The sequence below is a fragment of the Paenibacillus caui genome (genome assembly GCF_019904135.1).
In the GTDB taxonomy this organism is placed as follows: Bacteria; Bacillota; Bacilli; order Paenibacillales; family Paenibacillaceae; genus Fontibacillus; species Fontibacillus caui.
On the sequence record NZ_JAIOGQ010000017.1, the window covers coordinates 1 to 102,101 of the forward strand.

Below are 102,101 nucleotides of genomic sequence, written 5' to 3' on the forward strand. Positions count from 1 at the left end.
GGGGTAGGCAAAAGCGACAATGGCATAGTAGCTTGAACGTAGTGAAAGCTAGCGCCTTTAGACGCGAGCCGGTAATAAAGGCTTATAGCCTTAGAGCAAACCACCCGTTTGACGGGTGGTTATGATTATAAATAATTTATCGGGCCGGTTAAAATAATCAAATAGTGGAAAGCTGCGGAAAAATATAACGTTATTTACACGTCATAAAAACTAACATATTAATGTGCGGGTTGAAATTATGGATAACGTTCTCAGGGAGGTTGTGTTATATACGCGTCACATATTGACCGTTTATAACAAAATATTAATCACATCGCATAAATATTCATGATATATGCATAAAAAGACAGGATTTCATTTTTGTATATGTTAATTAACATCACACAAGGAAGACGCCAAATATAAAACTTCCATGGTCGGTCATAAAAAAACTTATTAGGATCATAAAAAGTTTGTATTTCCCTCTTAAGCTTTGCAGTGCTAAAATGATAAAACTAATAGAGTACCTGCATTGAATAATTATGCACTATATAAATGTTCGATATTCTGCCGGTAAACCCTCCTATCTTCTTATAGATTCAGCCTGCAAGAAGTAATCTACGTACAGAAAGGTTGCATGAGAATGAAACACACAGACATTCCCGCCAAACAGGGTCTGTACGATCCGGTTTTTGAAAAAGACGCCTGCGGTATGGGCTTCGTAGCCCATATTAAAGGCCGCGTCTCCCACTCCATTATCAGCCAGGCTTTGACCATGCTGAGTAACATGGAGCATCGCGGCGGACAAGGCAGCGAGCCTAACTCCGGTGACGGCGCAGGGATCCTGCTTCAAATTCCGCACCATTTCCTCGCTGAAGAGTGCGAAAGCTTAGGATTCAGCCTACCGGAACCGGGGCAATACGGCGTCGGGATGATTTTCCTGCCGCATGACGAAGAAGTGCGCGGCGCGCAGGAAGCCCGGCTGGCCGAAATTATTGAAGAGGAAGGCCAGAAGCTGCTCGGCTTCCGGACGGTTCCGACCCGTGATGATATGCTCGGCAATACGGCGAAGCAGGCAAAGCCGTTTGTTCGTCAAGTATTTATCGCCCGCAGTGAAGGCATCAAAGACGATCTTGCTTTTGAACGCAAGCTCTATGTCATTCGCCGCCGGGCTGAACTGGGCATTCGCTATGGCGGCGCGGAGAATGGCGATCAATTTTACATGTCAAGCTTATCCTGCCGCAAAATCGTATATAAAGGCATGCTGACAACGGAACAGGTAGGACAGTTCTATCCTGATCTCCAGGATGAAAGAATGGAATCCTCCATTGCCATGGTTCACTCGCGTTTCAGCACCAACACCTTCCCAAGCTGGGAAAGAGCGCATCCGTACCGTTTTATGATTCACAACGGCGAGATCAACACGCTGCGCGGCAATGTGAATTGGATGCGTGCCCGCCAGTCGCTGTTCAAAAGCGACGTGTTTGGCGATGATCTGAAGAAGATCAAGCCTGTAATCAACCCGGACGGGTCTGATACCGGCATGTTTGACAATACTTTCGAGTTCCTGTATCTGTGCGGCCGTTCGCTTCCTCACGTAGCCATGATGATGGTTCCCGAGCCTTGGAACAACCATGAGAGCATGACGGACGACAAGAAGGCCTTTTACGAATATCACAGCACGCTGATGGAGCCTTGGGACGGACCGGCTGCCATGGGCTTTACGGACGGTATTCAAATCGGCGCGATACTGGACCGGAACGGACTCCGCCCGTCCCGTTATTATGTAACGAAGGACGACCTGATTGTTCTTTCCTCCGAGGCTGGCGTACTGGATATCCCACCGGAGAATGTCCAGTATAAAGACCGACTGCGTCCAGGACGCATGCTTCTGGTGGATACCAAAGAAGGGCGGATTATTTCGGACGAGGAAGTCAAGAGCCAGATTGCAGCGGAGCGCCCGTACCGGGATTGGCTGAACGAGCATCTGATCACGCTGGAGGAACTGCCTGATGCTCCGGAGCTTCCTGAACCGGATCATGAAAATGTAACCCAGCAGCAGCAGGCGTTCGGATATACATTCGAAGAACTGCGCAAAGTCCTGGAGCCTATGGCTTCAACAGGGGCTGAAGCGCTCGGGTCAATGGGCTATGATTCCCCGATCGCGGTGCTGTCGGACCGGCCGCAGCGGCTGTTCAACTACTTCAAGCAAATGTTTGCCCAGGTAACGAATCCGCCGATTGATGCAATTCGGGAAGAACTGGTGACCTCCACCTGGACCACGATCGGCCCGGAACGCAACCTGCTGGACCCTGAGCCGGAGAGCTGCCGCCAGATTCGGCTGGTATCGCCGATTCTTTCGAACGAGGATTTCGCGAAGATTCGCCATGTCCATCGTCCAGGGTTCCGTTCCATGACCATTCCGATCCTGTTCCCGGCGGCGGAAGGAGCGGAAGGACTCCGCAAGGCAGTCGATATGCTGTGCGAAGCTGCGGACCGTGTCATTGAAAAGGGACATAATGTGCTGATTCTGTCCGACCGCGGCGTCGATGCCGAAAACGCGGCGATCCCTTCACTGCTCGCGGTTTCCAGTCTGCACCACCATCTGATCCGCCAGGAGACCCGTACGAAGGTAAGCATTTTGCTGGAATCGGGCGAACCGCGCGAGGTGCATCATTTTGCCCTTCTGCTCGGCTACGGCGTCAGTGCGGTGAATCCTTATCTGGCCTTTGAAACGATTCGCGATATGATTGGTCAAGGTATGCTGAGAGGCTTGTCCCTGGAAAAAGCGATCAAAAACTTTATTAAAGCCGCTACGAAAGGTGTCGTCAAAACCCTGTCCAAAATGGGGATTTCCACGATCCAGTCTTACCGCGGCGCCCAAATCTTTGAAGCTGTCGGCCTGAAAAATGAGTTCGTCGACCGCTACTTCACCTGGACGCCTTCGCGGATCGGAGGCATCGGTCTTGAAGAAGTAGCCATGGAGACGCTCGCCATGCATTTCCGTGCGTTTACGGATCAAAACGGCCGTGACAATGTGCTGGACTCCGGCGGTGAATACCAGTGGAGAAGCGGCGGGGAAGAGCATCTGTTCAACCCGCAGACGGTCCATCTGCTGCAGCATGCGGTTCGTACGGGAGATTATGACAACTATAAGAAATTCGCCAAGCTCGTTCAGGGCGAGAGCGAGCGTCATCTGACCCTTCGTTCGCTGCTCAAGCTGAAGCCGGTTGGACCGAAGGTTCCGCTTGATGAAGTCGAGCCTGCGTCCTCTATCATGAGACGCTTCAAGACCGGCGCCATGTCCTTTGGTTCCATCAGCAAGGAAGCCCACGAGACGATTGCGATCGCTATGAACCGAATCGGCGGCAAGAGCAATTCGGGGGAAGGCGGGGAAGATCCGGCCCGCTACATTCCGGAGGCAAACGGCGATTCCCGCCGCAGCGCCATCAAACAGGTGGCGTCGGGACGCTTCGGCGTAACCTCGCATTATTTGATCAACGCGGATGAAATTCAGATCAAGATGGGACAGGGAGCCAAGCCGGGTGAAGGAGGCCAGCTGCCTGGCCGCAAAGTATACCCTTGGGTAGCCGAGGTGCGCGGATCGACACCGGGCGTCGGCCTGATCTCTCCGCCTCCGCATCACGATATTTATTCGATCGAGGATTTGGCGGAGCTGATCTATGATCTGAAGAACGCCAATCCGAGAGCCCGCATCAACGTCAAGCTCGTTTCGGAAGCCGGCGTCGGGACGATTGCAGCGGGCGTGGCCAAAGGACGTGCCGATGTCATTCTGGTCAGCGGCTATGACGGCGGTACAGGCGCATCTCCGCAGAGCTCCATCCGCCATGCCGGATTGCCGTGGGAGCTGGGTGTTGCGGAAACGCATCAGACCTTGATGATGAATAAGCTGCGCGACCGCGTCGTTCTGGAAACGGACGGCAAAATGCTGAACGGCCGGGATTTGGCCGTAGCGGCTCTGCTCGGCGCTGAAGAGTACGGATTCTCCACCGCACCGCTTGTTGCGGTAGGCTGTATCATGATGCGTGTCTGCCAAATGGATACCTGTCCGGTCGGCGTAGCTACCCAGAATCCGGAGCTGCGTAAGAACTTTACAGGCGACCCGCAGCATGTTGTAAACTTCATGACTTTTGTGGCGGAAGATTTGCGCGAATGGATGGCTGAGCTCGGATTCCGAAGCCTGAATGAGATGATCGGCCGTACCGATTGTCTGGATACGGATGAAGCCGTCACCCATTGGAAGAAGAAAGGCGTTGATCTGAGCGGCCTTCTGCATGTGCCGGAGGTTCCTGCAGGTAGCAGCCGCTACTGCACCCGTCAGCAGAACCACGGCATCGAGGAAACGCTGGATTACAAGAAGCTGCTGTCCGCAGCTGCTCCGGCGCTTGAACGCGGCGAGGCCGTAAGCGCCCGCTTCCCGATTACGAACGTGGATCGCGCGACCGGAACGCTGGTGGGCAGCGAAGTTACCCGCCGCTACGGAGCGGCAGGTTTGCCGGAAGATACGATCAGCTTCCATTTTGAAGGCTCCGCCGGCCAGAGCTTCGGCGCCTTCGTGCCGAAGGGAATGACCCTCACGGTAGAGGGCGATGCGAATGACTATACCGGCAAAGGCCTGTCAGGCGGCAAGCTGATTGTGAAGCCATCTCCGAAAGCGACTTTTACCCCTGAGGAGAATATCATTGCAGGGAACACGTCCTTCTACGGAGCGACGACCGGAGAGGGTTACATTAACGGTATTGCGGGCGAACGCTTTGCGGTCCGCAACTCCGGCGCCAACGTCGTTGTAGAAGGTGTAGGCGATCATGGCTGCGAATATATGACCGGAGGACGTGTTGTCGTTCTGGGGAAAACCGGACGCAACTTCGCGGCGGGCATGTCAGGCGGTATTGCCTACGTGTACGATCCGGAAGGTACCTTCGTGAATCGCTGCAATCTGGAAATGGTGCTGCTTGAACGCGTAGAAGATACGCAGGAACAGGAGCAGCTGCGCACGATGATCAGCCGCCATGTCCTTTATACGAACAGCAAGGTCGGGCGCCGGATTCTGGATGGATGGTCGGAAGCGTTGACCTCGTTCGTTCGGGTGATTCCGAAGGATTACAAACGGATGCTGGAGCAAATCCGCAAAGTACACGATGACGGATTGCAGGGCGAAGAAGCGCTGCTGGCAGCATTTGAAGCGAATATGAGAGAAATGGCGCGAGCTGGAAACTAAGCCCGTACGCCGATGAAGAACCGGAAACTGCCGCGCTGACGGCGTTTCCGGTTCTTTTTTTCAAAAGCAAATATTAGCCGAATGTGGTACAATCAAGGAAATTATGGTCCGGTTCGGGCGAAAAGCCGGTCTGTTATGAGCGTACGGGTGTACGGGTGGTTCAAGCAGACCGCTTTTTGCCGGACAGGTGAAGAGGAGAGTGCGGGAATGATGAGCCAGGAACCGGTTGTCCGGATAAAAGGCGTCAGCAAAAGGATTGGCCGCAGGACATTGATTGACAAGCTGGATCTTGAAATCCCCTCAGGCCAGGTATACGGGTTTTTGGGCCCGAACGGAGCGGGGAAGACCACAACGATTCGGATGATGGTCGGTCTTATGTCTATAAGCGAAGGTGATATATACATAGGGCAATCCAGCGTAAGGGAAGATTTCGAAGGCGCGATGAAGCAGATCGGGGCCATTGTAGAGAACCCGGAAATGTACAAGTTTCTGACGGGTTACCAGAATCTGCTGCACTATGCCCGAATGAGCCCGGGAGTAACCAAAGAGAGAATTGATGAAGTGATCCATCGGGTAGGACTGAGCAATCGCATTCATGAAAAAGTAAAAACCTACTCGCTTGGCATGCGTCAGCGTCTGGGCGTGGCGCAGGCGATTCTGCACCGTCCGAAGCTGCTGGTGCTGGATGAACCGACCAACGGACTTGATCCCCAGGGAATCCGGGAATTGCGGGATTATTTGCGCGAACTGGCTCATACGGAAGGGACGACCGTATTTGTATCCAGCCACCTGCTCTCCGAAATGGAGCTGATGTGCGATACGGTTGCGGTCATTAAACAGGGCAAGCTCGTTGACGTGAAAGTCTTAAAAACCGGCGAAGAAACGGAGCAGCAGGCGGAAACGGCGTTTGAGGTGGACAAGCCTGAGGAAGCGGCAGCATTGCTGGGGACTGGAGCTGTTGACGGAGGGAGCGTGATTATCACCGCAGACAAGGAAGGGATTGCGGAGATTAACGCCCGGCTGGTAGCCGGCGGCATCCGCGTCTATGGCATTTCCAAGCGGACACGCTCGCTGGAAGATCAATTTTTGGAGATGACAGGAGGCGGACAAATTGGCTAATTTCTTTAAGCTGCTGAAGAATGAAAACATGAAAATCTACAGGCGGCTGCGGACATGGATCATGATGGGCCTCGTCGTCATTATTCCTGCTCTCGTTGCCGTGTTGATGGCCGTCAGTACGGGAGGGGATACAGAGATTGGAGCCTGGGATGCCTTCACCAATTTGACCAGCTTGTTCTTTTTGGTCTCGATCTTTTCAGCAATTATCTTTGCGGATATCGTAGCATCGGAATTTACGTGGGGCACCATCAAGCTGCTCCTGATCCGTCCATGGAAGCGGAGCAAAGTTTTGCTGTCCAAGCTCCTTGCGGGGCTGATCTTTTCCTTGCTGCTTACCCTGATTTTTATCGTGGTCAACTGGGCGCTATCTTTCCTGCTGTTTAAGAATATCTCAACCCCAGGCGTGTATCCTGCAGGCTACAGCCCGTTTTCTTTCAATCTGGAAATGCTGCTGTACCGCTATGTCGATATGGTTATCATTTGCATCTTCGCATTCATGCTTTCGACCTTGTTCCGGTCAAGCGGGATTGCGATCGGTCTGGCTATATTTCTGCTGTTTGCGGGTAATATTTTGCAGGCACTGCTTAGACCCGAAAAATATGCTTGGACGAAATATGTGCTCTTTACCAACATGAATTTGAGCCGCTATATGATAGGAGACGGATCGGCGGCCGGCATGACGCTCGGTTTCTCGGTGGCTGTGCTGTCCGTTTATGTCATTGTATTTTTGGCTGTTTCCTGGATCGTATTTATGAGAAGGGATGTTGCGGCTTAAAGCCGCAACCATCAAAAAACCGCAAGCCCGAAGTGACGGGATGCGGTTTTTTCTTTTCTGGAAGAATCACCGATTTATTATTGCCATTTTCCTTAAGATACGATACATTGTTATTAATGAATGAACCATTCATTCATTAATTGAGAAGTTAAAGGAGTACAGGTAGGAGTGGATTCTGTAAAAAAGGACGAAGGCTGGAATCTTCAAGGCAAGTACATCGTGATCACGGGCGCGACTAACGGAATAGGGCTGGCTGCGGCGAAGGCGCTCGCTTCACGCGGCGCGAGCCTGGGAATCGTTGCCCGAAACAAGGAGAGGGCGGATGAGGCATCGGCCCAAATTAAGAAGGCGTCCGGCAACTCGTCTGCAGTAGACGTGTTTATTGCAGACATGGCTTCCCAACGGTCCATTCGCCGGGCAGCGGCTCAAATCCTTGACCAGTGTCCCAGAATAGATGTGTTAGTGAATAACGCCGGTGCGCTATTCGTGAACCGGCAGATCACGGAGGACAGCGTGGAGATGACATGGGCCGTGAACCACCTCGGTCCGTTTCTTCTCACCTCGCTGCTCCTTGACCGGTTGAAGGAAAGCGATTCTGCCCGTATCATTACGACCGCTTCCCATGGGCACAAGATGGTGAAGAAAGGCATTATGTTCGGCGACCTGAGTTCCGAACGCCTCTACACCGGCTTCAAGAAATTAACGGGAGGACCTACCCTGTGTTACGCGCAAAGCAAGCTAGCCAATATCCTGTTTACTGCTGAGCTGGCGCGTCGGCTGGAAGGAACGAATGTAACGGCTCACTGCTTTGATCCCGGCCTCGTCGCTACCAATTTCAATCAAAACAACGGCCTGCTGGCCCGCGCGACAATGGCTGTCATGAAGCTATTTTCCCGCACGCCCGAGCAGGGGGCGGATACGCTTGTATGGCTGGCCGAATCTGGTGACATCGCCGGGCTGAACGGCGGATACTGCGCAGACAGGCAGTTGAAGGTTCCGTCTGAAGCGGCGTCAGACAGGGAAGCAGCGAGGAGACTTTGGGACATCAGCGAGGAACAGATTCGGCCAGCGGGAACACTTGATTAAGAATGGCCAGCCCAAATTCACCGGCAGGCGACAATAATGAAAGAGGGAGGGGATGAAGAATGGCTCCACGAAATGATGGGCAGCTTGGGCAGCTCCGTGACGAGCGCAGGGAGCAGATCAAGAAAGCGGCCCTGAAAGTATTTGCCCGGCGCGGGATCATCGGCACGAAAATGAGCATGATTGCGGATGAGGCAGGCATTAGCCAGGGACTCACGTATCGTTATTTCAGCTCCAAGGAGGAGCTCTTTACAGCACTGGTTCAGGAGGCGATGGAGGAGACGGCGGAAGCGTTCAATGAGATGGAGCAAATGTCCGGTACACCATCTGACAAAATCCGGGCTTTGACGAGAGAGATGCTGGATGAGAGCAACAGGCATTCCTTTATGCTGATCCAGCAAGTGCAGACTTCAGATGAAGTCCCCGAGAAGGCCCGGGAGATTGTCGAACAATACTCTTCTCAAGCCTTAATAGACCGGCTGCTGCCCGTCTTCATCAAGGGACAAGAAACGGGGGAGTTCTGCCTCGGCGATCCGCAGAAACTGCTGTTTCTTTATTTTTCGGTTATCGCCGGCTTAATGCTCCAGCAGGCGCATGGGCCCTACCATGTGCCGGATGTTCAGATTTTAATGAAGATGCTGGCGAACAATGGCTGAATGCTTGAATGCTTGAATGTTTGAAGGCCGGTCCGTTATGAATGCTCTCAAATGCCCGCGAACGCCATGGAAGAGGTTATCAAGCGCAGGAGAGCTTCATCGGTCCAAACACAAGCTACCCGCTAGAGCGAACGCCTTCTTTCAAAGCGTCCGCCCAGCGGGTAGCTGCTTTAGTCCGTCATACTGTTCTTTCTAGTGTTCAACCAGGCTCTTAACCCGCTTCGGCCCCGGTAGGCGCTGCGCCTTTTTTCCGCGAATCCCTGACGGTTGCGAGCGGCTGATCCATCCGCGTCTCGCCGTTCAGGACGCCGCCTTCCGCGATGACCAGCGTGCGGGCATCCACATTGCCGACAATGTGTCCGTTCTCCAACAGGGTCACTCTGCCTTCGGTGACGAGATCGCCAAACACTTTGCCCGCTACAATAATGGAAGCCCCCTTGATGTTGGAATGGGCTTCGCCGCTTGCGCCGATGACCACTTCGCCGGCGCTTTCGATTTCTCCGCGGAATACGCCTTCAATCCGTACCCCGGACTGGCTTTTCAAACGGCCCTCCATATCGCTGCCCTGACCGACCAGGGTATAAGTGGATTTACCGGCTCTGGACGAATTTTTCATATCATCTTCCTCCTTTCAAATCTGACCTTTCTTTCTTACTTTTCTTTCTCAATTCATATAGGGTAGCGGATCGACAGCCTCATCCTTTTTCATAACCTGAAAATGCAAATGGGGTCCTGTGCTTCGTCCGGTATTGCCGAGCTGCCCGATCAATTGTCCTTTTAAGATGTCCTCGTCTTTCCGGACCTCTGCCGAGTTCAGGTGCATATACCAGGTCTCCAGCCCGTTCGGATGCCGAATAATAATGTATTTTCCGCGGGATCCGTCCTGCTGCACCGCGGTGACCTTACCCGCTGCCGCCGCATAAACGGGGTCGCCCACCTGGCCGCCGATGTCGATTCCGGCATGAAAGGCTGCCCTTCCCGTGAACGGATCGCGGCGGTAACCGAAGCTTGAGGTAATACGGCGGGAAGGGGTTGGCCAGAGGGACGGCGTTCCCGAGAGAGCTTCGATATGGGCCTGGGCAGTGCTGATCTGGGCGGGGATTTGCTTCTGCATTTCATCTAGCAGGGTATTCATGGCCGAAAAATCGTCTTCGGTTTCCCGGGCCAAAGCATCGGTGCTGACATCGTGGACAGCAATAAATTCCCCGCCTACCTTCCGCGAGCGGTCCCAGGACAGGGAGGACAGCTTGGTAGAATTGCCGGCGGAAACGGACAATTTGTTCTTTTCCAGAAAATGCTCGAGCTGCTCCTGGAGGGCAGAAACCGTACCGAGTCTCGCCTTAAAGCTCTTTGACTCCTTAGACAGACTCACAACCTGCGACTGAAGCCGCCGCAGCGCTTCGTTCTTGTCCGAAACAACAGCTTCCATCGTGAGCTGCTGCTGAAGAAGCTGATGTTCAAGCCCTGCGATCCGATCCGCCGATCTCAGATGAAGGCTGATAATAAGGCTTGAAATGGACAAGAGGGCAGCCATAGGCACGCACACCATGACAGGTTTTGACAAATAAAGCTGTCTGACGGGAACCTGGCCGTCCCGAAGGATCAGCAGGGTCATGCCTTGCGAACTTCTTCCAACTCTCATAACGTCTCCTTTCTTAAGCCCAATCTAGCTTTTTCACCTGGCCGCCATATCTTTTATGCTAAAAATGGTTTGGAGAAAGCGTTAATGACGGCACATCCGTCAACTTCAAATCTTGCTTATCATTTATGTATTCCTCCGTTTCTACAAACATGCTAAAAATGTCACTCTTGTCTTGATATAATGGCAGTTTTTATGCTCGCTTTTGTTCGGGATAACAAACATACGCGAATAAGAATGGGCTCTAGCAAGCCAGGAAGAACGAAGCCGTATGCCGCCTCTACTTCAGGTTCTTTGTTTTGGCGATAAATGCTTGAGAATGGAATCCAGCGATTGCGGCGGCACTTCACTTAGAAGGTCGCCTTTTTGCTGAAGCCTTTCGGCGATGTTGAGCAAATGAAACTCGGAAGGATGCGGATTCTTTCGCACCTCGTCCCAGGTCAGAGGAGTAGACACGCTGGCCGCTTTTTTGGCGCGCGGCGTATAGGCGGCCGCAATTGTCTTCCCGCCATAGTGCTGCAAATAGTCAAAATAAATGTTGTCCCCCCGGTCCTTCTTCAGCCGCTCAATCGTAAACAGCCGCGGATGCTTTTCCGTTGCATAACGGGCCACAAAATGCCCGAACGTCCGCAGCTCGTCGAAGGTGATGCCGTACTGCACAGGGACGATGACCTGCACGCCTGTCGCGCCTGAGGTCTTCGGTATGGACTTTAGGCCGAGCGAGGACAGGATATCGCCCACATAGCTTGCCGCTTCCATAATGCGCGGCTCCTCTTCGCGGGAAGGATCAAGGTCGATGATCCATTCGCAGGGCAGGGCTTCACCGATATAATGCAAGGACGGATGAAATTCAATCGAGGCCAGGTTGCCGAGCCACAGCAGCGTCGGCAGGCTGTCAAGCACGACATAGCGGATATTCTCATGCCATGCGGTCGTGACGAAATCCGGCAGCGGCTCGGGAGCATTTTTCTGGTAAAAAAAAGGGCTGTGTATTCCCCCGGGATACCGGATCGTGGTCAGCAGGCGATTTCGGCACCGCGGCATCAGATAGGGGGCAAGCTCCGCGAGCTTCTGAAGATAGATCAGCTTTGTGATGCCGGCTTCGGGCCAGAGCAGCTTGTCGGGATTCGTGATGGTCACCTGATGTCCTTCAATCATAATCGAGCCTTTGATGGCTGAGGGCATGACATATGCCTCCTTCCTGAGGAATAACCGTATAATTCCCCCGGGCAGCCGGAAATATGAATGAAGGACACCCGGAATGACAGGCTTCGCCAAAGGATATGCTGTTTAGGAGAGCAATCGATCATGCTATGGGCTCTATTTGTGATACGGAGGCGAGACTGCTGACATGGAACTGAAACCGGTCCAACCTTTTGAACCGATAACAACAAACCTTCTTCCGTCCGGGGACAGGTGGGTGGCGCAGGTAAAATGGGATGGCGTACGAATGCTGGCTTACTATGACGGACATGCTTCGCGCCTCATTAACCGCAAGGGCAATGACCGAACGCGGCAGTACCCCGAATTCACTGATGTAACCGGCTACTGCCGGGCGCAGTCGGTCATATTGGACGGGGAGATGATTGCCATTGAGGGGGGGAAGCCGTCCTTTCATGCCATCATGAAACGGGACAGCTTGCGGAAGCAGAGTGAAATTGATGCGGGCGTTCAACGGGTTGCCGTCAGCTATATGATCTTCGATGTGCTGTACTTAAATGGGGAATGGCTGACCGGGCGGACGCTGGAGCAGCGCCAGCAGCTGCTTCAGGAGCTGATCATGCCCCATGAACGGCTCCAGTTATGTCAAAACTACAACGATGCGGAGCAGCTTTACGCGGTGATGAAGCAGCATGGCTGGGAGGGCGTGGTCTGCAAGAATCTGGACAGCGCCTATGCGATCGGAGGCAAGGACAAGCGGTGGCAGAAAAAGAAAATATTCCGCGACCTTTACGCCGCAGTCGGGGGCGTGACCTACCGCGACGGAATTGTCAACGCGCTGCTTCTTGGGCTGTATGATCAGCATGGACGTTTCCTGTACATCGGACACGCCGGAGCCGGACGCTTTACCACCGAAGACTGGAGGCGCGTTACCAAGGAAGCGGAGCGGCTTAAGGCGGACGCGCGTCCGTTCGATAATACGCCGCAGCGCGTAAAAGGGGCGGCCTGGATCGTGCCGTCCCTAACGGTGAAGGTGGAATATCTGGAGTGGACAAATGGCGGAACGCTCCGTCATCCGGTGCTGCAGGGCCTGACCACGGTCCCGGCTGAGCAGTGCGTTACCGCGCAAATTTAAGACGTCTTCTTCGATTTGGGTGAGGTCCGGCGCTTAGGCTTGGGCGCCTCTGGCCCGTTTGGGTCCCCTTCGGCTGCGGCCCGGGCTGCTTTGCTGGCCGCTTTCTTGGTTCGCGTTTTGCGGGCCGGGGCCGCCGGCTCTCCCGGGTCTGTGCCAATCGGTCTGACCGCTTCGATGCTGGCCTGCAGCGCGGCCATCAGATCAATGACATTGGCCTCAGGGCGGGCAGGAGCCAGAGTCACTTCTTCGCCCGCCACTTTAAGCTGGATGACGTCAAGCAGCGCCACGCGGTAATCATCCGTATATTTTTCCGGCTCAAAGGGGGTGGACAGCTGCTCGATCAGCAGCTTGGCCATCGTAAGCTCTTTGTCGTTGACATTCACCTGCTCCGGGAGACCCGGAACCTGGGAAATCGGCCGAATTTCATCGGGGTAAAAAATCGTTTCTACGGCCAGACAGTTGTCCATTACGCGGATCGCGGCCAGGCTGCTCTTGGAACGGATAGCGATTTTGGCGATGCCGATTTTACCGGTGTCGCGCATTGCCTCAAGGAGCAGCCGGTAAGCGTTTGAGCCTGCCTGATCCGGAGACAGATAGTACGTTTTCTGGAAGTAAATCGGATCGATTTCATCGAGATCGACGAAATCCAGAATCGTTATCGTCTTGTTGTTGCGCTCGGAAAGCTGTTCCAGCTCTTCTTTATCGAACAGCACATATTTGCCTTTTTCATATTCATAGCCCCGTGTAATTTCGTCCCACTCTACATCCTTCTCGCACGACGGACAGCGCCGTACATAGGAAACCGGACTGCCGCACGTTTTGTGAATGTATTTCATGGATATGTCCTTGTCTTCGGTCGCGGAGAACATTTTGACCGGAACATGCACGAGGCCAAAGCTGATAGCTCCTTTCCAGACAGTGTGCATAGATAAAAGCCCCTTCCTGGTGTCCTTACGATTAATGAATAATAAACATAAGCGTTTGTTCTATTATGCCCCGGGTATGTCCGTTTATATTTAAGCCAGAAATTTGGACATTTCCGGTCGAGACGGGGGTGTCCTTGCGGGACATACGCCTGACCGATATAATGAAGTCATACGTTTTTTGTCACTAGCAAGCTGATGGATCGTGCTGCACAAGATAAAGGCAGGGCTGGACACCGCATAAGGGCCGGCCCTTTTAAAGCGGAAAGGCGGTTATGATGTGATGGACAAGCAGTCCGCGCAGCTGGTATTTACAGCTGGCCACCTGGAGGATACGAAAAGGCTGGCCGCAAGGCTTGCCGACTTAAGCTTGCCGGGAACGGTCATCGTGCTGGATGGGGATCTCGGCGCCGGCAAAACGGCCTTTTCGCAGGCATTTGCCAAAGCCATGAACGTAAAGGATCAGGTGAACAGCCCGACGTTCACTATTATTAAGGAATATGAAGGCAGTCTGCCTTTCTACCATATGGATGTGTACCGGATATCGCCGGAAGAGGCGGATGAGCTTGGGCTTGACGAGTATTTTTACGGAGAAGGCGTGACGGTTGTGGAGTGGGGAAGCCTCATTGACGAGCTGCTTCCGGAAGCCAGGCTTCATCTTTACATAGAAGTTTCGGGGCCGCAGGAGCGGCTTATCTATGTTTATGGTCAGGGAGAGCCATATGAGACATGGGCAGAGAGCCTGAAAGAAAACGGGGTATAACGAAGATGGAAATAAAGAGGGAAACAGGGCGTCGGTTTCTGGTTATGGATACGTCAACGGCTACGCTTTGCACGGCGGTGATGGAGGACGGACAGCTTCTGGCCGAACATAATTTTTTGGCCCAGCGCGGACATGCCGAGTATTTGCTTCCGGCCGTTCAGGAGGTGCTGAAGGCATCCGGCACCGCGCAGCGTGAACTGGGCGGGATCATTGTGGGTCTCGGCCCCGGCTCGTATACGGGCATTCGGATTGCCGTTACGGCGGGCAAAAGCCTGGCTTGGTCGCTTGGCATCCCGGTTGTAGGCGTCTCGAGTCTGGAGACGCTCGCACTGGGCGCCTGGGCGCGCGGGGCCGGCATCGCGGCCGGGGACTTGGCCCCGGCCGCGGAAGGCCGCAGCCTTGCGGGCGCGGGCAGCGGCACGGAATGGGTCGTGCCGCTGATGGACGCGCGGCGCGGCCAGGTGTACACGGCGCTGTTCGAAGCAGCGCCGGGGCGCTTGACGCGCCGCCTCGAGCCCGACGCCATCCGCCTGATGGCGGACTGGGCGGAGGCGCTCGGCGCGAAGTGGGCGGCGCTGCCGGCCGAGGCGCGGCCCAGCGTGGTCACGCTGGCCGGCGATGCGGCGCGCCACGCGGAAGCGGCCGAAAGCTTGCGGCCGCTGCTGGGTACGGCCCTGCGCGTGACGGAGTACGCGCCGGAGGGCGTATGGGCCGGGCTGCTGGGCGCGGCCCGGCTGCTCCGCGGCGAACGGGACGAAGCCCACGCGCTGCAGCCGAACTATACCCAACTGGCAGAGGCGGAAGCTAAGCAGCTTCGCCGTTCTTAAGGAGGGGCAGGTTATGGAGAGTAGCAATAATGAAAGCGGTGCTTGCACCGATGAAGTCATTTTTCGTCCCATGCTGATGGAGGACATAGCGGATATTATGGTGATTGAGCATGAATCCTTTACGTTGCCCTGGTCGAGCGAGGCTTTCAAGAATGAGCTGACGCATAATCAATTCGCCCGTTACCTGGTCATGGAGAAGCACGGAAGCCCGATCGGTTATGCGGGAATGTGGACGGTGCTGGACGAAGCGCACGTGACCAACATCGCGGTACGGACGGCGCACCGCGGACAGCATCTGGGCGAGCAGCTGCTGCGGCGGATGATCGCCTATGCCTGGGAGCTGGGCATGATCCGGATGACGCTGGAGGTGCGGGTATCGAATGATGTGGCACAGTCGCTTTATGAGAAGCTGGGATTCCGCGGAATCGGACTGCGCAAAGGTTATTATTCGGACAATGGCGAAGATGCACTCATCATGTGGTGTGATTTATCCGACATTATGCAGGATAAGGGCGGCGAGGAAGGAAGCGAAACAGAGTGGTAAGTTCCAAACCGGAAATGGATATACAGGATACACGGAAAAATGAAGATTGTTATATTCTCGCCGTGGAGACAAGCTGCGACGAAACATCCGCCGCAGTTGTCAAGAACGGGAAGGAAGTGCTGAGCAACATCATCTCCAGCCAAATCGATACGCACCGGGCCTTCGGCGGGGTTGTGCCAGAGGTCGCTTCACGCAAGCATGTAGAGAGCATCACGCTGATCATGGAGGAAGCGCTGAAGCAGTCGGGCCTTTCCGCCCGCCAGCTTTCGGCGGTTGCGGTTACGCAGGGACCGGGACTGGTCGGCGCGCTTCTGGTTGGCGTCATGGCCGCAAAAAGCCTTGCTTTTGCGCTGGACAAGCCGCTGATTGCGACACACCACATCGCCGGCCATATTTACGCGAATCGGTTGGTAGAGGAAATCCGGTACCCGTGCATCGCTCTTGTAGTTTCAGGCGGCCATACCGAGCTTGTCCTGATGGAACGCGAGGGGCATTTCAGGCTGATTGGGCGGACGCGGGATGATGCGGTTGGCGAAGCCTATGACAAAGTGGCAAGGGCGATCGGCTACCCCTATCCCGGCGGTCCTTATGTGGACAAGGCGGCTGCGGAATCCATGGATGCCGCGGAGCTGCCGCGGGTATGGCTCGAGCCCGAATCGTACGACTTCAGCTTCAGCGGATTGAAATCCGCAGTGCTGAATTTGGTCAACCAAAGTAAAATGAAGGGGGAAACCCCGGATTACGGCGCAATTGCGCGGGGATTCCAGGAATCGGTCATCGAGGTGCTTGTGGAGAAAGCCATCCGCGCCGTTCGGGGGGCCGGAGCGGTTCAGCTCCTGCTGTGCGGCGGGGTTGCCGCCAATCGCGGACTGCGAACCGCGCTTGCCGGGCGCTGTGAACGGGAAGGCGTGGATCTCGTGATCCCGCCTAACGTCTACTGCACCGACAACGCGGCCATGATCGGCGCAGCCGCATATCTGAAGTGGACAAGCCGGGAATTTGCGTCTCTTTCGCTCAAGGCGGACCCGGGTCTTTCTTTAGAGGCGTGGTCCGTTTCCTGAAAATATGCACCGCAGGTAGTATAGCGTGAAAAAGGCAAAACACCTGTTCCTTATGGATTAAGGAGCAGGTGTTTTTTTATGAATAAGCGACTATGTCAACTAGCTTACCAGACTTTTAGAGGTATTCCATTCGATCTCTAAGCATCGGATAGACGATTCATAAAAGGATGCGTTCAAACGCTATCCCGCAAGTTTGTTACCTCATTCTATGCCTTCGACAAGGAATGGAACAATCTGGAAACACGCTTGTAAGTTTGCTAGAATAAGAGAGGCATCCATATAGATTAGAGAGGAGACTAACTATTGAAAGCATTGCAAAGCAGCAAACTTTACGGCAAAACGGCATCATACCTGTTGTCGGCCGCGCTTGCCGTCACCTTATTGTTCCCCGCCTCCGCTTTGGCGGAAGCTGCGGATGTTGACAGCTCGCCATCGAAGACGGCTGTCAGCAGATTGCTCGAAGCCGGCATCATCGACGGAACGGTCTCTACGGACGCGCCGATCACGCGCGGACAAGCGGCCATTCTCATCGGACGGTTGCTCAAGCTGGATATCCCAGCAGGTGCGGCTGGTTTCGCTGACGTGAGCGCGGACGATCCTGCGGCCGGCGCCGTGAACGCGCTGAAGCAGCATGGGATTATTAAAGGGGGCACCCGCGGATTTATGCCGGGCGAAGTGCTGACCAAGGAACAAATGGCCTCCTTGTTCGTGCGGGCTTTTGCGCTGAACGACAACGGAATTTTGGTGCGTTACACCGATCAGGATGCGATTGCGCCCTACCATCAAGAGGATGCGGTACGATTGAAGCAGCATTTCATCGAGGAAGGAACCGCCTTCGAGCCGAAGCATCAGTTGACACAGGCCGAATTTGCGCTCGCGCTGTACCGCGCAGCCGGTCTCGAGGTTCAGGGCGAGGATGTCATTCCGCTCGAGGACTTTATCCGTCAGCCCGCCCAGATCGGGTTTCAAGTTTCTCCCGACGGAAAACGGATGGCGTTTATGCAGCCGTGGAACAACCGTTTGAACGTGTTCGTAAAGACGTTCGGCGAGGAGAAAGCCGTTCGCGTCACGAGCGTTACCGAACGGAACATTGCCGGCTTCGCCTGGGAGAACGACAGTCAATTGATTTACGCGATGGATAACGGCGGAAACGAAAACTATCACATTTTCAGCATTAATATCGACGGGACCGGCAGCAAGGATTTGACTCCGTACGATAACACGACCGCGATGCTGATCGATCCGCTGGAAGAGAAGACGAACGAGATCCTCGTCGGATTGAACAAGCGCGATCCGCGGATCTTTGACGTCTACCGGATTAATACCGAATCGGGAAGGGCGGATATGGTCGCCGAGAATCCGGGGAACATTACCGGCTGGCTGACGGACCATGACGGCAAAATTCGCGTAGCCGTCTCAAGCGACGGCAACGTTTCGTCGCTGCTCTATCGGGAGACGGAGGACAAGCCGTTCGAGCCGCTTCTGACGACAGATCTTGGCGATACGTTTATCCCGGTTATGTTCACGTACGACAATAAACAGCTCTATGCGATTTCCGACATCGGCCGCGACAAAACGGCGATCGTTCAATACGACCCGGCTTCGAAACAGACGGTGAGCACGATATTCGAAAACGCTGATGCCGACGTGACCTCCTTTATCCCGTCGAAAGAACAGCAAAAAATCGTCGCTGCGGTCTATGAAACGGAAAAAACTCACTACGCGTTTTTCGATCCGGACATGAAGAAGCTGTATGAGACGATTAAGGGCAAGGTGCCAGGCAAAGACGTCATCTTCAAATCGGTTAACGAGGAAGGAAGAGTCATGTTCCTCGCCTATAGCGACAAATCGATGGGCACTTATTATTTCTATGACGCCAAGAACGATAAGCTGGAGAAGATCGCCGACACGGCGCCTTGGATCGACGAGAGCAAAATGGCCGACATGAAGCCCGTTACATTTGAGGCCAGAGACGGTCTGACGCTGCACGGCTACTTGACGCTGCCGAAAGGCAAAGATCCGAAAAATCTGCCGCTCGTGGTCAATCCGCATGGCGGACCGTGGGCTCGCGATTCATGGGGCTTCAACCCGGAAGTGCAGCTGCTCGCAAACCGCGGCTATGCCGTGCTGCAAGTGAATTTCCGCGGCTCGACCGGCTACGGCAAAGCGTTCCTTGATGCCGGCAACAAGCAGTGGGGCAAGGCGATGCAGAACGACCTCACCGACGGCGTTCAGTGGCTGATCAAGGAAGGCGTCGCCGATCCGAAGCGGGTCGCCATTTACGGTGCATCCTACGGCGGTTATGCGACGCTCGCCGGATTAACCTTCACGCCGGATCTGTATGCCGCAGGGGTCAGCTATGTCGGCCCGTCCAACCTGTTCACCCTGCTCGATTCGCTGCCGGCTTACTGGGAGTCCGAGCGAACGAAATTTTACGAGCGCGTTGGCGATCCGGTGAAGGATAAAGCGCTGCTTGAGGAAATTTCGCCGCTGTTTCACGCCGAGCAAATCAAAGCGCCGCTCTTCGTCGCGCAGGGGGCGAACGATCCGCGCGTCAAGCAGGCGGAGTCGGACCAGATCGTCGCCGCGCTGCAGAAACGGGGCATCGACGTGCCGTATATGCTGAAAGCGAACGAAGGGCACGGGTTCCACAACATCGAGAACCAGCTCGATTTTTACCGCGCGCTGGAGAAGTTTCTGCATCGTCATCTGATGGAATAAGAGGAACAAATAGAAGCGCTCCCGTTTCCTGCGAAGGAAGCGGGAGCGCTTTGGCCATTTCAGCGGCTGATTTTTGGGCGTAGGCGTATATCCGTTAAGCTTTCGGATTGTCCCCCTCCGGGTGCGGAGCGGATTGTTCAAATTCCGGAAGCTCCGGTTGCTCTACCTCGGGCAGTTCTCTCTGCGGAATTTCCGGCATATTTTCGTTTCCGTCCATTTTCGTAATTCCTCCACTTTGTCACGATATTCTCCTGCTGTTCTACCTGACCTATTGTTTGTCCGCGGCTCTGTTTGTATACGCGCGTTTGATCGGCCAAAGGCTCGGGCGCTTCCGGTCCCGATTGAATCGTTGTTACGTAATTTCGAGGAAACAAGCCAATAATAAGAATAACCAGGACAAGCGGCCCTGGAATTACAGGTTAAGGAAGAGGAGTTTCATGACAGAGAAGAAAAGGACCAAACGGCTAAACGACATCTTCGAAGCCGGTTTGTATGTCATTTGCGGCTTTTCCGCCGTCTATTATACCATCCTGGGGATCTACCCCAAGACCTTTCAAGCAGCCTTGATCATTTTGGTTTTGCTACTCATTCGAGGGCTGGTCAGATGGACGAAAAGCGAGTTGTTCCCTGCCCTTCGTTTGTCCATCTTGTCTTTTATAACGATCGCCATGCTCCTCGCCAATCTATTCGGTCTGTATGGCGTAATTCCGTATTTGGATAAAATGGAGCATCTGCTTTCCGGCGTCATTTTATGTTTCGTTGGACTGCTTATCCTGCGGAAAATGATTCACCGCCAAGGGTTGACCGGATTCTCTACCCGCATTGCGGTTTGGTTCGCGTTGTTCTTTTCCGTCGCGATGGCAGGCTGCTGGGAAATCTACGAGTTCACCGTCGACCGGCTGTTCGGGCTCTTGTGCCAGAACGGCAGCTTGTTCGATACGATGGTGGATATCATTTGCGGTACCATAGGCGCCGTGGGTACCGCGCTTTATCTGGCCCGCAAAGCGAAAGGACATCCGTTCTCCATTCTGGCTGCGGACGAGACCGATCCGTAAAAAGGTGCCGATTGGCGCCCCCTTGCTGGCTATTCTAATAATGGGCCGATCTTGCTTCCTTGGAGGCGTAAGTTTCTCCCCATTCCCGCATCGCCGTGATGATCGGAATCAACGTTTCTCCAAAGGCAGTAAGCGAATATTCCACTTTGGGCGGAACCTGTTCATGCACCGTTCGTTTTACAATACCGTCCGCTTCCAGCTCGCGAAGCTGCAAAGTCAGCATCCGCTGGGTGACTGCCGGGATGATTCGTCTAAGTTCGTTGAACCGTTTGGAACCGTCTATTAAATGATATAACAGAATGCCTTTCCATTTTCCGCCAATAACATTAAGCGTATACTCTACCGGGCAGCCTTCCGATTTAGTGCAGGACGACGGGAAGTTGCGTGATGCCATAGCTTTCTCTCCTTTATCAGTATACAAATGGATACTACATTACAGGTATGTGCGTACTTATCGAATAAGACTATTCTCATTATAATTATATTCAATGAACAAGAGAAGTTAAAGAGCAAACAATCAGTTGGCAGGAGGAGTGCAGGTTATGGCTAACGATAAAGAAAAGATGAAGGCGGTTGGACTTTACAAATATTTGCCGATAGACCATCCGGAAAGTTTAGTCGATGAACAAATAGACAAGCCAAAGGCTGAGGGCAGGGATTTGGTTGTTGAGGTGAAAGCCGTTTCCGTCAATCCGGTCGATACGAAAGTCAGATCTCCGAAAGAACGGACGGAGCCGCAGCTCCGGATTCTTGGATGGGATGCGGCGGGGGTCGTCGTGGAAGCAGGGGAGAACTGTTCGCTGTTTCAGCCGGGGGACGAGGTTTTCTATGCCGGCAGCATAACCCGCCAGGGCAGCAACAGTGAATTCCAGCTCGTGGACGAACGCATTGTCGGTCGGAAGCCGAAATCGCTCGATTTCGCCCAGGCGGCTGCGCTTCCGCTCACTTCGATTACAGCGTGGGTAGGGCTGTTTGACCGGCTGAAAATATCGCATGACCAGGCCCAAAATAAAGGCAAATCCATTCTGATTATCGGCGCCGCCGGAGGAGTCGGCTCCATTGCCGTGCAGCTTGCTGCTCTGGCAGGTTTGACCGTCATCGGCACAGCTTCGCGGCCGGAATCGATAGCCTGGGCGAAGGAGCATGGAGCCGAATATACCATTAACCATCATGAGCCGTTTACTCCGCAGCTGGAGCAGCTTGGGTTTCATGGGGTCGATTATATTTTTTGCCTGAACAACACAACCCTGCATTGGGCCGAAATGGCCGAGGCCATCAAGCCTCAGGGAGCGATTTGCTCCATTGTAGAGGCGGAAGAACCTGTGGCCATCGATATGCTGAAAGCTAAAAGCGCAACCTTCGTTTGGGAGCTCATGTTTACAAGAGCGAAGTATGAAACGGAGGATATGGAGGAGCAGCATAAGCTGTTGGACCAGATTTCGGCCTATGTGGATAACAGCGTGATCAAGACTACCTTAACCAAAGTGCTGTCCCCGCTGAATGCGGCAACGCTTCGGGAAGCACATGCCCTGGTGGAGACCGGCAGCATGATCGGCAAGGTTGTAGTGGAAGGTCCGTTCTCTTAAGCTTGTAAAAGGCCCTTAAACCTTACGGTCCAAGGTCCTTGAGAATCATGAGAACCTTGAGTAACCTTAATCCCAAAACAAAAGTTGAAATGATAAAAGCCATCTTCCCCCGCGGATTGATCCGGAGGAACAGATGGCTTTTTGTGTCAATAAACTCCCGATTATGTAAATGCACTACTTGAACCTAAATTTCGAAAGCCCCTAGTGCAACGTCTTTCTCGCAAACACCAGTCTACTAAAGATTTGAGCCCTTTTTTATTTTTTAGAGACAGTTACTTTCGAAATCAGGGGGAAAATACTATGTGTTAGTTCATTAGTACATTTATAGGGATTTTAACTAAAAAATAGAATTTTAGTATTATTTGGCGATAAATAAGAAGTTAGAACTATATAACAAGGACTTAATCCCTATAAATTCCTTTATAAATATATTTTATACTATAAATGGAAATATTTCCTTTAATTTTTGGCCAAAAAAAATCAAATTAAGGGGAGAAATTTTTTGAAAAAGATAGCGTTGAAAATGACTGGTTTCTTATTGTTAGTTTCTATGTAGTTTGCAATAAATGCAAATGCTGCACCAAATCCAGATCAAATTTACAAAAAAGAAATGAAGTACGAAAGTCAATCTGGTGTCAATATGGCTAAATTGTTTCCTGATGCTAGCCCTAAGTTAAAAGAAGACTGGAAGAAAATGTATGATGGTTATACCATCGTTTCAGTCACAAAAGCAGATATGATCTACAAAAAAGATGAGAACGGTAACTTGGTGCCAATGACAGTTCAAGAAGTTGAGCAACAAGGTGGTGACGTTGGAGCATTGGGAGTTGGCAGTAACAGTAATTATGGAATTACCGTTTATATCACAACAGCAAAAGTGACTGGGGGGAGCTCTTATCCTACAGAATGGCTTCTGGGAGGATCATTTGAGTGGGCTAATCATCCTGACGTCGATGAAGGAAACAGTGTAGATGCATTTGTAATTGGTTGGTATGGTGGGTTGGCCATTAAAGCAAACTCTACTTCAAGTGTGGTCCACTATAATGACGGAGATAAATATCCAGCTGTGGTTACGCTAACTCCAAATGCTGGGGTTGGCTGGGAGTTTAACGAAGCCGTTGACGGTTTTTGGAGTAATTCGTATGCTGAAAGTGGGTCATTTTCAATTAAAATCATTAATAGTACATCTGATGCCGGGAATATTGGTAACGTGATTGGTCAATACAACCATTCCTATGAAACAAAGACGCTTACTAGCCTAGGACTTTCTTTAAGTACATCGGGTGGTGGCTTTAGTATAGGTTGGTCAACTACCACTAAAGTCAATACTGTACCGGCATATACAACTTATACTTACTAAAATAACTAAATTTGGCAGAGTTTAAATAGATAATCTTTACGTGAAAAATCTAGGCGGCAAACAAAAAATATTAGTCGCCTAGATTTACATTTAGACGTTGGAGGGAATACCGCATGCTTAAAATAAAACTGTTAGCTATAGTACTAATAACTGCTATTTTAACCAGCTGTAGTCGCTCCACTTTAGAGCATGAAAATTATGTCCAACATAACATTGTAAATCTTGAAGGGCAGTCTCTGAATAACATATTTGAATCGGCGCCTCAAAGTCTACTCAAAGATTGGAATGTTATTTTAAAAGATTCTAAAATAATCAGTGCATCATCAAGCAGAAAGTATTTTGTGTGGGATAAAAGAAAACAAAACTATAAACCGATTAATATTAAAGAATTAGGCACTTCTTCTGAGAGCCCAAATGTGGTGAATATATATACGATCATTTCTGAAAAAGTTGATAAGAACAACAAAACAGAAGTGATAATAGTAGATTCATTTGATCATAATCTAAACATGGAATCCCTTTCAAGTGAAACTTCGTTGTTAGGATTCTCTATGGGCTTTAATAGTAAGGATGCTATTAAATCGAATTCTGAAATAGGGGTTATACATTTTGATGATCGAGATGAGAAGATTCCTGTAACTTCAGTTTTTTCTGGAATTGGTTGGGAACGAAATGTTATGAATAATGATTTTCCAAATAGTGGAACTTTTTCGATGATCCTTTATAAAAACGAGTCTTTCGAAAATTCAAGAACTATCTTTAGTAGGTTGGATTTGGATATAAACTCCAAGAATAAAGAACAATTCTATTATCAATTTACTGGTTCGCAATTAACAATCAACAAAAGTTCAGAAATTAATCTTACCAATGAAACAACACTTCGGTAACCACCCATCCACATTCTACAAGTGGCCACTTCATGTCCAATTTACTCTCTAAGAGATTCTGACTCGAAACGATAGATTTATCTGCAAAATGGCTGAAAAACGTCTTTTGATGAAATTAAGAAGTTCCTATGATATGAAGTGGCTAATGTATTAGGTGCTTCGACATTTTAACCGAGATGATAAATCCACCGCACATAACGCGGTGGATTTCTGATAATATTGGCAATAACTACCTTATTTGTTTGTAATAAGCATTTATGAGACTTGTTTTTTGTATTATTCTTGCTGCCCATTCTCGCTCCTCTTCATCTTATTACGTCTCTGTTACAAATAAATCCAACAATCTTAAGTTTGACGTATCTTTTTTCCCAATTATTCAGTTGTAGTATGATCAATAGCGGAGTCGGAAGATGCTCGATTGCGGCTCCTGCAACTGCCTTTTGATTTGTTCCTTTGCCATTCCAAAGCTCAGGGTGATCCTTTAGCCATGGCGAGCAGGGCGATTCCGCGATTCTCCTCACATGCGTTAGGACCATCTTTAAGATCGAATCCTTCTCCGACAGTTGACACCACGAATAGCCTCCACGCACAATAGAAACAGAAGATCCGTCTCTGCGGACGGAGGACTGCTTCTTCAGGAAGGAAGGATCAGATCAATCGTATGAGGAATAAACTCAGTTCAAGAAACGGACTGCTCTCTATAGCAATTGCGGTGTCTGCGGTCATTTATGCCGTGATTATGCTGAAGCTGCTTATTTTTCGGGGAAGAGCTTATGGCTTCCATGCTTATAATCTGGTCCCGTTCAAGACGATTAACAGTTTGCTTATGCAGAAGCAGCATTACAACTTTACGATGTGGTATAGAAATTTATTCGGCAACATTGTGCTATTTATTCCTCTCGGCATCTATTTTCCGCTTTGGAAGAGCAGATTTTGGCACACATGGAAGCTGGCTATTGCGGTCGCTCTCCTCATTTTTGCCGTAGAATGCATTCAACTGTTGTCCGCAGTGGGAAGCTTTGATGTGGATGACATTATACTGAATACTTTCGGAGCGCTGCTTGGCCTTGCGCTGATGAAGGGGCTCCGTTTGATGATCCGGGCGGCCGGAGGGAACGAACAAGGATGATGAAGGCGAGGGTTTATGATGCAAATTAGATTAGCTGTTCCGGGGGATGAGTCCGGTATTGCGACGGTTCATGTGGATGCCTGGAGAACGACTTACAAAGGTATGGTATCAGACGAATTTCTGGCGGCTCTGAGCTATGAACGGAGAAAAGAGCTGTGGGAACGGAATCTTGCGCAGGAAGACAATCTTGTTTTTGTAGCGGTGAATTCGGATGAGCGGATTGTCGGTTTTGCATCGGGCAGTTCGTCGCCGAAAGGCGGCAGCGGAAAATACAATGCGGAGTTAACCGCCATCTACCTGCTGGAGGAAATCCAGGGAACGGGTGTCGGCAAAAGGCTGGTGACCGAGCTTTTCAAAGCTTTTGCCGGGCAGGGTCATGGCTCCGTGTTTGTTTGGGTGCTGGAAGACAATAAGAGCAAGCATTTCTACGAGCATTTGGGCGCACAGAAGGTAGAGACCGCTGTGGTCCGGATCGGTGACCGTGACCTGAACGAGCTTGGTCTCGGATGGGACCCGGAAGCCTTCCACCGCATTGCAGGGCCCGTTGCAGGGTCCGAAGGGTTCAATCATGCCTGAGGCCCGGCAGACGTCTTATATCTATACATATGCTTGCCATGAGGATGAGCGTGAGCTGTGCCGGCTTGAGCTTAGCAGTCTGCTTATGCATGAGCCCGGCGTCCGGCATATCGGGAGCAGTATTGGAATTGACCCGCGCCGGAGCCCGTTCCTGCATGAACGTCTTACTGTAATGTTCGAAGCGGAAAGCCTGAAGGAGCTTGCGAACAGCGTCCGCTCACTGGACCTGGGCGGCGCTACCTTCAAGCTTCTGTACATGGACGCCGATACGGCTGAGACGTATGAACAAAAGCGCACCATCGAGCGCCGCATAGGGGCAGCCATAGTCGGCAAGGCGGAGATGAAACGACCGGACCGCCTGCTTGGCATCGCTTTTGCGGGTGGCCGCTGGGTGCTTGGGGACTGCGTCAGAAGCGAGGCCGTATGGCTGCAGCATGGCGACAAGCCGCGGCAGTATTCGACCGCGCTGAGTACGCGGGTCGCACGGGCGGTAGTCAATATCGCCGCGCCTCATCCGGAGGGCAAGCGGCTGATCGATCCGTGCTGCGGCATCGGCACGGTCCTTGTCGAAGCGCTGTCGATGGGAATGGATATCTCGGGTTATGATATCAATCCGCTGGCAGTGCGGGGAGCGAGAGAGAATCTGCGTCATTTCGGGATGCCGGATGTAGTGAAGCTGGGAGACATGCGGCTGTTGGAAGGAAGCTACGATGCCCTGATTCTCGATCTGCCGTATAATCTTTGCTCCGTAATGACCGACGGGGAGCAGCTGGACATGCTGCGGAGCGCCCGCAGGCTGGCTTCCCGCGCGGTGATTCTGACTACGGAAGAAATCAGCCGCGCGGTTATGGAGGCCGGATTTATCATTGCCGAGCAGTGCCGCATTTACAAGGGGCGTTTTGTAAGGCAACTGCTGGTTTGCCAATAAGTTTTTTGCGCTTAAGCTTGGTAAAATTTATACGCTTCTCTATAATTTAGAGAGAAGAAGCAGCTGCGAAAGGAGGGGATGACGTGGACAAAATCGCTATTATTTCCGATATACATGGCAATTTGCAGGCGCTTGACGCCGTTCTGGCAGACATTCGGGAAAGAGGAATTTCGCGGATCTTTTGTTTGGGCGACCTGGTTGGCAAAGGGCCTCATTCGGACCTGGCCGTGGATACGGTTAGGGAACAATGCGAGATGGTCGTATCGGGCAACTGGGACGAGTTTATTCGTGAAAGCAGCGAATACGAAGCCATTCGTTGGCATCAGAACCTGTTGGGTCCGGAGCGTATGGCCTATCTGGAATCGCTGCCCTTTTGCATTGAGTTTATGATGAGCGGCAGGCTCGTTCGCCTCTTTCATGCTTCTCCGAGAAGTCTGTATGAGCGCATTTATCCGTGGGATGACCTTAAGAAGCGCTTGTCTTTATTTCAGCCCTCAGACCGGTGCAGAGTGAACAGGACGGCAGACGTTGCGGGTTATGGCGATATTCATACGGCATTTCTGCAGCATGAGGACAGCAAAACTCTGTTTAATGCCGGCAGCGTAGGGAACTCGCTGGATATGACCCAGGCGTCCTATGTCATTATGGAAGGCCGCTGGGGCGGTAAGGACGAAAGCCCCTTCGGGCTGCAGTTTGTCAGGGTTCCTTACGATATTGAAGCGGCGATCCGCGCGGCGGAAGAACGGAACATGCCCCTGCTTGAGCCGTATACGATGGAGCTTAGGACCGGGAAATACCGGGGAAAATATAACGCCTGATGAGTCAGGCCGGCTGGGATGCTTGCTCTTCCGTCATTTTCCTTTCCGAGCCTCGGAACATGAAGAAATAAAGCAGGGAAGCCCCAATGTACAGGCAGCCCGTGACGCTGAAGGTAATGGCGTATCCCCAGTACGTCCCGTAGCGCGTAACCAGATGGGATTGAACAGGCCCCATGGTGGCCCAGCCGAGCATGAACGCTGTTTGCGTGAGCGAGTTTGCAATGCCCCGGCGGCTGTGCCCGATCCGGTCAATCATAATGGTGGACTGGATCGGATTGGCTGCATTCATTAAAGCCTGACGAAACAGGAAGCTGACGGCGGCGAGCATAAACAGGTTCGTAAAACCGGTCAGCAGCAGGAACGGAAGCGACAGTATCTGGAAGCAGACGACAGCCCGCACTTGTCCGACTCTGGCCGCTAGAGACGGGCCGATGAGCATCGAGACGATTGTCATGATCTGTCCCAAAGAAATGAGAACCCCTATGACGGACAAGGATACCGAGAACCGGTTCGTAAAATACAAGTTCAGGTAAGGCACCACGAGTCCTGAACCGAAGCCGATCAGCAGCTGGCCCAGAACAAACCGCCCGATCATTTTGAATTCGGCTGCGGCGCCTTGGGGTGTGCCGGGATCAAGCGATACCGGCTTTTCTGCGTCCGGTTTCCGATTTTCGCTAGTTCCGCTTTTTTCACAGGCAAACAGCATAGGGATAAAGGCTGCAAAGGTTACCGCTCCGCCAATCACCAGCACGGTCCGCAGGCTAAGCAGGGCATTCAGACCCAAGGCTTGAAGCGCGTCGGCAAGTACGCCTCCGCCCATGCTGCCGATGACCTGCGAAGCCAGCACAAGCGAGGAGAAGTAGCTGAACATGCGCAGCCTGTCTTTGCCGCTGACATTTTCCGCAAGAAAGGGAATCGCCTGCACCTGAAAGAAAGAGGCAAACAGTCCGGTAAACACCGCGAGGCCGATCAGGCTGGCTTCGCCGGACATCAAGGAGCGCAGAATAAAGGCTGACCCGCTAAACAGTGCGCCCAGGACGAGTATTTTTTTGCGGCTTGCCTTGTCACCCCACAGACCGATCGGCACAAACATGAATGCCGTGGCAAAGGACTGGATGCTCACAACCCGGCCGTTCATGGCGTCATTATAGCCAAGCTCCTGAATGTATAAGTTGTAAAGGACACCGAACATGCCGGTTCCGATTTGGTAGAGCATGTTTGCCAGAAAGAAAAGCTTGATATTTCTTGGCCACCCCCGCATCTCAAGAATGATGGATTGAATAAAGCTCACGTAAGGATCCTCCTGTCTCTTGCTAGCGTAACTTTACTATTCTACCAGCTGAGCCCTGATCAAGAAAGAGAAGGAATGGTTTTTAGTAGAAAAAGAGCGCTTTTCGCATATAAATGCAAAGAGCGCCCTCAGGTGTTCTTCGATTATTGTTTCGGCTTGTTGTAGCCGTGTTCACCATAAGGTTCAAGCTGCTTGAGCCATTTAGCCTCCAGCTTTTTCAGCTCATCCGCCTCGTCGAAGTAGCCTTCTTCTTTTTTCTTGAGCACTTCGAGCACTTCGATTTCAAACGCGTCCGCGCCGTACTGCCGCCACTCTTCCTGAAGAGATTTTACCGGATGAGTCCCCATTTCAAGCATAAATTTTCTGCCTTCGATTGTTTTAAAATTGCGTGTGCTTTCCACAAGCATCTTATGGTTGACCTTGTTTCTGATCTGGTATACGCCGGCCTCGGTTTTAATCTCTTTGTACATCTGCTGAAGCTCTTTCTTTCGGTTCGTATCCATGTCATTATGTTCCTCGCTTTCTTTCCCCTTGTGTCCGTCCTATGCGGACGGTCAGGCTTTCAGCCAATAAGCGCTGCCGTCTTCCTTGCGGTCCAAAAAACCGTAATCAATCAAATATCTTCGTATCGTTACATAGTCCTCATACACGGTTTTAATGATTTCATTGATTTCTTTCTCGGTATAAACCCTGCCTGCGTCAAACCGCTTGCTGATTTCTCTAAGTACGACAAACTTTGCTTTCTCTTTGATGGCAAAGGTGGTTAGCTGTCCATCGGTTCCGTCCGGAAAATACTTATTCAGTAGCTTCTCCCGTTCTGCTTCGGTCACATTATAGCGGTCATCCAGCATCCGCGCCGTTTTGTGCGGCTCTATAAAAGTCGTGGCGCCCGAGTCCTTTTCTTTGAGGAGCTCCATGATCGTCAGAAAAACTTTGGCTTGCCGTTCTTTCTCCTTGAGGGCGAACCGGTGGTTGCGGATGGTGGATGTGCTCCCGATGCCGGCAGCTTCCTTGATTTCCGAATCATTCAGACCTTCATAGAACAATTCAAGCAGCCGTTTCTGATGGTCCGTAAGGCCCGTCAGTTTCTTGTCCATACGAAGCAGGTACGAGAAGACGGAGCCGTAAGTTTTCTCAATATAAACGCCCATATACCGTTCAGCCTCGTAAAATAAACCCTCCACAGGGTATACAATCCCTTTCTCGACAATCTTCCCGTCAAGCAGGCAGACAAAGGCGTTGTTATCTTCGATATAACCGCGCTTCAACTCTTCCAGGCTTGCATGCCAAAAACGTTCGCTTATGTCCATAACAGCCGGCTCCTTAATTCTAAACAGTAATTATATAGACAATATATTATATCGTTTGTATATTGTCAAACATAATAACTAATTGTTTGGTATTAAGGAGTTTGTTGAAAACGAATGGAAATAAACTCCTCCGTGGAAGAATCCAGCCGAATAAACACATAGACGCCGAATTCCCGGCCATTTTTTCGCAGCCACAGCTTGAAGCGTTCTTCATCGATCGATGGCGAAATCTTGTACCGGCCGATATGAAGATAATCGATAACGGAGGCTTCGTATTGGCTTTTCGCTTTCTGGACGGCAAGCTGCCCCCATTTGGCGTAAGAGGGATCGTCTGAAGAAGGAGAGGAGGTAATCGCCGCAGCCGTAAACAAATGCAGCAGCAAGAAGGAAACTTTGTTGCCAAGCAAGATCATCGTTATCACCCTTTTAATGAGATTTGGATAACTGTTATCTTGCAGCTTCCGGATGGAGGTTATTCAAAAGGGGGATGAAATCAAAAAAAGGACGCCTGCGTCCGCCATTTGATATGGCTTTCGCAGCGCCCTTGCTCTAGTTTATAAACTTGTATTCGTTTACTTGCGTTTCAACTGGTCCATACTTTTGAACTCGTCGATCATCTTCTCGGGACCTGATGTGATTTCCTTGTCCCAGGCCAGCATCCCGCCATCATAATTGTGCACGTTCGAAAATCCAAGCTCCTGAAAATACCTCGCCACATTGTAACTGCGATTTCCGCTGCGGCATATAAAGACGTATTCGCTGTTTTTATCCAGTTCGTCGGCGTATTCGGCGATTTCACCCATCGGAATGAGAGGCACCGAAGGAATATGAGCTTCGATATACTCATGAGGTTCTCTTACATCAATTACAATCGTCTCCCGCTCCGCATCCTGCAGGATTTGTTCAAGCTCATCGGCATCGATGTGCGACACGCCGTCAATAATCTGGCCCAATTTCAACACCTCTCCTTTTACTTCAGTATGAACTAGCGTAATTCTGTTATCCAAAGATGTCCATGCTTAAGTACCGCTCGCCTGTATCCGGGGCAATGCACAAAATCCGTTTGCCTGCCCCGAGCCTATGGGCCAGCTGTATGGCAGCCCAAACGGAGGCGCCGGCCGATGGGCCGACAAGAATGCCTTCCTCCGCGCCCAGCCTGCGTGTTGTCTGCAGCGCATCTTCATCCGTGACTTGAATAATATCATCGTAGACGTCGGTATTCAAGATGGGAGGGATGAAGCCCGGGCTGGTCCCGACCAGCTTATGGGGCCCTGGCTGCCCGCCGGACAGCACCGGCGAACCCTTGGGCTCGACAACATAAATGCGGAGATCCGGCAGAGCTTTGCGCAGCGTGTCCCCTGTACCGGTGATCGTGCCTCCGGTACCCGATGACGCGATGAACACATCCAGCTTGCCGTTCATTTGCTCCAAAATCTCCACCGCCGTCGTTCCGCGGTGGGCGCCTGGATTTGCCGGGTTCTCGAACTGCTGGGGGATGAAGCTGCCCGGAATGTCCGCTGCAAGCTGCAGCGCTTTTTCAATGGCACCCGGCATCCGCTTTGAAGCCGGCGTTAGGACGACTTCCGCGCCATAGGCCTTCAGAATGTTAATCCGTTCCTTGGTCATATTGTCCGGCATAACGAGTATCGCGCGGTAGCCTTTGGCAGCGGCATTCATGGCCAGCCCGATGCCCGTATTCCCGCTTGTCGGTTCGATGATAGTCGAACCGGGCCGAAGCTTCCCGGCCTTCTCGGCCTCCACAATCATATTATAGGCAGCGCGATCCTTGACGCTTCCGCTCGGATTGAAATATTCCAGCTTCACGTACACCTCCGAATCACCAGGGAGGGTCAGCCGGCTCAGCCGAACTGCCGGGGTGTCGCCGATCAGTTCCGTAATGCTGTTCACCACTTTTGCACCCATGTTCATTTGCCTCTTTTCGTAAAATAGAATAATGAGCTTTGTCAAGATGTGGACAAGGTTATCCACAATTCGGCGTTCTTCTGTGTGTAAATACGATGAAAGCATACCCAGCAAGACTTTAATTGAAACATGAAAAATTGGCACAGGTCTGCACATGCTTGGTGTGTGGAATGTGGATAATGTGCATAAATTGGTGGATAAATTATCCTGAAAGCTGTAAAGCGGGAGAGTGCAGGGATTTACCCAGGACTATTTTCCCGTTTTGATTGTGAATTAATAAGTGTTTTTGTGGATAATGCTGTTTATAAGTTTTTTGCCTTGGAATTCAACTTTTTTTTGAAATATTAACGCAGCGTTAACTTTCGGCAAGCTGCTCCCATTCCTCGTAAGCTCCGCCCAGCTCAATCTTCCGAGTATCAATCGCGGTCTGGCGTTCCTGGACGGCCACATAATCCTGATAAACCTCCGGCAGCGTCAGTTCCGTTTCAAGGCTCGCGATTTCTTCCTCCAGCTTGGCGATTATGGCTTCGAGCTGTTCCATTCTCCGCTGGCGGTTCCGCTCTTCGCGCTTGGCCTGTTTATCCGCTTCGAATGAAGCCGCGCCGGATTTGGTTTCGGCGGTTTCGGCTTCCAGCTTTGAAGAAGGGCCGCCCCGCACCTGGGAAGCAGCGGCACGTTCGGCAGCAAGTTCGGCGAGCTCCTGCTTTTTCTCCACATAGTCGTCATAATTTCCAAGGAAATGATGGGCGGCTTCGGGATGCAATTCAATAATGCGCTCCGCCATTTTATTCAGAAAATACCGGTCATGGGATATAAACAGCAGCGTTCCCTCAAAGTCGAGCAGGGCGGATTCCAGCACTTCCTTGCTGAACAAGTCCAGATGGTTGGTCGGTTCGTCGAGAATCAGTACATTGGCTTTCTTCAGCATCAGCTTGGCCAGCGCCACGCGGGCTTTCTCGCCTCCGCTCAAGGAGGAGACCTTCTTCAGCACATCTTCGCCGCTGAACAGGAAATTGCCGAGAATCGTGCGGATCCGGGCTTCTTCCACGTGGGGATAAGCGCTCCACAGCTCTTCCAGAACCGTATTGTCCCCGTTCAAATGAGTTTGCTCTTGGTCGTAATAGCCAATGCGGATTTTGGTCCCCCAGTTCACTTTGCCGCCGGTGGCTTTGTGCTCGCCGGTCAGGATCTTCAGCAGCGTTGACTTGCCGATCCCGTTGGGGCCGATCAGTGCGGCAGTTTCGCCGCGCCGAAGCTCGAAGGACACATGCCGGAACAGCGGCGGCTTGCCGTCAAAAGCATAGGAAAGACCGTCCACCTGCAGCACTTCGCGCCCGGACATCACCTCCGCCTCGAAGGAGAAATGCGCTTTTTTCAGATCGCCGAGCGGCTTGTCGAGCACTTCCATCTTCTCAAGCGCCTTGCGGCGGCTCTGCGCCCGTTTTGTCGTTGAAGCGCGCACGATATTGCGCTGAATAAACTCTTCCATCCGGGCTATTTCGTCCTGCTGTTTCTCATATTGCTTCATTGCGCTTTCGTACTCCGCGGCTTTGAGCTCTACGTACCGGCTGTAATTGCCGGTATAGCGCCTTGACTGGTGCCGCTCGATTTCGACTATGGACGTAACCAGCCGGTCGAGGAAATACCGGTCATGGGAAACGACGAGCAGTGCGCCGGAATAGCTGCGGAGGTAATCCTCCAGCCAGGTGAGGGTCTCGATGTCCAAATGGTTGGTCGGCTCGTCGAGCATCAGCAGATCGGGAGCCTGCAGCAATATCCGGGCCAGCGCGAGCCGTGTCTTTTGTCCGCCGCTAAGCGTGGCTATGGGCGTCTCCGGCGCAAAGTCGCCAAAGCCCATTCCGTGCAGTACGCTGCGGATTCGCGTCTCCATTTCATATCCGCCATGGTCCTTGAACCAGTCGGATTTGTGCGCATATTTTTCCAGCAGCTCCTGATAGTTTTTCTCCGCATGATTGGCCGACGGATCGGCGATTTGTTCCTCCATCCGGCGCAGCTCGGCTTCGGCTTCTAGCAAGGGGGCGAACACGAGCAGCATTTCATCCCAAATGGACTTGTCGGAAGCAAGGCCGCTGTTTTGGGCCAAATAACCGATTGTCGTTTCCTTGGATTTGAAAATTTGCCCGCCGTCATAGGACATCTCGCCGGCCAGAATTTTAAGCAGGGTCGATTTGCCTGCCCCGTTTACGCCGACTAGACCGACGCGCTCGCGTTCCAACACCTGAAGATTGATTCCTTCAAGAATGGGAGTAACTCCGAACAGTTTCGTAATATTTGAAGCTTGAAGCAGCATAATAACTAACATCCTCCATCTCTATAATGACCGGAAGAAGTTCCGGCAATCAGTGCCTGTGCATATATCTCCAGTTTAACCGAAACCGCTTCTAAATGCATCGCCATATCGGTTCTTGAAAGCTTTCCCCGGGCGGATCTCCAGCCGGTTTCCATTTTCATAGAACAATGATAAACTAGCAAGTAGAAGCGCCTTTACCGTCCTTGTTATATAGATGTGATCTGCTTTTTGAAGATGAAAGAAATAGCTGCATGTTTGGCGGAGCTTATGTGACGGAAGGTAGGGTACGCATGGATACGATGGAAATGAAAAAGAAGCTTCGGCTTCAAATGGCAGCGGTTCGGGCCGGCATTGACGAATCAGTCCGGCATGCCCGCTCCGAGGCCGCCTGTCATCAGGCGGAAGCGAAGGTGCTGGGTCCGATGCGCAAGGCGCTGTCTTGCAAAGAGGGCAAAGGGCTGACCATTTTTACATATTTGTCTTATCGAGATGAGCCTTCAACAGCAGCTTTGATCGAATGGTGCTTGGAGCACGGCGATACCGTGCTTGTGCCGAGAGTATCCGCATCAGGCCAGATGACGCTTCACCGTTTTGATGGTCCGAATAGTATCGCTCCGGGGGCATGGGGCATACCTGAACCGAAGGAGTCGGTTCCTGTTTGGCCAAAGTCCCGTTACGGGGAGATCGACCTGGTGATTGTTCCGGGACTGGCTTTTGATTTGCAGGGTGGCCGCATCGGTTATGGCGGAGGATACTACGACCGTTTTGCAGAGCAGCTGTGCGGGGTAGCGGAGGAAGGTGGCATACCTTTGTACGGATCGTTGTTGTTTGAGGAGCAGTTGGTTGAACAGGTTCCGGCGGAGGAACATGACCTGAAGCTGGATCTATTATTTTTGGCGACTGATGTTATTTACATAAAATAACCCCAGAAACTTATAAACTCTAGATTGGTAAAAAAAGGCAGTGATCGATTGTGGAACAACATGACGGCGGAATGACGCATTTTAATGAACAGGGCCGCGCCCGGATGGTGGACGTGTCCGGAAAGGAAGCCACCTACAGAACCGCTGTTGCGGTAACTACGGTTACCATGCTGCCGTCTACGCTTGCAGCGGTCAAACAGGGCACAACCCGCAAAGGGGATGTGCTTGCGGTGGCCCAAATCGCGGGCATTCAGGGAGCGAAGCGGACATCGGACTGGATTCCGATGTGTCATCCGCTGCCGCTTACCGGAGTGGACATTTTATTCTCCGATAATGGACACGATAAATTGTTCATCGAAGCTTCCGTCCGTACGGAGGGAAGAACTGGCGTTGAGATGGAGGCGCTCACGGCCGTTTCGGCGGCTGCGCTGACGGTATACGATATGTGCAAAGCGCTTCAGAAAGATATCGTCATCGGTCCGACAGAACTCAAATCCAAGCAGGGCGGCAAGAGCGGCGATTATCAGCGGAAAGAATAAACCGTTTTAGGGGCTGTTTCTGATAGAACGGAGAAGCTGTCTGAAGAAGCTAAAAGCTTTCTGCAAGAAACTAACGGATGGGAGGGTGAGGTTATGAAATGGAAAACAGCGATCCTTACGGCCAGCGATAAAGGATCCCGGGGCGAACGCGAGGATACGAGCGCCCAGGTGATCCGGGAGCTGGTCGAAGAAGAGCTGAACGGGGAAATTATAGAGTATCGGATTGTGCCGGATGAAGAAGATGAGATTATCGCCGCCTTGATTGAAATGACCGATTATTTTCAGGCCAATCTTGTGCTGACGACCGGCGGGACGGAGCTTGCGGCAAGAGACGTTACCCCTGAAGCAACGCGGCGCGTTATTGAACGGGAGGTTCCGGGAATGGCGGAGGCCATGCGCGCGGGAGCGATGAAGAAGAATCCGGCCGCCATGCTGTTCAGAGGCGTTGTCGGGATCAGAGGCCGCACCCTCATTGTGAATTTGCCCGGCACGCCCAAAGGGGTTCATGAAAATTTGGCCGCCATTATGGATCAGCTGCCTGAGGCGCTTCTAATGGTAACAGGTCAGTTCCGACTGTAGGAGACCGGACCAGCAGGAAGATTTGCGGCGGTGTACCATGATCTTTCCGTTCAAGGAAGCGGAGGGTCGTATGTTAAGCTGAACGCCTTTTCCTTTTGGGATGGGGTCGGCATCTATACGAAGATCGCGCTCATGATTGCTTTCGGAATCAGCCTCCCGTTCACGCTCTTCCAGCTGTGGGCGTTTGTAAGTCCGGGCCTTACGGGCGACGATCAAATATATTCCATTTGCCTTTTTGAGCTTTCAGGCGGGAGCTGCTTTTGGTTATTATGTTGTCTTGCCGCTGATCGTATTGTTCCTGACGCATCTGGAGGCTGGTGAACCCCAAGCGGCATAGAAAAATGCGGCGCACCGCCTATTTCGCCCTTGTCGTCGTTTCGGCCATGATTACTCCGCCGGATTTTTTCTCGGCATTTCTGGTCCTGGTCCCGATGCTGCTTCTGTACGAGCTTAGTATTGTACTATCGGCTAGCGTATACAAACTGAGACGAAATCAAGTCAGGACTCTTACTCCCAAGCCCCCTGGAAGCAGCCGCTTGAAAGCCGGCTGGATTCATTTGTTTTATAGGATAAATCGCGGAATATATTCTACTTGGCGAGGATAGAATGAAAAGGGAATGTCCGGTCAATTTTGAGCTAAAAAGTTGTACAAAACACTTGAAATATCCGGCCATATTGAGTATCATAAACAGTGTTGTTAGCACTAACTGTTGTCGAGTGCTAATACATACAAATTCAGCTACATTCATTCTAAAAACTAACATAATTTCAAAGGAGGCTATTTTTTCATGATCAGACCTTTAGGTGAACGCGTATTGGTGGAAGCGATTGAGCAAAGCGAAACAACCGCATCCGGGATTGTGCTTCCGGACACCTCCAAAGAGAAGCCACAAGAAGGGAAAATCGTCGCTGTCGGCAGCGGTACGCTGAAAGACGGTGTGCGTGTTCCTTTGGAAGTTCAAGTCGGCGACCGGGTTATTTTCTCCAAATATGCCGGAACAGAAGTGAAATACGAAGGTAAAGAATATTTGATTATGAAAGAAAGCGACATCCAAGCAGTCGTTGAATAATAGACCTGTAAGTCGTTACGACTTTCAACAACTCTAATTTATCGGGAGGTTTATATTACTATGGCAAAAGACATTAAATTTAGTGAAGACGCTCGCCGCGCAATGCTCCGCGGTGTTGATGCTTTGGCTGACGCAGTAAAAGTAACGCTCGGACCAAAAGGCCGCAATGTCGTGCTGGAGAAGAAATTCGGCAGCCCGCTCATCACGAACGACGGTGTAACTATTGCAAAAGAAATCGAACTCGAAGACGCTTTCGAGAACATGGGCGCACAGCTTGTTAAAGAAGTTGCGACCAAAACGAACGACGTTGCCGGTGACGGTACGACAACTGCAACGGTTCTTGCTCAAGCCCTGATCCGTGAAGGCCTGAAGAACGTAACTGCAGGCGCCAGCCCGATCGGACTGCGCAAAGGGATCGACAAAGCGGTTCGCGCAGCTGTTGAAGAACTGAAATCCATCTCCAAAACGATCGAAGGCAAACAATCCATCGCTCAAGTAGCTGCCATCTCTGCAGCTGACGAAGAAGTAGGCGAACTGATCGCTGAAGCGATGGAGAAAGTGGGTAAAGACGGCGTTATCACCGTTGAAGAATCCCGCGGCTTTGCAACTGAACTGGAAGTCGTTGAAGGCATGCAGTTCGACCGCGGCTACATCTCTCCATACATGATTACCGACACGGACAAAATGGAAGCCAACCTTGAAAATCCATACATCCTGATCACTGACAAGAAGATCAGCAGCACGCAAGAAATCCTGCCGCTGCTGGAGAAAATCGTGCAGCAAAGCCGTCCGCTTGTCATCATCGCTGAAGATATCGAAGGCGAAGCTCAAGCGATGCTGATCGTGAACAAGCTGCGCGGTACGTTCAACGCGGTTGCTGTTAAAGCTCCTGGCTTTGGCGACCGTCGTGAAGCTATGCTGCAGGACATCGCTGCCCTGACTGGCGGCCAAGTCATCACCGAAAAGCTTGGTCTTGATCTGAAGAGCACAACGATCGACCAACTGGGTAACGCCCGTCAAGTGATCGTTACGAAAGAAAACACAACTATCGTTGACGGCGCTGGCGACAAAGCCGACATCGAAGCTCGCGTGAACCAAATCCGCGCTCAACTGGAAGAAACGACTTCCGAGTTCGACAAGGAAAAACTGCAAGAGCGTCTGGCTAAACTGGCCGGCGGCGTAGCCGTAATCAAAGTCGGCGCAGCTACGGAAACTGAGCTGAAAGAACGCAAACTGCGCATCGAAGACGCGCTGAACGCTACTCGCGCCGCAGTTGAAGAAGGTATCGTATCCGGTGGCGGTACTGCCCTCGTGAACGTATACAGTGCCGTTGCAGCCGTTCAAGCAACCGGCGACGAAAAGACAGGCGTAAGCATCGTGCTGCGCGCTCTGGAAGAGCCGATCCGCACAATCGCTGCAAATGCCGGCGAAGAAGGTTCCGTCATTGTCGACCGCCTGAAGAAAGAAAAAGCAGGTATCGGCTACAACGCCGCTACCGGCGAATGGGTGAACATGATCGAAGCAGGTATCGTTGACCCTGCCAAAGTTACCCGCTCCGCATTGCAGCACGCTGCTTCCGTAGCAGGCTTGTTCCTGACTACTGAAGCTGTGATCGCCGACAAGCCTGAGCCTGAAAAAGGCGGCGCTCCTGACATGGGCGGCATGGGCGGAATGGGCGGCATGGGCGGCATGATGTAATAAAGGGTTAAAACCCTCTATGGATCAACGGTTTCCGTCCGTTTAACCACACGAAATGAAAAATAGGCTTCTCACGAGTTCAAATCGAACTTTGTGAGGAGCCTATATTTATTAAGTATTACGAAGTAGATCAAGCATCTGATTAAGCTTCTTACCAAAGGTGAAAACCGTATGTCCACCGATCTTTGAAAAGGCAAAGAGCAGAGAATCAGCAAAATCAATTTTGATTTCACTGTAGACCTTTAGTGTTTCTATCAGAATACTTTTGTCATGCGTAGTGATGTTGTTGTAGTCGAGCAAGTTTCGTATTGAATCATAGATAAGTGATCTACCTTATAAACCTTCTCAAGTACATACACGACCACTGCAACGATTTCGTTAGGGATAAAGATGGGGTAGTTTTCAATCTTCTCGTTGGCTTGCTCAATGAACTGAGCCGCATCTTGAAATTAAGTTTGCATCAATGATGTTCATGCTTTTCCTGCACAACCTTTTTCCAAACGTCTTGTTCATGTTGGAGTAGATCTAGGTTGGCAAATTGTTTTAATGCGCCTCTCGCTTTAGGAGTACTAGGTGTTGGTGTTTTATGTGGAGCTTGAGTCTCCAAGGGTAATATGATCAATTCAACGTCTTGATTGCGCAGGTTATCTGGAAGATGGACGATATGTTTGAGTGCATCGCTGTTTGTAACTTTTCTGACGAAGTTCATGTTAATCACCTTCCTTAGTTTAAGTATAGCGGATTCAGCATTGACACATAATCTGGATGAGCATCCAGCTTATCAAGAACGATAACTAAAAGTTGAGTGAATAATATTATTGGGAATTTCGCCATATTTTTGCTACATAAACAAATATCGAACAGCTATAATCGTAACCCACACAACTGCCGCTATCCAGATCATTATAATCAGGCTGCCCGCGTACCAGTTTTTCGGCTTGCCGTCCTTCATTCGCGCTTCGGCTAAAACGGTGCATGCTTGTTTGACCGGCTCAGGTATCATTTTTAAAGCAAACATAACGCCTAAAGGAATAAGAATGACATCATCTAGATAGCCTAAGAGTGGGATGAAATCCGGAATCAGGTCGATGGGGCTGAAGGCGTAGGCAACGACCAATAAGGCGAATAATTTGGCGTACCAAGGCGTCTCCTTATGCTTGTATGCAAAATACAGGACAAAAACCTGTCTTTTTAGCTTTTTCGCCCATGTTTTTAAATGCTTGAACATTGAAATTCACTCTCCTAAACGATAGAGGTCAATTTATCTTATCACATTATCAGAACTGTTAACGAATCATCGATTCAAATTTACTCGTTAACATTGCGATAACACTCATGTCAAAGCAGCAATAGTAAAATAATAGTGTACAATCATAGAAATACATGTTGCTATTCGGAGGCCCGATATGTTGAGAGAATTAAAAACAGGAAAATACGTGAACCGGGATCTGAGCTGGGTTGAATTTAACCGGCGCGTGCTGCAGGAGGCCCAGGATAGCGATACGCCGTTATTGGAACGCTTGAAATTTCTTGGCATTGTGGCCAGCAACCTGGATGAATTTATGGCCGTCCGGGTCGCGGAAACGAGGGAAAAAATCAAGGCGGGATTTACGCAAAAGGATTTTACTGGATACACGCCGGCCGGCTTGTACCACAGACTCGTCAAGCGCATCAGCAGAATGGTTGCCGAACAGTACCGGACTTACCGGGAACTTACCCGTTTGCTGGCTAAAAAAGGAATCGATTTTCAGAAGTATGACGATTTGAATGCGACTCAGCAAAAAGCGATGGATCAATATTTTCACGAAATTATTTTTCCGGTGCTGACCCCAATGGCTGTCGATCAGAGCCGGCCGTTTCCGCTCGTGCATACGAAATTTATTTACTTGTCGGTTCTTTTGCAGAAGGAAGGCGGGAACGACGAAGATTCTTTCTTTGCCATTGTTCAGGTGCCGTCCAACGTGCCGAGGGTTGTACCCGTGCCGCTGCGCGCAAACAGCAAGAGAAAATCCTTCATTCTGATGGAGGAACTGATCAAGCATCATATCCATACGCTGTTCACGGGATATGAGCCGCTTGCTGTCCAGGATTTCAGGCTGACCCGCAATGCAGATCTGACGATCAATGAGGAGGAAGCCGAAGATCTGCTGGAGGAGATTGAGAAAGAGCTTCGGCGCCGCAGAAGGGGCGCGCCGGTACGCCTTGAGGTGCAGAAGGGAATTCATCTAGACGCCCTCGCGGAGCTGCAGGATGAACTCCAGATCGGGGATCATGTCTACGAAATGGACGGTCCGCTGGATTTGAGCTTTTTGATCGCTTTTGCCGATAGCTTGGAGGGCTTCTCCCATTTGAAATATCCTCCGATTCAGCCGGTCTATCCGCAGGAATTTGCTTCGCGGGAAAGCCATATTGAGCTGCTTCGCAAACGTGACGTCCTTGTCTTCCATCCCTACGAATCGTTTGAGGCTGTGACCGATTTCGTTCTGGAGGCTTCCGAGGACCCGCGTGTCATGGCCATCAAGATGACGCTGTACCGGGTTAACGGGGATTCACAGCTTCTTCCCGCTCTGGCGCATGCCGCAGAGTCAGGCAAGCAGGTGACCGTGGTTGTCGAGCTGAGAGCCAGGTTTGATGAGGAACGGAACATTGCCTGGGCCCGGAAGCTGGAAAAGGCCGGTTGCCATGTTGTTTACGGGCTGGTCGGTTTGAAGACCCATGCCAAAATTATCCTCGTTGTCCGCAGGGAACAGGAGGGGCTTAGACGCTATGTTCACGTGGGTACGGGCAATTACAATGCGAGTACGGCGAGGGTGTATACGGATGTAGGCTTGTTTACGTCTAATCCGGTGATTGGAGAGGATGCTTCAGAGCTGTTCAATGAGATAACAGGGTTCTCGGGTCCAAAAGATCTAAAGGCGCTTCATATTGCTCCTAGCGGCATGAAGGACAAGTTTTTCGAGCTCATTCGGCGGGAAGCCGAACATGCCATGAACGGGGGCAAGGCGCACATTATAGCCAAAATCAATTCCCTTTCCGATCAGGAAATCATTGATGAATTGTATCAGGCATCCCAGGCCGGAGTACGAATCGACCTGATCGTCAGAGGTGTCTGTTGCTTGCGTCCAGGCGTGGAAGGCTTGAGCGAAAACATCCGTGTGATCAGCATTGTGGACCGTTTTCTGGAGCACAGCCGTCTATTTTATTTTAACAACGGCGGAAATCCGGAAGTTTATTTGGCCAGCGCGGATTGGATGACCCGCAACCTGAAAAGGCGCATCGAACTCATGTGCCCGGTGTTTGATACCGGGATTAAGGAGATGGTGGTCAGCATTCTTGATTTGCTGCTTCGGGACAACGTCAAGGCCAGAGAGCTGCTGCCAAACGGCAACTATGTTTTTGTTCAGAGTAAAGAGCCCCCGCTTCGAAGTCAGACGGAGGCAATGAACATTACGTTATGGAAGCCGGCAGATTTGTCCACGTCAACTTGACGTCCCAGGCATCTTCGAGGTCTTTGGCCGCATCTTCGAGTTTACTTTCTTCAACCAACGGCTCAGCTGCGCAGTACAACTGCAAACGCAGCGAGCCGTTATGTTTGGCGGCCGTAACTTCCTTCACGGCCAGGGAAGAACGCAGCGCCTTCGCCAGATAGAGCAATGATCCAAGACGATGGGCTCGCTGCGTATCCGCCGGCTCCAGAATGTCCCGATGCTGCTCCAGCAGTTGGGGCGTTCTTTTTTTGGGGTGATAATCGGCGGCGATGGCGCTGAGCACTGTCTGCCGGTGGGACAAGCCGTAAATGCCGCCGAACAGAATCCGGTATGCGGAATGCTGGCTGCTCTTGTAGTAGTTCACAAGGATTCCGCTCGCATGCAGCATGGCAGCGGTATACATCACGTAAGCATCGTTTCTGTCAGGCTTCCTGCCTGTGAGCGCCTCATATATGGTAACCATATCCTCGTAAGACTTGGCCCCAAATGCCTCGGGCTCAGACGGTCCAAAGGCGAGAATGTTCCGGATGCTTGCCTTAAGCGCGTTAGGCACGGCCGGCTCGTCCGGAGCGATCCATTCCCGGAACAGGCCGTCCCGCACTCCGGCTCCGCTGACGATATAACGATCCGCCTTTACGGTCCGGAATATGGTTTGCAAAATAAGCAGCCCTGGAACGATAAGATTCGCTCGTTCTTTGGACAGCCCGGGCACCTTTTTGCGCTGGGCGAAGGACTGGAATGGCAAAGTTTCCGCAGCCTGATCGACCGCCTCGCTCTTCATCTCATAATAATGGGTGACCGGAAGCGAATATTGAATTCGCTTTTGGTGCATTTTAGCCATGGTTCGTATCGTTCCGCCCAGGCCAATCAGCGGGAGCCCGGGATTTATTTTAATCCAATCCAGACCTTCCAATGCCTGACTGATCTCTTCGCGGAAACGCCGAACCTGCTGCTGTGTCCACACTTCCTGGGTTCCATAGCGGGCATGGGCGTTTACGGCCCCGATCGGCAGCGAGATACTGTTCAACCGTTTGCGATTCCGGAACAGGGTTATTTCCGTACTGCCTCCCCCGATATCGATGATCATTCCGTCCTGAATGTCCATAGATTGAAGAACGCCGAGGAACCCGTAGTATGCTTCTTTGTCTCCCGACACACATTCAATAGTCAGTCCAGTATCAGCTTCAAGCCAGCGGATAATGTCTTCCGAATTGGCAGCATTGCGAATCGCGGCTGTGGCGGCGGCGCGAATATGTATGGTCCGGTAGGCCTCACAGATGGCCCGAAACTGACGCAGCACCGTGACGGCTGTCTGCAGATGCGCACGCGGAATCCGTCCATCAGGCTGAACCAGCCGGCTCAGACGGGCGGAGTATTTATTTTCGTAAATGATCCGGTAAGCTCCCCCCGGTTCTGTCTCATAAATCACCAGACGAACGGAATTGGAACCGATGTCAATGATCCCGATATTGTGATGAGTCATAGGCAACTCCTTGTCTACATACAGTATTGAAAAATATTACGATACGCTATATGCATCATGAGGGACGTTACAGCTCTTTATTATCATATTACCCAGTATGCAATAGAAATATTGTAGCATATTCGTATAGCCCTGCGAATTGATTTGATGACTTAAGCAGGTAATCGTACAAACCATTACGAGAGAAAATGCATCCATTGATATAAAAAGGGGTGAGCGTATGCAGACTCGAAACTCGGGCAATGCGCAGGGCATTGACGTTTCGCATCACAATGGCGTCATCGACTGGCGGCGCGTGGCCGCAAGCGGAAAATCTTTTGCCTTCATTAAGGCCAGCGAAGGAACAACCTTCAAAGACTCTATGTTTGCTGCCAATGTCCAAGGGGCCAAAGAGGCAAATTTGATGGTCGGCGCTTACCATTTTGTCAATGCGGCCACTGCGGAAAAAGCCCGGGAGGAAGCGGCCAACTTTGCCGCAGCCATGTCGCTCGTGGGAGGAGCCGCCGCTTTGGAGCTGCCGCCGGTTATGGATTATGAGAATAACCCCCGCGGCATCAGCAAGTCGCAGATTAATTCGGTCGCGAGCGCTTTTCTGGCCGAGCTGGAGGGGCTGACATCAAGAAAACCGCTTGTTTATTCGGGCAATGATTTTTCCGTTAATTTTGATGCAGGTCTGGGGACTTACGGGCTTTGGGTGGCCAGATACAGCACTCAGCCCCCGTGGAACGTGCCGGCCTGGAAAAACTGGGACTTCTGGCAGTACAGCAGTACAGGGTCCGTTGCCGGAATTAACGGCCAGGTAGACTTGAATGTATTTAGAGGGTCGGTGGAAGAACTGAGGGATTTTGTGAGCCGTCAAACGAACGGAGAGGATGTGGAGGACTTGCCAACGATACAGGAACTGCAGAATATTATACAGGCGCAGGAAGCTCGCATTGCCGCTATGGAACGAAAGCTCAACATGTCCGGCAAGGAGCCGCTGCCGAAATGGGCGGAGTCTGCAGTGGTTGCCGGCAAGGCGGTTGGCGCTATCAAGACCTCGGCCGATAAAAGCATCCCGGAGTTGGTTTCATTGCAGATGCTGATGAACCTCGGATTGCTCGACCCAGAAATCGTCAGGACGATTCAAAGCTTCAAGCGCCAGCAAAGCTAGGCTGCCCCTTCTATTGCCATAATGCAAGAACACAAATAGAACCCGTATAGACTGAAGGCTTGCCTGCAAAGCTCTGGGTCTATACGGGTTCTTTGGTTTGAACACTGTCCGGTTATATTTGCTCGCGACCGTTGCGAAGCTCTTCAGACGAGCGCTGCATGGCGAACGCCCATTTCAGCATGGGAGGGGTCACCAGGGTGGTCAGGATGACGACAATAACGACGGCCGTGAAGTATTCCGGAGCGAGCAGCCCTGAGGACAGACCTGTCGCAGCGATAATGAGAGCAACTTCACCGCGCGAGACCATGCCTGAACCGATGACGAGCGCAGAACGGTTGTCAAATCCGGTCAGCCTTGCGCCAAGTCCGCCACCGACCAGTTTGGTCAAAATGGCAACGACCGTAAGCAATACAATAAGGCCGATCTGGCTTCCGACGCCTTCAAAGGATACGTTTAACCCGATGCTGACAAAGAACACCGGAACGAACACCGCGTATGCGACAGGCTCGATTTTGGATTCCACAGTATGCTTGAATTCCGTTTGGGAGACGGCAATTCCGGCGATAAAAGCGCCGATAATGCCGGCAACGCCCATCGATTCGGCGAAATAGGACAAGGCGAAGCATACGATCAACCCGGCGGTAATGACCGTTTCCGTAACCTGCAGCTTGCCGAAGAGCTTCAACAGCCGGGGAACGACCAGCCAGGCCGCGGCGATTGCAATAATGAAGAAGAGCAGTTTTTTGGCGGCTATCATTCCAAGCGAAACATCGCTTTCCGCCCCAAGAAAACTCAGCATAAAGGCGAGCAGGACCACGACAATCACATCGTCCAGTACAGCTGCCCCGAGAATAGAGGTGCTTTCTCTTGTATTCAGCTTGCCCATTTCCTTCAGGGTTTGCACGGAGATGCTTACAGACGTTGCACACAGCAGCAGGCCCAAAAACAATCCTTGACTACTACCCAGTCCAAGCGCCATGGAAGCGGCATAGCCGCAAATAAGCGGAGTAATGATTCCGCCGATCGCGACTGCAAGTGCCGTTTTCCAGTTGCTTTGAAGCTGCTTCAAATCCGTTTCCAGGCCTGCCATGAACATCAGCAGCAGAACACCGATTTCCGAAAAATATTCGATAAATTCGCCGTTGTGAACCCAGCCCAGCACGGCAGGTCCCAGAATAATGCCGGCGATAAGCTTTCCAAGCACGGACGGCTGGCTGAGTCGAACCGACAAGTCACCGGCCAGTTTGGTAAACAGCATAATGATGCTTAAAGAAAGAATGAATTCCAAGTTGACTCCTCCTCTACACTCGCGAAGACACAAAAAGGGAGCCTGTACACAGGCCCCCCGCATCATTTAAGCATCCGTCTCAAGACATAGAGGGGCCTGGGTTGACAGGCTCCTCCGGTCATCGCATATAAAATTTGTGTTAATTATATCACACGATAAGCGATCTGTCGAACAGAAAAACTTTCCCAAAATTGGACCCCGGTCCATACCGGCGAACGCATCAAGACATATACTACCATGTAATTTATCATAAGGAGGAGTTTAAATGTCCGATTTCGTAGGAAAAGGTTTTACTTCAACTGGCGTCATCCTCGTGCTTTTCATCTTGCTGGTAATCATCACCCGCACGTTTTGGCTGTAACAGAATTCATTTAGCGTAAACGCATCAATAACCTCCCTGGCTCTGATTAGGGAGGTTTTGATGTACAATGGGGCCGGAAGGCTTAAACCAGCAGCCATAACACCAAGGAGCCAATCAGAAAGAGAGCGAATAGACACAGCTGGATCCATCCGAGCGCCAGCGCTATAAATTTTTCCTTCCACATTCCATTCACCCTGTAAACTTGCCGGTCTACGAAGAGAAGTACAATCCCGGAAACAAAAAACAGGGTGACAACATAAATCATCAACCGCATAAAAACCACGATTATCACACCTTAATCATTTTTGAGGCCGATTCTGCGGACGGAGGAGTCCACGACAACTTCAATTGGCATACGGGAAAATAAATCCTCCCAGTCGCTTTTTTCATGTATATTGTTTCTCCAAAACGAGCTTTTGTATGCACGGACATATTCTCCAAAGCCTACAATGTCCGATTTATCCTTCTGCAGCCGAGTGAGCAGGTTCTCCGCACTCTCTTTAACGATAGAGCTTAAGCGTTCCTCTACCAATCTTAAACTTTCAGGCGAGCTGACTTTGACGTGTTCGGCCTCCTTTTCGACAAGTCTGGCCTCCAAATGGATTTTGAGCGTTGCGGCAGGCTTCCCGTCTCTGATTTTGACATTGATTTTAGATTCACGAGCCATCGTGCTTGTCATTACGATCCCCAATGGGGGTACTTGCAAAAGGGCGCTGTAGCCCGCCGGATCCATCCCTTTTATGGCCATATAAACTCCGATTTCGATTGGCTTCGTTGCACCGATCATGCGATTGTCACGAAAATAGGCCAACCCTCTGATCAGAATATTATTTTCACCTCGAATCGAGATATGAGGAAGAAAGGCGTTTTGGCCCCATTTGGACTGATCACTCCAGTATTGTCCGATATCATCACCCGGAAATTTTCCCATTTCCGTTGATTTTTCGATCATTCCGAGTAAATACAGGGTAGGGACACGTTCCAAAGGAGGCGCAACATTCATAAATTTTGCGGCTTCCACATCTGAAACAAGCAGCCAGGTCGACCTGCGAACCTCAGGATTGCGGCGCAAATAATCGTTGATATCGTCAAGTCCTTGTCTCGCGATCGCTTCGCTGACGATAATAATTCGGAGATGAATTAAAGTTTTGGGATCCGCGATTTCCTGCTGCAGATTATTCAGGGCATCGTCAAGGGTGTGGCCTACGACTTGCACCACCCAAACAGGCATTGAAGCGCTGTCGCCAGCTCCACCGCCGCCGGTTCCTCCGGTTCCAGGCCCAAGCGGGACGCGGCCCGGGACGGCGATTTGCGCGGTAAGACGGATCAGTTTATTTTTTACTGATGGGGGAGTGCTTAAATGAGTTGAATGGGCGTCACTATTTTGTTCGGATGGCGGCGCTTCATCGATAGCCATTCCGAGAATCAATGCCCGGCTCTCGATTTCCTGACGGTCCCAGCAACCTGTCAAACAGACGATGGACGTACAGAACATCAACAAACACAGTAACCATTTGCTAACCGGTCGTTTCATTACCTCGGACTCCCTTCTGAATAAAGGATATGATGTATAGCAGCAGCGGATACCCAAAGGTTAGGCAAAGCCCCACAATGCTGATCAGATTCATAGAATCATAAAGCTGAAAAAAATCTTGGGGAATCAAAGAGACGATAAATACAAACGGAATCAAAAAGGTTGCAAGCATCCGGTGATCCTGTAAATCAAATATTCTTCCAATTAAATATAAAGATATATAGTAGGTTGAAATTAAAGTTGTAAATACAGTAAGGACCCAGACGATAATAAAGATCCCGTCGACTCTTTGCAGGCCGCTGACGGAAATCGAAGAGCTTCGCGCCAGCTCAAGTGTCGGGTACACCATCTCTTTCATTTCTTCCGCTCCAAATACCGCAGTGCTGGCAGTCACGATAAACAAATATAATGCGCCTGCGCAGGCAATCGACCAGAAGCTGCAGTTAAGAGCCTTTTGGGGCTTGCTCATGTGCGGAATGACCATGGCCAAAATAAATGAAACCTGAAACAGCCCCATAATGGTCAGAGCTCCGCTGATCACGTTCTTCGGATGGATCCCAGTAAAAGGGAGCAGATTCAGATAATCCGCATTTCGGAGAGAACCGATCAGAATGATTAGCCCCGGCACCAGGATAAAGGGCAGATAGAACGTGTGAATGTAACTGAATTTGATGATATTGCGCCGTGCGGATAACGCAGTAAGAGACAGCAGCATAATAGCCGTTATTTCTGGGGGAGTCCGGGGAAGCACGATCAGCGAGATAGCTTCCGCAGTTTCGCGGACGATCCCCCCTGTCACGAGCAGGAACATCAGTATAAGGGTGAAGCAGAACAGCAGGGTAGGCCACTTGCCGATCAGCTTCCCGCTGTACACGACTATATTTTCCTTTGGGAATCTCCTGCCGACCAGTGACAACGGAATCAGGGAAATACAAGAGAACACAATGCCTAGCAATGTGACGAGAGGACCTCCGCTGTCTGCTGCCTGAGCCATATAAGTGGGAAAAGTAAGCACGCCGATGCCTACAATGCTGCTGATGACAATGGCCTGTGTTTGCAATGGTGTAATTTGTCCGGTTGGTGTGGAACGGTTCATCACGGATTCTCCTTGCGAGTCGGCCCTTTAAATGCCGAGTCCATAGGTGATTTAGCAGTTTTTTTGGCTTGACGTCGTTTATTGACCGGGTGTAAGTAGCTTGGACGATTGGGTATCCACCACAAAGGCCCGCGCATCAGGGAATCTTTGATGCCCTGCCAGCTTCCCGGTACGATCGGCGCTACATACGGGACACCGAAGGATTCAAGCGACAACAGGTGATTCACGATCAGGATGAGGCCGATCATTACTCCGTATAGCCCGAAGGTGCCTGCAAGAAAAATGAGTGGGAAGCGGAGCATGCGAAGCGCGATAGCCGCATTATAGGCAGGCGTTGCGAACGATCCGATTGTCGTCAGGGCGACGATCACAACTGTAATGGGACTGCAGAAGCCGGCGGATACGGCTGCTTGCCCGATGACGAGCACACCGACGATGGACAAAGCGCCCCCGATCATTTGCGGAAGCCTGATGGTCGCTTCCCTTAATACTTCCATAGAAACTTCAATAATTAACACTTCGATGAAAGCCGGGAAAGGCACGCCCGCCCTGCCTCCCGCTACGGCCACCGCGAAATCGGTAGGCAGCAGCTCCGGGTTAAAGGAAATCACGGACACATAGAGCGCGGGAGTTATCAACGAGAAAATAAGTGCAATCAAACGCACCATGCGAATCAAGCTGGCAATCATAAACCGCTCGGTATAATCATCCAGAGTCTGATAAAATTGGGCAAACACCGTCGGAATGATTAGAGCGAACGGGGAATTGTCCACCATAATGGCCACTCTGCCTTCAATGAGCGCTGCGGCAGTCTTGTCCGGTCTTTCCGTGCTTTGAATTTGCGGAAAAGGGGACATGGGATGGTCTTCGATAAATTGCTCGATATAACCGGCGTCGATAATGGCGTCCGTGTCGATTTTGGACAGACGGCTCAAGGCTTCATCAACCAGCTGCGGATTGACGATTCCTTCTATATAGCAAACGGCTACCCTTGATCTGGTCCTTCTGCCAATTGGACTTATCTTGATTCGCAGATCATTGGATTGCAGCCGGCCACGCAGAAGCGACAAATTGGTTTCGAGAACTTCTACAAATCCTTCCCGCGCTCCGCGGATCACTTGCTCAGTTTGCGGCTGCTCAATGCCCCGCTTTTCAATCTTTCGGGTTTGCAGCACCAGGGATTCAGGAGCTCCGTCAATCAGCAAGACCGTACTGCCCTGCATAATGGAGTTAAGCAGTTTTTCCGCTTCTGTCTCCTTCATGCCACCCGTTACAAGCAGGCAATCTTTCAGGAGGACATCCGGGAGCTCCTTCAAGTCTATAACTTTAAAATTGAGCTGCGGCGGGATGTTCATCAGAGGTTTCAGGATGGCTTCGTGGATCAGAATATGATCGACAACCGATGCCATAAATATGGCGGCAGCTTCTATTTCGCCGAAGACCCTGAATCTTCGCACGATCAGGTCGTCGCTTTCGCCCAGGAAGGAATGGATGGCCTCAAGCTTGTCCTCGAGAGAGGGTGAGGCCAGTTGGACGGTTGTACCCGGTGTCATACGCGACTCTACCGGCTCGTGCTTTCCGGCTTTGTAGGTTTCAAAGATTTGCTTCCAGCTGGACATGTGAAATCCTCCTCCGTCCGGTCTGCATTTCAAAGTTATTTATCTCCAGTCAGGAAGTGAATTATGTATCTTGAGGGGTTTCTTTACATTTAATTTGCACTTTCATACAATAATGAGAGGCATGCGCTTTGCCTGCTATGAAAGATTATTATTATGGACAAGACAGCAGCATGAGTCATTTTCACGGGAGGTTGCAGCTATGGGCTTTGAACAGCTTACTTCGGAAGAACAAGCTGATGTAATGCGAATACGAAAGCGGGTAATCGAAGCCATCGGGAGTAACATGGACCTGTACGGAATCACCCAGTCAACCGGCCATTTATACGGACTGATGTTCTTTGCGGATAAGCCGATGACGCTGGATGAGATGGGACGGGAAATGAAAATGAGCAAGACGAGCATGAGCACGGGGGTCCGCAATCTGCTCGAGTTGAAGATGGTCAATAAAGTGTGGGAAAAAGGCTCACGCAAGGATTTATATGAAGTAGAGTATGATTGGCATCAAACGTTTGTTGATTTCTTCGCGATCGAGTGGAGAAGAGCGGTGGAGAGCAATCGGAATTCGCTGCGGCGTTCCATCGCCGAAATCGACCGTTTGCTGAAGGAACTGGAGGCATCCGTTTCGGGAGAGGAAGGACCTTATAAACAGATTTTGCTCAATGACAAGGGGAAAATAGAGAATGCTATGGATTATTATGCCTGGCTTGAACGGCTGATAGATGTCATGGAGAGCGGCGATATTTTCGATCTGGTGCCAAAATGAAAAAGATCGGCGAACTAGCGGGAACCGGTTTCCCGGATTATAGGGGTTCTAATAGGCGAGGGGCTGTCCTAATCGTAGTTTTTTCGACTACTGTAGGACAGCCCCTTCTGCTTTATCCGAAACGTCCGGAAATATATTCCTGCGTCATCGGATCGGACGGATTGGTGAAGATCACATCTGTCTTATCATATTCAATCAGCTTACCCATGTAAAAGTAAGCGGTATGGCCCGAAATCCGGGCAGCCTGCTGCATATTATGCGTCACGATGACGATGCACAGCTGCTCCTTGAGCTGGAGGATCAGCTCTTCGATTTTGGCTGTGGAAACCGGATCCAGCGCCGAAGCCGGTTCATCGAGCAGCAAAATCTTCGGCTGCACCGACAGCGCGCGTGCGATGCAGAGGCGCTGCTGCTGGCCGCCTGAAAGGGAGAGGGCGGATTGATGGAGCCGGTCCTTGACTTCGTCCCAGAGGGCGGCTTTCCGCAGGCTGTCCTCCACAATTTGATCCAGCTGCTTCTTGTTCTTGATGCCATGATATTTGGGCCCGAAAGCGATATTGGCATAAATGGATTTATAAAACGGATTCGGCCGCTGCCAAACCATGCCGATGCTTTGGCGAAGCACCGTAACATCGGTATCCGGCGCGTTAATGTTGCGCCCGTTAATCCAGATGCTTCCTGTCATCCGCGAGCCCGGAATTTCATCGTTCATCCGGTTTAATGCTCTGAGAAAGGTGGATTTGCCGCAGCCGGATGGGCCGATCAGAGCCGTAACCGAATTTTCGGGAAAAGACAGATCGACCCCTTTTACGGCTTCGTTTTGTCCGTAATAGATTTTAAGATTCTCGGTCCGAAGGATATCCGTCATCGGTTCATGTCTCCAATTCTAATGTTTTGAAATTTGCCATTCTATTTGATCGAAGTAAACTTGCGGTACAGCAGCCGGCCGACCCAGCGTGCCAGCAGGTTAAAGATCAGCACCATCAGTACAAGCACGGCGGAAGCGCCTGCGGCAATTTCGGCTGCGTCGGGCGCAATGCCTTCGCTGTTCACTTTCCAGATATGGACGGAGAGAGTCTCCGCCGGGCGCATCGGGTTAATTGGCGAATTCAGACTCATCGGATTCCAGTCCGTGAAATCAAGCCGCGGCGTGGTCATCCCCGCGGTGAACAGCAAGGCTGCGGCCTCCCCGAAAATCCGTCCTGCCGCCAGAATGGTGCCGGTGATGATCGCGGGAAGGGCAACCGGGAACAAGATGGAAGTGATAATCTTCCAGTGGGACAGCCCCATCGCAAGCCCGGCCTCTTTTTGTTCTTTCGGCACGTTCCGGAAAGCTTGTTCAGTAACCCGAACCATCAGCGGCATATTGAAGATCGTCAGAACAAGCGCTCCGGACAGCACGGAAAATCCGAAATTGAATGTATTGACGATAAGCAGCAAGCCGAACAGGCCTACTACGATGGAAGGGAAGGAGGACAATACCTCAACGACAAGGCGGACGGCAGCCGTCAGCCGGCCTCCCTTTGCATATTCAGCCATATAAATCCCGGCTCCGATGCCGAGTGGAATGGTAATGATCAGCGTCAGCACCAGCAGATACAGCGAGTTGAACAGCTGAGGCCCGATACCGCCGCCAGCTCTAATGGTTTCCGGTACCGACGTCAGAAAGTCCCAGCTAATATGACTAAGGCCTCTGACAAGAATATAGCCAAGCATGCCAAGCAGAATGGCGATGATCAGCAGTGAAAAAGCAACGATGACTCCCGTAGCGATGCGGTCTTTAAGCTTTGCGCTCATATTTTAGCTCTCCTTTCCAGCAAACGGACAACAAAGACGAATACAAAGGTCATGAAGAGCAGAATGAGCGCCATGCTCCAAAGGGCGTTATTTTGTGCGGAACCCATAACCGTATTGCTCATGTTCAAAGTGATCACACTGGTCAAAGTAGAGGCGGATTCGAACAGCGATCTCGGGATATGCGGCGCATTCCCGATAACCATCTGAACGGCGAGCGCCTCGCCGAAAGCGCGCGCCATGCCGAGCACGACCCCGGTCAGCACTGAAGGCATTACCGTCGGGAGCACGACGCCGGCAATCGTCTGCCACCGCGTTGCGCCTAGACCATAGGAAGCCTCTTTGAGATTGCGGGGCAGCGAGCCCAGCGCATCAGTGGCGATACTCGTAATCGTAGGCAGTATCATAATGGACAAGACCAGCGAGCCTGCGGCTACGCCAATGCCCTGACCTGGAAAAATATCGCGCAAAAACGGTACGAGTACGCTCAAGCCGATAAAGCCGTAAACAACAGACGGGATGCCGGCAAGCAGCTCGACAACCGGCTGCAGCACTTTTTTGCCCCAGCTTGGCATAATTTCCGTCATAAACAAGGCTGCACAAACACTCAGCGGACTGGCAATTACAGCAGCCAGCAGAGACGTAATAAACGAACCGAAAATAAACGGAAGCGCGCCGAACTGGTTGTTATCAGGCAGCCATTCCGTTCCAAACAGAAATTCGGACAAGCTGATGCCGTTAACGGCAAACGTGGAAACGCCTTTGCTGGCAACAAAATATACGATTGAAAAAATAACAACAATAAGTAAAGTGACGCAGAAGGTCGTATAAATCCGCCCGATCCATTCTTCCGCCCGATGTTTGCGGAATAGAAGGGGGGTTTCTTGTTTAGCTTTCATGGATGGCCTTCTTTCTCTCATTTGAATATTTAATATTAAAACGTGAAAATAGAGGCGGAAGGCTTGCGCCTTCGGCCTCCTGACTCGCAAATGTCAAGCTTGATTATTATTTATTTGTTACGTTGCCTTTAACGTCGCGGACAACTTGCATTTTGGATACCGGAATGTAACCCATTTCTACAACGTCGCCATTTTGAACTTCATCGGACAGCATGTAGTCCAGGAAGGCTTTGGTTGTTGCATCAGGTTCACCCTTTGTATACATGTGCTCGTAAGCCCATACCGGATATTTGCCGGCAGCAACGTTATCTGCAGTGGCGTCTACACCGTCATATTGCAGAGGCTGAACTGTATCATCGATGTAGGAAAGAGCGAGGTAACCGATAGCCCCTGGCGTTTCTTTAACGAGCTTTTTAACTGTGCCTGAGGAATCTTCCTGAATCGAACCTTGCAAATCCGGAGCTTTCTGACCGAGCGCAAATTTTTCAAATGTCGCACGAGTACCGGAGCTGCCAGGACGGTTTACGATAACGATTTTTTGATCTTTACCTTGAACATCTTTCCAGTTCGTAATTTTGCCGGTGAAAATATCGACAAGCTGCTGCTTCGTCAGATTGGTTACGCCAACTTCCTTGTTAACAACCGCAGCCATGGCAACTACGGCTACTTGATGGTCTTTCAGCTCAGCCGCTTTGCTGGCATCGTCAATCTTCTCTTCAGCAAAAACGTCGGAGTTACCGATTTGAACTTGTCCTTCAGATACCTGCGTAAGTCCTGTTCCGCTGCCGCCGCCTTGTACTTGAATGGATACGCCGCTGTTCGTTTCGGAGAATTTTTTACCCGCTTGGTCAACAAGCGGCTGCAGGGCAGTGGAGCCGGATGCGATAATCGAACCGCTCAATTTCGTTTCAGCAGATTTATTGTTTGAGGCGCTGCTGCCGTTTGAAGCGCTGCTGCCTTGTGAATTGTTGTTGTTTCCGCATGCTGCAAGCGAGACACTGAAAGCCAGAGTTAGCGCAAGTAAAACGGATTTTTTAAGTTTCATGACGAAGGATTCCCCCATATTTTGTATTTGAATTTCGGCAGGCTTGTTTACGTGTTTCCCGCCAACAACTCAAATTATAGAAGGCGATCATTTGTGAGAAGTCAAAACAATGTAAACGGAATGATAAAAATTACAATAATTTATCTATAGTATTATAGAAAAAGTATATAATAAAGCAGGAGTAAAGCTGCCGCAAGCAGGGAGGCTTATGCGCATGAATCTGTTTAAACTTCAAATTCTCGTTCTGATCGAAAAATATAAGAAAGTAACGGACGTCGCGCGCGAGCTGCAGATCAAGCAGCCGACTGTGACTTTTCACATGAAAAGTCTGGAGGAAGAGCTTGGCGTCTCGCTTTATCAGGCAAGAGGCGGGCGTATTTTACTAAGCGAAGCGGGCAGGTCTTTATATCCTTATGCCCTCAAAATGACGGCATTATCCGGTGAAGCTGCCAGAGTTCTGGAGCAGTATAAAAATCCGGGCGGGGGCTTGATCCGGGTCGGGTCGGAGGATTTGTACGCCGGATATGTACTTCGCGGGGTTCGTGCCCTGAAGGAGCTTAATCCGGAATTGCAAAGCGACATTCGCTTATGTTCACAGGCAGAGCTTGGGCCGTTATTTGCCGATGGCGCAGCAGATGCCGTGATCATGGAGAAGAATTCCGCCGCCCCGTATGCCGGTTTTTTTGAACCGCTGTTTGAAGATGAGGCCGTTATCATTTGCGCTGAGGAGCATCCTTGGGCCAAGCGTGGGGAAGTACTGCCCGATGAAGCAGAGACAGAGAACTTCATACGTTATGGCAACGCTTCGTTTCTCGAATCGTTTTTACGCCGCTTGGCTGAAGAACAGAAGATCGATCCGCGAAGCAAGGTGACGGTCTCGTCTTTAGAAGCGGCTGTACAAGCGGCTGTTCTCGGATTGGGGGTTGCGCTTGCCACAAGGAAAGCGGTAGAAGGTCTACGGACGTTTGAGCAAAAAATAGCAGTGCTCCCTTTGCCGGAAGCACTGCATATTCAAAATTTTGTAATCGGACTGTTATTTCGCGGCGGCGAGCCATCCTCGCGGATTGCTCAGGAGCTGGCCCTTAGCATCAAGGAGCATGGGAAATCCTGAGCCTGATGCTGATGTTGATGTCAGGAGTACAGGCCAATGTCCGTCAGCATGATCTTGCCCGGGCCATTTCCGAAATAGAAAGTAATCCTGGACAGCTCTTTGGGACGGAACCCTGGACTCTGCCGCATAAAAGTCCGGAAATCCAGCCGATACGTTTGAAAGACCGACTCCGTCGGCTCCTTATACTTGCCGCCTTCCAGCTTCTTCTCCAGCCATGAGTTGAGTGTGAACCGGCTGACCGGCAGAGGCTGGATTGCCATAAACTGTGACAGCGGAAGGCGCACCGATGTACCATTCAAGCTTTCCAGTCCAATCGTGACGGCTGGAGAGGGGGGGGTGTGGCCGTCTTTTTCGGCCAGCTCGAAATTCATGTTTGCCATCGAGAAAGAGAGCCCCTTGGCAAGGGAAAGCGCTGACTTGTACTGCTCACTGTTACCCGAGCTGCGCAGCTCAAGCGAATAAGAAGCTTGCTGCCCGCTGTCCCCTTCCGCTTTCCATTCCAGCACAACGCCGCGTTTTCCCTTATTGTTATTCTCGCGATCTTTGGCCTCCGTTTCGCTCAGAACGGCATTTTCGGCTTTTGCAGTGCCCCCGCCGCGAATCGTCGTTTTGTCGCGGTCTTCCTCATAGTCGGCTAGCACTGTAAAGCTGGCGTCCTCAAAACGGTTATAGTATGCCGTCTTTGGCAGCCACTCAAGACCTGTGCGGTAATCCCGGAACAGCTCGGTATATTCCACACGGCCATGCAGGGTTGCCTCCATAAAGGCGGACACGTAGACCATGGCGATTTGCCGCTGGTTGTTCCCGTCCATGATAGGAGAGCGGCTGAGCAGAATGCCCGAAGGGAAGCTCAGATCATAATGCCCCCAATCGGTATTGAACTGGCTGTGATTCGCCCCTGCAACATATAAAGTGGACTTGAAAAAGGAGCTGTATTTGTCAAAGGTAGTTCGATCAAACTGGCGGTCCCCGTAAAAGTCGTTGACATCCCCGTCCTGCGCGCCCTGGATGGCCAAGTAATTGATATTGCTCAGGCGGGCCAGATTGTTCTCCACTTTCTTGTCCGTAGGTGCCAGCGCGGCAATGCTCCGGACATGGAATTTGTCGATATTTTGCAGCGAATCTCCCCGTACAAACCAGCGCAGAGGATCGGCTGCCATGGCTACGGCTTGCCCTCCGCGGGAATGTCCAATGAGACCGATCCGGTCGAAATCCACCTTTTGATAAAAGGGACTGCTGCGGTCTGAAGCAAACAAGTCGATCTGCTGGAGATGCTTGAGCAGCAGCCATGCCCGCACCTTCATGTCATTACCGGGAATTCCGCTCCATGCCGAATAATTCAGAAAATTTTCGTCAACGGAGATGGCGATAAAACCCCGGCTGGCAAGCAGTTCTCCCAAATAAGCGTATCCTTCATCCGAAAAATATTCCATTAAATGATTGCCGTGCACGATCAGAACGAGCGGGAAAGGACCGCTGCCCTCCGGCATCCAAACCCTGCCGTTTAGAGGCAGGTTATGCGCATCGAAGCCCCAGAACTTCGTTCTGCGCTTGGACCAGTCTTTAATAAACGGGGAAGCGTTAACCGGCGTGGAGGTCAGCTCGGCTCCTCCTGCGAATTCACTGCGATGAAGGTCCAAACCGCTGCCATAAGTAAAATACCGGTAAGCTCCGTTTCCGTTTTCAGCCGGATTTTTGGCCTCTATCTGCTTTGAAGCTGATACTGGCAAATAAGCGGGCGAAACGGGCAAGCCGGTGAAATGCAAAGGCACGTAAATAATCGCTGCGCATATGACTGCGGTCATCAGGGCAAGCGGAATCTTTCGCCGGAGGCGGACTTTCGTCCCTGTCAGTATGCCAAGCGTCATCCCCGCCAACGTTCCGACTGCGGTAAGGAGCAGCGTCCCTGCGGCTGAAATGGCCCAGTAAACATCCCCGCCATACCTGAAGATCGTATAGACGAAAGCGGCCGTACAGATCAAAGAAGCGCAGAACAGCCGGGGAACAGGTAATCCAATCAGCGCCAGCAGTACCGCTGCCAGATTTGCGGCCAGTGCGAGCACAACAGAACTGCCGCCTGTGAACAGCATCAAATCGACGGCTAATCCGTGTCCGGTGGGAAGCCCCAGGGCAGCGAGTACAGAAGCAAAAATAACAAAGGCCCAAAGGCCGGATAGAGATACGAGCCAGAACAGCGTATCATAGCGGTAAGTTCCGTTGATCCTCCGCTTCAGGCGGGCCCTCAGACGGGGAGCGGCGGGATAAACATTTTCAAATTGCAGTTCCATGACAACTCCCGGATGATGTAATAATTGAAGCAAATTATCTCTATTGTAACATGAAAAAAAAGCCTCCATCCAATTTAAGGAATGTGAAGGCTGCATTTAATATGAAATTATGCCTTGAAAAGCAATCGCCAGCTTATTTCGGGACAAGCTCGAAGATTTGCCCATCCTCCATCGCGTCGATCAGCCGGTCAAGCCAGCGGTAATAGGCTTTCGCGTGAAGCAGCTTCTCTTTGTCCTCTCTCAGAATCGCTGCCAGTTGTTCATCGACCGGCTGCTCCAGCAATTGATCCGCTTCTTTAATGGCCCTTTGAATGGCCAGAAGATTGCTTTCCACAGCTTTTCTCCACTTGATGGCAAAATAATCGGTAAACGATTGATACCAGTCGTACTCTACCTCGTACAAGTCTTTTCGCGAGCCTTTTTCCCAGATTTTATTCACCATCCTGAGATCCAGCATCGCCCGTACACCGGTACTCATGCTGGTTTTGCTCATTTTCATTTCCTTGCCCATTTCATCCAGCGTCATCGGTTTATCGGCAAAAAACAATAATCCGTATAAAAGTCCCGTGGATAGAGTAAGCCCATATAAGTCCATATTGTTGCCTATATGCTCAATAACACGTTTTCTCAATTTAAGGATTATAGCTTGTTGTTCTTCTGTTAATTGGTCCAAGCCCATGCTTGTACCCTCCTATCTTCAGCCTGTGAGCATCTGGTATAACCATCGATTAATCACGCCTTATTGTAAAAAAGTGATGTAAAGAAGTAAAGAAACATTTCATACAGCATAAGAGAGGAATCAGGAGTATTCGGTAGTATTAGTTCGTACAGTTTTTACTGTACGTTCTATACGTACGGATTTTTAGTTTGCGATCATCGTCAGCTTGTTGTTACAATGGTTATACCTTGAGTTAACCCGGGCATCTTTCTTTCGGTTATGGCTAAGGACTTCTTATATAGAAGCAATTTTTGAAGGGAAGGGTGTAAATATGGCTATTCTGGAACTAAAGCAGGTCAGCAAGCTGTTTGGCCCTCATGCCGAGCAGGGATTGAAGCTGCTTAAGGAAGGCTGGACGAAAGAAAAGCTGGCCAAAGAGAAGCATATCACCGTAGGTGTAAATCAAGTAAGTTTTGACATACAGCAGGGTGAAATTTTCGTCATTATGGGACTCTCCGGCAGCGGAAAGTCCACGTTGGTCCGGATGCTGAACCGGCTCATTGAGCCGAACGGCGGACAAATTCTGGTACATGGCAAGGATCTGCTCAAGATGAATAAGGAGCAGCTGCGGCATGTGCGTCGCAAGACGATCAGTATGGTGTTTCAGAAGTTCGCGCTGTTCCCGCACCGGACGGTTATTGAAAATGTGGAATACGGGCTTGAAATTCAAAAGGTGGATAAGCGGGAGCGAAGCAAGAAAGCAGCCGAGGCTCTTGAGCTTGTCGGGCTCAAAGGCTGGGAGAACAAGATGCCGGACGAACTGAGCGGCGGTATGCAGCAGCGGGTCGGCCTGGCTCGCGCACTCGCCAACGATCCGGAAGTTCTGCTGATGGATGAAGCCTTCAGTGCGCTTGATCCGCTGATCCGCCGGGATATGCAGGATGAGCTGCTTGATTTGCAGGAGAAGATGAAGAAGACGATCGTGTTTATTACACACGACCTGGATGAAGCGCTGCGGATCGGCGACCGGATCGCCTTGATGCGGGACGGTGCGGTTGTACAGATCGGTACTCCGGAAGAAATCATGATCCATCCGGCCAACGGATACGTGGAGCGGTTTGTCGAGGACGTGGATTTGTCCAAGGTGCTGACCGCCTCGCACGTCATGCGTCGTCCCGAGACAATTGCCCTGGACCGCGGTCCGCGCGTAGCGCTTGAGCTGATGCGGGAGATCGGCATTTCGAACCTGTTCGTCATTGACCGTTCGAAAAAGCTGCTGGGCGTCATCACGGCGGAGGATGCTTCCGCTGCCGCCAAGAACCAGCAAACGCTGAATGATATTTTGATCACCGACGTTCCTTATGTCGCTCCAGACCGGATGATCCATGAGCTGTTTGAAATGTCAAGCTCATCCAAGCTTCCGCTTGCCGTTGTCGACGATCAGCACAGACTGCTCGGCGTCATCGTGCGTGGAGCGCTGCTTGGCGCGCTGGCCGGTGGAATTGAACTTGAAGGGAGAGAAGAACATGCTGCCGAAGCTGCCACTCTCTGATTGGATTCAGCATATTGTCGACTGGATGTCTGCCCACCTGGGCGGGTTGTTTACAGGGATTTCTACCGTTATTGAAGGCATTGTGGACTTCTTCGCCAATATCTTTTTACTGCCTCATCCTTTTCTGTTTATCGTCATTTTGGGAGCTATTGCCTACTATGCCGGCCGACTTCCGCTCGCCCTGTTCTCCATGTTCGGCTTCCTGCTGATCTATGATTTGGGCTACTGGACGCAAACGATGAATTCGCTGGCGCTTGTCATTACGTCGGGTATCATCTCCATTGTACTCGGCATTCCGATCGGCATCTGGTGCGCTTATAGAAAGTCGGTTTCTCGCATTGTCGTACCTTTGCTGGACTTTATGCAGACGATGCCTGCATTCGTATACCTGCTGCCGGCTGTTACCTTTTTCAGCCTCGGGGTTGTTCCCGGCGTCATTTCGTCGGTGATCTTTGCTATCCCGCCGACCATCAGACTGACAAGGCTTGGGATTATGCAGGTGTCCGGGGAACTGGTTGAAGCAGCGGAAGCATTTGGCTCGACGCCGGCGCAGAAGCTGTTCAAGGTACAGCTTCCGCTGTCGCTGCCGACTGTGATGGCCGGTGTGAACCAGACCATTATGCTGTCGTTGTCCATGGTCGTTATTGCGTCCATGATCGGTGCCCAGGGCATTGGCTCAGAAGTGTACCGGGCCGTGACGCAGCTGCAGATCGGCAAAGGCTTTGAAGCGGGAATTGTCGTTGTCATTCTGGCTATTGTGCTTGACCGGCTGAGTCAAAATTTAATCAAGCCAAAAGCAGGGCGCAACCGCCGCCGCGCCGCTTAAGCGCTGGGAGCGCGGCATCATTTATTAACCGAAAGAGAGAGTGATTGTGAACATGAAGATCAGACAAATGGGATTATTGGCATTATCTATCGTACTGGTAGCCCTTTTGGCTGCCTGCAATCCGGAACGCAGCAAGGGGAATTCCGCCGGAAGCACATCCGGAGACAAAGCATCTGCCAGCGTAGGCGATCAAGTGAAGCATCAGATTATCGGGATCGACCCTGGCGCCGGCATTATGAAAGCTACGGCCAAAGCTATTCAGGACTATGGACTTAGCAACTGGCAGCTGGTTGAAGGTTCCGGCGCAGCTATGACGGCAGCGCTTGACAAGTCCATCAAAAACAAGGAACCGATTATTATTACCGGCTGGACACCGCACTGGATGTTCTCCAAATACGATCTGAAATACTTGGAAGATCCGAAGCAAGCGTACGGCGCCGCCGAAGAAATTCACACGATCGTTCGCAAAGGTCTGAAAGAGGATAAGCCTGTCGCCTATGAATTCCTGGATCGCTTTCAGTGGACCGACCAGCAAATGGGCGAGATTATGACGGCTATTCAGGATGGCAAGGAGCCTGAAGCGGCAGCTAAAGCATGGGCCGACAGCCATGAAGACGTTATCGCTCCATGGATTAAAGATCTGACACCGGTAAAAGGCGATGCTTTGAAGCTTGCTTATGTGGCCTGGGATTCGGAAATTGCCAGCACGAATTTGATCAAATATGTTCTGGAATCCAAGCTTGGCTATAAAGTGACTGCGCTGCAGGTTGAAGCCGGCCCGATGTGGACAGGAGTTGCAAATGGGGATGCGGACGCTACCGTAGCCGCATGGCTGCCTTTGACGCATGCCGACTACTGGAACCAGTTCAAGAATAAGCTTGAGGACCTGGGCGCCAACATGACCGGCGTTAAAACCGGATTGGTTGTTCCGGCATATGTGGACATCAAGTCGATTGAGGATTTGAAAGACAAGTAATCGCAACAATGGATATGCATGGATTTTCCGGCATAATCGCTTGGAAGGGACCGCTTTACGCTCCGGACTGGACCGGGGAGAGCGGTCCCTTTGCTATTTTGACAAGTGCGGACAAACCGCCAGTATACGGATAGGGGTTTCTTCTTATATAATAGATGCGTTAACCGAAAATGCCGAAAGTATCGGGCTCATCAAGTTAGAACGGTTGGGAATTGACCGTTTTCCATGCTATTATAAAGCTTATTGAAACCTAAACCGCAGCAAAAGGAGATTTTTATTATGAGTGTACATATTGCAGCCAAACCGGGAGAGATCGCGGAAACGATTCTCCTGCCCGGAGACCCGCTTCGGGCGAAATATATCGCCGAAACGTATTTGAGCGATGTCACCTGCTATAACGAAGTGCGGGGGATTCTTGGCTTTACCGGTACTTATCAGGGTACAAGAGTATCCGTGCAGGGTACGGGAATGGGCACGCCGTCCATCGCCATTTACGTCAACGAACTGATCAGGGAGTACGGCGTAAAGAATCTGATGCGTGTCGGCACCTGCGGAGCCATGCAGGAGCATGTGCATATCCGCGATGTGATTTTGGCCCAGGCAGCCTGTACCGATTCGAGCATGAACCGCCATGTGTTCGGCGGATACGATTTTGCCCCGATTGCAAGCTTTCAGTTGCTGAAAGCGGCTTACGAGCGCGGAGTCGAGAAGGGGCTGAAGCTCCATGTCGGCAATATTTTCAGCTCGGACATGTTCTACCGGGATGACACTTCCGTAACCGAACTGCTCATGAAATACGGAGTGCTTGGGGTGGAAATGGAAACGACCGCGCTGTATACGCTTGCCGCCAAATACGGCGTTAACGCGCTGACTATTCTGACTGTAAGCGATCATCTGCTGACAGGCGAAGAAACGACTTCCGAGGAGCGCCAAACGACCTTTAACGAAATGATGGAAGTGGCGCTGGATACGGCTATTACGCTGTAAACTTAGTCTTGCTAAAGCGGGTACTTAAGCCGCGGGTTCGAATGGACGACCGATGAAAGCGAGGATGGAAGCCATGAGAATGGTGGACTTGATTGAGAAAAAACGCGATGGGAAAGAGCTTTCGACCGAGGAAATCAATTTCATAATCGAAGGGTATACCAGAGGCGAGATTCCGGATTACCAGGTCAGCGCCTTGGCGATGGCGATATTCTTCCGGGATATGAGCGAGCGCGAACGTGCCGATTTGACGATGGCTATGGTGCATTCGGGCGATGTGATTGATCTGTCGGCCATCAAGGGTGTGAAGGTGGATAAGCATTCCACAGGCGGCGTTGGCGATACGACTACCCTCGTCCTGGCTCCGCTTGTCGCGGCGCTGGATATTCCTGTTGCCAAAATGTCCGGCCGTGGACTTGGGCACACCGGAGGAACGATCGACAAGCTCGAATCGATTCCCGGATTTCATACGGAAATTAGCGCGGATGAATTTGCAAGCCTTGTGAATCAACATAAAATAGCCGTTATCGGGCAAACGGGCAATCTGACCCCTGCGGACAAAAAGCTGTACGCCTTGCGCGATGTGACCGCGACGGTCAATTCCATTCCACTCATCGCCAGTTCCATCATGAGCAAGAAGATCGCCGCAGGCTCCGACGCGATTGTGCTGGATGTCAAGACCGGTTCCGGCGCCTTTATGAAGACTGCGGAGGAGGCTGCCGAGCTGGCCAGAGCGATGGTGCGAATCGGAAGCAACGTCGGGCGCAAGACGATGGCGGTCATCTCCGACATGAGCCAGCCGCTCGGTTTTGCCATCGGTAATGCGCTTGAGGTGAAGGAAGCCATTGATACGCTGCGAGGACAAGGGCCGAAAGATTTGGAAGAGCTGTGTCTGGCTTTGGGACGGCAAATGGTGTATCTGGCCGGCAAGGCGGATTCGCTCGAGGAAGCGGAAGAGAAGCTGAAAGAGGCCGTCCGCAGCGGGGCGGCGCTTGAGAAATTCAAGCAGTTTATCGTCAATCAGGGCGGAGATCCATCTGTGGTGGATCATCCGGAGAAACTGCCCCAGGCGGCATATCGGATTGAGGTTCCGGCGAAGGAAGACGGCGTTGTGGCCGAAATCGTCGCGGACGGCATCGGAACGGCAGCCATGTGGCTTGGCGCAGGCCGCGCGACGAAAGAATCGGCGATTGATCTGGCCGTAGGACTTGTCCTGAACAAGAAGGTGGGAGATCCCGTGAAGGCCGGGGAATCCCTCGTAACGATTCATGCGAGCCGCGAAGACGTGGAGGCCGTAAAGGACAAAATTTACGCCTGCATTACGATCGCCAAGCATGCGGAAGTACCGGTGCTGGTTCACGGTATTGTGACCGAATAGCCGGGTAATAAGCGATTTCAAAATAACAGCACATAGGCATCCTTTTCCTTCTTAAATGAGGAAAGGATGCCTATGTGCGTTGTTTGGTATGAACTAATATACGAGGCTCGGTTCAGGCTGTGAACCGGACGTGGAGGCCATTCGCTCATATTTGGCCTGATATAAGGCAATTTCAGATGGATTGCAGTAAACGTAATGACCGGGAACCACTTCAAGAAGCTGGCTCGCTTCGCTTTGAATCTGCGGCTGAAAGTGAAGCCGGGTCCGCTGTCTTTCATAATCCGGATCAGGGTAGGGAATGGAGGAGAGCAGGCTTTCCGTGTAAGGATGCAAAGGGTAACGATAAAGCTCCTTGGCAAGCCCAAGCTCTACGATTTTCCCGCGATACATAACCGCAATGCGATGGCTGATATACTTAACCATGGATAAATCATGGGCAATAAACAAGTAGGTCAGTTGTTTTTCCTGCTGCAATCTTTTAAGCAGATTGACGATTTGAGCCTGAATGGATACATCCAGCGCAGATATGGGTTCGTCACAAATAATGAACTTTGGCTGAACGGCCAGCGCACGGGCGATTCCGATACGCTGCCGCTGTCCTCCGGACAATTCGTGGGGATAGCGACCGGCATGTTCAGGATTCAAGCCGACTGTTTCGAGCAGCCCGGCAACCTGAAGCTCGCGATCCTTGGCATTTTTCGCAAGGCCGTGCACATCAATTCCCTCTGCGATAATTTCCTTGATTTTATTCCGCGGATTCAATGAAGCATAGGGGTCCTGATAAATCATTTGCACATCGCGGCGAAACTTACGCCATCGTTGTTTCCCGCGGAGTTTGGATAAGTCCTCTCCGTTAAAATAAATGCGCCCTCTAGTAGCTTGATATAGCTGGATGATGGTTCTCCCCGTCGTTGACTTGCCGCATCCGGACTCGCCGACAAGCCCGAATGTTTCGCCATGATAAATCGAAAAACTGATATCATCCACGGCCCTGATCATCTTGGAGCCCGAGCGGAAATGCTGCTTCAAGCCCTCTACTCTTAATAGTTCTGTTCCGTTCTCCTTCATCGTAACCCCTCTTTTAGTCCTTCACTTGAAATTGTGCTCTGCTTTCGATTGCGGAAATACCGGTGTCGAATAGCTATCGCTTCGGGCACCTTGATTTTTGGGGCGCGCGGATCCAGAAGCCAGGTTGAAGCAAAATGCGTTGGAGATACTTGAAACATAGGCGGTTCAGCATGAACATCCGCCGTTAAAGCATATGGATTCCGAGCGGCGAACAGGTCCCCCGCAGGAGGGGTTAGCAGATTCGGCGGACTCCCGGGAATCGCGTAAAGCTCCTCATCTCCGGCATCCATGGCCGGCATGGAACGAAGAAGCCCCCAAGTATAGGGGTGCTGGGGATTATAGAAAATTTCATCTACCATGCCGACTTCAATAATTTTCCCTCCATAAATCACAGCGACTCTGTCTGCGACATTAGCCACTACCCCGAGATCATGTGTAATAAAAATAATCGAGGTGGACACCTTCGTTTGCACCTCCTTCAGCAGCTCAAGAATTTGAGCCTGGATGGTGACATCCAGCGCCGTTGTCGGCTCATCCGCGATCAGAATTTCCGGATTGCAAGCCAAAGCGATGGCCGTAACAATGCGCTGCCGCTGTCCGCCCGAAAACTGATGGGGGTAATCATTCAAGCGATTTTTGCAATCGGGAATGCCTACGAGTTCAAGCAGCTCTATCGCCTTTTTTCGGGCCGCGGATTTGTGCAGCTTTTCATGCAGAAGAAGCGGCTCTGCCACCTGATAGCCAATCGTCATCGTCGGATTCAGAGACGTCATGGGATTTTGAAAAATCATGGAGATTTTCTTGCCGCGAATGCGCTGCAGCTCTCTACTGCTTTTGGTCAGCAGATTATCCCCATGAAACAGAATCTCGCCGCGGTTTATATTTGCGTTTTTGGGGAGCAGCCCCATAATACTCCGGCAGATTACGGATTTGCCTGACCCGGACTCTCCTACCAAGGCCAGGGTTTCTCCTTTCTTCAAATTTAGAGACACGCCGCGAACCGCGCGAACCGTTCCGGCAAACGTCTGGAACGAGATATTTAAATCGTTAATTTCCAAGAGGTTATCAGTCATGATCTCCCGCCTCCCTAATCTTTCATTTTCGGATCAAAAGCGTCACGCAGCCCATCTGCCAGCAGATTGAAGGAAATCATAATCACACACAGGACGGCAGCGGGGATCCACATCAGATGAGGCAGGAAGCGAAACGTCTTATACCCTTCATTCAGGAGCGTCCCCAAAGACGCGTCCGGAGCGCGCATTCCAATGCCTATAAAGCTGAGAAAGGCCTCGAAAAAGATAGCGCTGGGAATCGTAAACATCGTCTGAACGATGATGATCCCGCTGAGATTCGGAATGATATGCTTTAAGGCAATGCGCAGGGAAGACACGCCGAGTGTCTTCGATGCCAGAACAAATTCCAGACTTTTGAGCTTCATGGTTTGAGCGCGAACAATGCGGGCCATCGTAATCCAGCCTGTAAGGGCAAGAGCGACAATGATCGAGAGCATCCCCGGTTTAAACAACAGGAGCATCAAAATAACGATGACGAGAGTAGGAACTCCGGAGATAATCTCAAGAACACGCTGCATGACGTTATCCGTAATTCCGCCCTTCCAGCCGGAAATCAAGCCGAAGGTGATGCCGATAAACAGATCAAAAAGAGCAGCCACTCCAGCAATGAGCAAGGAGATCCGGGTGCCCGCCAGAACCCGTGACAGTAAATCGCGGCCGAATGCATCCGTGCCGAAATAGTAATTTACGCCCGCAGGAACCTTCGCTAGCGCATATTTGTCAACCCAGTGGTCGGAAACCCTGGCTAGACCGTTAAAGCCGTTAATATGAACGCCGGGGATGCGCGGCGGTAAGTTGGCATGCGGCAAATTTTGCTGATTCGGATCATGGGGTGTATACCATACCGACAGGACCGCAACGAGTACAATCAGCAGCAAAATGTAGAGAGAACCAAGCGCTGCCTTGTTTTTCCTGAGACGCCTCCAGCCGTCCTGATAGAAGGAGAGGGAAGGTGACGTGACCTTTTCTTTGTCTCCAAAATAATCGCTGTCTAAAGGTTCAAAATAGGAATCCGGGATGTCCGGAAGCTCGTTTGTTTTTCTGCCAGCTATGCTCATTTTTTACCTCCCGCTAACCTGATCCGGGGATCGATAATGCCGTAAAGAATGTCAACAATCAATATAACGACGACCAGCATTGCAGAATAAAGCAGGGTGACGCTCATAATCGTCGCGTAATCATTGGTCAGGATAGATTTGACGAACTGCTCCCCGATGTAGTTGCCGTCAGCTGGGTTTTCCGGTGGATACTAATGAAGAATGGGGTGGTTAATGAGCTTCTTCTCGAAGCGGGATTGCATGCGCAATCCTTTCTGTATTCCCCTTCGCAAGCTATTTTCTGGATTGTGGCTGTCATGGTATGGCAAAATATTGGCTTTCAGATGCTTATATTCCTGGCAGGACTTGAAAACATCCCCAAAATGTACTATGAAGCGGCTGCCATTGATGGGGCTTCCGCTTGGAGCAAATTTGTGCATATTACCTTGCCGCTGCTCCATCCGGTTATTCTGTTTTCTGTCATTATCGCCAGTATTAGTTTTCTGCAGTCTTTTGCCCAAGTGCTAAATATGACTGGAGGGGGGCCATTGGATTCCACGATCTCCGTCGTGCTTCATATTTACAACCTGGCTTTTAAAAGCTTCGATATGGGGCTGGCATCCGCCGCGACCGTCGTCCTGTTCGTTATTATTCTGGCACTAACCCTGCTGCAGCTTAAAGTATTAGGCAATCGGTTCCAGCATGAATAAGCAAAAAGGAGGGGTCTTACTGAATTCCGTTATCCTATCCGAACGTAGTTCTGCGGTCAATACAAATTACATTTCCATTTGCGCCAGTTATCTTTTTCTTACCATTGGAATTATTGTCATGGTATTTCCTTTCCTTTGGATGATATCAACGTCTTTCAAAGCGCCTGCCGAGGTTTACTCGTTAAGCTTAATCCCGTCAGCGCTCAACTGGGATAATTATCGGACGATTTTTCAGACTACTTTATTCGCCAAATGGATGCTTAACAGTTTGATCATCGCGTGCATTTCTACGTTATCTGTTTGCCTGTTTGATACTATAGCAGGTTATATCCTCGCCAAATTTACGTTTTACGGAAAAAAGACAATCTTTGTTCTTATTCTCAGCACGCTTATGGTTCCAACGGAGATGCTCATCATTCCCTGGTACTTGGTATCGAGCCGCTTAGACGGTATCGATAGCTATTGGGGAATTGTATTCCCTAGCCTGATGTCGGGGTTCGGCATTTTTCTGATCAAGCAATTTATGGAATCCCTGCCGTCAGAATTGCTGGATGCAGCCCGAATCGACGGAATGGGCGAATGGGGAATCCTCTCCCGGGTTGCGGTTCCCCTGAGCCGATCAGTTCTTGCGACGCTATCTATTTTAACTTTTCTTGGCAGCTGGAATTCATTTATATGGCCGCTCATCATTACGCAGACAGATCATATCTTTACCATTCCAGTGGGAATGGCCTTTTTCTCCAGCGAGGCCAAAGACAGCAGCAACTGGATTCAAATTATGACAGGCGCAACGCTATCCGTGATCCCGCTAGTTGTGGTATTTCTTATTTTTCAGAAGCAGATCATTCGGGGAATTGCCACAACGGGACTAAAGTAATATTAGAACTTCTCTCCGGGTGCAGCTCCTTTGAAAGAACAGACAAGAATCCGTTTTCATCCCAAAAAGCTGTCCGGGGTCGTGATGACCTTTGTGACAGCTTTTTTATTTTCTTTCAGGTGAAAGGCTTTCATGAGCTTTTAACACTTCACAGCGCATATATTTGCGAATATACTGGTTATCGAAAGCCTTGAGCAGTGCGGCTTAAGAACCAAATGGAAGCAGGAAAGAAGGAATCGAAATGCGCTCTTTTAGACAAATGGACGATGGCTCGATTGAAACTTCGCTAAGGGGCAGGGAATTGCTTGCCAACCCGATGTTGAATAAAGGGGTGGCTTTCACGCAAGAGGAACGGGAGGAGCTCGGTCTGAACGGGTTGCTGCCTCCGACGGTAATGACCATAGATGAACAGGTGCGCCGGGTTTACGAACAGCTGCAGAGTCAGCCGGATAATTTGCGTAGAAATATTGCGCTTAACGACTTGTTTCACCGTAATGTCGTATTGTTCTACCGTTTGCTGAATGAGCACTTGAGTGAAATGCTGCCGATTGTGTACACGCCAACCGTGGGACAGGCTATTCAGGAGTACAGCCATGAATATCATCGTCCCGGCGGCGTTTATTTGTCGATTGATGATCCGGATGGCATTGAACGAGCTTTTGAATGTATAAAGAATCATATTGAAGATATTGATCTGATCGTAGCTACCGACTCCGAAAGCATTTTGGGCATTGGAGACTGGGGGGTCGGGGGGATCAATATTTCGATTGGCAAGCTGGCTGTTTATACGGCTGCAGCCGGAATCGATCCAGGCCGCGTGATGGCGGTTGTACTGGATGTAGGCACAGACAACGAGAAGCTCCTGAACGATCCGTTATATATGGGCAATCGCCATGCGCGAATCAGGGGCGAAAGATACGAAAGCTTTGTAGACCGTTTTGTGCGCGCCACAGTCGAGCATTTCCCCCATGCCCTGCTGCATTGGGAGGACTTGGGCAATGTGAATGCGCGGAGCATTCTGGGCAAATACAGCGATAAAATGCTGACATTCAATGACGATATCCAGGGTACAGGCGCGGTGACGCTTGCTGCCATCAAGTCTGCCTGCAAAGTGGCAGGCGTTCCTCTCTCCGGGCAGCGGGTGCTGGTGTTTGGGCCGGGATCGGCCGGAATCGGCAATGCCGACCAGATCTGTTCGGCCATGATGCTGGAAGGGCTGAGGGAGGAGGATGCGCGGAGCCGCTTTTGGGCCTATGATCAGCGCGGACTGCTCACGGACAGCACCGAAGGCGTGCTGGATTTTCAGCGTCCGTATGTGAGACGGGACGAAGAATGCGCTCATTGGCAGCGTAACGAATCCGGCATCATTCCGCTGCTTGAAGTGATTCGTCAGATCAAGCCGACGATTCTGATCGGAACCTCCGGTGTACCCGGGGCTTTTTCGGAAGAAATTGTGAAGGAAATGGCACGGCATGTAGAGCGGCCGCTCATCATGCCAATGTCGAATCCGACTGTGCTCGCCGAGGCTGTTCCCGGCGACCTGCTTGCCTGGACGGAAGGGCGGGCACTGATTGCAACCGGCAGTCCATTTGAGCCGGTCTATTACGGCGGAGTCCGATATGAGATCGGGCAGGCGAACAATGCCCTGGTTTTTCCGGGACTGGGGCTTGGCGTGATCACGGTGCAGGCGGGATGCCTGACTCAGGGCATGTTTAGCGCAGCAGCCGATGCGGTTGCCGCGAGCGTTGCTTTGGAGACTGAAGGAAGCTCTCTGCTGCCCCGAGTAGAAGAGCTTCGGGAAGTGTCCATATCGGTGGCTGTCGCGGTTGCGCAAGCGGCCATTAGAGAAGGTGTTGCCGGCATCGTCCCGGAAGATGTCGAGGCCGCGATCAGGTCGACGATGTGGGAATGCTCGTACAAAAGAATTAGAGCGGCGCAGGAGCTTGCGATCGTTTAACAGCGTATTTTCACGTATATCTCTCTGCTTTGAAAGATTAATCCGCAGAAGCTTCCATCTCCGCCATAACGGCGGGTTTGGAAGCTTCTTCGTTTAAAGTCTTAATATGAAATTTCAATGAGGGCTTGAAATGAAGCCGGGTTGTTCAGCAGGCTCACCATACAGTCCGCGAGATCCGCTCGTGATATACCCGTAAGCCCTTTTGCCTTGGTCATCGGTTCATTAACGGCGATTCGGTACTCGCCCGTACTAGGGCTGTCCGTTAATCTCGGTGGACGGATGATCGTCCAATCCAGCCCGGATCTCTGGACATTCCGTTCCATGCGCTGCATGTCCTCATACAGATTTTTAAATAGACGCTGCACGATCAACCGAATGATCAGCTGCGGCACAAACGGCGTGTCCGGCGGGATTTCGAGAGCGGATGCCGACAAACAGATGAGCCGGCGCACACCGGCTTCCTGCATGGCCAGCATAATATTGTTCGTTCCTTCCGAGTAAACGGTTGTTGGTTTTCGGTGATTGGCGCCCAGTGCTGAAAGTACGGCATGTTTCCCGACCATAGGAGCCATAATGCTGGACGGATCGAGCACATCACCGGGGATAACAATCAGCCTGTCATGAGCCATCTCAAACTTGCCGGGTTGACGAACGACGGCTGTAACCTCATGGCCTTTGGCCAGCAATTGCTCGACAACTTGGCGGCCGGTGCTTCCGGTAGCTCCGAACACAATAAGCTTCATCGGGGTTCACTCCTTTGTGAAGATAGTTATTAGTCACTAACATTGATGGCAAAAAAATTATTCTTTAATACCGTTACAAAACACAGTAACGAAATTGGATATGAACAATTCTTTGGATTCGTTGATGAATTGTGTCCCCCATAGGGCAGTTGAGGAAAAATAGCCATATAACATCGTTAAGAAATTCATGGCTTGCACGTTTGCATCCGTTCGGACCATTTTGTTCTTCTCCTGCATAGCTGTGAAATATTGGGTTATATATTCCTTCAATTGGTTTGTATGTTCGGAAATAAAACCCGCCAATTCAGGCATGGTAGTCCGTTCTTGAACGGCAATCAGAAAAATGGATTGATTCTGCCTCATAGAATCGATGTAGAAATGGGCTATTTTCTCCAAATCTTGTTTCAAATCCCATAGAATCATGCTATCAAATAAATTTTTAAAGCTCGGAATATACGAATATTTATGAATCGCTGCCTCCAAAACCCCTTTTTTGCTTTCAAAATGGCGGAAAACAGTCATTTCGCTGACTTGGGAGGCCTGTGCAATATCTTTGATCGTAACCGGTCTGAACCCTTTCTCCTGCATTAATTGAAGAGCTGACTTGAGAATTCGATCTGCTGTCCCGACTTCCGTATCTTGCATCATAGTCCCCCATCGCAATAGTGATAAACATGTATGTTATTAATAACTAACATAAATATAGAGCCGATATGGATGAATGTCAATCCGGATTGTTGCTGAAGCGGAAAATGGGGGTTCAGGCGGCATTCGTAAGGCTCCACCCTCGTAACGGCTAACCCCACTAAGGCCTTTGGATTAATGTTCTCTGAACATAAATAATGCCCTTCTGACTTCCTATAGGGAAGCAAAAGGGCTGACAACATATTCAATCGTTCTCGTCCAGAACCGGGTCTCCGCCATACTGATTGAGCTGGCCGGCTGCGGCGTCTTTGTACAATCTTTTCAACCAGTTCAGCTCTGTCTTGGCATGCTCATAATTCCCTGCCATCAAGTGAAGCACACTTCTCGGCACGGTGCCGATATGGCTGCGGTACACTTCGTACAGATAGTTGACTTGATGCTCCGCCTCCAGGATCCGTTTCTTCAGGATGGCGGCAATTTTCTCCTGATCCCCTTTCCAGGCAAAGGCGAGCGCTGTATAAATGGGACGACACACCGGCTCGATTTCCTCGAACATACGCAGCAGAAGCTTCTCAAAATAGATTTTTCCTTTATCGGTAATCCGGTATACGGTTTTGTCCGGACGATTGCTGCTTTTGATCACTTCAACGGCCTCTATGCTGCCCTGCTTGCATAACTGCTCTACGGCGTAATACAAGGAACCGATCTGCATTTTCGCATTCCGGTCCAGCGACCGGTCCTTCATAATGGTTCGGATCTCGTAAGGATGCATGTCTTTCTCAAGAAGAATGCCCAGGATAGCCAGTTTGATCGGCATCGGGTTACCCCCTTTGGGCCTTAGGAGCTCTCTTTGGAACCGGCTTCTTGTTCACCTGAATGCGGTCATTGGGCATCATGAGGATGAACAAAGCGGCGCATACAGTTGGAATGAGAGCCCACATGAAAGTGTGCGAGATTGAACTTGCCATCGCATCCGTAATTTTGTGCAGCACTTCTTCGGGAATAAGCTTGCGTTTATCCGGCGATAGCGCTTCGCGGGGATCTCCGAAGGAAGCGGCATTTTGACCTGAACCTGCAAAGGCTGCAGCCATTTTATCGGTAAAAATGTTGCGCTGAATAATGCCGAATACCGTAACTCCGAGCGTCATGCCGAGCGAGCGCATAAACGTATTGGTTGAAGTGGCCGAGCCGCGCTGGCGCATTTCGAAGTGATGATTCGCGGCCATATTGAGCGTTGAGAAAGAAAAGCCTGTGCCAATGCCTGTCAGAATGCTGTACATCGTCATCAGGGTATGCGTCGTATCCGGACTCAGCGTACTCAGCAAGGAAACGCCGGCGATAAATAAGATCACCGAGATCAGCATGATATTCCGGTAAGAGATTTTTGTGGACAGCATGCCGCCGGCTTGGGCGCCGATCACGGCACCGATCATCATCGGCATCAGAATTAGCCCGGAATTCGTTGCCGAGCCTCCATAAACGCCTTGAACGAAAATCGGAATGTAAATGGTAGCCACAATAAACACGGAACCGTATAAAAGAGCCACGGCATTGCTTGTTGCAAAGAGGCGCACCCGGAACATGCGGAAGGAAATGATCGGTTCGGCAGCCGCTCTTTCAATCAGGAGAAAAGCGACCAGCAGAACCGCAAAGCCTGCAAACAAGCCAAGGATGGTTGCGGAATCCCAGGCATATTGGTTGCCTCCCAGCTCAAGCGCGAACATCAAACAGACTGTTGCCCCGATCAGCGTTATGGCGCCAAACCAGTCAATCTTTTGCTTGGAATGGGACAAGGATTCTTTGTAGAAAAGGATGATCAGAATGAAAGAAACAATGCCGATCGGCACGTTTATGTAAAATACCCAGTTCCAGCCAAAGCTGTCCGTAATAAAAGCGCCGAGAAGCGGGCCGAATATGCTGGACAGCCCGAACACGGCGCCGAACAATCCGGTGGCTTTGCCGCGTGATTCCGGGGGGAACAGGTCGAAAATAATCGTAAAGGCAATCGGCATAAGCGCGCCGCCGCCGATCCCCTGCAGCGCCCGGAACAAGCTCAGCTGGGTAATGCTGGTCGCGACACCGCAAAGAATCGAACCGATCATAAAGGCGACCAGGCCGAAAACAAAAAAACGCTTGCGTCCGTACATGTCGGACAGCTTGCCAAAGATAGGGGTGCCGGCCATAACGGCCACCATGTAGGCAGAGGTTACCCAGATAAACTGCTCCATGCCGCCCAGATCGGAGACGATCGTTCCCATAGCGGTTGTAACGATTGTATTGTCCATCGACGCCATCAATAGAGCAAGCAGCAAGCCGATGACTGCCAGCCGGGTATGTTTGGGATTGCTTTGAATCATAATTGAAAGCTCCTTTATTCAAATTTGAATATGTTATTATTATATTCAAATTTGAATAGAATTCAAACCATAAAAAGCTGCTTCCAGATTCAAGTTTCATCTGGAAACAGCTTCTAAAGGGGGGGATTCGCGGCAGGGCTGTCGGCGGCCTGGCGCGGGATGCACTGGACGTACGACTTGCCGGTCTGCCGGGTTTATCGTCACGTGTTTGTGCCACGGTTTATGGCGGTTTAGTCTTGCCCCTTGGTATCCGCGGGATAGACCAATCCAAGCTGCCTTCGCGCTTCATCCATAATTTCGGCAACCGCTATTGTGCAGGCATGCGTGTTAACGCCAGATTCGCGGCAGCCTTGACGAATCAATTTCAAAAATTCTGCCGTTTCGTAAGTCATCGTCGGCAAAGCGGTAGGGATGCTGATGTCTTCCTTGCGGCCATCGCGATAGCGGATATAAACATGGTCGGGCTCGCTGATTTTATCGATAACGATCGAGCCAAGTTCGCCTTGAATTTCGGAAGGAAGCGCGGAATCGGTGATTTTGGAATACATGACAACGCCGTCCATCTCCGGATAGGTGGCCAGCAGGGAACCTTCACCGTCAACGCCGGATTCCAGCATATACCCCGTCGCCTTGATCCCGGAAGGTTTGCCAAAAAGGGAAACCATCGGATAGATCCCGTACACGCCAAGGTCCATCAGCGCCCCGTTCGAAAATTCGGGTTTGAATGCGTTCAGGACATTCCCTTCCTTATAGGCATCGTAGCGCGAAGAATACTGGCAGTAGCTTGCAAAATAACGGCGGACCGGCCCGATTTTGTTCAAATTGTCGCGGATGATCCGGAAATTGGGCAGCAGCGTTGTTTTGAGGGCTTCCATAAAAACAACCCCGTTTGCCTCAGCCGCCGCAATCATGGACTTAACTTCGCGGACGTTGGATGCCGCGGGCTTTTCGCAAAGCACGTGCTTGCCGTGGTTCATGCATTCAATAGCCTGCGCGGCGTGGAAAGAGTTTGGGCTTGCAATATAAACAGCGTCAAGCGTATCGCTCTTCAGCATGGCTGTAAGGTCGGTAAAGGTATGCGGAATATGATGCTTCTCGGCGAAAGCCTGCGCTCTTTCCTGTGTCCGAGAATAAACGGCCGACAGTTCAAAACCGTCAGCATCAACGGCGGCTTCGATAAACCGGTCCGTGATCCAGTTGGTTCCAATGACGCCGAATCGAATCATGTTTGTTCCTCCTTAAATAAGTCTATTACCATTGTAAACGAATCTGGGAGCATGTAGTCATTATGTCAGTTATAATAGAAGCAGCAGCGAAATGCAACCCTGTTGGGCGGAGACCTGCGGGGCAGAGTAAGGAATGGTGCATATGCAAAACATTTTTATCGTAGAGGATGACAGCAAGCTTGCCGCTTTGCTGAGCGGTTATCTGGAAAAATATGAGTTTAAAGTTGAGCTGGCCGATGATTTCAGCCGGGTACTCGATTCTTTTCTGCAGTCGCGTGCCGATCTGGTGCTGCTCGACGTCAATTTGCCCAAATTTGACGGTTACTATTGGTGCAGGCAGATCCGGGCGCATTCCCACTGCCCGATCCTGTTCATATCCGCGCGCGACAGCGGCATGGACCAGGTAATGGCCCTCGAAAACGGTGCGGATGATTATATTACGAAGCCTTTCCATTATGAAGTTGTGCTTGCCAAAGTGCGAAGCAACCTGCGGAGGGCGTACGGCCGCTACGCCCAGGCGCCTGAGCGGAGGGTCGAATCGGGCGGACTGCTGTTGTTTCCGGAACGATTTATGATTCAGTATGAAGAACGAACGGCAGAGCTGACCCAGAAAGAGGCGGTGCTGTTGGAAGCCTTGATGCAGAAAGCCGGCCGGGTCGTCAGTCGGGGACGGCTGCTTGACCTGATGTGGAAGGACGAGCATTTCATTGATGATAATACGCTGAACGTTTATATTACGCGTGTGCGCAAAAAGTTGAAGGATCTGGGGGCCGGGGAACTGATCGATACGGTACGCGGAGCGGGCTATCGGCTAAATGCCTTGGAGGAGGGGCTGATATGACCCTCTTCTGGAAGGATCAGCGCCCGCTCCTTGCATTCTACGCGGTTCAAATCATTCTGGTTTCGCTTTTGTACTGGTCGGTCTCCGATCATGTCTCCTGGAGCATTATTCTCTATGGCGTGCTGCTGAGCCTCGCCGTACTGGCGGTTTATCTGATTTACCGGTATATCCAGTACCGGAAGCTCTATCAAAGCCTTGATCCGGACGCGGTCAGGACCGTCTCGGACATGATCCAGCCTTTGGGGGAAGCTCCGCTGCCCGAAGCGTTCCACCAATTGCTGCTGGGCTATGACCGGCTTCGGCGGGATGAGCTGCAGGATTACCGCGACCGGATGGACCGGCACATCGTCTTCATGAACCGCTGGGTGCATCAAATGAAGACACCGTTGTCCGTCATCCAGCTCACGATTCAGGACATGGAGGATGAGCCGTTGTCGGACAGTATCCAGGAAGAGCTGGAACGGCTGAGAAGAGGACTGGAAATGGTCATTTACACTTCCAGGCTTGAGAAGATTGAGGACGATTTCACGGTGACGCGGACGATATTGCGCCAGGCGGTGAGCGAGAGCATCGCGGAGAACCGGAATCTGTTCATCCGCAAGGGCATCGTGCCCGATTTGCGGGTGGACTCCCGGACGGCCGTCTATACAGACGCCAAATGGCTCCGGTTCATGCTGGCCCAACTGCTCGTGAACGCCGTAAATTACTCCGAAGGGCCGGGCAAAAAAGTGACCCTGTCCGCTTACCCTTTAGGCAGCAAAACGATTCTGGAGATCCGCGATCAAGGCATCGGCATCGCCAAAGAGGATTTGAAGCGGGTATTCCATCCTTATTTTACGGGGGAACGGGGCAGGCAGTATCATGAGTCCACCGGAATGGGGCTGTATCTGGTCCGGGAAACCTGTGAGCGTCTCGGCCACGATGTGCGGATTAGCTCCGAGCCGGGCGAAGGGACGAGCTTGAAGCTGGTCTTTCAGACGGCCCCGGAAGCTTCTTCGTAAAGATAAAAGCACACAAAAGCGGGAGCCTTGCGCTACGTTTATTGCGTGCTTTTTAAGCATAGGGGAACACAACCTTAAATCCCTTGTAAGAAAACCTTAAGATAAATTGATGGCAGCAGGCCATGCGGCCCTGTACATTTATAGACGAGGAGCGGCGTGAAAGACAGACGCTTAAGCTTGCAAGCTGTCAGATCAGATCTGTAAGGAGAGGAATGAACATAAAGTGGATGTTTTGCAAATTAAAGGCTTGAGTAAAGTGTACAACGGCAAGGTTGCGACCCAAGCGCTTACGGATATTCACCTGACCATCCAGCAGGGGGAGTTTGTAGGCATTATGGGACCGTCCGGCAGCGGAAAAACAACTCTGCTGAATATGGTGTCGACGATCGACGAACCGAGTTCGGGCGAGGTGTACATAAACGGAAAAAATCCGTATTTGATGAAAAGAAAGGAACTGGCCCTGTTTCGCCGCCGGGAGCTAGGCTTCGTCTTTCAGGATTTCAACCTGCTGGATACGCTCACCGTTGCCGAAAATATTGTCCTGCCCCTGACCCTGGACAGCCGAAGGTTGAAGGACATGGACCGGCTGCTGAAGCGTGTGGCGGGGCGCCTGAATATTACGGATATTCTGAACAAACGGACCTATGAAATATCTGGCGGGCAGCGCCAGAGAACAGCCATTGCCAGAGCGATGATTACATCCCCGTCCATCGTGCTCGCCGATGAGCCTACCGGGGCGCTGGATTCCAATTCCTCGCGGATTGTGATGGAATCACTGGAAAATATAAACCGGGAGGAAGGGGCGACGCTGATGCTGGTCACGCATGACCCGCTTGCAGCCAGCTACTGCCACCGGATCGTGTTTATCAAAGACGGCAAGCTTGCCGCCGAAATTCATCGCGGAGACAGCCGGCAGGCGTTCTTCCAGCGGATTATCGATACGTTGTCGTTTTGGGGAGGGAATTCGAATGAGCTTTCCGCGATTCGCGTTTAACAATATCAGGCGGAACGCGCGCGCTTATTTCGCCTACTTCCTCAGCAGCGCCATAATGGTGATGATTTTCTTTTGCTACGCCGTATTCAGCTACCACCCCGATGTGCAGAGCATTGAGATGGGGGGACGGACGGCAACGGCGATGCAGGTAGCCTCCTACATCGTCTATATATTCGCTTTTTTCTTTGTGCTGTACTCCATCAGCGTCTTCTTGAAATCGCGAAACCGCGAATTCGGGATACTGACGATTCTGGGAGCCAGAGCGGGACAAATCAACCGGCTTATTTTTCTGGAAAATATGCTGATCGGCCTTTTCGCGATTATCGTCGGCCTGGCTTCAGGCCTGCTGCTGTCGAAATTGTTCCTGCTGCTCAGCACGAAGATCATCGGCGTTGACAACTTGCCTTTCTACTGGCCCGTAAAAGCCGCGGGAATCACGATCGTCGCCTTTTTTCTGTTGTTTCTGGCGATCTCCTTGTTCACGCTGCTCTTCATCCGTAAGAATAATGTGCTTGAACTGCTGAAGGGAAGCAGCAAGCCGAAAAAGGAACCCAAAGTATCCGCTCTCCTGTCATTGCTGGGCATCGCTCTGCTCGCTGCCGGCTATTTGGCGCTCAATTTAAAGACGATTAGCAGCCCTTCTATTATTATTGCAGCGGTAACCGGCATTGCAGGTACGTACTTTTTCTACTCCCAGCTTTCCGTTCTGCTGACACGGCTGATCAAGCGAAACCGGAGACTGACCTGGAAAGGGACAAATCTGCTCTGGATTTCGGAAATGAGCTACAAGCTTAAGGACAATTCCCGCATTTTGTTTTTGATTACCGTGGTGACGGCTCTGGCAAGCATGAGTTCGGCGCTGGTGCTCGGAGTCGATCAGTCGAACCGGGATTCATTCAAAAGCAATCCGTTCGCTTTCACGTATACGGTTTTCAAGAATCCACCCGGAGAACCCGATGTAGCCCCGATTCGGAAAGAACTGGAGAGTCAGGGCGTCCAGTACCGGCAATTAAAAGTGACTATGCTGTCTGAATCCATGTTGTTTGGAGACAGGTATTTAGTAGTGAACATTGTTTCGGCCAGCCAGTACAGATCGATCGCCGAATTGCTGCACTGGGAGGGTTTGCCCGAGCTGACGGATCATGATGCCGTAATGACGTATTCGAAAAATACGGAAGGATTAAGCCGCTACAAGGTTGGCGAATCCATAAAAATCGGCAGTGAGCCGGCCGCGGCGGCGTTTGAAATCAAGAAGGTTGTCCAATCGGATCAAGTTGTAACGGGCTCGCCCGCTCTGGTGGCCGTAAATGATGAAGTTTTCTCCAGGCTGAATCAGGACAACAGGTGGCTGATCTATTGGTATTACGTGCCGGAGTGGAATAAACATCTGCCCGGGACGCGCAGTCCGGAGAGCATAGCCGGCAACAATCTGGAGAAGTGGCAGAGAAGTCTGGCTAACGGAGGCGGCGAAGGCGTTAGTGCTTATCTTTCAGCCCGAGCTAACCTTTATTTAGAAACCAAGCAAGGGACATCCTTGTTTACGTTTATCGGCGTGTTTGTCGCTTTAATCTTCTCGCTCTCATCCGCAAGCTTTCTGTATTTCAAACTTCATTCGGAGCTGGAGGAAGCTGGCCGAATGTATTATGCGCTGTCCAAAATTGGACTTGGCGTAAGGGAGATGCGCACGGCGGCGTCGCGTCAGATTGCGATTTTGTTCTTTGTTCCGATCATCATCTCGGCGGTTCAAACCCTGGTCGTGGTCAGACCGATTCTGGAGGAAATGGACATTACAAGAGTAGTCGTTCCCGTACTGCTGACTTTCGCTGGCTTTTTGGCGGCGCAAATCGTCTTTTTCCTGATTGTCCGGACGAAATACGTCCATTCGCTTAAGAAAATCATGGTATAGCCCAAAGAAAAAAAGATTGCCACAAAAAAGCAGCCCATAGTTCGATCAAGCAGAAAATTCATAATAACTTTAATCAAAGCGGCGATCTGCTCACGGTATTCATACCAGAGGCAGGTCGCCATTTTTTACTGGAAGCTTCTACCTCAAATCGCCCACCGCAGAATCAGCCCGGCCTGGGAGAGCCCACCGCCGAAGCCGTACAGCAGCAGCAAATTTCCTTTCCGAATCCGGCCATCCGAAACGGCTGCATCCAGCGCGATCGGAATGGACGCCGCCGAGGTGTTTCCGGTCAGCTTCAGCGTTGTTATAGTCTTCTCCAGTGGAATGCCGGTTCGCTCACTTACGGCATCTATAATTCGCATGTTCGGATTGTGCGGAATAAACCAGTCTAAATCTGAAACGGTGAAGCCGCTTTGATCCAGAAACTGCTGAATCCCCTCCGGCACCCGGCTGATTGCCCAGCGGAATACGGCTCTGCCGTTCTGCACAATATACCCGTTTTGCTTAATCGGACTTGCGCCAATGGAAGGAGATAAACTGGAACGGTACAGGTGGTGCCCTTCCCCGCCATCGGTCAAGGAGATGGCATCCAGAAAGGAAGGTTCATCTCCCGGAAGCCCTGCTTCAACAAGAACAGCTCCCGCGCCGTCACCGAACAAAATGCAGGTGGTGCGGTCAGTATAATCGGTAATTTTGGAAAGGGTCTCTGCGCCGATGACCAGAATTTTGCGGTGCGAACCTGCGGCAATCAATCCTCCGGCAAGCTGCAGAGCAGCCGCAAAACCAGCGCAGGCAGCCTGGACGTCAATAGCGCCGCAGTTGTCTATTCCAAACTCTGCCTGAACACGAGCAGCCATCTGGGGAAAGAACGTATCGGGAGTGGTAGTCGCCACGATAATATAATCAACGTCACCGAGCTGGACATCGTATTTGGCAACCAAATTTCTCACGGCTGCAAAACATAAATCACTGCAATATTCATCCTCTGCGGCAATTCTCCGCTCGCTGATTCCTGTACGCTGCACAATCCATTCATCTGAGGTCTCCACGATTTGTTCCAAATCCTGATTCGTTAATATGCGTTGCGGCAGGTAAGAACCAACGGCCGTGATGCGCGCGGCGGTTCGATACGAATGTTTGTTAAGTGTAATCACAGTAGAACGCCTCCTGTCGGAACAAAAATTTGAGTTCGTCACAAATTTAGAACCTGGTACTAAAACCAGATAACAATAATATAGCTTTTGCGAAGTCGTTCGTCAATGGCCGGGAGTTTAGTTCGTCCGAATGAAAGTTAAATTTGTCATATTTTTTTGGCCATAGGCTTGCTTAAAATAATAAAGTCAAATATTCAAATCATTGAAGATTCAATATTTTAGAGAGGGGCTGAACCTGAAGTGGATCGTAATATTCATCAGTTTAAGGCCGAATTCTTCAAGGCGCTTGCCCATCCGATGCGGATTCGCATACTCGAAGTACTAAGTGAAGGGGAAAGGAATGTTAATGAACTGCAGGCCATTCTGGGGTCCGAAGGTTCTGCGGTTTCCCAGCAGCTGGCCGTGCTCCGTTCAAAAAATTTGGTGAGCACCGTCAAGGAGGGAACAACGGTCGTATACTCCTTGCGCGATCCGCTGATCAAGGAGCTTCTGGCTGTAGCCAAGCAGATTTTTAACAATCATTTGGTGGAAGCCATATCGGTTCTGGAAGTCATACAGAAACAGAACTAAAAGAATAGAAAAGTAAAGAAGGGTTTATTGATGAAGTGGAGAGGGCGTTTTCAGCATTATCATGCAGCGTCGTTGCGTCAGGATGTTATTGCGGGAACCATTGTCGGTATTGTGGCCATTCCTTTGGGCATGGCCTTTGCGATCGCTTCGGGTGTGAAGCCGGAATACGGGCTCTATACAACGATCGTCGCCGGTATTCTTATTTCCCTGCTAGGTGGATCCAGATTCCAGATCGGCGGACCGACAGGGGCGTTCATTCCGGTTTTGCTGGCGATCGTTATGCAGTATGGCTATCAGGATCTGCTGATCGCCGGTTTTATGGGCGGCGTCATTCTTGTCCTGATGGGGCTTCTGAAGCTTGGGGCGCTGATCAAGTACATACCGAGGCCCGTTACGATCGGCTTCACGACGGGCATTGCGGTGACGATCTTTTGCGGACAGATCGCCGGTTTCCTTGGCCTAAGCGGGGTGAAAAGGCATGAGGATTTCTTTGGCAGCATGAAAGAAATTGCGCTTCGGCTTCCTTCCTGGAACATTTACAGTGTGATTACCGCCTGTATTTGCCTGGCGGCGCTGCTTGGGATGCCAAAGCTGATGCCCAGAATTCCAGCTTCCCTGATCGGCCTTTTGCTGTCGACGCTTGCTTCCGTCTGGCTGTATCCCGGGCATGTTGCGACGATCGGTTCCGCTTACGGCTCCATTCCCGGCGGCTTGCCGGCATTTCATCCGCTGCAAATCAACTGGGAGCATATGCAGACGCTGCTGAAACCGGCGCTGATCATTGCCATGCTTGGCGGCATCGAATCTCTTCTGTCTGCCGTTGTGGCCGACGGAATGACGGGCACCCGGCATAACAGCAACAGGGAGCTCATCGGGCAAGGCATTGCCAACATGATAACACCGCTATTCGGGGGAATTCCGGCTACGGGCGCGATCGCCCGGACAGCAACCAATATCCGGAACGGGGCGGTCTCGCCGGTATCCGGTATCGTTCACGGGATTGTGGTTCTGGCTATTGTCGCTCTGTTTGCACCATATGCCTCCCTTATTCCGCTGGCCAGTATGGCACCTGTCTTGATGATGGTGGCCTGGAACATGAGCGAACGGGTCCACTTTGCCCAAATGCTCAGGACTCGGACAGGGGATTCCGTTATTTTGCTCGTTACCTTCCTGCTGACTGTCTTTACGACGCTTACTACGGCGGTTGAAGTCGGTCTGGTGCTGGCGGCTTTGCTATTCATTCGCGGCATGAGCCGATCGCTCGTCATGCATAAGGCGCTGCCCGACCTGACGGCAGACCACAACAAGATCCTGGCGCATATGGTAACGCATGACCATGACTGCCCGCAGGTGGCTATTTTCAGCGTGGATGGGCCTTTGTTCTTTGGAGCAGCCAGCACATTTCAACAGCAAGGATTGCATTTGCTGAACAGCGAAGTCAAAGTGCTGCTGCTGCGAATGGGAAAGGTTCCGTTTATGGATACGACGGGGGAAGTCCATTTTGCGGCATTGGTCAAGTCATTAAAGCAGAAGGAAGTGTCCGTGATCGTTTCCGGAATCAGACCGCAGCCGAAGGGAATGCTGAAGAAGACGGGGTGCTTCAATCTCATTGGGGAAGGTCATTTTTTCGAGAACACGGGAGAAGCAATGGGCTTTGCCATCGGCTTGGTGAACCGTTCGAAATGCCAGGGCTGCCGCCAGTTTGCCTTTCGTGAATGTCCGTCGCTTTGCGGAGCCGAACGCTTAAGTTCAAACTCCAGCTCAAGCCAGAGCCCAAGTACTCCATCTGCCATGACTCCAATAAGCTCATGATAGAAGATCGGCCAAAGTTATCCGGTTTACGGATGAACTTTGCATCAGCCAGGACCAAAAAAGGATACCTTCCCATGAAGACGGGACGGTATCCTTTTGGCATTTACTGCTTGGCTATGTTGTTAAAGCTGATGAGGGACGCTCACTTCCGGATTCGTGTCCGCTTCATAATCCACGCCTTCGGTTTCAAAGCCGAACAGCTGGAAAAATTCCTTGCGATAGCCTTCGAGATCGGTCAGCTCATAGATGTTTTCGCTCGTTACCTGCTCCCAAATTTTCGCTACTTCTTCCTGGACGTCCTCGCGCATCTCCCAATCGTCAATACGGATACGGTCAAGTTCATCGACCGGAACCTGTTCTTTCGTATACAGACGGTCTGCAAACAAACGGTACATCTGCTCGATACAGCCTTCATGCAGCCCTTTTTCCTTCATGACTTTGTACAAAGCCGCCATATACAGGGGGACAATCGGGATTGCCGAGCTGGATTGGGTTACCAGAGCCTTGCTGACAACGACGAAAGCGCGTCCATTCCGGTCAGACAGCTTCTTGGTCAAGCTGCGGGCAGTTGCTTCAAGATGATCTTTGGCCTGGCCGATCGAACCATCCCGGTAGATGGGCTGGGTGAGCTTAGGCCCGATATAGGAATAGGCGATGGTGATGACATTGTCTGCCAGCACGCCAGCTTCCTCCAGCGTACTCATCCAGTCCTTCCAGTCGTCTCCGCCCATCACTTCAACCGTCGCCTGAATCTCTTCCTCCATTGCAGGTTCAATATTGATGTTGCTGACTTCTCCGCTATGGAAGTCGACGGTTTTATTGGAGTAAGGCTTGCCGATCGGCTTCAATACCGAATTAAAGGTTTCGCCCGTTTTCGGGTTCGTCTTGCGGGCGGTCGCCACACTATACACGATCAGGTCCACTTGACCAAGCTCGCGGCGGATCAATTCGGCCGTTCGGTTCTTCGTCTCTTCTGCAAAGGCGTCACCCGTGACGCTGAAGGATTTTAGCCCCGCTTCCTCGGCTGCCTTCTCAAAAGCGGCTGAATTGTACCAGCCGGAAGACGCCGTTCTGGTCGGCGAGCTTTTACTTGGACGATACACCCCTACCGTATTAGCACCCGCACCAAAAGCGGCTACGATGCGCGCAGCAAGCCCGTATCCGGTAGACGCCCCGATAACAAGAACATTGCGCGGTCCCTTAACCGCCGGCTGCGTTTTGACGTATTCGATTTGCTCCTGCACTTGTCGTTCGCATCCTGCCGGATGGGCTGTTGTGCAAATAAAGCCGCGTGTTCTCGGTTTAATAATCATATGCCAATTCCTCTCTTTTTCGAAAAGTTCCTTGTGAAGCCGTTTAATAAACGCACTCTTCTTATTGTAACAATTTTTTTCTATCAGTAACCAGGCTTATTCAAAAATTTAGAGAGAAGATTTTAGGGAGAACCAATACAGCTGGCGGCAGGGCGCATACCCTGATATGCTTTAAAGAACAGGTGAAGGATGCAGCTTCATGTATGGACAGATATTTTTTGAAAAATGATCCGAAAAGCCGCTCACAAAGATGAGGGCCGGCAGATTAAGAAAGGGGCCGAAAGGCCCCTTCTCTTAAACAGTCAAATTAGCAAATTAGCAGCTTAGCAGCTTAGCAGCTTGAGCTCATTCTCCAAGCCGGCAGATCAGATCACGCGGAAGCCCGGAGGAAGCGTACCGGTTCTGCGTATTCTTCGTATTTCCTCCAATGTCAGGCGGCGGTTGGAAGAAATTAGCGATTCAACGTCTCTGCCGCCAATGAGATTGTCAAGATCCCGAAGTCTGCGGTTGCCGCGGAGAACGAGGAAAGCTCCTCTGAACCGGGGTCTGGCGAACAGAACAAGAGTCGCATTAGGGTTGGTAGAGAAGAACCGCAGGCTCTCAATTCCGTTCAGAATGTTATCGATTCTGCGGATTCCAAGGTTTCCTGTGAAGACACGGCGGTTGCCTCGGAAGTTTTCCTCGTCCCAAACCGTGAGTCTGGGGAAATTTTGGGAGATATGAACGTCTTGTGGCATTCTTTCATCCCCTCCTTTCTTTGACACTATATTCTGAATCAAAAGAAAGGTATGGTTATCTGCTTCTATACTTCAAAAATTGGCGAATGGCAGATTCTAGGGAGGTCGGATAGATGAAAAAGGTACTTCTGCTGCACGGTTTTGCCCGGAAAAACAGCGATATGAGGGTTCTCGGCGATTTGCTCGCAGAATGCGGGTTGGAATGTACGCTGCTCGATCTTCCGCTCACATACAAGCCTGTGGAATACAGCGCAGCTGTGCTGGAGAAGGTTCTTGATGAGCTCATTCCAAGGCTAAAGGCGGACGAAAAGGTTTCTCTGGTTGGCCACAGCACCGGCGGGCTTGTCATCCGCAAGTTTCTGACGGATACGAAGCATTTGGATCGGGTGAACAGATGCGTGCTCATTGCTGCCCCGAACGGCGGGTCCCGGCTCGCCGATCTCGCTGGAAGCTACGCCCGCTTTAGTCTCGGCATTTTCCAAACGCTAAAGTCGCTCATGACCGCAAACATTCCCCTTTTAAATTTGCTGGATACAAGCCCTGAAGTGGGGGCTATTGCCGGGAACAACAATAACCTGTTTCTTGGCAGGTGGCTTCGGTCCGAAAATGACGGGCGTGTGGAAGTACAGTCCGTTTACTATGAAGGTTTAAAGGATTTTATCGTTCTGCCATACGGGCACATGGACATTCATTATCAGCCGGAAACGGCGCGGTATGTCTATCGTTTTCTGCGGTATGGAACCTTTCAATAATGCTCATTTCCCGGGAGACCTCCGGTTATTTTGTGCGGTCAATCGGCAGCCTGTTTTCTTGTTCCATAAATCCGATAGAGAATGAGGCCAAACAGCATGCCTGCAAATGACATGGCCGAAATCGCCAGAAACAGTGTCTGCCCCCCAAGCGCTTCATACAAAGCTCCCCCGGCATATGAGGCAACTATGCCTGAAACGCCAAAGAAGAGAAGCGCAAGCACCGTTTGTCCGGTGGCGCGCCATTCTTCCGGTACGATTCGGTACAAATATTGAATAGCGGAAGAGTAGAAGACCGGGAATGTCAGCAGCTGGAGAACTTGAAGATACGCCAGCAGGTGAGGATCCGTAACCCAGGCTGAAATGAAAAAGCGGATGAAATAAAAAGCTCCGGCCAAAGCGATCATCGTAAGCTCCCTGCCCGGCCGCAGCCACCAGAAACTGAGAGCGAACACGATAATTTCGGTTCCGGCCGCGAGAAACAAGGCTTGACCGACCAGATCCGTACTCCCGCCGAGTTCCCGGATATAGACGCCAAGGAAGGTGTCGTTCATACGCGCGGGGACGGAACTGATAAAGACGAGCACGAGGAACAGGAGCGTCTCTTTGTTGCCGAGAAACTTTTTCAGGCTTTTCAGGGAGACGGGTTTTGCCGTAACGGGAGCGTCGGGCATGGCGAGAGAGACTGCAAATCCTACCAGCGCGATCCCGGCAAAAAGATACATCAGGCTGTGAGACCCGAAATAGGTCATGAAATAACCGGCAAAGAGAGACATGACGCCATAGCCCAATGCTCCGAACGTGCGGATGGAACCGTAGCTGATTCCGGCCGCCTCCGATATCCGGAAGTTCAGGCTTTCCGTCAGCGGCTCAATCGGCATCAGGAAGAAATAAGTGAACATGGCGAACATAATCAGCAGCCCGTAGGTGCTTGAGGCAAAGAGGAAATAGCCTGTTGCCGAGGAGATCACAAGCAGCAGAAGCAGCACTTTCCGGATTGTCTTTCTGTGGTCGCTGATCATGCCCCACAGGGGCTGCGCAATAATGGTGATAATGCCGCCCGTACCGGCAATAAAGCCGATCTGCGAAGGGGTCAATCCTTGCTCGTTCAGGTAGACGGGCAGGAAAGGGATGAAGATGGCGATCAGGCAAAAATACAAAAAATTAAAAGTCCTGAGAGTTAAGGATGAATTCATAGATTTAGCGATACCTCACGTTTCTAAAGCTTGATAGCTTGGATTAATTCATCTATTGTATCACGTCGCGGACTCAATTTTGATAGATTACGGCCAAGTTCTTTAATTGTTCCTAATCTATCATGCAAATTGGCGGTTATTGCAGGAAGGGACGACCTGACGGTACACTGGATAAGAGAATCTAGTGAACCCTCAAGGAGATAGACAAATATGAAGCTGGTATCGTGGAATGTAAACGGGCTGAGAGCCTGCGTTAATAAAGGCTTTCAGGATTATTTTCATCAAGTGGACGCAGATCTGTTTTGTGTTCAGGAGACGAAGCTGCAGGACGGACAGATTTGTCTGGAATTGGGCGAGGAGTATTTGCAGTATTGGAATTATGCTCTGAAGAAAGGATATTCCGGAACGGCGGTATTTTCAAAAATCAAACCATTGTCCGTGCGCTACGGCCTTGAGGAGGAGACGGAGCCTGAAGGGCGAATCATTACGCTGGAGTTTGAGGCGTTCTATCTGGTAAACGTCTATACGCCCAATGCCAAACGGGACCTGTCCAGATTGGATTACAGGCTGGAGTGGGAGAACCGCATTCGCAGCTATATCCGGAAGCTGGACAGCCATAAACCGGTTATTATATGCGGTGATTTGAATGTGGCCCATCAGGAGATTGATCTGAAGAATCCGAATTCTAACCGGAACAATTCAGGGTTTACGCCGGAGGAACGGGGCAAGATGACCGAACTGCTGGATGCCGGATTCATCGACACCTTCAGGTATTTGTATCCGGAGCTTACGGGCGCTTATAGCTGGTGGTCTTATATGATGAAGGTCCGCGAGCGGAATATCGGGTGGCGGATTGACTATTTCCTGGCCTCTACAAGGCTTGCTCCGCTGCTTCAGGACGCCCGAATCGACAAGGATGTAATGGGCAGCGATCATTGTCCGGTTATTCTGGAACTTGCCTTATGAGAAGGCAACTTTCAAAAGCAAAAGCAGAATGAGAATGATCCGGGTAGAAGCTCAAGCGGCGTTTATCCATGCAGCCAAACCTATTCGGATTTCTCTACACGAAGCCAGAATCGTGATAAAATAAGTTGTTATCGATTCGATCAAGTTCTTGCAATACCTATAACGACGTGGAGGCAATGAACCATGAGTGATTTTCATGCTATGCTGGGCAAATATGCGGAGCTGGTGATCAAGGTGGGCGTCAATATCCAGCCCGGCCAGGTTTTGCTTGTGCAGTCTCCTTTGGAAACTGCGGAATTTACGCGTTTGGTTGTAGCCAAAGCCTATGAGGCGGGCGCCAAATATGTGCAGGTGGATTGGGACGACGAGCGCGTGACCCGGATCCGCTACGAGACGGCGCCGGACGATTCCTTCGGCTATTATCCGAAATGGCAGGCGGATATGATGGAGCAACTGGCCGAAGGCGGCGGGGCTCTTTTACATATTAAAGTTCCGGATCCCGAACTGTTCCGCGGCATCGACTCCTCCAAGGTGGCCACCGCGGTCAAAGCGGCTGCGGTAGCGCGCCAGAAGTTCCAGGGATATGTGCGCAGCAACAAGGTTACCTGGTCCCTGATCAAGGCGCCGACCAGAGCCTGGGCGGACAAAGTGTTCGCGGATCTGCCCGAAGAAGAACGGCTGGCTGCCATGTGGGATGCGGTATTCCGGATGAACCGGGTCCACAGCGGCGATCCGGTCGAGGCTTGGCAGGAGCATATCCGCAAATTGAAGGAAAGCCAGGAGCGCATGAACGCCAAACGTTATAAGGCGCTGCACTATCGTGCGCCGGGAACCGATCTGCGAGTCGAGCTTCCGGATGGCCATTTGTGGCTTGGCGGCGGCGATTACAATGAAAACGGCGTGTATTTTATAGCCAATATGCCTACAGAGGAAATCTATACGATGCCGCTTCGCACCGGCGTGAACGGTACCGTCACAAGCACGATGCCGCTGAACCTGAACGGACGTCTTGTGGAAGGCATCAAACTGACTTTTAAAGACGGCAGGGTAACGGAATATGAAGCGGAATCCGGACGGGAGCATCTGACATCGCTGCTCGAAACCGACGAAGGGGCGTCCTACCTGGGAGAAATGGCGCTTGTACCGCACAGCTCGCCAATCTCGCGCATGAACCGGATCTTTTATAATACGGGAATTGATGAGAATGCCTCGTGCCATTTTGCGCTGGGCAGCTGCTATCCGGTGAACATTGAGGGAGGAACGAAGCTGAGCAAGCAGGAGCTGCTGGAAAGGGGCGGAAATGTCAGCCTGACTCATGTGGACTTTATGGTGGGTTCTGCGGAGCTGGACATTGACGGCGAATTGGCGGACGGCAGCATCGAACCGGTCTTCCGCAAAGGGGATTGGGTAAAGTTCAATCCGAAGGCGGGAGAATAGACTGTCTGGCCGATCCGGCAAATTAGGGCAAGCATTCCGTCTAGCCTGACTCTTGAAAGGCTTATACATTTGTCTTTCCATCAGATCATCTCCCTTATATAGGTTTGATGTGCTCGTAGAGCGAAAACATACCGATTAGCGTGGTTCGAGACTTCGGGTACGATGGACGATGGAGATTCGGTGGTTAGGGAGTAAAAGAAGGAGAAGAGAGCTCATAGTAGATCAAAAGAGGAGATGGGTATGAGGTGGAAAGCCTGCGGTCCGCCTTTAAAGTCGTGTTCTAACCCCTATGATATATTCATGAGAACACGACTTTAACAGCGGGTGGAACCTCATACCCATCCCCCCAGTTCCTCGGGACGTATGGGTCTGCACGCAAAGAACCGTCTGGCGATTTTTCCGGACGGTTTTTCTTAGAGTCTTTTTACAGGGTAAAAAAAATCGTGCGCAATCCGAACGGATTACGCACTTGCATAGGATATCATGTTTATACGAGTATGTCCGGATGCGGTTACTCACCGTATGATGAGGGGTAAAAAGATTTTTTAGGCAGCGATTCAAGCCTGAACGGGCTTAGCCCGAGACGACTTTAGCTGTTTTGTTGTACCTCGAGATCACCTGATCAAACAGGGGATGATCTGCAGGAATGCCGAGCTCGTCCGTAACTACCTGCTCGATGCCTTGCTTTCGAATCGATTCCTGCAGCTTTACGGCCTCGGGATCTTTGGAGTACTCAAACCGAAGGGCCGAAGCGATAGCGGCAACGAGATATTTCGTTTCAAGTCCGAATTCATAAGCCTTCATCGCAGGGTAAACAAGACGTTCTTCCGGTGAAAGTTTGCGAAGCGGGGAACGGGCAACGCGGGTCACCTGATCATTAAAATGGGGATTGGAGAAACGGCCCAGTATTTTCTCGATATACTGATTATGCTTGGACGGGTCAAAGCCGTGTTTGCGGATCAGCAGCGCTCCTGTTTCCTGAAGCGCACCCCTGACGCTGGCCTGGATGTCGGGATCGGACATAGCATCCTGTATAGTAGCGCAGCCTTTCAGATAGCCGAAGTAAGCGGCGCAGCAGTGGCCTGTATTTACGGTAAACAGCTTGCGTTCCAGATAAGGGTCCAGAGAATCTGCAAAACGAACGCCCTGGATCGGCGGGGAATCCCCTTTGATTTGGTTTTGGTCGATCACCCATTCGCAAAAAGGCTCCACCATGACCTGCAGATGGTCTTGATGCTTTTGAACAGGGACAATGCGGTCGACTACGGCATTTGGAAAGGCGATATGGAGATCCGCCTGAGCGGCGGCTGAGGGCTTCAGGTGCCGGTATACCCATTTTTTGAGCACCTGACTGGCACCAATTCCGTTCTCGCATGCAATGATATGAAGCGGTTTGCGGGCTTGATGCTGCTTCAGCCGCAAGGTAATGCCTTTGGCTATTGTCTCCGCAATGTCTTTCAGAGCATTGATTCCTACGGCGGTTGTCACGATTTCCGCTTCTGAGACGGCTTTAACCACTTTATTGGAATCTCCCAGACTTACGGCGGTTACATTGTCCACCATAAAAGAATCGAGGTTCTCATTGGCCAGAATAACTGGATACTGACGCCTCTCTCTGAGCTCCTCCACTTTCTTTTTGTTTCTAGCCACGAAAGTAACTTTATAACCGGATTTGGATAATACCGGGCCGATAAAGCCTCTCCCGATATTGCCCGCACCGAAATGTACTGCTTTCATAGCGGTGTTCCTCCTTTTTTGGTCAGATGACTGACGTTAAGCTTGAGGAACAGGACATGAAGAAGTCATATGCGCCCAGAAGGATTTGAAACCACCCTCGTGCCCTGTTCCATTCAAACGTCAATAATGCGTTAAGCACGGCAACTTACGGGTAACGAGTCTGGCAGGTTGTGTCAGTTAAACAGCTTGCGGGTGACGACATGGTCAAAATTGAGGTTGCTTAAACAATCGGTTTTGTAATGCGGAGTAGTGAAATCAAGAAAACGAGTGATTTCATTGGGAATGACTACACAGTGCATTCCGGCCGCAGCTGCCGCCTTGGAGCCGTTCGGCGAATCTTCGATCGCCACCGCTTCATCCGGCTCAAGACCCAAACAGGACAAAGCTTGATTATACAACTCAGGGTCCGGTTTTACGTTCTCTACATCATCCGCGGTACGGATACATTCGAAATAATCATATATGCCGAGAAGGTTCAAATGCTTGTCGACCCATTCCCTTGAAGAGCTTGAAGCAAGACCAAGCTTCAAACCAGCCGTTTTGGCCGAGTCCAGAAAATGCTGAATGCCTGGACGTATAGTTTCCATTTCCATTAGCTCGCTATGACGCCTATGGATGGCCTTTCTAAACTCATCCTTATCGAGGGGGAGATTGAGGTCTGTCATCAGGTATTCGTAAGGGTTAAAGTTGTTCAAACTGGTCCCGATGCAGGTAGAGTATTGCTCCAGCGTCAGTTCGACACCATGCTCCTTATAGGCTTCCCGGAAAGCATGATACCACGCAGTTTCGGTGTCAATAATTGTGCCGTCAAAATCGAATATGAGCCCCTTGATCATAATCAATCATCTCCTTCTTTTATTCATTTAGGTTAGAAAACCTACCAAACCAAGTTAGCAAAAAATAAAATTTTCCCATGTGGTTATTGGGTTTCTATAAAAAACCGTAACATAGGCAAAACTTTTGCGTCAAGGCGAGTAGGAAACATGACGCCACTTGACTGCGCTTTCATTCAGAAAAGTAGAAACGCTTTCATCTGAAAGATTTGAACCCTGCAGACAGGGAAAACAGGAGCTCTGAAAATGGAGAGCGGGTCATCCATAAAGCAAGTAGGGTCAAGGGTTTGACCCTTTTCGAAAGCTTGGAAATGATAGGAATGGACAAGTCTTGAACAGGTTGTCCGAAATTCGATGGAAGAAGAGAGTTATAAATTTTTTTTAAAAAATGTCCGGTGGCCTCGGAATATAGGCGATTTCCCAGCGGGTGAGTTCGAAAAAAAGCTTGCGGAGCACAGGAGATTAAATTAATATCTAATTAAACAATAATCTAATTAGATATTAATTTAATTGAATGTGAGGTAGCATCTTATGACAAATCATTCTGCCATAACGGTAATGCGTAAGCGAAAGGGTTACACCGGTTTATTTATGGCGGGCATTGTAAATGGAATAGGCGATCGCTTTAGCCAGGTTGCCATGCTTTCCCTGATTCTGGCGATGACCGGTTCGGGCATTGATGTAGGGATCACGATGGGCATACGGATTCTGCCCTTTCTGCTCCTTGCACCGATAGGAGGGATGCTTGCGGTGAAGCTGCCGCGCAAAGCTATCCTCCTGACAACGGATCTGCTGCGTGTGCCGGTGGCTTTGTCTTATCTGTTTGTGCATTCTGCCGAGGATATTTGGATCCTTATCGCGGGCAGCTTTATCCTGGCTGCAGGGGAGGCCGTCTATGCGCCCGTGCGAAAGTCTGCCATCCCGCTTCTGGTGAAGCGCGATGAACTGATGGCGGTTAACGGCCTGGAGCAGGCGCTTACCGGCTGCGTATTGCTTATCGGGGCCATTGCTGGAGGCGCGGTATCGTTCTGGCTGGGTCCGGAGTGGTCCTTTGTCCTGAATGCGGTCTCTTTTCTAATCACAGCGGGAATCGTATCGAGGATTGACTTTTCGCCGGTGGAAATTACGTCAGGGCCGGAGCAGGAAGAGTCCCGGGTACAGAGCAGTGTCCCCGCTGTCCCGGGGAAGTGGCGCGACCTGGCCGCCTTGTTCACCGCCAGTCTGCCGCTTCAGGTCGTTCTTGGCTTTGAACTGCTCGTGCCGATGTTCAACGGGATTGACAATGTGCTGATCAGCGTATACGCCGTACAGGAATATCATGCCGGCGACCTCGGGGTCGGGCTGCTCTATGGGGCCATAGGCATCGGTTTGACGCTTAGTCTGCTTGCGGGGCACTTGGCAGGCGCGAGCGTGCTCGCCGGAGCGTTAGGCGGTCTGCTCATCGAAGGGCTGATGCTCATCTGCATCAGCGCCGCGCCGGAATTTTGGATTGCCTTCGCGCTGTACATTCCGCTCACCTTGGCCGGTGGCTTTGGCAACGCCTGCTTGGATACCCTCATGATGCGGGAACTTCCTCAAAGCCAGCAGGGGCCTGTGTTCGGATTGCTATCGGCGATAAGCAACGCTCTGCTGGGCTGCTCCATGCTGGCTGCCGGCTGGCTGCTCGAGTGGTTCGATCCAAGAACGATCGGGCGGTTCGGCGGGGGAGCCTATATAGTGATCTCGCTGCTGCTCATGTTGTATTTATGGCTCGGCGGCATTTTCCGAGGAAGGAGAAAAGCGAATGTGGATTCTTTCAAATTAAAACGGGAAGTTCGTCCCTGAAGAGGCGGTTATCAAGAAAGAAAAGGCATCCTGCAGCCATTCATTCGGTTGCGGGATGCCTCTATTATTCTATTAAAGAATAAACTCCGATGAAGCTGAACTTTTTAAGAAATTTATAGTATAAGCGTATCGCCCGGAGCCAGCACCTTGCCTTTTATGCCTTTGGCTTCCAGCTTGCGAACGAAAGCCGCCGCGTCCTGTTTGATAGGCGGGAATGTATTGTAGTGAATGGGAACAACCAGCTTGGCGTTGTACCATTCAGCCGCCTGCAGCGCATCCTCGGGACCCATCGTGAAATGGTCGCCGATCGGAACGAAAGCGATGTCGATGCTGCTGCGCTCCCCGATCAGCTTCATATCGCTGAACAGTCCGGTATCTCCTGGATGCAGAATCGTCAGGCCCCCGGTTTTAATGATATATCCGGCGGGCATGCCGCCATACAGGATGCTTTTGCTCTCTTCGACAACGATGCCGGAGCTGTGGAAGGCCTGCACCATTTTGGCTGTTGCAAATCCAAGGTCATATGTTCCGCCGATGTTCATGCCGACGGTTTTGACGCCTTTCCAGGAGAAAAAGGCGGCGAGCTCGGGATTCGCGATAACGGGAATGTCATTTGCTTTGGCAATCAGTTCAGTGTCCAGAATATGGTCCGCATGGGCATGGGTCAGCAGGATGGCATCTGTTTTGATATCTTCCGCCTTGACGGCCGCGAGCTGGTTCCCGCTGAGAAACGGGTCGACAATCAAGGATTTGCCGCCCGCAGCGATTTGCACCGTGGAATGCCCATGGTAAATGATTTGCAGCATGTTGTCCCCTCCTCGGATAAATGGATAATGACTGCCTGAAGCAGTCTCTTTTCTATTATAATGATCCTAAATAACAAAACCAAAAATTACAATATTCTACATTATCCGCAGGCGATTATTAATAGCTATGAATTCGTAATCTTCAAATTTTTGCTTTTGGTTAGGAAAGTCTTGCACCTACAGTTACGTCATGGAGTAAGATCGAGGAGTAACGAAGATACGGAGGAGGCTTTCTTATGGACAAAGAAGAACAGTTCAGCATTGGAGAATTTTCAGATAAAACGGGCGTATCGATTAGAACCTTGCATTATTATGATGAAATCGGTTTGCTGACGCCGCTTAAGCATCCAACCACCGGGCACCGGATTTACCGGAAGGAGGACATTCTGTCGCTGCAGAAAATTGTCAGTTTCAAGTTTTTGGGCTACAGCCTGGAACAAATCATGGAGATGGTCAGGCTTTCGCAATTTGATTCCGGATTATTGGAATCGCTGCGGATGCAGAAAGGATTATTTGAAGAGAAAAAGGCGCATATCGAAAGCGCATTAAAGGCAGTGAACCGGAACGATAAAGCTGCTGGAGAAGGAGGGGCAGATTGATGGCAGCGTGCTTCTCAGCTTGATTCACAGTATACAAACGGAGAAGGAACAGCGGGAATGGCTTGAACAGCATGTGTCCCGGGAGGCCGTGGACCGTCTTTATAATAAAAGCCCGGAGGCCATGGAATCACTGGACAGGGAATACGTTGAATGGACCAGGGAAGTCAAACGGCTTGCCGGCAGGCCTGTGGGCGACCCGGAGGTTCAGGAACTGATTGGGCGTCAAATGAAAATGAACCTGGATTTTGTCGGCACGGAAGATATTGCGGAGTTTGCAGAACTCGCTGCAATGGATGAGGCAAGTTTTGCCGGAATAGCGTCCGGTACGTTATCCTCATTTTCCCCCGATGAGGAAGCCTGGCTGCAGGAAGTGATTGAATATTACGTACAAGAGAACGGTTTCAAACTTCCCGGACAGGATTAGAAGGCAATTTTATGACAATGCCTGAAGCTGGTTTGTAAAGGCTTCCAAGCCAGGCGTATAATGAACTTGTACTATTTTGAAAGGAGAGATAGAACTTGAGCGAAAAAGTTTTTATTAGTCCAGGAAAATATGTACAAGGCAAAAACGTGGTTGATAAAACAGGAGATTATGTTAAAGGATTTGGAAAGTGCGCTTTGGTCATGGCGGACGAACTGGTCTGGAAGATCGTTGGGGACCGGGTAGTCACAAGTCTTGAACAGGCCGGAATTGCGGTTATCAAAGTGGAATTCAAAGGCGAAGCGTCCAAAAATGAAATAAACCGGATTGCCGAGCAGGGCAAAGGACAACACGTTGATATGGTGATCGGTGTAGGCGGCGGCAAGACGCTGGATACGGCCAAAGCCGTCAATGATGTGCTGAAAGCTGCCTGCGTAATTATACCAACGACAGCTTCGACGGATGCCCCAACCAGTGCGCTGTCGGTCATTTATACGGATGAAGGCGCATTCGATACCTATTCTTTTTACCGGAAAAATCCGGATTTAATTCTGGTGGATACGAAGGTGATTGCCGGGGCGCCGCCGCTGTTCCTGGCTTCGGGCATCGCAGACGCGATGGCGACCTGGATCGAGTGCCGGTCGGTTATCGAGGCGCGGGCGAATACGATTGCGGGAGGACTGCCAACCTTGGCCGCTGAAGCAATCGCCCGAAAATGCGAGGAGACGCTGTTTGACTTTGGCCTGCTCGCCTATGAATCCGTGAAGCGCAAAGTTGTGACCCCTGCCCTTGAAGCGGTCGTTGAAGCGAATACGCTGCTCAGCGGACTTGGCTTTGAAAGCGGCGGTCTGGCCGGGGCCCATGCGATCCATAACGGGTTTACCGTGCTGGAGGGCGATATTCATCATCTGACGCACGGTCAGAAGGTGGCCTTCGGCACGCTGGTCCAGCTGGCACTTGAGAAGCGCCCGCAGGCGGAGATCGAGCGCTATATTGACTTTTACCTGAAGCTGGAGCTTCCGGTCACTTTGGAGGATATCAAGCTTAAAGACGCTTCACGGGACGATTTGTACCGCGTCGCCGAAGCTGCAACCAAAGAAGGCGAGACGTCTCATAACCTGCCGTTCCCCGTAACAGCTGACGATGTGCTGGATGCGATTCTCGCTGCGGATCAATATTCGCTGGCTTATAAGAGAAAAATCGGCCTCGCGGCCGAATAAAATTGGCTCGGTGGGTTACAAAGTTACACAAAACCGCGTTCGTGATACAACCATGGGCGCGGTTTTTGTGTTGACGAGCCAAAAAATGAGGAAGCGAATTCGCACGTCACCTTGTTTTACTGGCGACATAAGATTCTTGCCGCTCTGAAGCAGATTCCAACTGAAGCGTTCCAGGGAATCGTCGAAATGGACGAAACGTATTTCTTATTCTCCGAAAAGGGCAAACGGAATATTGCCGAACGTAAGCCACGTAAACGTGGCGGAAAAGCCAAATATCGTGGTATTAGTAATGACCAAGTATGTATGCTCGTTGCCCGTGACCATCAGAAAATGACATACTCTGGCGTACTTGGAGATGGGCGTATTCGGACTACAAAATTGGATGAAGCGATTGGTATTCATATATCTGACTCAAACGTGCTATGCACTGATTCGTGGAGAGCATTCAGTTCCTATGCGAATTCAAAGGGCTTGGCTCATTACCGATTCAAGTCCGACGGAAAACAACGTGTAAAAGGCGTGTACCATATCCAAAACGTAAACAGCTACCACAGCCGCTTGAAGAAATGGATGGACCGCTTTAATGGTGTTGCAACCAAATATTTGCAACATTATTTGGCATGGTTTCGTTATATAGACAGCAAGGAATATGAGAATACCTCATCGAATAAGAAAAATATGTTGGTCAAATCGTGCCTTTTTACTGTAACTGACACGAATACCAAACTTAGGCTTTCTGCTTATTCTTGTTAAGCTCCCATGGAAGAACGAATCTACTTCCATGATCTGTGGTGTCGCTTGCGGCATTGATGGTAGATCAACGAAAGGAGTAACAAATCATGAAACGAAGAATAATTTTAGATTTAGCAGTTTCTTTAGATGGTTTTATTGAAGGAAAAAATGGAGAAGTTGATTGGTGCATTATGGACTCTGAGATGGGGTTTATCAATTTCTTAAATCAAATTGATACTATTTTATATGGAAGAAAAAGCTACGATTTATGGGGGCAATTTACTCCAGAAATTGAAGATGCTGAAACAGAAAAAGAAATGTGGGGATTAGTTCATAGTAAAGAAAAATATGTGTTTTCCAGAACGCAAAAAGGGACGGATAATAAAGCAATATTCATAAACGATAATATTCTTGAAGAAGTAAATAAATTAAAGAATAAGCCTGGTAAAGACATCTGGCTATATGGTGGAGCAAGTCTTATTACAACTTTTATTAATTTAGGGCTTGTTGATGAATTTAGATTATCTGTTCACCCTGTTATTTTGGGAGAAGGAAAACCGTTGTTTATTGATATTAAACAGAGGATGAATTTAAAAATGGTTAATACAAGAACTTTCTCCTCTGGCGTTGTACAACTAATCTATCATTTGAGTGGGAAATAATATTGCACATTTCCAAAGATAAAATACAATAAAATATCATCAGGAAATACTGGACAGTAATTCAACTAAGGGGAAACAATAGCTCAATAAACCGCCTTTTCACCAAGGCGGTTTTTAACGCGAGGCGGGGATTTGAAGTGAATTGGGCATTCTGGATATTAGGCGGATTGAATGTACTGATGTAGGGAACCATGGCGGTCATTTATACGGCAAAGGTGGGGAAAATCGGGAGGTTTTGGGAAACGGTATAACAACCGGACAAGAGTGAACCGCCCCTAATTTCTGTGGTCGTATGTCACGACGGATGATGCGATGCTTGGCAAGCTGATCAAGCGGGCCGGATACCGTCAGGATGCCATTTTCGGTACGAAAATGATCGGCGTCTTGAACTGGTATGAGAGCCTGCGGCAATTGATTGGAAGCGTGGAGAAATCGGTGTACAGCTTCAAGTCTGCGATGTTAATTTATTTCATTGTCCTGTTTGCTGACGATGATCTACCCTTGGGCGGGCCTGTTTCTCGGTCCTGTCTCAGCCCGAATGCTCTGCCTTGTCAGCCTGCTGTCAGTCTTTTGGCTTTACTATATGTATTCAAAGCATTCGGGGAGCAGGTTTTGGTACGGAATCGCACATCCCGTCATCGGCTTGTTTCTGATTGCTGGAGGAATACGTGGAGCTTTCCGGGCCCGCAGCCGGGGCGGCATGACATGGCGGGGAACGACTTATGACCGTAAAAATTTGAAGGCCTAGGCGCTTGGATCACGGGACAACAAAACCGGATCAGGACCTCGCATGGATCCGGTTTTGCTCCCGGAGAATACAGGAGGCGGCCCCCCGGACCTTGCTTGTAGCCTTTGTTACTGAACAAGCTAGTACCCCATCAATCCTTAAATTGTGGGTAAAGGCGTTTTAATTTGATCCTTGCTTCATCGGTAGTAAACTGCCAGTCCACGCCTTTTTGGTTTTGGTTTCGGGCACACTCCCATGCCGATAATT

At 50.9% G+C, this 102,101-nt stretch carries 94 protein-coding genes and 4 pseudogenes; 54 read left to right on the forward strand and 44 right to left on the reverse strand.

Translation table 11 applies throughout. From position 1 onward, the window contains the following. Positions 1-622 precede the first annotated feature (622 nt). The 5 genes from gltB (at position 623) to K7397_RS11580 (ending at position 8,851) form a co-directional block, all read left to right on the forward strand. Positions 623-5,218 (forward strand): glutamate synthase large subunit, encoded by a 4,596-nt coding sequence (gltB, locus tag K7397_RS11560; RefSeq protein ID WP_223068119.1) that lies wholly within the window; start codon positions 623-625, stop codon positions 5,216-5,218. 210 nt (positions 5,219-5,428) lie between these two features. Continuing rightward, on the forward strand, positions 5,429-6,337 hold the full coding sequence (locus K7397_RS11565; RefSeq protein ID WP_223068201.1) for an ABC transporter ATP-binding protein: 909 nt from the start codon (positions 5,429-5,431) through the stop codon (positions 6,335-6,337). After that, entirely contained in the window at positions 6,330-7,112 is a 783-nt protein-coding gene (locus K7397_RS11570) for an ABC transporter permease (RefSeq protein WP_223068120.1), read from the forward strand. The genes K7397_RS11565 and K7397_RS11570 overlap by 8 nt, the downstream gene beginning before the upstream one ends. Before the next feature lie 168 nt (positions 7,113-7,280). Beyond that, the gene (locus K7397_RS11575) at positions 7,281-8,198 is read left to right on the forward strand and encodes an SDR family oxidoreductase (protein WP_223068121.1); all 918 of its coding nucleotides are present in this window, start codon (positions 7,281-7,283) and stop codon (positions 8,196-8,198) included. A 59-nt stretch (positions 8,199-8,257) separates the two neighbouring features. Then, positions 8,258-8,851, forward strand: coding sequence for a TetR/AcrR family transcriptional regulator (locus tag K7397_RS11580; RefSeq protein WP_223068122.1), 594 nt, complete (start codon positions 8,258-8,260; stop codon positions 8,849-8,851). A 211-nt stretch (positions 8,852-9,062) separates the two neighbouring features. Here the strand turns inward: K7397_RS11580 and K7397_RS11585 are convergent, their stop codons facing one another. From K7397_RS11585 to ligD, 3 genes are all read right to left on the reverse strand, one after another. Then, positions 9,063-9,467 (reverse strand): bactofilin family protein, encoded by a 405-nt coding sequence (locus K7397_RS11585; protein ID WP_223068123.1) that lies wholly within the window; start codon positions 9,465-9,467, stop codon positions 9,063-9,065. A 48-nt stretch (positions 9,468-9,515) separates the two neighbouring features. After that, positions 9,516-10,493 carry a M23 family metallopeptidase gene (locus K7397_RS11590; RefSeq protein WP_223068124.1) on the reverse strand — a complete coding sequence of 326 codons (978 nt, stop codon included), beginning with the start codon at positions 10,491-10,493 and terminating at the stop codon, positions 9,516-9,518. Positions 10,494-10,775: 282 nt separating this feature from the next. Beyond that, complete coding sequence (gene ligD, locus K7397_RS11595) at positions 10,776-11,675, reverse strand: non-homologous end-joining DNA ligase (protein WP_223068125.1); 900 nt, start codon at positions 11,673-11,675, stop codon at positions 10,776-10,778. Positions 11,676-11,841: 166 nt separating this feature from the next. On the opposite strand from ligD, the gene K7397_RS11600 reads away from it, so the two are divergent. Then, positions 11,842-12,786 (forward strand): ATP-dependent DNA ligase, encoded by a 945-nt coding sequence (locus tag K7397_RS11600; RefSeq protein ID WP_223068126.1) that lies wholly within the window; start codon positions 11,842-11,844, stop codon positions 12,784-12,786. Here the strand turns inward: K7397_RS11600 and ku are convergent. Next, positions 12,783-13,712 carry a non-homologous end joining protein Ku gene (gene ku, locus K7397_RS11605; protein WP_223068127.1) on the reverse strand — a complete coding sequence of 310 codons (930 nt, stop codon included), beginning with the start codon at positions 13,710-13,712 and terminating at the stop codon, positions 12,783-12,785. The genes K7397_RS11600 and ku overlap by 4 nt on opposite strands. Before the next feature lie 280 nt (positions 13,713-13,992). Between ku and tsaE the strand changes: the two genes are divergently transcribed. The 5 genes from tsaE to K7397_RS11630 all read left to right on the forward strand — a co-directional run bounded on the left by tsaE (position 13,993) and on the right by K7397_RS11630 (position 19,625). After that, positions 13,993-14,472 carry a tRNA (adenosine(37)-N6)-threonylcarbamoyltransferase complex ATPase subunit type 1 TsaE gene (gene tsaE, locus K7397_RS11610; protein ID WP_223068128.1) on the forward strand — a complete coding sequence of 160 codons (480 nt, stop codon included), beginning with the start codon at positions 13,993-13,995 and terminating at the stop codon, positions 14,470-14,472. A 5-nt stretch (positions 14,473-14,477) separates the two neighbouring features. Then, a complete protein-coding gene (tsaB, locus tag K7397_RS11615; protein WP_223068129.1) occupies positions 14,478-15,299 on the forward strand; it encodes a tRNA (adenosine(37)-N6)-threonylcarbamoyltransferase complex dimerization subunit type 1 TsaB in 822 nt (273 codons plus the stop codon). Between the two features lie 13 nt (positions 15,300-15,312). After that, the gene (gene rimI, locus K7397_RS11620) at positions 15,313-15,843 is read left to right on the forward strand and encodes a ribosomal protein S18-alanine N-acetyltransferase (RefSeq protein WP_223068130.1); all 531 of its coding nucleotides are present in this window, start codon (positions 15,313-15,315) and stop codon (positions 15,841-15,843) included. Positions 15,844-15,857: 14 nt separating this feature from the next. Next, entirely contained in the window at positions 15,858-16,904 is a 1,047-nt protein-coding gene (gene tsaD / locus K7397_RS11625; protein WP_223068202.1) for a tRNA (adenosine(37)-N6)-threonylcarbamoyltransferase complex transferase subunit TsaD, read from the forward strand. Positions 16,905-17,207: 303 nt separating this feature from the next. Next, complete coding sequence (locus tag K7397_RS11630; RefSeq protein ID WP_237690864.1) at positions 17,208-19,625, forward strand: S9 family peptidase; 2,418 nt, start codon at positions 17,208-17,210, stop codon at positions 19,623-19,625. A 94-nt stretch (positions 19,626-19,719) separates the two neighbouring features. Here the strand turns inward: K7397_RS11630 and K7397_RS21855 are convergent, their stop codons facing one another. Beyond that, positions 19,720-19,842 (reverse strand): hypothetical protein, encoded by a 123-nt coding sequence (locus tag K7397_RS21855; RefSeq protein WP_273545615.1) that lies wholly within the window; start codon positions 19,840-19,842, stop codon positions 19,720-19,722. A 220-nt stretch (positions 19,843-20,062) separates the two neighbouring features. Between K7397_RS21855 and K7397_RS11635 the strand changes: the two genes are divergently transcribed. Beyond that, positions 20,063-20,680, forward strand: coding sequence for a DUF2238 domain-containing protein (locus K7397_RS11635; RefSeq protein WP_223068131.1), 618 nt, complete (start codon positions 20,063-20,065; stop codon positions 20,678-20,680). Positions 20,681-20,714: 34 nt separating this feature from the next. Here K7397_RS11635 and K7397_RS11640 read toward each other — a convergent pair whose 3' ends face one another. Further along, positions 20,715-21,074, reverse strand: coding sequence for a winged helix-turn-helix transcriptional regulator (locus tag K7397_RS11640; protein ID WP_223068132.1), 360 nt, complete (start codon positions 21,072-21,074; stop codon positions 20,715-20,717). A 148-nt stretch (positions 21,075-21,222) separates the two neighbouring features. Here K7397_RS11640 and K7397_RS11645 point away from each other — a divergent pair, with 148 nt between their 5' ends. The 7 genes from K7397_RS11645 (at position 21,223) to K7397_RS11675 (ending at position 27,964) form a co-directional block, all read left to right on the forward strand. Beyond that, positions 21,223-22,266 (forward strand): zinc-binding alcohol dehydrogenase family protein, encoded by a 1,044-nt coding sequence (locus K7397_RS11645; protein ID WP_237690865.1) that lies wholly within the window; start codon positions 21,223-21,225, stop codon positions 22,264-22,266. Positions 22,267-22,906: 640 nt separating this feature from the next. Further along, a complete protein-coding gene (locus tag K7397_RS11650) occupies positions 22,907-23,626 on the forward strand; it encodes a hypothetical protein (protein ID WP_223068133.1) in 720 nt (239 codons plus the stop codon). Positions 23,627-23,739: 113 nt separating this feature from the next. After that, positions 23,740-24,513 (forward strand): hypothetical protein, encoded by a 774-nt coding sequence (locus K7397_RS11655; protein ID WP_223068134.1) that lies wholly within the window; start codon positions 23,740-23,742, stop codon positions 24,511-24,513. Positions 24,514-25,174: 661 nt separating this feature from the next. Then, positions 25,175-25,642 (forward strand): VanZ family protein, encoded by a 468-nt coding sequence (locus K7397_RS11660; RefSeq protein ID WP_223068135.1) that lies wholly within the window; start codon positions 25,175-25,177, stop codon positions 25,640-25,642. A gap of 15 nt (positions 25,643-25,657) precedes the next feature. Next, positions 25,658-26,218, forward strand: a complete 561-nt coding sequence (locus tag K7397_RS11665; RefSeq protein ID WP_237690866.1) for a GNAT family N-acetyltransferase — start codon at positions 25,658-25,660, stop codon at positions 26,216-26,218. Then, complete coding sequence (locus K7397_RS11670) at positions 26,211-27,146, forward strand: TRM11 family SAM-dependent methyltransferase (protein ID WP_223068136.1); 936 nt, start codon at positions 26,211-26,213, stop codon at positions 27,144-27,146. The genes K7397_RS11665 and K7397_RS11670 overlap by 8 nt, the downstream gene beginning before the upstream one ends. Before the next feature lie 83 nt (positions 27,147-27,229). Beyond that, positions 27,230-27,964 carry a metallophosphoesterase family protein gene (locus K7397_RS11675; protein WP_223068137.1) on the forward strand — a complete coding sequence of 245 codons (735 nt, stop codon included), beginning with the start codon at positions 27,230-27,232 and terminating at the stop codon, positions 27,962-27,964. 4 nt (positions 27,965-27,968) lie between these two features. Here the strand turns inward: K7397_RS11675 and K7397_RS11680 are convergent, their stop codons facing one another. From K7397_RS11680 to K7397_RS11710, 7 genes are all read right to left on the reverse strand, one after another. Beyond that, positions 27,969-29,255, reverse strand: coding sequence for an MFS transporter (locus tag K7397_RS11680; protein ID WP_420488777.1), 1,287 nt, complete (start codon positions 29,253-29,255; stop codon positions 27,969-27,971). A 143-nt stretch (positions 29,256-29,398) separates the two neighbouring features. Further along, positions 29,399-29,758, reverse strand: a complete 360-nt coding sequence (locus K7397_RS11685; protein ID WP_223068138.1) for a GIY-YIG nuclease family protein — start codon at positions 29,756-29,758, stop codon at positions 29,399-29,401. A gap of 51 nt (positions 29,759-29,809) precedes the next feature. Next, entirely contained in the window at positions 29,810-30,565 is a 756-nt protein-coding gene (locus K7397_RS11690) for a DUF2087 domain-containing protein (protein WP_223068139.1), read from the reverse strand. A gap of 92 nt (positions 30,566-30,657) precedes the next feature. After that, a complete protein-coding gene (locus K7397_RS11695) occupies positions 30,658-30,978 on the reverse strand; it encodes a DUF3889 domain-containing protein (RefSeq protein ID WP_223068140.1) in 321 nt (106 codons plus the stop codon). Positions 30,979-31,137: 159 nt separating this feature from the next. Then, positions 31,138-31,518, reverse strand: coding sequence for a rhodanese-like domain-containing protein (locus tag K7397_RS11700; RefSeq protein WP_223068141.1), 381 nt, complete (start codon positions 31,516-31,518; stop codon positions 31,138-31,140). 46 nt (positions 31,519-31,564) lie between these two features. Continuing rightward, the gene (gene cysK / locus K7397_RS11705) at positions 31,565-32,488 is read right to left on the reverse strand and encodes a cysteine synthase A (RefSeq protein ID WP_223068142.1); all 924 of its coding nucleotides are present in this window, start codon (positions 32,486-32,488) and stop codon (positions 31,565-31,567) included. A gap of 355 nt (positions 32,489-32,843) precedes the next feature. Next, positions 32,844-34,799: an ABC-F family ATP-binding cassette domain-containing protein gene (locus K7397_RS11710; protein ID WP_223068143.1), complete on the reverse strand. Its 1,956-nt coding sequence runs from the start codon at positions 34,797-34,799 to the stop codon at positions 32,844-32,846. A gap of 290 nt (positions 34,800-35,089) precedes the next feature. Here K7397_RS11710 and K7397_RS11715 point away from each other — a divergent pair, with 290 nt between their 5' ends. From K7397_RS11715 to groL, 6 genes and pseudogenes are all read left to right on the forward strand, one after another. Further along, entirely contained in the window at positions 35,090-35,722 is a 633-nt protein-coding gene (locus K7397_RS11715) for a 5-formyltetrahydrofolate cyclo-ligase (protein WP_223068144.1), read from the forward strand. 71 nt (positions 35,723-35,793) lie between these two features. After that, complete coding sequence (gene moaC / locus K7397_RS11720; RefSeq protein ID WP_223068207.1) at positions 35,794-36,261, forward strand: cyclic pyranopterin monophosphate synthase MoaC; 468 nt, start codon at positions 35,794-35,796, stop codon at positions 36,259-36,261. Between the two features lie 93 nt (positions 36,262-36,354). Next, on the forward strand, positions 36,355-36,840 hold the full coding sequence (locus tag K7397_RS11725) for a MogA/MoaB family molybdenum cofactor biosynthesis protein (RefSeq protein WP_068700259.1): 486 nt from the start codon (positions 36,355-36,357) through the stop codon (positions 36,838-36,840). Between the two features lie 30 nt (positions 36,841-36,870). After that, positions 36,871-37,445 (forward strand): annotated as a pseudogene (gene tatC / locus K7397_RS22200) (twin-arginine translocase subunit TatC). A 183-nt stretch (positions 37,446-37,628) separates the two neighbouring features. Beyond that, the gene (groES, locus tag K7397_RS11735) at positions 37,629-37,910 is read left to right on the forward strand and encodes a co-chaperone GroES (protein WP_223068145.1); all 282 of its coding nucleotides are present in this window, start codon (positions 37,629-37,631) and stop codon (positions 37,908-37,910) included. A gap of 60 nt (positions 37,911-37,970) precedes the next feature. Next, a complete protein-coding gene (groL, locus tag K7397_RS11740; RefSeq protein WP_223068146.1) occupies positions 37,971-39,608 on the forward strand; it encodes a chaperonin GroEL in 1,638 nt (545 codons plus the stop codon). 460 nt (positions 39,609-40,068) lie between these two features. On the opposite strand, the gene K7397_RS11745 is transcribed toward groL, so the two are convergent. Continuing rightward, positions 40,069-40,317 carry a hypothetical protein gene (locus K7397_RS11745; protein WP_223068147.1) on the reverse strand — a complete coding sequence of 83 codons (249 nt, stop codon included), beginning with the start codon at positions 40,315-40,317 and terminating at the stop codon, positions 40,069-40,071. Positions 40,318-40,449: 132 nt separating this feature from the next. Beyond that, complete coding sequence (locus K7397_RS11750; RefSeq protein ID WP_223068148.1) at positions 40,450-40,836, reverse strand: YkvA family protein; 387 nt, start codon at positions 40,834-40,836, stop codon at positions 40,450-40,452. A 178-nt stretch (positions 40,837-41,014) separates the two neighbouring features. On the opposite strand from K7397_RS11750, the gene ppk1 reads away from it, so the two are divergent. Next, positions 41,015-43,096, forward strand: coding sequence for a polyphosphate kinase 1 (gene ppk1 / locus K7397_RS11755; protein ID WP_223068149.1), 2,082 nt, complete (start codon positions 41,015-41,017; stop codon positions 43,094-43,096). Here the strand turns inward: ppk1 and K7397_RS11760 are convergent. Beyond that, positions 43,056-44,579, reverse strand: a complete 1,524-nt coding sequence (locus K7397_RS11760) for a Ppx/GppA phosphatase family protein (protein ID WP_223068150.1) — start codon at positions 44,577-44,579, stop codon at positions 43,056-43,058. The genes ppk1 and K7397_RS11760 overlap by 41 nt on opposite strands. A 220-nt stretch (positions 44,580-44,799) precedes the next feature. On the opposite strand from K7397_RS11760, the gene K7397_RS11765 reads away from it, so the two are divergent. Further along, positions 44,800-45,732, forward strand: a complete 933-nt coding sequence (locus K7397_RS11765) for a glycoside hydrolase family 25 protein (protein WP_223068151.1) — start codon at positions 44,800-44,802, stop codon at positions 45,730-45,732. A gap of 112 nt (positions 45,733-45,844) precedes the next feature. On the opposite strand, the gene K7397_RS11770 is transcribed toward K7397_RS11765, so the two are convergent. Then, positions 45,845-47,020, reverse strand: a complete 1,176-nt coding sequence (locus K7397_RS11770; protein WP_223068152.1) for a cation:proton antiporter — start codon at positions 47,018-47,020, stop codon at positions 45,845-45,847. A 265-nt stretch (positions 47,021-47,285) separates the two neighbouring features. Between K7397_RS11770 and K7397_RS11775 the strand changes: the two genes are divergently transcribed. Then, positions 47,286-47,381 carry a YjcZ family sporulation protein gene (locus K7397_RS11775; protein WP_223068153.1) on the forward strand — a complete coding sequence of 32 codons (96 nt, stop codon included), beginning with the start codon at positions 47,286-47,288 and terminating at the stop codon, positions 47,379-47,381. A gap of 82 nt (positions 47,382-47,463) precedes the next feature. On the opposite strand, the gene K7397_RS11780 is transcribed toward K7397_RS11775, so the two are convergent. The 4 genes from K7397_RS11780 to K7397_RS11795 are packed head-to-tail and all read right to left on the reverse strand — an operon-like array spanning position 47,464 to position 51,630. Further along, complete coding sequence (locus K7397_RS11780) at positions 47,464-47,655, reverse strand: CLC_0170 family protein (protein ID WP_337926716.1); 192 nt, start codon at positions 47,653-47,655, stop codon at positions 47,464-47,466. A 21-nt stretch (positions 47,656-47,676) separates the two neighbouring features. Then, positions 47,677-48,915, reverse strand: coding sequence for a Ger(x)C family spore germination protein (locus tag K7397_RS11785; protein ID WP_223068155.1), 1,239 nt, complete (start codon positions 48,913-48,915; stop codon positions 47,677-47,679). After that, positions 48,899-50,011: a GerAB/ArcD/ProY family transporter gene (locus K7397_RS11790; RefSeq protein WP_223068156.1), complete on the reverse strand. Its 1,113-nt coding sequence runs from the start codon at positions 50,009-50,011 to the stop codon at positions 48,899-48,901. Before K7397_RS11790 ends, K7397_RS11785 begins: the two co-directional genes overlap by 17 nt. Next, positions 50,011-51,630 carry a spore germination protein gene (locus K7397_RS11795; protein WP_223068157.1) on the reverse strand — a complete coding sequence of 540 codons (1,620 nt, stop codon included), beginning with the start codon at positions 51,628-51,630 and terminating at the stop codon, positions 50,011-50,013. The genes K7397_RS11790 and K7397_RS11795 overlap by 1 nt, the downstream gene beginning before the upstream one ends. A 199-nt stretch (positions 51,631-51,829) precedes the next feature. On the opposite strand from K7397_RS11795, the gene K7397_RS11800 reads away from it, so the two are divergent. Further along, positions 51,830-52,393: a GbsR/MarR family transcriptional regulator gene (locus K7397_RS11800; RefSeq protein WP_223068158.1), complete on the forward strand. Its 564-nt coding sequence runs from the start codon at positions 51,830-51,832 to the stop codon at positions 52,391-52,393. A gap of 112 nt (positions 52,394-52,505) precedes the next feature. Here K7397_RS11800 and pstB read toward each other — a convergent pair whose 3' ends face one another. From pstB to K7397_RS11820, 4 genes are all read right to left on the reverse strand, one after another. After that, entirely contained in the window at positions 52,506-53,261 is a 756-nt protein-coding gene (pstB, locus tag K7397_RS11805; RefSeq protein WP_223068159.1) for a phosphate ABC transporter ATP-binding protein PstB, read from the reverse strand. Between the two features lie 41 nt (positions 53,262-53,302). Then, positions 53,303-54,190 carry a phosphate ABC transporter permease PstA gene (gene pstA, locus K7397_RS11810; RefSeq protein WP_223068160.1) on the reverse strand — a complete coding sequence of 296 codons (888 nt, stop codon included), beginning with the start codon at positions 54,188-54,190 and terminating at the stop codon, positions 53,303-53,305. Further along, the gene (pstC, locus tag K7397_RS11815; protein ID WP_223068161.1) at positions 54,187-55,086 is read right to left on the reverse strand and encodes a phosphate ABC transporter permease subunit PstC; all 900 of its coding nucleotides are present in this window, start codon (positions 55,084-55,086) and stop codon (positions 54,187-54,189) included. The genes pstA and pstC overlap by 4 nt, the downstream gene beginning before the upstream one ends. Positions 55,087-55,192: 106 nt before the next feature. Further along, positions 55,193-56,131, reverse strand: a complete 939-nt coding sequence (locus K7397_RS11820) for a phosphate ABC transporter substrate-binding protein PstS family protein (RefSeq protein ID WP_223068162.1) — start codon at positions 56,129-56,131, stop codon at positions 55,193-55,195. 214 nt (positions 56,132-56,345) lie between these two features. Here K7397_RS11820 and K7397_RS11825 point away from each other — a divergent pair, with 214 nt between their 5' ends. After that, positions 56,346-57,242 (forward strand): LysR family transcriptional regulator, encoded by an 897-nt coding sequence (locus K7397_RS11825; RefSeq protein ID WP_223068163.1) that lies wholly within the window; start codon positions 56,346-56,348, stop codon positions 57,240-57,242. 20 nt (positions 57,243-57,262) lie between these two features. Here K7397_RS11825 and K7397_RS11830 read toward each other — a convergent pair whose 3' ends face one another. Together K7397_RS11830 and K7397_RS11835 are read right to left on the reverse strand one after the other, a co-directional pair. Next, positions 57,263-59,530, reverse strand: coding sequence for an alpha/beta hydrolase family protein (locus tag K7397_RS11830; RefSeq protein WP_223068164.1), 2,268 nt, complete (start codon positions 59,528-59,530; stop codon positions 57,263-57,265). Positions 59,531-59,663: 133 nt separating this feature from the next. Further along, complete coding sequence (locus K7397_RS11835; RefSeq protein ID WP_223068165.1) at positions 59,664-60,209, reverse strand: GbsR/MarR family transcriptional regulator; 546 nt, start codon at positions 60,207-60,209, stop codon at positions 59,664-59,666. Between the two features lie 310 nt (positions 60,210-60,519). Between K7397_RS11835 and K7397_RS11840 the strand changes: the two genes are divergently transcribed. From K7397_RS11840 to K7397_RS11860, 5 genes are all read left to right on the forward strand, one after another. Then, positions 60,520-61,740, forward strand: a complete 1,221-nt coding sequence (locus K7397_RS11840) for a quaternary amine ABC transporter ATP-binding protein (RefSeq protein WP_223068166.1) — start codon at positions 60,520-60,522, stop codon at positions 61,738-61,740. Further along, complete coding sequence (locus tag K7397_RS11845; protein ID WP_223068167.1) at positions 61,715-62,566, forward strand: ABC transporter permease; 852 nt, start codon at positions 61,715-61,717, stop codon at positions 62,564-62,566. Before K7397_RS11840 ends, K7397_RS11845 begins: the two co-directional genes overlap by 26 nt. Positions 62,567-62,618: 52 nt before the next feature. Continuing rightward, positions 62,619-63,542 (forward strand): glycine betaine ABC transporter substrate-binding protein, encoded by a 924-nt coding sequence (locus K7397_RS11850; protein ID WP_223068168.1) that lies wholly within the window; start codon positions 62,619-62,621, stop codon positions 63,540-63,542. A 279-nt stretch (positions 63,543-63,821) separates the two neighbouring features. Then, a complete protein-coding gene (deoD, locus tag K7397_RS11855; RefSeq protein WP_223068169.1) occupies positions 63,822-64,529 on the forward strand; it encodes a purine-nucleoside phosphorylase in 708 nt (235 codons plus the stop codon). 73 nt (positions 64,530-64,602) lie between these two features. Further along, positions 64,603-65,904, forward strand: a complete 1,302-nt coding sequence (locus K7397_RS11860; RefSeq protein WP_223068170.1) for a pyrimidine-nucleoside phosphorylase — start codon at positions 64,603-64,605, stop codon at positions 65,902-65,904. Positions 65,905-65,997: 93 nt separating this feature from the next. On the opposite strand, the gene K7397_RS11865 is transcribed toward K7397_RS11860, so the two are convergent. The 4 genes and pseudogenes from K7397_RS11865 to K7397_RS11880 form a co-directional block, all read right to left on the reverse strand. Continuing rightward, a complete protein-coding gene (locus K7397_RS11865) occupies positions 65,998-66,972 on the reverse strand; it encodes an ABC transporter ATP-binding protein (protein WP_223068171.1) in 975 nt (324 codons plus the stop codon). Continuing rightward, complete coding sequence (locus K7397_RS11870; RefSeq protein ID WP_223068172.1) at positions 66,969-68,045, reverse strand: ABC transporter ATP-binding protein; 1,077 nt, start codon at positions 68,043-68,045, stop codon at positions 66,969-66,971. The genes K7397_RS11865 and K7397_RS11870 overlap by 4 nt, the downstream gene beginning before the upstream one ends. A 14-nt stretch (positions 68,046-68,059) precedes the next feature. Next, positions 68,060-69,103, reverse strand: coding sequence for an ABC transporter permease (locus K7397_RS11875; protein ID WP_223068173.1), 1,044 nt, complete (start codon positions 69,101-69,103; stop codon positions 68,060-68,062). After that, a pseudogene (locus tag K7397_RS11880) lies at positions 69,100-69,261 on the reverse strand (ABC transporter permease subunit); the annotation flags it as partial. The pseudogene K7397_RS11880 and the gene K7397_RS11875, both read right to left, overlap by 4 nt. 36 nt (positions 69,262-69,297) lie before the next feature. Here K7397_RS11880 and K7397_RS11885 point away from each other — a divergent pair. From K7397_RS11885 to K7397_RS11895, 3 genes are all read left to right on the forward strand, one after another. Then, entirely contained in the window at positions 69,298-69,792 is a 495-nt protein-coding gene (locus K7397_RS11885) for a carbohydrate ABC transporter permease (protein WP_223068174.1), read from the forward strand. Between the two features lie 118 nt (positions 69,793-69,910). After that, on the forward strand, positions 69,911-70,669 hold the full coding sequence (locus K7397_RS11890; protein ID WP_237690867.1) for a carbohydrate ABC transporter permease: 759 nt from the start codon (positions 69,911-69,913) through the stop codon (positions 70,667-70,669). Positions 70,670-70,910: 241 nt separating this feature from the next. Further along, positions 70,911-72,626 (forward strand): NAD-dependent malic enzyme, encoded by a 1,716-nt coding sequence (locus K7397_RS11895; protein WP_223068176.1) that lies wholly within the window; start codon positions 70,911-70,913, stop codon positions 72,624-72,626. 101 nt (positions 72,627-72,727) lie between these two features. On the opposite strand, the gene K7397_RS11900 is transcribed toward K7397_RS11895, so the two are convergent. The 5 genes from K7397_RS11900 to K7397_RS11920 form a co-directional block, all read right to left on the reverse strand. Then, positions 72,728-73,369: an NAD(P)-dependent oxidoreductase gene (locus K7397_RS11900; protein WP_223068177.1), complete on the reverse strand. Its 642-nt coding sequence runs from the start codon at positions 73,367-73,369 to the stop codon at positions 72,728-72,730. A gap of 57 nt (positions 73,370-73,426) precedes the next feature. After that, positions 73,427-74,017, reverse strand: coding sequence for a TetR/AcrR family transcriptional regulator (locus K7397_RS11905; protein WP_223068178.1), 591 nt, complete (start codon positions 74,015-74,017; stop codon positions 73,427-73,429). Between the two features lie 241 nt (positions 74,018-74,258). Next, on the reverse strand, positions 74,259-74,831 hold the full coding sequence (locus K7397_RS11910; protein WP_223068179.1) for a PadR family transcriptional regulator: 573 nt from the start codon (positions 74,829-74,831) through the stop codon (positions 74,259-74,261). 4 nt (positions 74,832-74,835) lie between these two features. Continuing rightward, complete coding sequence (locus K7397_RS11915) at positions 74,836-76,371, reverse strand: MDR family MFS transporter (RefSeq protein WP_223068180.1); 1,536 nt, start codon at positions 76,369-76,371, stop codon at positions 74,836-74,838. 230 nt (positions 76,372-76,601) lie between these two features. Further along, positions 76,602-77,597, reverse strand: a complete 996-nt coding sequence (locus K7397_RS11920; RefSeq protein WP_223068181.1) for a Gfo/Idh/MocA family protein — start codon at positions 77,595-77,597, stop codon at positions 76,602-76,604. A 142-nt stretch (positions 77,598-77,739) separates the two neighbouring features. On the opposite strand from K7397_RS11920, the gene K7397_RS11925 reads away from it, so the two are divergent. From K7397_RS11925 to K7397_RS11940, 4 genes are all read left to right on the forward strand, one after another. Then, positions 77,740-78,438, forward strand: a complete 699-nt coding sequence (locus K7397_RS11925) for a response regulator transcription factor (protein ID WP_223068182.1) — start codon at positions 77,740-77,742, stop codon at positions 78,436-78,438. Beyond that, the gene (locus K7397_RS11930) at positions 78,435-79,439 is read left to right on the forward strand and encodes a sensor histidine kinase (protein ID WP_223068183.1); all 1,005 of its coding nucleotides are present in this window, start codon (positions 78,435-78,437) and stop codon (positions 79,437-79,439) included. Before K7397_RS11925 ends, K7397_RS11930 begins: the two co-directional genes overlap by 4 nt. Before the next feature lie 223 nt (positions 79,440-79,662). Next, positions 79,663-80,433, forward strand: a complete 771-nt coding sequence (locus K7397_RS11935) for an ABC transporter ATP-binding protein (protein WP_223068184.1) — start codon at positions 79,663-79,665, stop codon at positions 80,431-80,433. Beyond that, positions 80,408-82,339 carry an FtsX-like permease family protein gene (locus tag K7397_RS11940; RefSeq protein ID WP_223068185.1) on the forward strand — a complete coding sequence of 644 codons (1,932 nt, stop codon included), beginning with the start codon at positions 80,408-80,410 and terminating at the stop codon, positions 82,337-82,339. The genes K7397_RS11935 and K7397_RS11940 overlap by 26 nt, the downstream gene beginning before the upstream one ends. Positions 82,340-82,482: 143 nt before the next feature. Here K7397_RS11940 and K7397_RS11945 read toward each other — a convergent pair whose 3' ends face one another. Then, entirely contained in the window at positions 82,483-83,493 is a 1,011-nt protein-coding gene (locus tag K7397_RS11945; protein WP_420488778.1) for a ketoacyl-ACP synthase III, read from the reverse strand. A gap of 240 nt (positions 83,494-83,733) precedes the next feature. On the opposite strand from K7397_RS11945, the gene K7397_RS11950 reads away from it, so the two are divergent. Both K7397_RS11950 and K7397_RS11955 read left to right on the forward strand, forming a co-directional pair. Then, positions 83,734-84,063, forward strand: a complete 330-nt coding sequence (locus K7397_RS11950) for an ArsR/SmtB family transcription factor (protein ID WP_223068186.1) — start codon at positions 83,734-83,736, stop codon at positions 84,061-84,063. A gap of 30 nt (positions 84,064-84,093) precedes the next feature. After that, positions 84,094-85,875: a SulP family inorganic anion transporter gene (locus tag K7397_RS11955; RefSeq protein WP_223068187.1), complete on the forward strand. Its 1,782-nt coding sequence runs from the start codon at positions 84,094-84,096 to the stop codon at positions 85,873-85,875. A gap of 122 nt (positions 85,876-85,997) precedes the next feature. On the opposite strand, the gene fabV is transcribed toward K7397_RS11955, so the two are convergent. Then, positions 85,998-87,188 (reverse strand): enoyl-ACP reductase FabV, encoded by a 1,191-nt coding sequence (gene fabV, locus K7397_RS11960; RefSeq protein ID WP_223068188.1) that lies wholly within the window; start codon positions 87,186-87,188, stop codon positions 85,998-86,000. 365 nt (positions 87,189-87,553) lie between these two features. After that, entirely contained in the window at positions 87,554-87,925 is a 372-nt protein-coding gene (locus K7397_RS11965; protein WP_223068189.1) for a hypothetical protein, read from the reverse strand. A gap of 113 nt (positions 87,926-88,038) precedes the next feature. Here K7397_RS11965 and K7397_RS11970 point away from each other — a divergent pair, with 113 nt between their 5' ends. Further along, entirely contained in the window at positions 88,039-88,677 is a 639-nt protein-coding gene (locus K7397_RS11970; protein WP_223068190.1) for an alpha/beta fold hydrolase, read from the forward strand. 38 nt (positions 88,678-88,715) lie between these two features. On the opposite strand, the gene K7397_RS11975 is transcribed toward K7397_RS11970, so the two are convergent. Continuing rightward, positions 88,716-89,870 (reverse strand): MFS transporter, encoded by a 1,155-nt coding sequence (locus tag K7397_RS11975; protein WP_223068191.1) that lies wholly within the window; start codon positions 89,868-89,870, stop codon positions 88,716-88,718. A gap of 210 nt (positions 89,871-90,080) precedes the next feature. On the opposite strand from K7397_RS11975, the gene xth reads away from it, so the two are divergent. Continuing rightward, positions 90,081-90,836, forward strand: a complete 756-nt coding sequence (xth, locus tag K7397_RS11980) for an exodeoxyribonuclease III (RefSeq protein WP_223068192.1) — start codon at positions 90,081-90,083, stop codon at positions 90,834-90,836. Between the two features lie 183 nt (positions 90,837-91,019). Continuing rightward, on the forward strand, positions 91,020-92,273 hold the full coding sequence (locus K7397_RS11985; protein ID WP_223068193.1) for an aminopeptidase: 1,254 nt from the start codon (positions 91,020-91,022) through the stop codon (positions 92,271-92,273). A 573-nt stretch (positions 92,274-92,846) separates the two neighbouring features. On the opposite strand, the gene K7397_RS11990 is transcribed toward K7397_RS11985, so the two are convergent. Both K7397_RS11990 and K7397_RS11995 read right to left on the reverse strand, forming a co-directional pair. After that, positions 92,847-94,010 (reverse strand): mannitol-1-phosphate 5-dehydrogenase, encoded by a 1,164-nt coding sequence (locus K7397_RS11990; protein ID WP_223068194.1) that lies wholly within the window; start codon positions 94,008-94,010, stop codon positions 92,847-92,849. A gap of 173 nt (positions 94,011-94,183) precedes the next feature. Beyond that, entirely contained in the window at positions 94,184-94,846 is a 663-nt protein-coding gene (locus K7397_RS11995; protein ID WP_223068195.1) for an HAD family hydrolase, read from the reverse strand. A 528-nt stretch (positions 94,847-95,374) separates the two neighbouring features. On the opposite strand from K7397_RS11995, the gene K7397_RS12000 reads away from it, so the two are divergent. After that, complete coding sequence (locus K7397_RS12000) at positions 95,375-96,667, forward strand: MFS transporter (protein ID WP_223068196.1); 1,293 nt, start codon at positions 95,375-95,377, stop codon at positions 96,665-96,667. Between the two features lie 113 nt (positions 96,668-96,780). Here the strand turns inward: K7397_RS12000 and K7397_RS12005 are convergent, their stop codons facing one another. Continuing rightward, entirely contained in the window at positions 96,781-97,473 is a 693-nt protein-coding gene (locus K7397_RS12005) for a metal-dependent hydrolase (protein ID WP_223068197.1), read from the reverse strand. Between the two features lie 236 nt (positions 97,474-97,709). On the opposite strand from K7397_RS12005, the gene K7397_RS22025 reads away from it, so the two are divergent. From K7397_RS22025 to K7397_RS12030, 6 genes and pseudogenes are all read left to right on the forward strand, one after another. Beyond that, positions 97,710-98,072: a MerR family transcriptional regulator gene (locus K7397_RS22025; RefSeq protein ID WP_337926714.1), complete on the forward strand. Its 363-nt coding sequence runs from the start codon at positions 97,710-97,712 to the stop codon at positions 98,070-98,072. 7 nt (positions 98,073-98,079) lie between these two features. Further along, positions 98,080-98,496, forward strand: coding sequence for a TipAS antibiotic-recognition domain-containing protein (locus K7397_RS22030; protein WP_337926715.1), 417 nt, complete (start codon positions 98,080-98,082; stop codon positions 98,494-98,496). Positions 98,497-98,591: 95 nt separating this feature from the next. Continuing rightward, positions 98,592-99,713, forward strand: coding sequence for a glycerol dehydrogenase (locus K7397_RS12015; protein ID WP_223068198.1), 1,122 nt, complete (start codon positions 98,592-98,594; stop codon positions 99,711-99,713). Between the two features lie 102 nt (positions 99,714-99,815). After that, a pseudogene (locus K7397_RS12020) lies at positions 99,816-100,466 on the forward strand (IS1595 family transposase); the annotation flags it as partial. Positions 100,467-100,552: 86 nt separating this feature from the next. Beyond that, entirely contained in the window at positions 100,553-101,107 is a 555-nt protein-coding gene (locus K7397_RS12025) for a dihydrofolate reductase family protein (protein WP_223068199.1), read from the forward strand. A 312-nt stretch (positions 101,108-101,419) separates the two neighbouring features. After that, positions 101,420-101,833 carry a hypothetical protein gene (locus K7397_RS12030; protein ID WP_223068200.1) on the forward strand — a complete coding sequence of 138 codons (414 nt, stop codon included), beginning with the start codon at positions 101,420-101,422 and terminating at the stop codon, positions 101,831-101,833. 152 nt (positions 101,834-101,985) lie between these two features. Here K7397_RS12030 and K7397_RS21505 read toward each other — a convergent pair. Further along, a pseudogene (locus K7397_RS21505) lies at positions 101,986-102,101 on the reverse strand (IS630 family transposase); the annotation flags it as partial.

Bases quoted from the DNA above. Each gene is read 5' to 3' on its own strand.
- groES (WP_223068145.1), top strand. From the start codon at position 37,629: ATGATCAGACCTTTAGGTGAACGCGTATTGGTGGAAGCGATTGAGCAA.
- K7397_RS11920 (WP_223068181.1), bottom strand. From the start codon at position 77,597: ATGATTCGATTCGGCGTCATTGGAACCAACTGGATCACGGACCGGTTT.
- K7397_RS22025 (WP_337926714.1), top strand. From the start codon at position 97,710: ATGGACAAAGAAGAACAGTTCAGCATTGGAGAATTTTCAGATAAAACG.
- K7397_RS11695 (WP_223068140.1), bottom strand. From the start codon at position 30,978: ATGATCTTGCTTGGCAACAAAGTTTCCTTCTTGCTGCTGCATTTGTTT.
- K7397_RS12030 (WP_223068200.1), top strand. From the start codon at position 101,420: ATGCTTGGCAAGCTGATCAAGCGGGCCGGATACCGTCAGGATGCCATT.
- tsaB (WP_223068129.1), top strand. From the start codon at position 14,478: ATGGAAATAAAGAGGGAAACAGGGCGTCGGTTTCTGGTTATGGATACG.
- K7397_RS11790 (WP_223068156.1), bottom strand. From the start codon at position 50,011: ATGAACCGTTCCACACCAACCGGACAAATTACACCATTGCAAACACAG.
- K7397_RS11585 (WP_223068123.1), bottom strand. From the start codon at position 9,467: ATGAAAAATTCGTCCAGAGCCGGTAAATCCACTTATACCCTGGTCGGT.
- K7397_RS11990 (WP_223068194.1), bottom strand. From the start codon at position 94,010: ATGAAAGCAGTACATTTCGGTGCGGGCAATATCGGGAGAGGCTTTATC.
- K7397_RS21855 (WP_273545615.1), bottom strand. From the start codon at position 19,842: ATGGACGGAAACGAAAATATGCCGGAAATTCCGCAGAGAGAACTGCCC.
- K7397_RS11710 (WP_223068143.1), bottom strand. From the start codon at position 34,799: ATGCTGCTTCAAGCTTCAAATATTACGAAACTGTTCGGAGTTACTCCC.
- K7397_RS11955 (WP_223068187.1), top strand. From the start codon at position 84,094: ATGAAGTGGAGAGGGCGTTTTCAGCATTATCATGCAGCGTCGTTGCGT.
- K7397_RS11565 (WP_223068201.1), top strand. From the start codon at position 5,429: ATGAGCCAGGAACCGGTTGTCCGGATAAAAGGCGTCAGCAAAAGGATT.
- K7397_RS11915 (WP_223068180.1), bottom strand. From the start codon at position 76,371: ATGATTCAAAGCAATCCCAAACATACCCGGCTGGCAGTCATCGGCTTG.
- K7397_RS11875 (WP_223068173.1), bottom strand. From the start codon at position 69,103: ATGAGCATAGCTGGCAGAAAAACAAACGAGCTTCCGGACATCCCGGAT.
- K7397_RS11745 (WP_223068147.1), bottom strand. From the start codon at position 40,317: ATGAACTTCGTCAGAAAAGTTACAAACAGCGATGCACTCAAACATATC.
- K7397_RS11905 (WP_223068178.1), bottom strand. From the start codon at position 74,017: ATGATGCAAGATACGGAAGTCGGGACAGCAGATCGAATTCTCAAGTCA.
- K7397_RS11725 (WP_068700259.1), top strand. From the start codon at position 36,355: ATGAAATGGAAAACAGCGATCCTTACGGCCAGCGATAAAGGATCCCGG.
- gltB (WP_223068119.1), top strand. From the start codon at position 623: ATGAAACACACAGACATTCCCGCCAAACAGGGTCTGTACGATCCGGTT.
- rimI (WP_223068130.1), top strand. From the start codon at position 15,313: ATGGAGAGTAGCAATAATGAAAGCGGTGCTTGCACCGATGAAGTCATT.
- K7397_RS11930 (WP_223068183.1), top strand. From the start codon at position 78,435: ATGACCCTCTTCTGGAAGGATCAGCGCCCGCTCCTTGCATTCTACGCG.
- ppk1 (WP_223068149.1), top strand. From the start codon at position 41,015: ATGTTGAGAGAATTAAAAACAGGAAAATACGTGAACCGGGATCTGAGC.
- K7397_RS12000 (WP_223068196.1), top strand. From the start codon at position 95,375: ATGACAAATCATTCTGCCATAACGGTAATGCGTAAGCGAAAGGGTTAC.
- K7397_RS11865 (WP_223068171.1), bottom strand. From the start codon at position 66,972: ATGAAGGAGAACGGAACAGAACTATTAAGAGTAGAGGGCTTGAAGCAG.
- K7397_RS11650 (WP_223068133.1), top strand. From the start codon at position 22,907: ATGGCTAAATTGTTTCCTGATGCTAGCCCTAAGTTAAAAGAAGACTGG.
- K7397_RS11685 (WP_223068138.1), bottom strand. From the start codon at position 29,758: ATGGATACGAACCGAAAGAAAGAGCTTCAGCAGATGTACAAAGAGATT.
- K7397_RS11850 (WP_223068168.1), top strand. From the start codon at position 62,619: ATGAAGATCAGACAAATGGGATTATTGGCATTATCTATCGTACTGGTA.
- K7397_RS11900 (WP_223068177.1), bottom strand. From the start codon at position 73,369: ATGAAGCTTATTGTGTTCGGAGCTACCGGAAGCACCGGCCGCCAAGTT.
- K7397_RS11925 (WP_223068182.1), top strand. From the start codon at position 77,740: ATGCAAAACATTTTTATCGTAGAGGATGACAGCAAGCTTGCCGCTTTG.
- K7397_RS11655 (WP_223068134.1), top strand. From the start codon at position 23,740: ATGCTTAAAATAAAACTGTTAGCTATAGTACTAATAACTGCTATTTTA.
- K7397_RS11780 (WP_337926716.1), bottom strand. From the start codon at position 47,655: ATGCGGTTGATGATTTATGTTGTCACCCTGTTTTTTGTTTCCGGGATT.
- K7397_RS11600 (WP_223068126.1), top strand. From the start codon at position 11,842: ATGGAACTGAAACCGGTCCAACCTTTTGAACCGATAACAACAAACCTT.
- K7397_RS11840 (WP_223068166.1), top strand. From the start codon at position 60,520: ATGGCTATTCTGGAACTAAAGCAGGTCAGCAAGCTGTTTGGCCCTCAT.
- K7397_RS11765 (WP_223068151.1), top strand. From the start codon at position 44,800: ATGCAGACTCGAAACTCGGGCAATGCGCAGGGCATTGACGTTTCGCAT.
- pstA (WP_223068160.1), bottom strand. From the start codon at position 54,190: ATGAGCGCAAAGCTTAAAGACCGCATCGCTACGGGAGTCATCGTTGCT.
- cysK (WP_223068142.1), bottom strand. From the start codon at position 32,488: ATGGGTGCAAAAGTGGTGAACAGCATTACGGAACTGATCGGCGACACC.
- K7397_RS11870 (WP_223068172.1), bottom strand. From the start codon at position 68,045: ATGACTGATAACCTCTTGGAAATTAACGATTTAAATATCTCGTTCCAG.
- K7397_RS11635 (WP_223068131.1), top strand. From the start codon at position 20,063: ATGACAGAGAAGAAAAGGACCAAACGGCTAAACGACATCTTCGAAGCC.
- K7397_RS11665 (WP_237690866.1), top strand. From the start codon at position 25,658: ATGATGCAAATTAGATTAGCTGTTCCGGGGGATGAGTCCGGTATTGCG.
- K7397_RS11890 (WP_237690867.1), top strand. From the start codon at position 69,911: ATGGTATTTCCTTTCCTTTGGATGATATCAACGTCTTTCAAAGCGCCT.
- K7397_RS11750 (WP_223068148.1), bottom strand. From the start codon at position 40,836: ATGTTCAAGCATTTAAAAACATGGGCGAAAAAGCTAAAAAGACAGGTT.
- deoD (WP_223068169.1), top strand. From the start codon at position 63,822: ATGAGTGTACATATTGCAGCCAAACCGGGAGAGATCGCGGAAACGATT.
- K7397_RS12025 (WP_223068199.1), top strand. From the start codon at position 100,553: ATGAAACGAAGAATAATTTTAGATTTAGCAGTTTCTTTAGATGGTTTT.
- K7397_RS11800 (WP_223068158.1), top strand. From the start codon at position 51,830: ATGGGCTTTGAACAGCTTACTTCGGAAGAACAAGCTGATGTAATGCGA.
- pstB (WP_223068159.1), bottom strand. From the start codon at position 53,261: ATGACGGATATCCTTCGGACCGAGAATCTTAAAATCTATTACGGACAA.
- K7397_RS11910 (WP_223068179.1), bottom strand. From the start codon at position 74,831: ATGCCGATCAAACTGGCTATCCTGGGCATTCTTCTTGAGAAAGACATG.
- K7397_RS11835 (WP_223068165.1), bottom strand. From the start codon at position 60,209: ATGGGCTTGGACCAATTAACAGAAGAACAACAAGCTATAATCCTTAAA.
- K7397_RS11895 (WP_223068176.1), top strand. From the start codon at position 70,911: ATGCGCTCTTTTAGACAAATGGACGATGGCTCGATTGAAACTTCGCTA.
- K7397_RS12005 (WP_223068197.1), bottom strand. From the start codon at position 97,473: ATGCTGCAAATCATTTACCATGGGCATTCCACGGTGCAAATCGCTGCG.
- K7397_RS11995 (WP_223068195.1), bottom strand. From the start codon at position 94,846: ATGATCAAGGGGCTCATATTCGATTTTGACGGCACAATTATTGACACC.
- groL (WP_223068146.1), top strand. From the start codon at position 37,971: ATGGCAAAAGACATTAAATTTAGTGAAGACGCTCGCCGCGCAATGCTC.
- ligD (WP_223068125.1), bottom strand. From the start codon at position 11,675: ATGCCCTCAGCCATCAAAGGCTCGATTATGATTGAAGGACATCAGGTG.
- ku (WP_223068127.1), bottom strand. From the start codon at position 13,712: ATGCACACTGTCTGGAAAGGAGCTATCAGCTTTGGCCTCGTGCATGTT.
- K7397_RS11760 (WP_223068150.1), bottom strand. From the start codon at position 44,579: ATGACTCATCACAATATCGGGATCATTGACATCGGTTCCAATTCCGTT.
- tsaD (WP_223068202.1), top strand. From the start codon at position 15,858: ATGGATATACAGGATACACGGAAAAATGAAGATTGTTATATTCTCGCC.
- K7397_RS11775 (WP_223068153.1), top strand. From the start codon at position 47,286: ATGTCCGATTTCGTAGGAAAAGGTTTTACTTCAACTGGCGTCATCCTC.
- K7397_RS11830 (WP_223068164.1), bottom strand. From the start codon at position 59,530: ATGGAACTGCAATTTGAAAATGTTTATCCCGCCGCTCCCCGTCTGAGG.
- K7397_RS11785 (WP_223068155.1), bottom strand. From the start codon at position 48,915: ATGAAACGACCGGTTAGCAAATGGTTACTGTGTTTGTTGATGTTCTGT.
- K7397_RS11640 (WP_223068132.1), bottom strand. From the start codon at position 21,074: ATGGCATCACGCAACTTCCCGTCGTCCTGCACTAAATCGGAAGGCTGC.
- K7397_RS11885 (WP_223068174.1), top strand. From the start codon at position 69,298: ATGAAGAATGGGGTGGTTAATGAGCTTCTTCTCGAAGCGGGATTGCAT.
- K7397_RS11670 (WP_223068136.1), top strand. From the start codon at position 26,211: ATGCCTGAGGCCCGGCAGACGTCTTATATCTATACATATGCTTGCCAT.
- K7397_RS11715 (WP_223068144.1), top strand. From the start codon at position 35,090: ATGGATACGATGGAAATGAAAAAGAAGCTTCGGCTTCAAATGGCAGCG.
- K7397_RS11860 (WP_223068170.1), top strand. From the start codon at position 64,603: ATGAGAATGGTGGACTTGATTGAGAAAAAACGCGATGGGAAAGAGCTT.
- K7397_RS11590 (WP_223068124.1), bottom strand. From the start codon at position 10,493: ATGAGAGTTGGAAGAAGTTCGCAAGGCATGACCCTGCTGATCCTTCGG.
- K7397_RS11845 (WP_223068167.1), top strand. From the start codon at position 61,715: ATGCTGCCGAAGCTGCCACTCTCTGATTGGATTCAGCATATTGTCGAC.
- K7397_RS11580 (WP_223068122.1), top strand. From the start codon at position 8,258: ATGGCTCCACGAAATGATGGGCAGCTTGGGCAGCTCCGTGACGAGCGC.
- K7397_RS11985 (WP_223068193.1), top strand. From the start codon at position 91,020: ATGAGTGATTTTCATGCTATGCTGGGCAAATATGCGGAGCTGGTGATC.
- K7397_RS11660 (WP_223068135.1), top strand. From the start codon at position 25,175: ATGAGGAATAAACTCAGTTCAAGAAACGGACTGCTCTCTATAGCAATT.
- K7397_RS11940 (WP_223068185.1), top strand. From the start codon at position 80,408: ATGAGCTTTCCGCGATTCGCGTTTAACAATATCAGGCGGAACGCGCGC.
- moaC (WP_223068207.1), top strand. From the start codon at position 35,794: ATGACGCATTTTAATGAACAGGGCCGCGCCCGGATGGTGGACGTGTCC.
- K7397_RS11795 (WP_223068157.1), bottom strand. From the start codon at position 51,630: ATGTCCAGCTGGAAGCAAATCTTTGAAACCTACAAAGCCGGAAAGCAC.
- K7397_RS11970 (WP_223068190.1), top strand. From the start codon at position 88,039: ATGAAAAAGGTACTTCTGCTGCACGGTTTTGCCCGGAAAAACAGCGAT.
- K7397_RS11690 (WP_223068139.1), bottom strand. From the start codon at position 30,565: ATGGACATAAGCGAACGTTTTTGGCATGCAAGCCTGGAAGAGTTGAAG.
- pstC (WP_223068161.1), bottom strand. From the start codon at position 55,086: ATGAAAGCTAAACAAGAAACCCCCCTTCTATTCCGCAAACATCGGGCG.
- K7397_RS11645 (WP_237690865.1), top strand. From the start codon at position 21,223: ATGGCTAACGATAAAGAAAAGATGAAGGCGGTTGGACTTTACAAATAT.
- K7397_RS11965 (WP_223068189.1), bottom strand. From the start codon at position 87,925: ATGCCACAAGACGTTCATATCTCCCAAAATTTCCCCAGACTCACGGTT.
- fabV (WP_223068188.1), bottom strand. From the start codon at position 87,188: ATGATTATTAAACCGAGAACACGCGGCTTTATTTGCACAACAGCCCAT.
- K7397_RS11975 (WP_223068191.1), bottom strand. From the start codon at position 89,870: ATGAATTCATCCTTAACTCTCAGGACTTTTAATTTTTTGTATTTTTGC.
- K7397_RS11820 (WP_223068162.1), bottom strand. From the start codon at position 56,131: ATGAAACTTAAAAAATCCGTTTTACTTGCGCTAACTCTGGCTTTCAGT.
- K7397_RS11825 (WP_223068163.1), top strand. From the start codon at position 56,346: ATGAATCTGTTTAAACTTCAAATTCTCGTTCTGATCGAAAAATATAAG.
- tsaE (WP_223068128.1), top strand. From the start codon at position 13,993: ATGGACAAGCAGTCCGCGCAGCTGGTATTTACAGCTGGCCACCTGGAG.
- xth (WP_223068192.1), top strand. From the start codon at position 90,081: ATGAAGCTGGTATCGTGGAATGTAAACGGGCTGAGAGCCTGCGTTAAT.